The organism is Lederbergia citrisecunda (assembly GCF_018343695.1).
In the GTDB taxonomy this organism is placed as follows: domain Bacteria; phylum Bacillota; class Bacilli; order Bacillales; family Bacillaceae_C; genus Lederbergia; species Lederbergia citrisecunda.
Genome location: NZ_JAGYPJ010000001.1, coordinates 3,727,853 through 3,819,733 on the forward strand (window position 1 = coordinate 3,727,853; position 91,881 = coordinate 3,819,733).

The following is a 91,881-nucleotide window of genomic DNA, read 5'->3' on the forward strand; positions in this document are numbered from 1 at the left end:
TTGATAACCGTGTATCTGTAGGTATCATGTATATGATCAAACTTGCGCACATGGTTGACGATAAGCTACACGCTCGCTCTACAGGTCCTTACTCACTTGTTACTCAGCAGCCGCTTGGTGGTAAGGCGCAATTTGGTGGACAGCGTTTTGGAGAAATGGAAGTTTGGGCACTTGAAGCATACGGTGCAGCTTACACTCTTCAAGAAATCCTTACAGTTAAATCGGACGATGTTGTTGGTCGTGTGAAAACATATGAAGCCATTGTAAAAGGCGAAAATGTTCCTGAACCAGGAGTGCCTGAATCATTTAAAGTATTAATCAAAGAACTTCAAAGTCTTGGTATGGATGTCAAAATCCTATCAGGTGATGAAAAAGAAATAGAAATGCGTGATCTGGATGATGAAGATGATGTCAACCAGGCTGATACACTGAATATTGCTCCAGATGCTAAAGTAGAAGAAACGGTGGCATCACATGAGTAATTCCTTGAAATTAGCATTAAGGGTAAAACCTGTAGACGAAAAGGGAGGTAGGCCCCTTGCTGGATGTTAATAATTTTGAGTATATGAAAATCGGTCTTGCTTCACCGGATAAAATCCGTTCATGGTCTTTTGGTGAAGTAAAAAAACCGGAAACAATCAATTATCGTACATTGAAACCTGAAAAAGACGGTTTGTTCTGTGAACGTATTTTCGGTCCAACAAAGGACTGGGAATGTCATTGTGGAAAGTATAAGCGCGTTCGCTATAAGGGAGTCGTATGTGATCGCTGTGGCGTTGAAGTTACACGTATGAAAGTCCGTCGTGAAAGAATGGGGCATATTGAACTAGCTGCACCAGTTTCACATATATGGTATTTCAAAGGTATTCCAAGCCGCATGGGACTTGTCCTCGACATGTCCCCGCGTGCCTTGGAGGAAATCATCTACTTCGCGTCTTATGTAGTGACGGATGTAGGCAGTACTACCCTAGATAAAAAACAGCTTCTTTCTGAAAAAGAATATCGTGCATACCGCGAGAAATACGGTTCACAATTTCAAGCATCAATGGGTGCAGAAGCTATTAAAAAATTACTTCAAGATATCGATCTTGAAAAAGAAGTGAACCAACTTAAAGAAGAACTCAAAACGGCACAAGGACAACGTCGTACTCGCGCTATTAAACGTTTAGAAGTTCTTGAAGCGTTCCGTCATTCAGGAAACCAGCCTGACTGGATGGTTTTAGACGTTCTTCCTGTTATCCCACCTGAATTGCGTCCGATGGTTCAGCTTGAAGGTGGACGTTTTGCCACTTCAGATTTAAACGACTTATATCGTCGCGTAATTAACAGAAACAATCGTTTAAAAAGATTATTAGATCTAGGAGCACCTAGCATTATCGTTCAAAACGAAAAAAGGATGCTTCAAGAAGCGGTTGATGCTTTAATCGACAACGGTAGAAGAGGAAGACCTGTAACAGGTCCAGGAAACCGTCCGCTAAAATCCCTTTCTCATATGTTAAAAGGAAAACAAGGACGTTTCCGTCAAAACCTTCTCGGAAAGCGTGTTGACTACTCCGGCCGTTCAGTTATCGTCGTAGGTCCTAACCTAAAAATGTATCAATGCGGGTTGCCGAAAGAAATGGCTCTTGAATTATTTAAACCATTCGTTATGAAGGAATTGGTTGAAAAAGGTCTTGCACACAATATTAAAAGTGCGAAGCGAAAAATAGAGCGAGTTCAACCTGAAGTATGGGATGTGCTTGAAGATGTTATTCGTGAGCACCCGGTTCTATTGAACAGGGCACCAACCCTTCATAGACTAGGGATTCAAGCATTCGAGCCAACACTAGTAGAAGGAAGAGCGATTAGACTCCATCCTCTAGTTTGTACAGCATATAACGCCGACTTTGATGGAGACCAAATGGCTGTTCACGTACCATTATCTGCAGAAGCACAAGCAGAAGCGCGTTTGTTAATGCTTGCTGCTCAAAACATCCTGAACCCACGTGATGGAAAACCGGTTGTAACACCGTCTCAGGATATGGTACTTGGTAACTATTATTTAACTCTTGAGCGTGAAGGTGCAGATGGAGAAGGAATGGTGTTCAAGGATACGAACGAAGCTTTAGTAGCGTATCAAAATGGATATGTTCATCTTCATTCCCGAATTGCGATTCAAGCAAGCTCTTTGAAAAATGAAAAATTTACGGAAGAACAAAACAATAGTCTGTTAGTGACTACTGTTGGTAAGTTGATCTTTAACGAGATTCTTCCACCGTCTTTCCCATATATTAACGAACCGACAAATGAAAACTTGGAAGGACTTACTCCTGACAAGTACTTTATCAAAGCATCCACAAATGTCGCTGAGTTTATTAAACAACAACCACTTGTGGAACCATTCAAGAAGAAAATTCTAGGGAATATCATCTCTGAAATCTTTAAACGTTTCCATATTACGGAAACTTCGAAAATGCTCGACCGTATGAAGAACCTTGGATTTAAGTATTCAACTAAAGCAGGGATTACAGTTGGGGTATCAGATATCGTAGTTTTAGCCGAAAAAGAAACGATTTTGAATGAAGCTCAAAATAAAGTTGATAATGTCTTGAAGCAATTTAAGCGCGGACTCATTACAGAGGAAGAACGCTACGACCGTGTTATTTCCATCTGGAGTGCAGCAAAAGATACGATTCAAAGTAAACTAATGAAAACATTAGAAAGATTGAATCCTATCTTTATGATGAGTGACTCAGGTGCGAGGGGTAACGCGTCTAACTTTACTCAGCTTGCGGGTATGAGGGGACTCATGGCCAACCCGGCTGGGCGAATTATTGAGTTGCCAATCAAATCTAGTTTCCGTGAAGGACTAACGGTTCTAGAGTACTTCATCTCGACACATGGAGCTCGTAAAGGTCTTGCAGATACGGCATTGAAAACAGCCGACTCTGGTTACTTAACAAGAAGACTTGTAGATGTTGCACAAGATGTAATTGTTCGTGAGGATGATTGTGGAACGGATCGAGGACTCCTTGTTGCGGCACTTAAAGAAGGTTCAGAAGTAATTGAGCCACTTGAAGAGCGCTTAATTGGACGATATGCAAGGAAGAAAATCGTTCACCCAGAGACTGGCACAGTGATTGTAGCAGAAAATGAACTCATTGATGAGGATCTTGCTAAAGACATTGAAAATGCAGGAATTCAAGAAGTATGGATTCGTTCTGCATTTACATGTAACACCCGCCATGGCGTATGTAAAAAATGCTACGGCCGTAATTTAGCAACTGGATCTGTCGTTGATGTAGGTGAGGCTGTAGGTATTATTGCGGCGCAATCCATCGGAGAACCGGGAACACAATTAACGATGAGGACCTTCCATACAGGAGGAGTTGCGGGAGACGATATTACACAAGGTCTTCCACGTATCCAAGAGTTATTTGAAGCTCGAAATCCGAAAGGTCAGGCTGTCATTACTGAAATCAGCGGTGTCGTAACTTCCATTTCTGAAGGACGTGATCGTCAGCACGAGATTGTTGTTCAAGGGGAAATTGAGTCACGCACCTATAATGCTCCATATACTGCGCGATTAAAAGTTGCAGTTAATGACCAAGTGAAACGCGGTCAAGAATTAACAGAGGGATCTATTGATCCGAAAGATTTACTTCGTATCCGCGATGTTGCTGCGGTTCAAGAATATTTGCTTCTTGAAGTACAAAAGGTATACCGTATGCAAGGGGTTGAGATTGGCGATAAGCATGTTGAAGTAATGGTTCGCCAAATGCTCAGAAAAGTACGTGTGTCTGATGCAGGTGAAACGGATGTATTACCGGGTACACTACTTGATATCCATCAATTTACGGATGCTAACCAAAAAGCTCTTCTGGAAGGAAAACAGCCTGCAACCGGCCGTCCAGTATTGCTTGGTATCACAAAAGCTTCCTTGGAAACAGACTCTTTCTTGTCGGCTGCATCTTTCCAAGAGACAACACGCGTACTTACAGACGCTGCCATCAAAGGAAAAACAGATCAATTGCTAGGATTGAAAGAGAACGTCATTATCGGAAAGCTAGTCCCAGCTGGAACTGGTATGCAGCGGTACCGGAAAGCAGTTTCCGTTATGGTAGAAGAAGACGAAGCAGTAAGTGTGGAGTAAAGTAAAGTCTAATATATGTTGCTAGTCGGCGATTTTTGTCGGCTAGCAATATTTTAAATGTTTTTTTAAACTTTTTATTGACATAGAAAATGGCAGATGATACTATATTCAAGGTGCTCCTATCATTATACCTGTTACTTTGGAGGATATTGAAAATGTCTTATGAAAAAGTGTCACAGGCTTCAAATGTGATCGTAGGAACAAAGCAGACAGTAAGAGCTCTTAAATCAGGGCATGTACAAGAAGTTTTCGTTGCATCCGATGCGGATCCTCGAATTACGGAAAGTATTATTCACACAGCAAAAGAAATGGATGTTCCTGTTACTGTGGTGGACTCCATGAAAAAGCTTGGGAAAGCATGCGGCATTGATGTCGGAGCAACAACTGTTGCCATCATTCATTAAAGGTGTTTTTGCAGTTAACTTAAATGCAAAAACTTGTTTTTTGCCTTAAAAAGAACCACCTGGATGTGTGGGCTTATAAAAGAACGAAGGGAGGAACAAAAATGCCTACTATTAACCAATTAGTGCGCAAGCGTAGACAATCAAAAGTAACAACTTCTGACTCTCCAGCACTTAACAAAGGCTATAACAGCTTTAAGAAAGTGAACACAAACGTATCTTCACCGCAAAAGCGTGGTGTATGTACACGTGTTGGTACAATGACTCCGAAAAAACCGAACTCAGCATTGCGTAAATATGCGCGTGTTCGTTTGACAAACGGAATTGAGGTAACTGCTTATATCCCAGGTATCGGCCATAACCTACAAGAGCACAGCGTTGTGCTTATTCGTGGAGGCCGTGTTAAAGACTTACCGGGTGTTCGTTACCATATCGTTCGTGGAGCACTTGATACAGCTGGTGTTGATAACCGTGCACAAAGCCGCTCTAAATACGGTACGAAAAAACCTAAAGTAAAAAAATAAATCATGACTAGATAGAATCATCGAAAGGAGGAACACCGATGCCACGTAAAGGACCTGTATCAAAAAGAGACGTTCTACCAGATCCGATTCACAATTCAAAACTTGTAACTCGTCTAATTAACAAGCTTATGGTAGACGGTAAAAGAGGTAAAGCACAATCTATTCTTTATTCATCATTTGATCTTATCCAAGACCGTACAGGTAAGGATGCAATGGAAGTATTTGATCAAGCATTGAAAAATATTATGCCAGTATTGGAAGTTAGAGCTCGCCGTGTGGGTGGTGCCAACTACCAAGTACCAGTTGAAGTGCGTCCAGACCGCCGTTCAACTTTAGGATTACGCTGGTTAGTAAACTACGCTCGTCTTCGTGGGGAAAAAACGATGGAAGAGCGCCTTGCGTATGAAATTATGGACGCAGCTAATAATACTGGGGCTTCTGTTAAAAAACGTGAAGATACTCATAAAATGGCTGAAGCTAATAAAGCATTCGCGCATTATCGCTGGTAAGATATCAAATTATAAGATTTTACTACTCATCCCAGGAAGGAGAAATACGAAATGCCTAGAGAATTCTCCTTAGAAAAGACACGTAATATCGGAATCATGGCTCATATCGATGCCGGTAAAACAACAACTACCGAGCGTATTCTTTTCTATACAGGGCGCATTCATAAAATTGGTGAAACACATGAAGGTGCTTCACAAATGGACTGGATGGAACAGGAGCAGGAACGCGGTATTACCATTACATCGGCTGCAACAACAGCACAATGGAAAGGCTACCGTGTTAACATCATTGACACTCCTGGACACGTAGACTTCACAGTAGAAGTTGAACGTTCATTACGTGTACTTGATGGAGCTGTAACTGTACTTGACGCTCAATCAGGCGTTGAGCCTCAAACTGAAACAGTTTGGCGCCAAGCAACAACATATGGTGTTCCACGAATTGTATTCGTTAATAAAATGGATAAAATCGGTGCGGACTTCCTATATTCTGTTAAAACTCTACATGATCGCCTACAAGCAAATGCACATCCAATTCAGCTTCCGATTGGAGCAGAGGATACATTTAAAGGTATGATTGATCTTGTAGAAATGAGAGCGTGGCTTTACGAAAGTGATCAACCACAAGATCCTGAAGAAATTGATATTCCTGAGGATTTACGTGACCAAGCTGAAGAATTGCGCGCAAACTTAATCGAAGCAGTTGCAGATTTCGACGAAGAACTTATGATGAAATATCTTGAGGGAGAAGAAATCTCTGTTGAAGAATTGAAAGCTGCGATTCGTAACGCGACTTTGAAAGTAGAATTTTACCCTGTTCTTTGCGGAACAGCATTTAAAAATAAAGGTGTTCAGAAAGTGCTTGACGCAGTTCTTGATTACTTGCCTGCACCAACTGACATCGAATCCATTAAAGGTACTATTCCTGATACAGATGAGGAAGTTGCTCGTCACGCTGATGATAGCGAGCCATTCTCAGCACTAGCATTTAAAGTTATGACTGACCCTTACGTTGGACGTTTAACGTTCTTCCGTGTTTATTCTGGTACATTGAACTCTGGTTCATACGTTCAGAACTCAACAAAAGGTAAACGTGAGCGTGTAGGTCGTATCCTACAAATGCACGCAAACCACCGTGAAGAAATCAGCACTGTTTACAGCGGTGATATCGCTGCAGCGGTTGGTTTAAAAGATACAGGTACAGGTGACACACTTTGTGATGAAAAGGATCTTGTAATCCTTGAATCCATGGAATTCCCAGAGCCAGTTATCTCAGTTGCGATTGAACCAAAATCAAAAGCAGACCAAGATAAAATGGGTAGCGCACTTGCTAAGCTTCAAGAAGAGGATCCAACATTCCGTGCGGAAACAAATCCTGAAACAGGCCAAGTAGTTATCTCTGGTATGGGTGAGCTTCACCTTGATATCCTTGTAGACCGTATGAGACGTGAATTCAAAGTTGAAGCTAACGTTGGTGCTCCACAAGTTTCTTACCGTGAAACATTCCGTTCTACTGCTGAAGTAGAAGGTAAATTTGTTCGTCAGTCTGGTGGACGTGGGCAATTCGGACACGTTTGGATCGAGTTCTCTCCAAACGAAGAAGGTAAAGGCTTTGAGTTCGTTAACGGTATCGTCGGAGGGGTTGTTCCTCGTGAATATGTCCCTGCTGTACAAGCTGGTCTTGAAGATTCAATGGCAAACGGTGTGCTTGCTGGTTACCCATTAATCGACGTTAAAGCAAGACTATTTGACGGTTCTTACCATGATGTTGACTCGAGTGAGATGGCATTTAAAATCGCAGCTTCTATGGCACTTAAAAACGCTGTGAAAAAATGTAACCCAGTATTGCTTGAGCCACTCATGAAAGTTGAAGTCGTAATCCCTGAGGAATACCTTGGAGATATCATGGGTGATATTACATCACGCCGTGGACGTGTAGAAGGAATGGAAGCACGTGGAAACGCACAAGTCGTTAAAGCGTTCGTTCCTCTTGCTGAAATGTTTGGTTATGCAACATCACTTCGTTCTAATACACAAGGTCGTGGAACATATTCAATGTTCTTTGATCATTACGAAGAAGTACCGAAATCAATTTCGGAAGAAATTATCAAAAAAAATAGCGGTCAATAATTGATTTTAAATCATTAATCAAGTATAACTACTATTAGATATGCTAGGAGCCGCTTTAAAATTTCAATTCTAGTTTTAAAGCGTCTCTCATACTTACTATTTTTCTTAAATAAAAGGAGGATTTTCAAATGGCTAAAGCTAAATTTGATCGTTCCAAAGAACATGCTAATATTGGTACTATCGGTCACGTTGACCATGGTAAAACAACTCTAACAGCTGCGATTACAACTGTTATGGCTAAACGCGGCGGCGGAGAAGCTAAAGGTTATGACATGATCGACAACGCACCTGAAGAGCGCGAGCGTGGTATTACAATCTCTACTTCTCACGTTGAATATGAAACTGAAAAACGTCACTATGCACACGTTGACTGCCCAGGACATGCTGACTATGTTAAAAACATGATCACTGGTGCTGCTCAAATGGACGGAGCTATCCTTGTAGTTTCTGCTGCTGACGGTCCAATGCCACAAACTCGTGAGCATATTCTTCTTTCTCGTAACGTAGGTGTTCCTTACATCGTTGTTTTCATGAACAAATGTGACATGGTTGACGATGAAGAACTACTTGAGTTAGTAGAAATGGAGATTCGTGATCTTCTTTCTGAATATGATTTCCCTGGCGACGACATTCCTGTTGTTAAAGGTTCTGCTCTTAGAGCTCTTGAAGGAGATGCTGCGTGGGAAGAAAAAATCGTTGAACTAATGGACGCTGTTGACGACTACGTACCAACTCCAGAACGTGACACTGATAAACCATTCATGATGCCTGTTGAGGACGTATTCTCAATCACAGGTCGTGGTACAGTTGCTACTGGACGTGTAGAGCGTGGACAAGTTAAAGTCGGTGAAGAAGTTGAAATCATCGGTCTTGCTGAAGAATCAAGAAAAGTTGTTGTAACTGGAGTTGAAATGTTCCGTAAGCTTCTTGACTTTGCAGAAGCTGGAGACAACATCGGTGCTCTTCTTCGTGGTGTAGCACGTGAAGACATTCAACGTGGACAAGTATTAGCAAAGCCTGGTACAATCACACCACATACAGCTTTTAAAGCAGAAGTTTATGTATTATCTAAAGAAGAAGGTGGACGTCATACTCCATTCTTCACTAACTACCGCCCTCAGTTCTACTTCCGTACAACTGACGTAACAGGAATTTGTAACCTTCCTGAAGGCGTTGAAATGGTAATGCCTGGCGACAACATTGAAATGAACGTAGAACTAATTTCACCAATCGCGATCGAAGACGGAACTCGTTTCTCTATCCGTGAAGGTGGACGTACAGTTGGTTCTGGCGTTGTAACAGTAATCCAAAAATAATAACGATAAAAAGCAGCAAGGAAATTATTTTCCTGCTGCTTTTTTTGTATTGGCTTGCTAACTAAGCATGTTGATTACCGCTCCAATCAACATAGCGGCAAAATTAGGGCCTATTTGCTAAAATAATCAAACCGTCTCCTGAATTAACTTCCTCTGTTTTAATTTCCGCATGATTACTCCATGTGATGGTGAAAATAGCAGGGTTATTAAAAATATCCCACCCGCTACACAAATCATGCTTCCAGCAATGGAGGCGTCCAATATACTTGCAAAATAGTAACCAATAATAGAACTGAGACAACCAATAGCGACAGTGTAAATAATCATGCGACTAAGCTTCTCTGTCAATAGATACGCAGTAGCAGGTGGTACGACAAGCATTCCTACTACTAGGATTGCTCCAACACTTTCAAATGAAGCAACCGTCGTAATCGAAACGAGCCCCATAAGCAAATAGTGGAATAGAGCAACAGGTATTCCTACTGCTGCAGCCATAGCCGGATCAAATGCACATATTTTAAACTGCTTATAAAAAAGGGAAATAACAATAATGCTTAATAATAATGAAAGCCCAACCCCCCAAACAGCTTTCGGACCTATATCCATTCCCATAAAATGAATCGTATTCCAAGGGACATAAGCGATTTCGCCATAAAGCACACAATCAAGGTCAAGATCAATATCCCTCGTATACAGGCTAATGAGGACAATTCCAACCGCAAACAATGCCGTAAATACGACTCCGATTGAAGCATCGGATTGGACTCCACTTTGAGTGAAAAGTTGAATTAAAAATACGGTAAGGAGACCGATTATAGCAGCTCCAAGCAACATGATTAATGAGTCTCTTGAACCACTTATTAGAAAGGCGATGACGATGCCAGGTAGTACCGAATGGCTAATAGCATCCCCAATCATAGCCATTTTTCGAAGCACGAGAAAACATCCAACAAGACCGCAAGCACTTGCCACCAATGCTCCAGTGAAAATAACCCAAAAAGTACTCACACCGTCCTCTCCTTCCTCTTTAATTCAATTTGAGATGCCTTTATATTTTTTCTAGCAAAAACGCGTAAAACTAGTTTTGATAATATTCCTCTACGCGGAGCAAAGATGATAGAAATAACGAAAAACACGGTTGCGGAGAGTACGATGATTGGACCGGTTGGTAAGTTATTGCCGCTGGCACTAATAAAAGTGCCGGCAAAGCCGCTTAATGCCCCAAATAGACCAGACAAAAACACCATGACACTTAATTTCTCAGTCCAATATCTTGCCGAAACAGCAGGTGTGATCAGCAATGCAGACATAAGTACGACCCCAACTGCCTGGATGCCTATTACGACTGCCATTACAATAAGAAGCATGATCAATTGTTCTAAAAATGCGACAGGAAATCCGAGACCTCTTGCAAATCCTGGATCAAAACTAACTATTTTAAATTCTTTAAAAAGCAGAATACATATACTAATAAGTACGAGCGAAGTGATTGCCATAATAATTACATCTGACAAAACTAAAGCGGCCGCTTGCCCAAATAAAAATTTGTCTAATCCGCTTTGGTTTCCTGAGCCGCTATGTTGAATCTCAGTGAGAAGAACGATACCAAGACCAAAGAATACAGTAAGCACAATGGCTAAAGCGGAATCTTGTTTAATTCTTGTATTACGTGTAATAAACCCAATTCCGAAAGTAGCAATAATACCGGCTATGGATGCTCCGATTAAAAAGAGGAAAATTGATTTTGAACCTGACAGCATAAAAGCAATACATACACCTGGTAGTGCTGCATGTGATAAGGCATCACCCATTAAGGATTGCTTACGTAAATAGGCAAAACTTCCAATAACACCACTGCATAAACCGAGCAGCATGCTTCCGAACAATATCCACTGAGTGTTTGGATCTAAAAAAATATTTAACCCTTCAAGCATTATGATCACCTTACTTTTTAAGTAATAATTAGTGATGTTTGATTTTCATTTTCCAACATCGCCAGTTTTCCACCGTATGTTCGTTGCAATATTTCTGTCGTAAATACTTTGTTTGTAGGACCGAAAGCTTCTAATTCTACATTCAATAAAAGCACCCAATCGAAGTAGTCCTTAACGGTTGCAAGATCATGATGCACAACGAGGACGGTTTTCCCTTCCGCTTTTAAATCATTTAATAATGTAATAATCGCTTTTTCAGTAGCTGCATCGACTCCAACAAACGGTTCATCCATAAAATATAACTGTGCATCCTGTGCAAGAGCTCTTGCTAAAAAGATCCGTTGTTGCTGCCCTCCAGATAGTTGACTAATTTGTCTTGAGGCAAAGTCCGCCATTCCAACTTTGTCTAGACATTCCATTGCAAGTTCTTTTTCCGTTCGACCTGGCCTTTTTATCCATCCTAAATGCCCGTATCGCCCCATCATCACAACATCTAGTGCATTCGTAGGAAAGTCCCAGTCTACAGATTCTCGTTGCGGTACATATCCAACAATATTTCGTTGGAGCTTATAAGGGCGACCGTAGATCTCTACCACTCCCGTCAATCTCGGAATTAAACCAAGTGCAGCTTTAATTAATGTGGACTTGCCGGCACCATTTGGTCCTACTATCCCAATTAATTTTCCTTTAGGTACCTCGAATGAAATATTTCGCAAAACCGGTTTTTTTTGATAAGCAACAGATAAGTCATGAACTTTTAGTGGGGTGTTCATATTCAATCCTCCTTATTTAAGTGCGTTTACAATCGTATTTACATTATGGCGAACCATTCCGATATAAGATCCTTCTGGGGTAGCAGCTTCACCCATAGCGTCTGAGAATAATTCTCCGCCAATTTCAACGTTATGTCCTTTTTCACGAGCCCCTTGGATTACAGCATCAATAGCCTTACGCGGAACGCTAGATTCGATAAATACAGCTTTAATTTTGTTCTCGACTAAATAATCGCGGAGATCAATCAAATCTTTCGTACCTGCTTCGGAAGCAGTACTTATTCCTTGTAACCCCATTACTTTTATTCCGTATGCATCTCCAAAATACCCAAACGCATCATGTGCTGTAACAAGTACTCGCCCTTCTTCAGGGATAGAAGCCACTTTTTCTCTTACTTCATGATCAAGTTCTTCTAATTGCTTTAAATACTTCTCGGCATTTTCCTGATAGTCTTCCTTATGAGATGGATCGAATTCAATTAAGCTATCGCGAATGCTTTCTGTCGCATTCATCCAATGGGCCACATTGAACCAAATGTGAGGATCGTATTCCGTTCCCATCTTTTCGTCGCCCAAACGTAGACTGGTTCGATCGATATTGTCTGCAACGGCAATAGTCGGTTTCTTCTTCGCCATTCTTTCAAAAATTTCTACCATTTTTCCTTCAAGATGTAGGCCGTTATAGAAGATGATGTCTGCCTGATCCAACTTTTTAATATCTCCTTGAGAAGCTTTATATAAATGTGGATCTACGCCGGAGCCCATGAGTCCAACAACTTTCACATACTCCCCACCAACTTCCTTAACGACGTCTGTAATCATCCCAATGGTTGCTGTTACGTTAATTTTCTCATCGCTATTTTTCTTCGTGGCTTCTTTACCTGAACAAGCCGTCATTGTAGATATGACCAAGGATAGTGTTACCATTGATATAATAAGTCGTTTTATCATTTTTCATTTCTCCTACTCTCTTCTTTTTTAGATTTTGTTATGCTTGCTGTTGAATTGGCCACTAAGTTTAATGGGGCTGAAGGTGCGGGCCAGCCACGGAGCCTATAAGGTACTTTGTTTAATTTAGGGTTATTATATAGAATATTAGCCGAGTCAAATTAATATGACCTACAGACAAAATGTTTCCTTTAGGCAACTTTATATTCATACTATCCAAACGTCTTTGATTTGTAAACAGTTTCTTAAATAAAAAACCTGATTTTTTTCGACGTGAATTTTAGAACTTAAAATTATATAATAAGGAAAGTTTTTGGACTTACCGATAAATCTTCTATTGAAATAGAGGGTAAGCATCTGTATAATAAAACAGGTGCAAAAAAGATTGATTTTATTCATTTAATATTGCATTGGACGATTAATCTATGTATAATGAATAATGTTGGTTTTTGACTGCAATGATGTGAAAGGTTGCTGACACACCCGGCCGCTTTGCCATGGCGAGTGTGTGGGAAATTTTCACGGAGTATGTCTATTTATAAAATAGGCGGAAAAGGAGGGAAAGTAATGGCAAAACAAAAGATTCGTATTAGATTAAAAGCTTATGATCATAGAATTCTTGATCAATCAGCTGAAAAAATCGTAGAAACTGCAAAACGTTCAGGTGCAAATGTCTCAGGACCAATTCCATTGCCAACTGAGAAAACTGTTTACACAATTCTTCGTGCGGTGCACAAATACAAGGATTCTCGTGAGCAATTTGAAATGCGCACACATAAACGTCTTATCGATATTATCAATCCTACACCACAAACTGTAGATTCATTGATGAGATTAGACTTGCCATCTGGCGTTGACATTGAAATCAAATTATAATCAATAAATTATATTGGAAATCAGGAGGTGTGACTCATGACCAAAGGAATCTTAGGAAGAAAGATCGGAATGACGCAGGTTTTTGCTGAAAATGGTGAATTGATCCCTGTTACAGTAATCGAAGCTGCTCCAAACGTTGTTCTTCAAAAGAAAACAGTTGAAACTGATGGGTATGAAGCAGTCCAGCTTGGATTCGAAGACAAGCGCGAGAAGCTTGCTAACAAACCAGAAAAAGGGCGTTTTGCTAAAGCAAATACTGCACCTAAGCGCTTCGTCCGTGAATTTAACGGAATTAATTTAGATGAGTTTGAAGTTGGTCAAGAAGTCAAGGTTGATATTTTCGCTGACGGCGATTTAGTAGATGTAACAGGAATCTCAAAAGGTAAAGGATTCCAAGGTGTAATTAAACGCCACGGACAATCTCGCGGACCTATGTCCCACGGTTCTCGTTACCATCGCAGACCAGGATCTATGGGAGCTGTTGATGCAGCGCGCGTATTTAAACAAAAAGCATTGCCAGGACGTACAGGTGGAGAAAGAATTACAATTCAAAACCTTCCAATCGTAAAGGTTGATGCAGAACGTAACCTTATCTTAGTAAAAGGTAATGTTCCTGGACCTAAAAAAGCAATGCTTGAAATCAAAACAGGAATTAAAGTGAAATAAATATCGTTTAAGGAAAGGAGGAAATAGGAATGCCTAAAGTAGCAGTATATAACCAAGCTGGATCTAAGGTTGGTGAAATCGAACTTAACGAATCCATTTTTGGTATTGAACCTAATAACCATGTGTTATTTGAAGCGATTGTTATGCAAAGAGCTTCATTAAGACAAGGAACATCTAAAGTGAAAAACCGTTCTGAAGTACGCGGTGGCGGACGCAAGCCATGGCGTCAAAAAGGAACAGGTCGTGCTCGCCAAGGTTCCATTCGTTCACCACAATGGCGTGGAGGTGGAATAGTATTTGGACCGGTTCCACGTAGCTACAGCTACAAACTTCCTAAGAAAGTTCGTCGTTTAGCTATTAAATCAGCGCTTTCTGCTAAAGTTCTAGAAGAGAACGTATTAGTATTAGAGTCGTTAAACTTTGAAGCGCCAAAAACAAAAGATTTCGTGGCAGTACTTTCTAATCTTCCAGTTGGTAAGAAAGCACTTGTTGTAACTGAAGCACTTAATGAGAATGTAGCTCTATCTGCAAGAAACATTCCTGGAGTGACAGTCGTTGATGCTAGCAACATTTCTGTATTGGATGTTGTAGGTCACAACACACTGATCCTAACTAAAGCTGCAGTCGAAAAAGTAGAGGAGGTGCTTGGATAATGGATGCACGTGATATATTAAAGCGCCCCGTTATCACAGAACGATCTACTGATATAATGGTCGATAAAAAATATACGTTCGAAGTGGACGTAAAGGCGAATAAAACACAAGTTAAAGATGCTGTTGAAAGTATCTTCGGCGTGAAAGTTGAAAAAGTTAACATAATGAACTACAAAGGTAAGTTTAAGCGTATGGGCCGTTTCGGTGGCTATACTAACAAACGCCGTAAAGCTGTAGTAACATTAACGAAAGACAGCAAGGAAATCGAATTATTCGAAGTATAATCAAGCAGTAAAAAAAGTTAAGAGGAGGGAAAAAAATGGCGATCAAAAAATACAAACCTACCTCAAACGGACGTCGTAATATGACAGCTTTGGATTTTTCTGAAATCACTACTGATAAACCGGAAAAATCATTACTAGAGCCTCTTCATAGAAAAGGCGGTCGTAACAACCAAGGTAGAACTACAGTTCGCTTTCGCGGCGGCGGTCATAAGCGTCAATACCGTATCATCGACTTTAAAAGAACTAAAGATGGTATACCAGGACGCGTTGCTACAATCGAGTATGATCCAAACCGTTCCGCTAATATTGCACTAATCAACTATCATGATGGTGAAAAACGTTATATATTGGCACCTAAAAACTTAAAAGTCGGCATGGAAGTTATGTCTGGACCAGACGCTGACATTAAAGTAGGAAATGCACTTCCACTTGCTAACATCCCTGTTGGTACAGTTGTGCATAACATCGAATTAAAACCAGGAAAAGGTGGACAATTAGTCCGTTCAGCAGGTACATCTGCACAAGTTCTTGGTAAAGAAGGAACAAAATATGTGTTAGTTCGTTTAAACTCAGGTGAGGTTCGCATGATCCTCGCAACTTGCCGTGCATCAATTGGTCAAGTCGGAAACGAACAACATGAACTAGTAAATATCGGTAAAGCAGGTCGTTCTCGTTGGTTGGGCAAACGTCCACACGTACGCGGATCTGTTATGAACCCGAATGATCACCCACACGGTGGTGGTGAAGGTCGTACTCCAATCGGACGTAAGTCACCTGTTACACCTTGGGGTAAACCAACTCTTGGTTATAAAACTCGTAAAAAAGCGAACAAATCAGATAAGTTTATTGTACGCCGTCGTAAAAAATAACGCGATTGATCTACGGTTCATTGAGAGGACCGTAGTGCAATCACGAAGGGAGGTTCAACCATGGGTCGCAGCCTAAAAAAAGGGCCTTTTGTAGATGAGCACTTAATGAAAAAAGTAGAAAACTTAAACGAGAGCGACAAAAAACAAGTTGTCAAAACTTGGTCTCGCCGTTCAACTATTTTTCCAAACTTCGTAGGACATACGATTGCTGTCTATGATGGCCGCAAACACGTACCTGTATATGTCAGTGAAGATATGGTAGGCCATAAGCTTGGTGAATTTGCACCAACACGCGCATACAAGGGCCATGCCGCTGATGATAAAAAAACAAGACGCTAATGAGAGGAGGGCATCCTGATGCAAGCTAAAGCTGTTGCAAGAACAGTTCGAATTGCTCCTCGTAAAGCACGTTTAGTAGTTGATCTTATTCGAGGAAAGCAAGTGGGCGAAGCAGTTGCTATTTTAAAATTAACACCGAAAGCTGCCTCCCCAATCGTGGAAAAACTTTTAAAATCTGCTATAGCAAACGCAGAACACAATTATGATATGGACGTAAATAATCTTTTAGTATCCGCGGCATTTGTTGACGAAGGTCCAACAATGAAACGTTTCCGTCCGCGTGCACAAGGCCGTGCGAGCCAAATTAACAAACGCACAAGCCACATTACGATCGTGGTATCAGAAAAGAAGGAGGGATAAGTAGTGGGTCAAAAAGTAAATCCAATTGGTATGCGTATCGGCGTAATCCGTGATTGGGAATCCAAATGGTTCGCTGATAAAGATTACGCAACGTTATTGCACGAAGATATTAAAATTCGTGAGTATATTACAAAGCGTTTGTCAGATGCTTCCGTTTCAAGTGTTGAAATTGAGCGTGCTGCAAACCGCGTCAACATCACAATCCACACTGCTAAGCCAGGTATGGTTATCGGAAAAGGTGGAAGCGAAGTTGAAGCATTGCGTAAAGCATTGAACGAACTAACAAACAAACGTGTACACATTAATATTATTGAAATTAAAAAAGCGGACCTAGATGCGAAGCTCGTAGCAGAGAACATTGCACGTCAATTGGAAAATCGTGTATCTTTCCGTCGTGCACAAAAACAAGCGATCCAACGCACTATGCGTGCAGGAGCACTTGGTATCAAAACACAAGTATCCGGCCGTCTTGGTGGAGCGGATATTGCTCGTGCTGAACATTATAGCGAAGGAACAGTTCCACTTCATACACTTCGCGCTGACATCGACTATGCACATGCTGAAGCAGATACAACTTACGGCAAGCTCGGCGTTAAAGTATGGATTTATCGTGGAGAGGTCCTTCCAGAAAAGAAAAAATCTGTGGAAGGAGGAAAATAATCATGTTATTGCCTAAACGCGTAAAGTATCGTCGCGAACATCGCGGAAAAATGCGTGGTCGTGCAAAAGGCGGTACAGAAGTAGCATTTGGCGAATTTGGTCTACAAGCTCTAGAAGCTTCTTGGATTACGAATCGTCAAATTGAAGCCGCAAGGATTGCGATGACTCGTTTCATGAAACGTGGCGGTAAAGTTTGGATTAAAATTTTCCCTCACAAACCATATACAGCAAAACCTCTAGAAGTTCGGATGGGTTCCGGTAAAGGTGCTCCTGAAGGATGGGTTGCAGTAGTAAAACCTGGCAAGATCATGTTTGAAATTGCAGGTGTATCAGAAGAGGTGGCACGTGAAGCGCTTCGTCTTGCTGCGCACAAACTTCCTATCAAATGTAAGTTTGTAAAACGAGAAGAAATTGGTGGTGAACGTAATGAAGGCTAATGAAATCCGTGACTTAACCACTGCCGAAATAGAACAAAATGTAAAATCATTGAAGGAAGAATTATTTAACCTTCGCTTCCAATTAGCTACTGGGCAACTTGAAAATACAGCCCGTCTTCGCGAAGTTCGCAAAGATATTGCACGTATGAAAACTGTGATTCGTGAAAGAGAGCTTGAAGTTAATAATCGATAATCGGAGAGGAGGTTTGCGGAATGAGTGAACGCAACCAGCGTAAGGTTTACACAGGACGCGTTGTTTCCGACAAGATGGATAAAACCGTAACTGTTATGGTTGAAACTTACAAAAAACATTCTTTATACGGCAAACGCGTAAAGTACTCTAAAAAATTCAAAGCCCATGATGAACAAAACGAAGCTAAAATTGGCGACGTAGTACGCATCATGGAAACACGCCCACTTTCAGCAACTAAACGTTTCCGTTTAATTGAGGTTGTGGAGAAAGCAGTCATTATCTAATTAATTGTTTCGGATATAAGTGTTCCGAAGGGAGGTAAACTAGATGATTCAACAAGAATCTCGTTTAAAAGTGGCTGACAACTCTGGTGCCCGTGAAGTTTTAACTATTAAAGTCCTAGGCGGATCAGGCCGTAAGACTGCAAATATCGGCGATGTTATCGTCTGTACAGTGAAACAAGCAACACCAGGCGGCGTTGTCAAAAAAGGTGACGTTGTAAAAGCTGTTATCGTTCGTACAAAAAGCGGTGCACGCCGTGCGGATGGTTCTTATATCAAGTTCGATGAAAATGCATGTGTCATTATTCGTGATGACAAAGCTCCTCGCGGAACTCGTATCTTCGGACCAGTTGCTCGCGAACTTCGTGATAACAACTTCATGAAAATCGTATCTTTAGCACCAGAAGTTCTTTAATAAATTTAGATTCACCAATCAAGGAGGTGCGATTCAATGCATATCAAAAAAGGTGACAAAGTAATGGTCATTACAGGCAAAGACAAAGGGAAAACCGGCACAGTATTAGCTGCATTCCCGAAAAAAGACCGTGTGCTTGTCGAGGGTGTGAACATTGTTAAGAAACATTCCAAGCCTTCTCAAGATAATCCACAAGGTGGAATCATCAGTAAAGAAGCGGCAATCCATGTTTCCAATGTGATGTTGCTGGATCCTAAAACAAATGAACCAACTCGTATTGGTTTTGAAGTAGTTAATGGCAAAAAAGTCCGTGTAGCTAAAAAATCAGGTGTAGCATTAGATAAATAGTTCTTAGATGAAGGGAGGTACACTACATGAGCCGCCTAAAGGAAAAATATCAAAAAGAAGTAACTTCTGCTCTTATGAGCAAGTTCAACTATAAATCCATTATGGAAGTACCAAAAATTGAAAAGATTGTAATCAATATGGGTGTTGGCGACGCTGTACAAAATGCAAAGGTCTTAGACAATGCTGTTGAGGAACTTAGCTTAATTACAGGTCAAAAACCAGTTGTAACAAGAGCAAAAAATTCAATCGCGGGATTCCGCCTACGTGAAGGTATGCCAATCGGTGCAAAAGTTACCCTTCGCGGAGAGCGTATGTATGAGTTTTTCGATAAACTAGTTTCTGTTTCCCTTCCACGTGTACGTGACTTCCGTGGAATCTCTAAAAAGGCATTCGACGGTCGTGGAAACTACACACTAGGTATTAAAGAACAACTTATCTTCCCTGAAATTGATTATGATAAAGTGAGCAAAGTTCGTGGTATGGATATCGTTATCGTTACAACTGCGAACACAGACGAAGAAGCTCGTGAACTATTGACTGCATTTGGAATGCCATTCCAAAAGTAATCGCTAAATAAGGGAGGCGAAAACGTGGCTAAAAAATCTATGATAGTAAAGCAGAAACGTACTCCAAAGTTTAATGTACAAGGATACACTCGTTGCGAACGTTGCGGCCGTCCACATTCCGTCATTCGTAAATTTAAACTTTGCCGTATTTGTTTCCGTGAACTAGCTTATAAGGGTCAAATTCCTGGCGTTAAAAAAGCCAGCTGGTAAGACCGAATTTGGGAAGGAGGTAAAATAAATGGTTATGACTGATCCAATTGCAGATTTGCTAACGCGCATCCGCAACGCCAATATGGTCCGACATGAGAAGTTGGAAATTCCTGCTTCTAACATTAAAAAAGATATCGCTGAAATCCTTAAACGTGAAGGTTTCGTACGTGATGTTGAATATATCGAAGACAACAAACAAGGCATCATTCGCATTTTCTTAAAATATGGTGCGAATAATGAGCGAGTAATTACTGGCTTAAAGCGTATTAGCAAACCAGGTTTGCGTGTATATGCAAAAGCTACTGAGGTTCCTAAAGTACTGAACGGTCTTGGTATCGCGCTTGTCTCTACATCTCAAGGTGTTTTGACTGATAAAGAAGCAAGAGCGAAGCAAGTAGGCGGAGAAGTACTAGCATACGTATGGTAATATCTTTTCTAAGAACGGAGGTGCAAGAAAATGTCTCGTATTGGGAAAAAGCCAATTGAAATCCCTGCAGGCGTAACTGTAACGAAGAATGATTCTACTGTTACTGTTAAAGGCCCTAAAGGTGAATTAACAAATACATTCAATTCTGATATCGCAATTAATATAGAAGAGAACGTCATCAACGTTACTCGTCCTTCCGAAGCGAAAGAACACCGTTCCCTTCATGGAACAACTCGTTCCCTTCTCGCAAACATGGTAGAAGGCGTTTCTAAAGGTTTTGAAAAAACACTTGAACTAGTTGGGGTAGGATACCGTGCGCAAAAACAAGGTAACAAACTTGTGTTAAACGTAGGTTATTCACATCCTGTTGAGTTCGAACCTGAAGCAGGAATTGAAATCGAAGTTCCAGCTAACACGAAAATTATCGTTAAAGGTTTTAACAAAGAAAAAGTTGGTGCGCTTGCATCCAACATCCGCGCTGTTCGTCCGCCTGAGCCATATAAGGGTAAAGGAATTCGCTATGAAGGCGAAAACGTTCGACGCAAAGAAGGTAAGACTGGTAAATAATGCCGCTTAGGCACTGAAAGGAGTGACTCGTAATGATCACTAAGCAAGATAAGAACAAAGTGCGTCAAAAAAGACATGCACGTGTACGCTCTAAACTAAGTGGAACTGAAATGCGTCCTCGACTAAACGTATATCGTTCTAATAAAAATATTTACGCTCAATTGATCGATGATGAAACAGGCGTAACATTAGCCAGCGCTTCTACACTTGATAAAGAATTGAACATCGAGTCTGCAGGTAATGTTGAAGCGGCTCAAAAAGTAGGAGAATTAATCGCTAAGCGTGCAGTTGATAAAGGATTTAAATCAGTTGTTTTTGACCGTGGCGGATATTTATACCATGGACGTGTGAAAGCTTTAGCAGAAGCTGCACGTGAAAACGGCCTTGAATTTTAATCGAAAAAGGAGGGACATAATAGATGCGTCAAATCGATGCTAACAAACTTGAACTTGAAGAACGCGTAGTTACAGTAAACCGTGTAGCAAAGGTTGTAAAAGGTGGACGTCGCTTCCGTTTTACAGCACTTGTTGTAGTCGGTGATAGAAATGGCCACGTCGGTTTTGGTACAGGGAAAGCGCAAGAAGTTCCAGATGCCATCCGTAAGGCAATTGAAGATGCTAAGAAAAACCTCATCGTAGCTCCGATCGTAGGAACAACAATTCCTCACGAAATAATCGGACGTTTCGGCGGTGGACAGATCCTATTAAAACCAGCTAGTGAAGGTACAGGTGTTATCGCGGGTGGACCAGTCCGTGCAGTACTTGAGCTTGCAGGTGTATCTGACATCACTTCTAAATCACTCGGTTCCAGCACACCAATCAATATGGTTCGTGCAACAATCGAAGGAATCAAAAATTTAAAACGTGCTGAGGACGTAGCGAAATTACGTAATAAAACAGTAGAAGAACTATTAGGTTAAGGAGGGAAATCATAATGGCGAATAAACTAGCAATTACCCTCACAAAGAGCTTAATTGGTCGTGTTGAAGGCCAACGCGAAACAGTCAAGGCACTAGGACTTCGCAAATTGCATCAAACAGTTGAGCACAATGACACTGAAGCAATTCGCGGAATGATCAATAAAGTTTCTCACTTAGTCACAGTTAAAGAGCAGTAATCTATTTCGAAAAATAAGGAGGTGCCAACTATGAAACTTCATGAGCTAAAACCTGCTGAAGGTTCCCGCAAAGAGCGCAACCGTGTTGGGCGAGGCATCGGTTCAGGCAACGGAAAAACTGCTGGTAAAGGTCATAAAGGACAAAAAGCACGTTCTGGCGGTGGTGTACGTCTTGGATTTGAAGGTGGTCAAACTCCACTATTCCAACGTTTACCAAAGCGCGGTTTTACAAATATTAACCGCAAGGAATTTGCTATTGTGAACCTTGACGAATTAAATCGCTTTGAAGACGGTACAGAAGTTACTCCAGAACTTCTTATCGAAACTGGTGTTGTACGCAACGAAAAATCGGGAATAAAAATTCTTGCTAACGGCAACATCGAGAAAAAGCTTACTGTAAAAGCGAACAAATTCTCCTCTGCTGCTAAAGAGGCGATTGAAGCTGCCGGCGGTAAAACTGAGGTGATCTAATTAATGTTTCGGACAATCTCCAATTTTATGCGCGTAGGTGATATTAGAAGAAAAATTCTATTCACCTTACTTATGTTAGTTGTATTTCGTTTAGGTGCTTTTATACCTGTTCCAAATGTAGATGCAAGAGTGCTTCAATTGCAAGATCAAGCAAGTTTGTTTGGATTTATGAATATTTTTGGTGGTGGGGCACTTAAAAACTTCTCTATTTTTGCAATGGGGATTATGCCATACATTACTGCATCTATTATTGTTCAACTTTTACAAATGGATGTCGTACCAAAATTCACAGAATGGTCCAAGCAAGGTGAAGTAGGAAGACGCAAACTTGCACAGTTTACGCGCTACTTTACGATTGTTCTTGCTTTGATCCAAGCAGTAGGTATGTCATTTGGCTTCAATCGAATGACAGGTTTGCAACTCATTAAAGACCCTAGCATTGGCACATATGTAATTATTGCGATTGTGCTTACAGCAGGAACTGCATTTCTTATGTGGCTTGGGGAAGAAATTACATCTAAAGGTGTTGGCAACGGAATCTCAATTATCATCTTTGCAGGGATTGTTGCAGGTATTCCAAACGCAGTTAATCAGATTTATGCCCAGCAGTTTCAAGGTGCAGGAGAGCAGCTATTTTTAAAGATAATCATTATGCTGCTTATTGTTCTTGCGATTATTGCAATCATAGTAGGTGTTGTTTTTGTACAACAGGCATTGCGCAAAATTCCTATCCAATACGCAAAACGTATGGATGGACGTAGCCCAGTCGGTGGACATAATACACACTTGCCAATGAGGGTAAATGCAGCTGGAGTTATTCCAGTTATTTTTGCGAGTGCATTTATGGTAACTCCGCAAACAATTGCAACATTTTTTGGCTCCGGTGATGTAGCTAGCACCATTCAATATATTTTCGATCATACGAAACCAATTGGAATGGTGATTTATTTTGCGCTCATCGTTGCTTTCACATATTTTTATGCATTTGTTCAAGTAAACCCAGAACAAGTAGCTGAAAATTTAAAGAAACAAGGCGGATATATTCCGGGTATTCGACCTGGGAAAAACACTCAAGAATACTTAACGAGAGTTTTATATCGTTTAACAATTGTTGGTGCTCTATTCTTGGCGATTATCTCAATATTACCTGTCTTCTTCATTAAATTTGCAGGCTTACCTCAATCCGCACAAATTGGTGGAACGAGTCTATTGATTGTCGTAGGGGTTGCCCTTGAAACAATGAAACAATTGGAAGCCCAGCTGGTGAAGCGTCACTATAAAGGCTTCATTAAATAATCGAAGTGGATTTAGGAACAAGTAGATTGTTCCTGAACCCATTTAGATGTCGGGGGCGGTACAGATGAATTTAGTACTAATGGGCCTTCCTGGTGCTGGGAAAGGCACTCAGGCCGATAAAATTGTAGAAAAATATGGGGTTCCTCATATTTCTACAGGCGATATGTTTCGTGCTGCCATGAAAGAAGGTACGGAACTCGGATTAAAAGCCAAATCCTTTATGGATAAAGGCGAGCTTGTTCCGGATGAGGTAACCATTGGCATTGTCCGTGAACGATTAAGTAAAAATGATTGTGAAAATGGCTTTCTATTAGATGGTTTTCCTAGAACGGTTGCTCAAGCAGAAGCTCTTGAAAATATTCTAGTTGAAATTGGCAAAAAAATAGATCATGTCATTAACATACAAGTGGATCAAAGCATTTTGATGGAGCGCCTCACTGGCCGACGGATTTGCAAAAGCTGTGGAGCTACTTATCATCTTGTATTTAATCCACCAACTGAACCAGGTACTTGTGATCGCTGTGGCGGAGAGCTTTATCAACGCCCAGATGATAATGAAGAAACGGTTCAAAATCGTCTTGAAGTCAACATGAAGCAGACACAACCGTTACTTGATTTTTATCAAGGGAAAGGTTATTTGAAAAACATCAATGGCCAACAGCATATTGATCAAGTATTCTCGGACATTGATTTACTGCTAAAAGGTTTGATATAATGATTATTTGTAAAACCCCTCGTGAAATAGAAATCATGAGAGAAGCTGGCAGAATTGTTGCATTAACTCATCAAGAACTACAAAAGCATATTCAGCCAGGTATTACAACAAAAGAACTCGATGCCATTGCGGAAAGGTTCATTACGGGTTTCGATGCAATTCCTTCTTTCAAAGGTTACAACGGATTTCCCGGCAGCGTTTGTGCTTCCGTCAATGAGGAGCTTGTTCATGGAATTCCTGGGAACCGAGTTTTAAAAGACGGCGATATTATCAGTATTGATATTGGAGCCCAATATAACGGTTATCATGGTGATTCAGCTTGGACCTATCCTGTCGGAAACATCGATGCGGAAGCAAAAAAACTTCTCGACGTCACAGAAAAATCTCTCTATCTTGGCTTAGAAGAGGCAATGCCGAGTGTACGTCTTTCTAATATATCGTATGCGATTCAATCATATGTAGAATCCAATGGTTTTTCAGTTGTCCGAGAATATGTAGGACATGGAATCGGCCAGAATTTACATGAGGATCCTCAAATTCCTCACTACGGACCACCAAATAAAGGCCCACGATTAAAACCCGGAATGGTGCTTTGCATTGAACCAATGGTAAATGCAGGGAGCCGCTATGTGAGAACTTTAGTGGATAATTGGACTGTTGTTACAGTAGATGGAAAAATATGTGCACATTTTGAACATACTATTGCCATTACAGAAACTGGTTACGAGATTTTAACAAGAATTTAAGCGTAGGTGATCTGGTTGAATGAGTCTGATTCGACCCCCCGTATAGGTCAAATTGTACTTATCAATAAGGGACGAGACGCAGGACAATTCGCGGTTATTATCCGGCACATCGATGAACGGTTCGTTCTAATTGCGGATGGGGATAAAAGAAAATTCGATAGTCCTAAAAAGAAGAACATCCAACATCTAACGTGTTACGACTATGTTTCTACGGAAGTTCAGAACAGTTTAATCGAAGCAGGAAGGGTCACGAACGGGAAACTTAGATGGGCACTTGGTAAATTTGTAGAAGAGAAACTGGATGTTTTAGAGAAGGGAGATAGCTTAGATGGCGAAAGAAGATGTAATTGAAGTAGAAGGAACAGTTGTTGATACTCTGCCAAACGCAATGTTTAAGGTAGAATTAGAAAATGGTCATACGGTGCTTGCACATGTATCTGGAAAGATTCGTATGCATTTTATTCGTATTTTGCCTGGTGACAAAGTAACGGTGGAACTTTCTCCGTACGACTTGACACGCGGAAGAATCACTTATCGTTTTAAATAAATAACATTGCACTCCGGACTACTAAGGAGGTTATAAAACATGAAAGTCAGACCATCAGTTAAGCCAATCTGTGAAAAGTGTAAAGTAATACGCAGAAAAGGCAAAGTAATGGTTATTTGTGAAAACCCAAGACATAAACAAAAACAAGGATAAGAAGGAGGTGCGCTTATATAATGGCACGTATTGCTGGTGTAGACATTCCACGTGAAAAACGTGTAGTCATTTCTTTAACATATATTTATGGAATCGGTAAAAATACTGCTTCTAAAGTTCTTGCTGAGGCGGGTGTTTCAGAAGATACACGCGTTCGCGATCTTACAGATGATGAACTTGGAAAAATCCGTGATATCATTGATACACTTAAAGTTGAAGGTGACCTTCGCCGTGAAATTTCATTAAACATTAAACGTCTAATGGAAATCGGTTCATACCGTGGCCTTCGTCATCGTCGTGGTCTTCCTGTTCGCGGGCAAAACACGAAAAACAACGCTCGTACTCGTAAAGGCCCTCGTAAAACGGTAGCAGGTAAGAAAAAATAATAAGTAAAGGAGGTAACATGCTAACATGGCACGTAAAACTACTACTCGTAAACGTCGTGTGAAAAAGAATATTGAAACTGGTATTGCACACATTCGTTCTACATTTAATAATACAATCGTAACAATCACTGATTCACAAGGTAATGCTATCTCTTGGTCTTCAGCAGGAGCGCTTGGTTTTAAAGGTTCACGTAAATCTACACCATACGCTGCGCAAATGGCTGCAGAAACAGCTGCTAAGACGTCTATGGAACACGGATTGAAAACTCTTGAAGTAACAGTAAAAGGCCCAGGTGCAGGACGTGAGGCTGCAATCCGCTCTTTACAAGCAGCAGGACTTGAAGTTACTGCAATCAGAGACGTTACTCCTGTTCCACATAACGGATGCCGTCCGCCAAAACGTCGTCGTGTATAATGATTCTTGTATAAAAAAAGTATTCTTTGGTTATAATGGGAGAATATGTTAATTTATGCGCGAAATGAATCAATTCTTCATCCAGTTGTTGCACAAATGGGAATGTAACAAGGGGAATTTCGGGAAAATACACTCCGAGATTTCGACGTTTTGAAGGAGGGTATATTTGAATGATCGAAATGGAAAAGCCGAAAATTGAAACGATTGAGATCAGCGATGATGCTAAATATGGAAAGTTCGTTGTAGAACCACTTGAGCGTGGGTATGGTACAACTTTGGGTAACTCCTTACGTCGTATCTTATTATCCTCTCTACCAGGTGCTGCTGTTACATCTATCCAAATAGAAGGCGTACAACATGAATTTTCTACAATTGAGGGTGTCGTCGAAGATGTTACCTCTATCATCCTTAATATAAAGAAACTGGCTTTGAAAGTTTATTCTGACGAAGAAAAGACTTTAGAAATCGATGTACAAGGTGAAGGTGTAGTAAAAGCGTCTGACATTATGCATGACAGTGATGTAGAAATCTTAAATCCTGATTTACACATTGCTACATTAAGCGAGAATGCGAATTTCCGTTTACGTATGAATGCAAGACGAGGCCGCGGATATACGCCAGCTGATCTAAACAAAAGAGATGACCTACCAATCGGTGTCATTCCAATTGATTCAATCTATACTCCGGTATCACGTGTAAACTATCAAGTTGAAAATACACGTGTAGGACAAATGACAAACTATGATAAGCTTTCGCTGGATGTATGGACAGATGGAAGCATCGGACCAAAAGAAGCTATTTCTTTAGGTGCCAAAATTTTGACAGAACATCTGAATATCTTTGTTGGATTAACGGATGAAGCTCAGCATGCAGAAATTATGGTAGAAAAAGAAGAAGATCAGAAGGAAAAAGTCCTTGAAATGACAATTGAAGAACTCGATCTTTCCGTTCGTTCTTATAACTGCTTAAAGCGTGCTGGAATCAATACGGTCCAAGAACTGGCTAATAAGACAGAAGAAGATATGATGAAAGTTCGTAACTTAGGAAGAAAATCATTGGAAGAAGTAAAAGCCAAATTGGAAGATCTTGGTCTTGGACTTCGTAAAGATGACTGACCTCTTAAATAAAGGTTTACCAACCTCTAAAATGCTTGAACGTTATAAATATTATCAACGAAGGAGGGAAACTTGATGTCTTATAGAAAACTAGGACGTACGAGCTCTCAACGTAAAGCAATGCTTCGTGATTTAGCAACAGACTTAATCATTAGCGAACGCATTCAAACAACTGAAGCACGTGCGAAAGAACTTCGCTCAGTTGTAGAGAAAATGATCACTCTTGGAAAACGTGGTGACTTGCATGCACGTCGTCAAGCTGCAGCCTTCATTCGCAATGAAGTAGCTAATGCCGAAACAAACCAAGATGCTGTTCAAAAATTATTTACTGATATCGCTCCACGTTATGCGGAACGCCAAGGTGGATACACTCGTATCATGAAACTTGGACCACGTCGCGGAGACGGTGCACCAATGGTTGTTATCGAGTTGGTATAATACATTTATCGAAAGGGCAGGGCATCGAGTCTTTGCCCTTTTGATAGATAGCGAAAGCGCTACAACATTTTGATAAACGTAGATGATAAAGCTAAAAAGAGCGTTACGATAGGCACTTATGTTTTTATTGGTTAGTGCAAGCAACTTGCGCTTTTGGTTAAGTGAAAATCCTGTCTAGCTCAATGCGCCTCCTCCCCTTATTCTGATTAGATCCTAGGATGGATTTGGAAATTGTTACAACAATTTCTTGGAGTGAGGTGCAGGCTTTTTTTCTATTTACGGACATATTTTTTGTTTGCTCTATTGAAAGTAGAAAAAAATTTTTTTTGCTTTCAGCGCCATTTGACTAGCAAATAACCGGTCCATTTCCTTAAGAAAAGTCCCAAATGGACGAGACTTGTCGTGTTTCCTTTCGCAAGTCTTTGGACAGAAAATTTGTACGTCGATAAGCAAGGCGCTTTAGCTTTTCGTATTTAGTTAGCCGAGCCGAGAGGAGAACAGACATGGCATCTTCATCCGTTATTTCTATTAATCAAGTTTCATTTAAATATGAAGGCCAGGAATCGAATGCCTTGAGCGATGTATCTATATCAATACCAGAAGGCGAATGGTTAGCGATCGTAGGTCATAATGGTTCTGGAAAATCTACATTGGCCAAAATATTAAACGGCTTGCAGTTTCCTCAAAGTGGAAGTGTGTTAGTTGATGACATCTCCTTAACTCCAGAGTCAGTTTGGGATATTCGCAAATTAGTAGGGATGGTTTTTCAAAACCCGGATAATCAATTTGTAGGAGCAACGGTACAAGATGATGTGGCTTTTGGGTTAGAGAACAATGGCGTTCCACATGAAGAGATGTTACTACGCGTTAAACAAGCTTTAGAACATGTTAAAATGATTGATTTTCTTGACCAAGAGCCACACCATCTTTCAGGTGGCCAAAAACAGCGTGTTGCCATTGCTGGAGTGATTGCACTGCAGCCAAAAGTAATCATTCTTGATGAGGCAACATCTATGCTTGATCCTTTAGGGCGAGAAGAAGTAATTAGGACTGTTAGGGATTTGAAGAATGAGCAAGGTTTAACGGTTATTTCGATTACACATGACCTTGAAGAAGCAGCACAGGCTGATCGGATAGTCGTTATGAACAGAGGTACCGTTTATACTGAAGGTACGCCTGATGAAATTTTTCACCTTGAAGAAGAACTGGTTAAACTTGGCCTCGATATTCCGTTTCCGATTAAAATGGCCAATGCTTTACGGGAAAAAGGATTTGAGGTTCCCCGAAACTATTTGACAGACGCAGAGTTGGTGAATGAGTTATGGACATTACACTTCAAAATGTAGAATATAAATACCAGATTAACACTCCGTTTGAACGTCTCGCCATTCAGGATGTTAACATATCCATTCCGCAGGGAACTTTTTTGGCGTTGATTGGTCATACTGGATCTGGTAAATCAACGGTTCTCCAACATTTAAATGCACTGCTAAAGCCAACAAAAGGAAAGGTCCATATTGGGGACCGAGTCATCGATTCGGGAAAAAAAGAAAAGAACCTTAGACCAATCCGTCAAAAAGTAGGCATTGTTTTTCAGTTTCCTGAACATCAACTATTTGACGAAACAGTTGAAAAAGATATTTGTTTCGGTCCATTGAATTTTGGTGTTTCTGAGGAAGAGGCAAAGCGTAGGGCAAGAGAGTTAATTGTCGAAGTCGGTCTTCCAGAAGAGGTACTACAAAAATCACCTTTTGATTTGTCGGGCGGCCAGATGCGGCGTGTAGCAATCGCTGGTGTGCTGGCGATGGAACCCGAAGTACTTGTTTTAGACGAGCCAACAGCCGGTTTAGATCCTAGAGGCCGCACTGAAATTATGGAAATGTTTTATCGATTGCATAAGCAAAAAGGCTTATCTACGATACTCGTGACACATAGTATGGAAGATGCAGCAAAATATGCCGATGAAATTGTGATTATGCACCGTGGACAAGTAAAAAAGACAGCGGATCCGAGAATGATTTTTTCCAATCCTGAAGAATTATTGGAACTAGGACTAGATGTACCTGATGTAGTAAAGTTCCAATATATGCTGGAACGAAAAATGAATAGAAAAGTAGGAAAGACCTGTTTATCGGTTGAAGAGCTGTCAGAGGCTCTGAAGGAAATGCAGGAGCGAGGTGATTCGCTATGATGGAGAAAATGATTTTTGGTCGCTACATACCTGGAAACTCAATTCTCCACCGCCTCGATCCACGTTCCAAATTATTGTTCGTTTTCGGCTTTATATGTATTGTTTTTCTTGCAAATAATATTTATACGTATAGTGTACTCGTACTGTTTGTAGGATTGATCATTTTATTGTCTAATATCAATCTTAAATTTCTAATCAATGGTTTGAAGCCAGTTCTCATTCTCGTGATTTTTACATTTTTCTTGCAGATTTTTTTCAATAAAGAAGGAAATGTTATATTTTCATTGGGTTTTGTCAATATTTACGATGAAGGTTTGCGGCTAGGGATTTTTATATCATTGAGGTTCACTTTACTCGTATTCATCACATCCTTATTAACATTAACGACAACGCCCATTACGTTGACGGATGGGATTGAAAGTTTACTAAACCCATTGAAAAAAGTAAGGTTCCCAGTTCACGAGCTAGCGTTAATGATGTCCATTTCTCTTCGATTTATTCCGACCTTAATGGACGAAACTGATAAAATCATGAAAGCTCAAATGGCAAGAGGTGTTGATTTTACTGGTGGACCTTTCAAAGAACGAATCAAAGCAGTCATCCCATTGCTTATTCCTCTCTTTGTCAGTGCATTTAAACGAGCGGAAGAGCTAGCAACAGCCATGGAAGCTAGAGGATATCGTGGTGGTGAAGGTCGAACAAAATATCGTCTCTTAACATGGGGCTTGCCTGATACAGCAGTAGCTGCCGCTTTGATTCTGCTAACGGTTTTGCTAACCTTTATAAGGTCATAATGAAGGATTGAACAACATGCAACGATATAAAGGAATAGTCGCTTATGACGGATCAGGTTTTTCAGGATACCAAATTCAGCCAAATGGAAGAACAGTCCAAGAGGAGATAGAAAAAGCACTTGGAAAAATGCATAAAGGAAAACCGGTAAGTATAGTTGCTTCAGGTCGTACTGATGCGGGTGTACATGCTAAAAGACAAGTCATCCATTTTGATTCAGCGTTGCAGCTTCCATCAGAGCGCTGGGTAAAAGCAGTAAACGGTTTGTTGCCGGGAGACATTTCAGTAATGCAAGTAGACGCTGTTTCTTCAGATTTTCACGCTCGTTTCGATGCGAGCGGAAAAACGTATAAATACGTCGTATATACAGGCTCCATTCGCGATCCGTTTAAGCGTCATTATGCAGCACATTATCCGTATAAAATAGACATTGCAAAAGTGAAAAAAGCTTCCGAATTTTTGACTGGAACTCATGACTTTACAAGTTTTTGTTCAGCTAAAACAGAAATGGAGAAAAAGGTGAGAACCGTAACTAATATTAGCATTGAGCAAAATACTGATGAGATCGTGTTTACATTTACCGGGAATGGCTTTCTGTACAATATGGTGAGGATCATGGTAGGAACAATGCTTGATGTCGGAACAGGGAAGATCGAACTTCAAACCATTCCGAGTATCTTAACTGGAAGAGATCGTACGCTTGCAGGTAAAACGGCTCCCGCGGAAGGATTGTATTTGTGGGAAGTCTACTACTAGTATAGCTTCTAGCGGGTTTGAGGTACTTGTCCATCGATTTTATCGAAGCTTAGGGCCTCAATAGCCCGATTGAGGTACTGAGCCAGTGATATTATCGAGGCTTAGGGTCTCAATAACGATATAGAGGTACTGAGCCAGTGATATTATCGAGGCTTAAGGTCTCAATAACGCGATTGAGGTACTTGGTCAATGAATTCGACGGTGCTTAAGGTCTCAAAAGCGGATTTGAGGTACTAGGCTAACGATTTTAACGGCTCTTAAGGTCTCAAAGGCGAGATTAAGGTACTTGGCCACCGATTTCAATAATGCTTAGGGTCTCAATGGGCAAGATTAAGGTTCTTAAGGTCTCTTTCCATAGCTGCACGGCTTTTATTGTACGAGATCTGAATGGAATTGCATAATTCCAAAAAACAACATTTTTTTATGAAACAACTTCACCTGGTGTTCAAAAATTTCTTGACTTTACTTGTCAAAAACGATATCATATCCTATGGTATTGTTTTTAACCCCACGATAAGCCCCGGAAACTTATTGTGATTGAAATAAATACGAACTTGGAATTTTGTTAAATTTAGGAGGGTAATCAATGCGTACTACGTATATGGCTAAAGCCAGTGAAATCGAACGTAAATGGTACGTTGTAGACGCTGAAGGCAAAACTCTTGGTCGTCTTGCATCAGAAGTTGCGTCCATTTTGCGAGGTAAACATAAACCAACTTTCACGCCACATGTTGATACTGGCGATCATGTAATCCTTATTAATGCTGATAAAATTGAATTGACTGGTAAAAAGCTTTCTGACAAAATCTATTACCGCCATTCAGGATTTGCAGGCGGATTGAAAACTAGAACTGCTGGAGAAATGCGTGCAAAGTATCCAACAAAAATGCTTGAGCTTGCAATTAAAGGCATGCTCCCTAAAGGTTCTTTAGGTCGTCAAATGGGTAAAAAATTGCACGTTTACGCTGGATCTGAGCATCCACATCAAGCACAAAAACCGGAAGTATACGAGCTTCGCGGGTAAATTAAAGGGAGGGCATTACATTGGCACAAGTTCAATACTATGGTACAGGTCGCCGTAAAAGCTCTGTTGCCCGCGTACGTTTAGTACCAGGCGAAGGCCGTATCATTATTAACGATCGTGATGTAGAAGACTATATTCCATTCGCAGCTTTACGCGAAGTCATTAAACAGCCACTTACAGCAACTGAAACAGTAGGAAACTACAACGTTCTTGTTTCTGTAAAAGGCGGCGGTTATACAGGTCAAGCAGGAGCTATCCGTCACGGAATCGCTCGCGCTTTGCTTGAAGCAGATCCTGAATACCGTGGAACACTTAAGCGTGCAGGTCTATTAACTCGTGACCCACGTATGAAAGAACGTAAAAAATACGGACTTAAAGGCGCACGTCGTGCACCACAGTTCTCAAAACGTTAATCTTAATAAAAACATTAATATATCAACGTTTACAGGCTATCTCTTTTATGAAGAGATAGCCTGTTTTTGTTTATGGAAAAGTAAGTGAATGTAATTAATTCACTTAGTGCTTTTGAATGATTCATCAAGAAATATCTTTTCAAGAGATGGCTGTCCGCTTCTACATGTAGACATCTATTTTATATTGACTAAAAGCTCGTATGATTTCAGCAATTTTTTTCTCATGATCAAGTGTAATGGTTAAATACGACTCTGTTGTTTCTAAGACCTTCCCCACTGAATGAAGCCATTGTTTTAGAGTAAGCTGCTCTGATTTAGAGATCAAAGAATGCTTAGACTTTGCTGTGAGCGTTGATCGATAGTAGGATCTAAATTTGTCCATTGTGCCGATTTTAATTACATGACCATCTTTCATAATGGCGATTCACGTACAAATTTTCTTCACTTAATATGTAAATGCTTTGTAAATAAAAATTTTACAAAATCTTAGTGTTGCAAGGGTTTTTGCTTAATATTTGTTTTGTATATTTATTGTGTAATACAAAATAAAAACAAACATTCGGGAGGAAAATGACCATGTCTTGGATTCGTAATTGGAAAAAAGGAATCATCGGTGTAATGACTATTTCAATGTTAGCAGCTTGTTCATCAAACAATAGCATGAATGGTTCAAGTGCAGGCGAGGAAACGGATTTTAACCAATTGACATTGGCTCAAATAGAAGAAAAAGCAAAAGTAGAAGGTAAAGTAAATTCAGTAGGGATGCCGGATACTTGGGCAAACTGGGTGGAAACTTGGGATGAGTTGGGAGCAAAGTATAATTTGCAACATTCGGATACAGATATGTCTAGTGCAGAAGAGCTAGCGAAATTTGCAGCAGAAAAGAAAGATGCAACAGCTGACATTGGTGATGTTGGAATTGCCTTTGGGCCGATTGCAAAAGAGCAAGGTTTGACTCTTTCTTATAAAACATCTTACTGGGATGACATTCCAGCTTGGGCAAAAGATGATAATGGAGACTGGATTGTTGGATATACAGGCACGATGGCTTTTATTACCGATAAAAATAACGTAAAAAATGCACCCGCGTCTTGGGACGATCTAAAAAATGGAAATTACAAAGTTAGTATAGGGGACGCCCTAACTGCAAACCAAGCACAATTCGCTATTTTAGCAGCTGCCTATGCATTCGGCGGAAACGAAAAGAATATTCAACCTGGTATTGATTTCTTTGCAGATTTAGCAAAACAAGGCCGATTATCTGCTGGGGATCCAAGTGTTGCTAATCTTGAAAAAGGCGAAATTGATGTTGCTTTAGTTTGGGATTTTAACGCACTAGGCTATCGTAAACAAATTGATGAAGCGCGTTTTGACGTAACGATTCCAGAAGAGGCTTCTGTTACATCTGGTTATGCCACTGTTATTAACAAGTACGCAAAAAATCCGCATGCGGCGATGTTAGCTCGTGAATACATTCTTTCAGATGCGGGGCAAGAAAATTTAGCAAAAGGATATGCTCGTCCAATTCGTGAAAATGTTAAATTATCAAATGAAGTTCAAGCTCTTTTATTGCCAAATGAAATGTATAAAAATGCTCAACCAGTGAGCGATCAAAAAGCTTGGGAAGACACAACAAAAAAGATTCCGCAAATGTGGCAGGAACAGGTGTTAATCCATGTCAAATAATCGCTTAATCCTGGTCGTTGTGGATGCGTTACGTTTTGATACAGCATGTTCACATATGGGATTTATGCAGCATCTTGTTGAACAAAGAAAGGTCGCACGTTATGTAGTGAAGTCGGAAGTCCCTTCGTTATCTCGGCCGTTATACGAAACCATTTTAACTGGAACGCCACCTTTCGTTCATGGCATTGTCGGCAATGGGGTCATTCGATTATCAACACAAGAAAGTCTATTTCATTTAGCAAGACGCAGCGGGAAGAAAACCGCTGCAGCTGCTTATTATTGGGTAAGCGAGCTATATAGTCATGCGCCTTTTCGACATGGAGTGGATCGAATTCAATTGGAAAAAGACGCTCCAATTGAAAATGGACTATTTTATTTTGAAGATCATTATCCAGATAGTCACTTATTCGCCGAAGCACAGTGGCTTGTTTCAGAAAAAAATCCGGATTTTCTCTATATTCATCCGATGAATGTAGATGATGATGGACATAAATTTACAGCGGATTCTGTTCAATATAGAAATCGCGTTTTGGCTACAGATGCCCTATTGGCACAGACGTTGCCTATTTGGTTGGACCTTGGTTATGACATCATCGTAACAGCTGACCATGGGATGACGATTGATGGTAATCATGGCGGCAATACAACAGCTGATCGCCATGTTCCGTTATTTATTGCTTCTAATAAAGTGAAACCGATTATTCAAGAGCAGATCGTTTCACAGTTGCAAATAGCGCCGCTTGCATGTCATTTACTCGGTATTGATCCATCTGAAGCAATGGCCCCTCTACTCATGCCGGGTCTAGTCGATCAATAAAGTAAAACTTCTATCAGTGGGGAAGTTAGGACTTAGCGTTCTTCAGTAGCCTTCCTCCCTTCTGATAGTTAGTTAAACTAATCTGTGATAAAAGGGAGACATCAAGATTATGAATGGAAAAAAAAGCGTACTTCTCATATTAGTTCCGTTCGCTTTATTGATGACGTTCTTCTTTCTCGTCCCACTCATTTACATGTTGGTAAGCAGTTTTTCTAATAGTTATGGGTTTACTTTAGAACATTATCAAGAAGCGTTATCAAGCTCCTATATTTTGCAAGGGTTTAAAAACAGTTTCGCTTTGTCTGTCGTTTCAGCATTCATTGCCCTCGTCGTTTCTTTATTTGGGGTGTTTGCGATGATGTATTTTCCCGAACAGATCCGCGAAAGATTATTGATTCTATCCAATTTAACCTCTAACTTTTCTGGTGTTCCACTTGCTTTTGCATTTATTGTGCTACTAGGGAATAGTGGTCTTTTTACATTAGCGCTTCATTCATTTGGCTGGGACTTATCCTTTTCTCTTTATAGTTGGTCAGGTCTTTTACTCATTTATATTTACTTTCAACTTCCTCTGGCAATTATGCTTTTATATCCAATTTATTATGGAATTCAACAACAGTGGAAAGATGCCGCAGCGTTATTAGGAGCTTCATCGGTAACATTTTGGAGAAGAATCGGTCTGCCCATCATATTCCCCGGTATTGCAGGAACGTTTACCATTTTGTTCGCCAATGCGATGGGGGCCTATGCATCGGCTTATGCTTTAACAGGGAGTAATTTTAACCTAACATCCATTCGGATCGGGGCATTGATTACAGGAGATATCTTTGCTCAACCAGAATTAGCGAGTGCGATTGCAGTCCTACTTGGTATGATCATGATTATCGTTATGTTGCTTAGTGAATGGCTCGTCAAAAAAACGAGAAGGGATTTGTTGAAGCGATGAAAAAATTTACAATCATTATGCTCACCCTGATCGGATTATATTTAGCTTTGCCGATTCTCGCAACAGCGTTGTATGCATTTTCAACAGAATGGAATAAAACCATTTTACCGGAAGGATTAACATTCGAATGGATTGGTACGCTCTTTCAAGATGCTCGCTTTATCGAAGCGTTCGGCCGATCTGTTCTTCTTTCAGGAGGAGCGGTTATCATTTCAATTTTGTTTATAGTGCCGGCGATTTTCGTGATCGTCTTATACTTTCCAAATCTAGAAAAGTGGTTTCAGGCAAGTATTGTGATGGTGTACGCTTTCCCAGGTGTTATTCTAGCCGTTGGTTTAATTCGATTTTATTCAGGAACAAGTCTGCCAATGATACTCACTGTAGTAGGAGTATATGTCATTAGTGTCCTTCCGTATATGTACCAAGGAACACGAAATAGCTTGAGGAATGTGCAAGGCCGTCAACTAATGGATGCGGCAGAATTATTAGGTGCTTCAAAAATAGACGCTTTCCGTAAAGTATTGCTTCCGTCGGTATATCCGGGGTTATTCGTTTCAGCATTGTTATCGTTTTCCGTATTATTTGGTGAATTTGTTTTGATTAACCTTGTTGTTGGTTCTCGTTTTGAAACTGTTCAAACTTATTTAATGGCGAAATTAAGTACAAGCGGTCATATTGCGAGTGCAATTGTGTTCGTATACATCGTGTTGATGGGGATTTTGACGATGGTGATGGCGCTATTAACGAATAAAACGAAAGGGATGACGCGTACATGAGTCAAGTATTGTTAAAAGACGTCCATAAACAATATCGAGATACTAATGTTCTAACTGGAATCGATATGAATATTCAAGACGGTGAATTTGTTACGTTACTTGGACCAAGTGGCTGTGGGAAAAGTACGATCTTACGTATTTTGTCCGGTCTAACAGATGCGACTGGCGGTACGGTGATGATCGATGGAAAAGACATGAAGAATATTCCCCCTAAAAAGCGTAAAGTGGGTATGGTGTTTCAATCATATGCACTATTTCCGAATATGACGGTGTTTGAAAATGTTGCATTTGGTTTAAAAATGAACAAAAAATCAACAAATGAAGTGGAAGAACGTGTAGAAAGTATGTTAGAGCTTGTTGGTCTGCAAGAAAAGAAAAAGTCGTATCCGCATGAGCTATCTGGCGGTCAGCAGCAACGGGTCGCACTTGCTCGCTCACTCGTTGTTCGTCCGAAGGTATTGTTACTTGATGAACCGTTAAGTGCGCTTGATGCACAAATTCGGAAGCATTTGCAAGTCGAACTACGTATGATTCAACGTGAATTGAATATGACGATGATTCTTGTTACACATGACCAAGAAGAAGCGATGTCTGTATCTGATCGCATTTTCGTCATGAATAAGGGGAAAATTGCGCAAGAAGGAACACCATCTGAAATTTATACAAGGCCTAAAACCGAATTTGTTGCAAATTTTATTGGCCGATATAATGTTTTTTCAAAGGAGCAACTTGGTACTTTGCTTGGGGAAAATATAGAGATGTCTGCAGATAAATACGCGATTCGCCCTGAATCGATCCATATACAATCACAACCCTCCTCCTACCCATTACGAGCTATTGCCGGCGATTCTGTTATGAATGGAAATGTGATCCGGACAACATTTTATTCCGATGGCAAGCAATTTACGACGGAACAATTACATCACCGTGCCCCAACTTTTGTGCACGGGATGGAGTATCAATTATTTGTCGAACCAGAGGATGTTATTGCTTTATCATGAATGATATAAAGGAAGAACGACAGCGGCTAATTATTCAATGGGTGAAAGAGGAGAAGCGTGTATCTGTTGCAAAAATGGCGACAACGTTTTCTGTCACCCCAGAAACGATTCGCCGAGACTTGAACGAGTTAGAGGAGATGGAACAGTTAACTCGAATACATGGGGGAGCTGTCCCGTTTACAAAACTAGAAGAAGAACAAGCCTTTTTACGAAAACTTGATATCAATCGGAGCGAAAAAATACAAATTGCTTTAGAAGCGATATCACGAATTGAAGATGGAGATACGATTGCAATCGATGTTGGAACGACAACGGTTCATATTGCTGATTACATTCGAGATTTACAGAGTTTAACAGTTGTAACGAATTCGATTGCTGCAGCCGATCGTTTTAACCAAGCAATTGAGGAAAAGAGAGTGACCGGAAAGGTGATCATGCTAGGTGGGGTGTCGAACCCCGCGCAATCCTCTGTCTCAGGTGCCATGACACTCGAGTGGCTAAGTCATATGCATTTGGATAAAGCGTTTATTTCCTGTGGCGGAATGGTTGGAGATACAATCTATGATTATGATTTAGATGAATCGCTCGTTTCAGCGAAAATGATGGAGTGCAGTAAGAAGTGTATTTTGCTCGCGGATTCATCGAAAATAGGTGTTCCTTCATTCTTTTCTTTTGCACAGGCGAACCAATTCGATGAAGTCATAAGTGATCAGCTTTGTCCGATAGAATGGAATAATTGGTACACAAAATGGACGATCGTAAAGGAGAGTCAAGTAGAATGTTAATCGATTATCACGTACATCTAGAAGAAGGACCATATTCGTTTAGCTGGCTTGAACGAACAGCGAAAGCCCTCGGATATTTTCAACCAAATGAATTGTTTGAACACGGGTCGAGAGCTAAGATTGAATTCCAAATGAATCAGCTGCAAAAACGATTGAATGCTGGCTGTTATAGTCAAGAATGGTTGGACTTATATTTGAAAAAAGCAAAGCAAGTCGGTTTGAAGGAAGTTGGAATTGTCGATCATTTGTATCGCTTTAAAGAAACGAAGAATTATTTTGAATCCGCGTTAAATTTAGATCCATCTAATTCAATTGGCGCATTGCAGTCATATTGGTTGAAAAATGTCATGACAGAAAAGATGGACGAATTCGTTGAAACTATTTTAGCTGCAAAAAAGCGCTGGGAAAATGAAGGCGTCTCATTAAAGTTAGGCATTGAAGCGGATTATTTTGTCGGGCAGGAGCAGGATCTTGCAGTACTTTTAGATGGAAAACCATGGGATTATGTAATTGGTTCTGTTCATTTTGTTGATGGATGGGGATTTGATAATCCACAAACCGTATCTCACTTTGAAAAACTAGATTTAACCGAGTTATATACCCGTTTTTATGAAACAGTTGAAAAAATGATACGGTCAAAGATGTTTGATTTTGTTGCACATTTAGATAATTTAAAAGTATTTAATTTCAAAGTAAACAATGAATCTTTTAATCAAGAATGGTATGAACGTATAGCAGAAGCACTTATAGAAACGAATACGGCTACAGAAGTGAATGCAGGTCTATATTATCGCTATCCAGTTAAGGAAATGTGCCCATCCGTTGATTTCTTAAAGACAGTCGTTAAGAGGGGTGTTCCAATTACCCTTTCTTCTGATTCACACTTTCCAGATGATCTTGGCAAATATATTTCAGAAAACAAGTCATTATTACAGCAATTAGGAGCTCCAAATATAGCAACCTTCCAGCAAAGAGAAAGAATAATGATACAGATCCAGTAAAATGGGTCTGTTTTCTGTTAAAATCGGCATAACAGCGTGCCGTATTGCCGACCATGCCCAAGCAAGGCACAGGCACAATCATTGTGTTCAGTTTAGCTATGGGAATCACATCTTTAGAGGGAGGCTCGGTGTATAGTGCCTCTAAGTTCGCTTTGGAAGGGTGGATCGAGGGCCTGAATATGGAATTGAAAGGCTTCGGTATTCGTTGTATGCTAGTAGAACCGGGTCCTTTTCGTACAGACTTCTACTAAATTACTGATATTGAGATTGCCAACTATAAACAATAACGTGAAACGATGCGTAATTTCTACTTTTCGGGACACCAACAACGATCTGGTGACCCAGTAAATCTTGCCAGTGGACTGATGACAGCAATAAATGATTCAAACCCTCCTTTACGCCTGTTAGTCGGTATTGGTCTAGCGGGTTTTATCAGTCAATATCTACAGAACCGTTGCTCCGAGTATGAGGCTTGGCGTGAAGTGTCCGACAGCATTAATTTTGATTAAGACCAAGTATAAATCCAGCTATGTGCTGTCTAAGTAGACATAGATAAATGGGTTAGTCCATTGAATTTTTTCAATTTTCAAGAAAGGAGTATGGACCATGTCGAACAAGACATCACTCTGGACAAAAATATTTATTTTGCTCATGTTAGCGAATGCTTTTTCTTTTTTTGCATTTGATATATTATTGCCTACACTTCCACTTTTTTTATCAAACCAAAGTGGGTTTAATACCTCACAGATAGGTTTGGTTATCGGCAGTTTTACATTTTCCGCAGTATTTATTCGTTTTTTTACTGAGATTTTTACAAGTCGATTTGGAAGAAAGAAAGTTTTAGTGACTTCGATTCTTATTTGCTTAATTTCAACCCTTGGTTATTACATAGCGAACAGCTTTTATCTTGCTCTTTCCCTTCGTATTTTTCACGGTTTTGGTTTAGGTTTGTCCATTACCATTCTTACTACTTTAGCAGCTGAGATCATTCCAAATGAAAGAAGGGGAGAAGGAATAGGGATGATTGGGAATGGTACTACTATTGCATTGGCGATATCGCCCTTTGTCGGTTTGTGGTTAATTAATTCTTATGATCCTATAATATTATTTATAACAGCAGGTGCTAGTGTACTCTTATTCTTAGTTTGTGTTAGTTTCATTTCCTTTCCGGAAAATCAAAAGAGCGAAAATCAAAAAGACCAAGCCTTATTACAGCAAATTATTGATCCATCTGCCATTATTCCTTCTTTTCTAATTCTGTTAATGGGTGTATGCATGGGCGGTGTAATGAGCTTTATGGCACTTTATGCAAAAGAATTAAACATTGAAGGCGTAGCATGGTTTTATTTTATTAACACAATAAGTGCATTTTTGATTCGATTCATTTCAGGGAAGACCTTTGACCGAATAGGTCCTGTTTGGGTGATAGTTCCAAGTACTATATCGATGATAATTGGATTTATTTTATTGTATCAATCCACTACATTATATGGCTTGTTAAGTGCGGCATGTTTATATGGAATGGGGCAAGGAGCTTTATTCCCAGCATTACAAGCTTGGGTATTGAATAAAACGACTCCGGATCGTTATTTAAAGGTAACCTCCATGTTCTATAATTCCCTTGATATAGGAATTGGAGGAGGGTCTGCTATACTCGGTTTAGTTGCGGCAAAAATAAATTATAGTACAATCTATCTAGTTTCAGCCTTTATCATGTTGGCTTTCCTAATTGTTTATTCTTCTTCTTTATTCGTGAACAAAAAGAAAGCAATGACATCATTCTAATATAAGTTATGGATAAAAAAAGAGAGCAGAGCAATGGTGATATGTTAATTAGGTGTACGTCGGCGCCACTATTTTAAAAACGTTAATATCGTTGGCATATAAACTTTTAGAGCCCTTTCCCTATTCTGTTGGGAAAGGGTATTTTAATGGGAAAAATGGATTTGAAAAACCCTTGAATATTCCTTCGACTAAAACCCGACATTTTCATTAAACCATTTTGCTGTTTTTTCTTGAGATATCAGATCATGTTAAATATAACAACATGAATTTGTAAAATGATTTCTTAGACTCTTTATTGACTGGTCAACCATATAACACTACAATGAGTAATGTGGGGAGGGGGAACCTTGAAAATTTGGAAGTTTAAAATAAACGAAAGTGGATTGAATCGATTTTTTGGACCTCTTGAGGCAAAAATTATGGATATCTTATGGAGTAATGATGAAATGACAATTAAAGATGTTCAACAAGTTCTTGACCAGGAAAAATCGATGAATTTCAACACAGTTATGACCGTCATGAATCGATTAGTCATAAAGGGAATTCTTCAAAAGAGGACCGAAGGAAGATCGTATTTATATAAACCCGTTCAATCAAGGGTCGAGTTTTTGAGTACTCAGTCAAAAGAAATGACATACGAGCTCATGGATGAATTTGGAAACGTTGTCGTAAGTCATATGCTGGATGCACTTGAAGAAGCTGACGATGATCTTGTCGCTAAACTTGAGCATAAAATCAAAGAATTGAAAAAGGGTATGTAACATATGTCTAAACGTCAATCATTTTTTATTCTTATCGTATCTCTTGTCATTTCGGGAACGATTTTGCTTCAGATGGGGTTATACGTAATCTCAGTGTTAGTAGGATGGAACGTGAAGTTTAACATCGTTACTGTATGCCACAGTTGGTTAAAAGCATTTGGACTATCATCTATTGAATATGTACTTGATGGGCTAGTTATCTATACGTTGCTATTTTCACTTTGGAAAATCGGGTCGCAATTGATTCAAACAACCAGAATGAAAAAGCGATTTCAGCAATACGAAGAGAAAAAACTTACTATTGAAATGAGTCAGGTATACGGAAGTGGAAAAGAAGAAATTTTAGTTCTTTCACATCCTACTCCAATGGCGTTTACGATGGGGTTTGTGAGTCCTAAAATCATCATCACAACAGGTTTAATAAACCTCTTAAATAATGATGAATTAAAAGCAGTTATTTCTCATGAAATGTATCATAAAGAAAATCGTGATCCGTTAAAAATCTTTTTGCTTTCACTCAGCTCATCAATAATGTGGTATATTCCAATTCAAAAGTGGTTTCATCATAAATATAGGGTTATTCAGGAAATATTGGCAGATGAATTTGCGATTAAACAACAGGAGACATATGTGAATTTAGGTAATGCTCTTTTGAAAATGTTGAAAGTAGGCAGGCAGGACAAAATGCCCTTTACATATGTATCATTCGCAGATACATCAGTAAATTATCGCATTGAATATATCCTAAATCCATTAAAGGAAGTCCAATTGCAGCTTCCATTAAAAATTGCATTCGTATCGGTAACCATTTTCTTTCTAATCTGTGGACTTTTTATTTACGCACTTGCGTAAATTTTTTACACCATTACACTACAATGTGTAGTTTTAAACAGGGAGTGTTGATATGTCAAAGAAAATATTTTGGATCATTGGTATTGTAGCTATATGTATCATAGGGATTATCGTGTTAAAAGATGTTCAACAGGAGTCGGTCGTTATTGACTATGAAAATCAACCGTTTTTAGGTGAAGAAACAGCACCTGTTGAAATTGTAGAATTTGGCGATTATAAATGTCCTCACTGTAAAGAGTTTAATGATAGTATTTTTCCCATTATTAATGAGCAATTAGTTGAAACGGGGAAAGCAAAGTTTTACTTTATTAATTACGCATTTATTAGCCCTGATTCAACTTCGTCTGCACGATTTGCTGAAACTGTTTATCAAGAGCTAGGTAATGATAAATTTTGGAAATTCCATCATTTGTTGTTTGCAAATCAAGTAAAAGAATCTGAAGAAATAAATCTTTTTACTAATGAATTTCTGGAAGCCGTGTTAGTAGAAATTGCAAGTCCCGAAGAAACTAAACAAGTTATGCTTGCTTACAATGAGGGAAAAGGGGATGCAGCTTTGAAAAAAGATTTGGCTATGGCAAAGAACTTAGGTATTTCATCAACACCATCGATCTATATTGACGGAAAACAATTTGAAGGTGGAAGCATGAATGATTTAATCGACATGGTGGAAGAGGCGACTGCAAGTGGTGAATAAGCCTCTTTTACTTGCATGGGTTACATCCATTATAGCGATGGGAGGGAGTTTATTCTTAAGCGAGCGGATGGGTTTTATACCTTGTACACTCTGTTGGTATCAACGTATCTTAATGTATCCACTTGTTATTTTTCTTGGAATAGCTTTCTACCGGAATGACCATGGCATTTATAAGTATATTCTGCCGGTGTCGGTAATTGGCATAATTGTATCTAGTTATCATTACGCGTTGCAAAAAATTCCCTCGTTACACGAATTCGCTACATGTACTAGTGGAGTTCCATGCTCAGGTCAATATATTAATTGGTTCGGCTTTGTCACAATACCATTCTTGGCGCTAATTGCTTTTACAATCATTACAATTATGATGCTGATGATGATGAAACGAAAATAATGTAGTTATCCATGTTATTATTTCGTCACTTTAATCCATTAAATTATTTATTTTTTAACATGAATAGGAGTAAATATGTCTGTAAAGAATGGTAAAAAAACAATTATATTCATATCTCTCGTTATTTTTCTTATTGTCTTGATTCCCTTTGTTTTAGGAATGATTAAAAAAAATCAGGTGGCGATGTCTAGTTATGATAAAACTTCTCCAGTTAGAGTTGGAGAAGTTACCTTAACAGTATCTGATTTGACTAACATGAGCGGGTTTTACCAGGGAATAATTGGGTTACAATTAATGAAAATGGAAGACAATCAGGCGTTGTTTACGGCTGATGGAAAAACCCCACTTCTTGTTCTTGAAGAAGAGAAAGACGCAGTAAATAGACCTATAAGAACAACAGGTTTATACCATTTTGCTCTTTTGCTCCCTGATCAAAAAACACTTGGTCAATATCTTATTCATTTAAGTGAAGCTGGTTATTTGGAAGGAGCTGCAGACCATCAATATAGTGAAGCGCTTTATTTGACTGACCCAGAAGGAAATGGGATTGAAATTTATGCAGACCGTCCATCAAATGAATGGATTAAAGATGGAAAAGGCGGGTATATTGGTGGAACCTATCAACTGGATACATTAGAGTTAACAAAAAAATCCAAAAGTGAGAAGTGGTCAGGATTGCCTGCGGATACTCGTATGGGACACATGCATTTGCAAGTAACTGATTTAGAAAAATCGGAAAGATTTTATGTGGAAGTATTGGGATTCAATGTAGTGGCAAAAAGCGATAGCCACCTTTTTGTATCGAAGGATGGTTATCACCATCATATCGGAATGAATATTTGGGCAGGAAAAGGGATTCCATCTCCACCAAACAATGCAAAAGGATTGAAGCATTACTCAATATTTTTAACGAGAACAGAATGGCACGAGGTCAAAGACAATTTAATCAAAAAAAACATTCAATTTGAGGAAAAAGAAAAAACAATCAAAGTGAATGATCCATCCGGGATTGGGCTTCAAATCACATATAAAAAATAAAGGCAATCTATTTTCGAAGTACAACATAACCATGAAAAAATCGACTTTGCCCCTCGAGATCTAAAGAACTTGAGGCAATAAAAGTCAACATGCAGACTTTTTTGCCTCAGAACATTGCGCTTGTCGGCCCGCAGGATGCAGGTCAGGAAGGCGTGCAACAGGACGTTGTGTTATTCCATCCTCTTTTCGTGCGCTGGCGCTTTTTTAAAAAAAGACAAAAAATGACCACCCTTATTTATTATGAATCTGAAAATGAAAGGATGGTCAATAAACCTAAGTTATGTTTCGAGATGTTTATGATGGATTAGAGTGAAGTGGGTGCCAACCTTTCTTTTTATTTGGAGATGGGATTATCCGATTCAACTGCTTTCCGCCCCGATGCTAAGTTTACTCCGACGACACCAAATGCGATAGCTAAACAAATGGAGCCTAACAAATTAATAATATTAGAAGACATGATAAAATCCGTAACACCCAGAACAGGGAAAATAATAAGTAACACCCCGACATAAGACGGATATACTTTTGCTCGAATACTTGCGATGCCGAGCAAAATAAAACCGATTAGAAATAGCAAACTTCCGCCAAACGCGAAAAATGCAAAGTTGGAAAAAAAGATATCCTTAATTGTATCTGGAGCTTGTTTAGCAAGTATTGGCATAACCGAGATGAAATAGGCGGACATAGCAATATGCAAAATAAGACTTATTACAGACAACAATACACCGATAAACCCTGTTTTTCCACCTCTTCCTCCAGACTGACTCAAATAAAATGCGGGGAGACCAATCAAAATCAATGAGTATACGGTTAACTCCAAAATGCTGATTGCATACGACAATGGTTTTTCAAGCTCGCTTAACGGAGCATCGATACTGGTGTCGATAAAAAATAAAAAAATGGATGTTAGGACACTACACGTAACCCCAATCAATAAGATGATGCCACTAAAACGATATAGGCTTTTAGAAGTCATTAATTTACCTCCTTTCCAACAGCAGAGCTAAGTACCTTTTGCACTACACTTATTTATATGATTTATTTTTCAATACTGGAATACTTCAAAAAATATTTTATGGAGCTCTATTGCATGAAACGCGTATCAGTTTCAGCACTTTTTGAGATTTTTAACTTGAACCCTTTTCAATTGAAAGGTAAAGTGATATTTGATTATCGGTTTGAATCTTATATTGAATAAGGTATTCGAATGGAGTTGGGCAACGATGATGATGGTGGATAAAAATCCCAATTCAGTAAAGGATATTGAAGTGCTAGATCTTGTCTGGAATAATACGACAGATGCCATTTTTACGATTGGTCATGACGGCGCAATTATTAACGCTAATCCAGCTTTTGAAGAGCTTTTTGGATGGAGTGTTAGTGAAATAATAGGGCTTTCGTTTCCGCCCTTCTTTTCTCATATTACAAAAGCAGAACATCAAGAATTTCTGCAAAAGTTGCGAGAAGGCCGAAATTTTCCTTATGTCGTTTCGAAAAGAAAACATAAAGATGGATCGGTGCTGGATATTATTGCTTCTTATCGATCGATAAATAATCAAGACATTATTGCTGTTGGTATGTACAAAAATTTCACCGAGCAAATGAAGATTCAACGGTTACTTCAAACGAGCGAAGATACGTATCGAACACTTGTTGAATCTTTAACAGAAGCCATTATTGTTCAAAGACATGGAAAAATCATCTTTCTAAATTCTGCTGGAGTAAAGTTATTTGGACAGAAAAGATTAGAGGATATTATTGGGAAATCGATTTGGGATTTTGTATCTAGCAAGCAAAAAGAAACGTTTGAGAAAATGTTTATTCGCGTATTGGGACAGAATAATATGGACAAAGCGTTGTCAATCAGTGGGGAATTTATACGATATGACGGGAAACTAATTTGTGCAGAAATAAAAGTAATTGCAATTAAATATCAAGGGGAATCATCTCTCCAAATTCTTATTCAGGATATATCGGAAAAACGAAATTATGAAGCACAATTAGAGTATTTAGCATATCATGATCCCTTGACAGGGCTAAAAAATAGAAGAAAGTTTACTACAATAGTTGAAGAATCGATAAAAGAAGCAGAGATGACAGATGAAAAAATAGCAATCATGTATATTGATCTTGATAATTTTAAAGCAATCAATGATTCACTAGGCCATAATGTAGGGGATGAATTACTCCAACAATTTGCAAATAGATTAAAATCAAGTCTTAGAAAAAATGATGAACTATGTCGTGTTGGTGGAGATGAATTTCTAGTTCTCCTAAAAAATATTACAGATAATGAACAAATAGAAAAAGCTGCCATGAGAATGCAATCGATTTTCAATGCTCCATATACAATAAATAATGTTACATTTGATGTGTCCTCAAGTATTGGTATATCTGTGTATCCTGAACATGGAACTCTTGTAAGATATTTAATTTCTCATGCAGATCAAGCCTTATATAAAGCAAAGGAAAACAAAAATAAATATGTTTTTTATTCATAAAAAAGGAATTTGAAAAAGGGGCTTGGAATCCAGGCTCCTTTGATTTTTTAAATTCAAATTCGAGACTTTTAACTTGATTATTATCATTTGAATATCCAACAACTAAGGAAAAGTCAAAGCATGCAGACTGTTTGTCATAAATTCATCAGAAGAACTTGAATGGGCATTAAAGAATACAAAGAGGGGAAAATTGAGTATACAAACTAAAAAGTAGGTATTGAGAATCAGTTTTTTTCAGGAGGTAATATTCATGAATATAGTAGCAATTATTGGCAGCAATCGTAAAGAATCTTACAACAAGAAAATTACTACTTTTCTTCAAGAACGTTATCAAGATAAGCTGAATATTGAAATATTGCCAATTGAAAAGATGCCAATATACAGTGAAGATGAAGAGTTTAATCCAATAACAGAAGTAAAGGAAATTAAGAATAAGATTTCAGAATGTGATGGAATTATTATTGCTACACCTGAATATAACCATTCCATCCCAGGGATTTTAAAAAATGCTATCGATTGGTTTTCTAGGGTAGATACAGTTATGGTAAATAAACCAGTTATGATTTTCGGATGTTCAACGGGTACGTTAGGAACAGTGCGTGCTCAGATACATCTTCGTCAAATTCTTCATTCACCGGGAATTTCTGCACTTACATTACCTGGAAATGAAGTTTATATTAGTTCTGTCAGTGAAAAAGTAGATAAGTCGGGTAAGTTGATTCATGAGCCTACGATTTTATTCTTGGATCGAGTGATGAAAAATTTTGTGGAATGGATTGAAAAAAACAAATTGGCAACTAATAGGTAATCATAGTTGTTTAAAGATCTTATATCAATAAAATGAAAAATCTGAACGGGTATACCCGTTCAGATTTTCAGAGACTGAGGAATAAAGCTAAGACTTCATCCAAGAATATGACTATTGTTATGTATTATATTATTTTTTTTGCAATAAAAAATTCCCTTACTAAAACAGCAGACTGAGGAAACTGTAATCCTAATTGCCAAGCTCCAACGCCTCTTAAGCGATAGTCAACGACAAGTTGTAATTTTTGGGCTCGAGCTCTTGCGTCTTCATACCATACTATGTGTCTCTTTCCAGTTTCATCATAATAGGTATAATAAGGCTGCTGATATTCCGTAGAATATTGGATTGGCACTTGATACTTCATAGCTGTATTTATTGCTCCAGCTACAGAAACAGCACGTGCACTAACTACATTTCCATCAGACATGGTCCAGTCGTATCCGTAACGAGGAACACCAAGAACAATTTTATTTACTCCCATATGGTTAAGAGCATACTCGATTGATTGCTTTACTTCCTTTATAGGAGCAACAGGACCAGGAGGACTGCTCGCTTCATGCCAGTCATAAGCCATAATAAAAGCAAAATCAACAGCAGCTCCAATTCCTCCGTAATCATATCCCTTAAGCCATGAAATTTCATCGCTCGTTTTTGCAGGTATAGCAACAGTTGTATAATATCCCTCCGGCTTCAAGCGATCTCTTAAGGAGTGTAAAAAATCACTATATAAATCCCTTTGACCTTCAGGAATCCGTTCAAAATCAATGTTTACACCAGCATAGTTTTTGTTCTTAACCAAATTATAGATATTATTAATTAACCTGTCTCTAATTACGGGAGAGCTTAATACTTTTTCTGTTAATGTGGGACTAAATCCCGTCGATGTCAAGTTTGTAATCACGACAAGGGGAGCAACATGATTCTCCCTAGACAGTTGAATAAGTTGCTGATCATCTAAAGTGCTTAAACTTCCATCTTCAAGAATATGGTACTCAAAAATACCAAAGAAAGTATTAATAGGTGCAAACGATTGAACGATCATTTTATTTGTTTCAGGGGTAGAAGGTGTTATATAACTAAAATTTTCAGATTCATACTTAGGTCTAGGAGGTAAATATAGTCTCATTCCAATCATGATCACATTGGAGTGTAAACCATTAATAAGACGAATTGTTTCAACTGGAATTAAACTCATTTGGGAAATGGTATACAACGAGTCCCCAGGTTGAACTGTATACATATTCGTTGGAATGAGTAAATCTTGTCCGGGGACTAATCGATCTGTAGTTAATACGTTAATAATACGTATGCTATCCATCGTTACTTGATATTTTGTAGCAATGGAGAATAAGGAGTCGCCCGTTTTTACTACATATATAAACATACAGTTACCTCCTCCCGTATTAGTAATTAATTTAAATATATGTCATTGTATGTTCGTTCATCACAATGATATGTAAAAACCCACTTATAAGGTTAAGTAGCTGATTCTAGGATGTTGTGATATTTAACATCCACTGTGAAAACTGCACTTTGCCCGAACAGTGTTACATTAAACAAACGATTCATTGGATCAACCATAGACCTAGTTAAGATTAATAAGTTGCCAGGTACATATCATCTGTCTTTTAGAATTTTCAGTTGAATAAGAAGCAATTTTCCTACAAAGATTAATCTTCATGGACATGGTTATGCATGTCAGATAAAAAAACTGGAGGAATTTATTTTGAAAAGTGGAGCAATGGCAGCAAGTAGCTTACTTACACCGAGTAACTGCACTTTAATCATGATTGATCATCAAACTCAAATGTTTGCTGGGGTCGAATCAATTGGGCGTCAGACTCTTGTTAACAACACTGTGGGATTAGCAACAGCTGCAAAGGTTTTCAATGTATCGATTATCCTTACTACCATTAATGCAGAGGGCTTTAGCGGACAGTTGTTGCCACAGCTTCAGGCAGTATTTCCTGAACAGAAGCCAATCGATCGAACGAATACGAACACGTGGGAAGATGAGAATGTGGTAGCTGCAGTTGAGAAAACCGGACGTAAAAAGCTGATTATGGCGGCACTATGGACTGAGATTTGCTTGGCATTCCCAGTTCTGAGTGCAATTGAAGCGGGTTATGAGGTTTATTTTGTAACGGATGCATCTGGCGGTGAGACGACGATAGCACACGACACTGCTGTTCAACGTATGATTCAAGCAGGGGGTATTCCAGTGACATGGCTTCAAATTTTATTTGAACTTCAACGTGACTGGGCAAGAGAAGAGACAGCAGGTGATGCAATTAAGACGGCAATTGATTACACTGGTGCTTATGGGGTAGCACTTAATCAATACCTAAAAGCTAAGGGAAATAAGGGAAGTAAATAAAAAATTTTCAATAATGATGAGAGATAAAACAATTGAAACAAACACTAAGAATAGTACTTTATTAGTCAGCTGGTCTCGGGCCAGCTTTCTCTCCTGTATTTTCAACAGTCATGATCGGTCGAACGGTTATGTCTCCATTCACACGAATTTGACAAGATAAGCGCAAACAGTCTTCAAATAAATCCTCATTTATCCCTTTATTAGTAAAGGCTTTTTTCTCTTTTTTCGTTACTTCCATAAAATTACCTGCCAATACTTCTACCCTACATGTTGTACATCTAGCATTTCCACCGCAGCGATGGAGGATATTTACGTCATTATCTTCGAGAGCTAGTACTAATCTTTTCCCCATCTCTACTTCAAATGTTTCTCCACCGAATACTGTTACGTTAGGCATGTTTTATTCCTCTTCTCTAATATTATTGATGTCTCCCTTATCACACCAGTTAGAAAAAGTTTGTAGATAGGAGTTTTTTCTTAGGGTGTATACACGTATCTATTTTTATACAAAAAAGTACTGGATACATCGTTATAGAATGGTCCAAAGAATGAAGATACATAATAAATACATACGGTAACAAACTATGGTAGGAGGTGTGTCTTCGTGAACCATTCGAATTGTGATTTTTCACCAATGAAACAAATTATTAAAAAGGAGATTCGCCAAGTCATATCAGAACTCCAGAGTAATTTAGAAGCGATGGATAATGAAGACTATTGTCTTCTTGGAAATTTTGAAAAAGTTAAAGAGCATTTTATATCCATCGATATGAAAGCTGCTAATTTTTATTTGAATTGTTATTTAGCTCCGTTTACTGATAAATATCCAGATCTATCAATGTGCGTTCAAAATATGTCTCATCGTATGCATGGCGGGTTAATTGTCATTCAACGAGAAGATTCTCTTGATGAATTAATTCAACCGGGTATTCCAATTGGAGCCGATTTGACCCATTCATTATTAGAATCCATATTCTTTCCGGGAAATCCACTTCATGATGGTGCTGTAATGATAAATGCTAATCAGATCGTATCCGCAGCAAATGTTCTCCCACTTTCAGACAGATTTTTCGGTGATAAAAAACTTGGTACCAGGCACCGTGCCGCTTTAGGTTTATCTGAACGAAGTGATGCACTCGCACTAGTAGTGTCAGAAGAGACTGGTAGGGTTTCATTCGGATTCAAAGGAAACCTTTATCCAGTTAATACTGGTAGGTCCTATTAATGGTAATTATGCAGAATTCATTATAAATTATTGATTTTTGATGTAGGGCGAAATGCCCCTTTCTTCGAATTGGGGACGAATTCGCCCTTTTTGAGATTTTTACTTGATTCTCTATCAATTGAGTAGTAAAGTGATATTAACTAATAAAAACTTTTGACAATATGTCTTGTTAAAAGGGGGATTATGTATGAGTCATGTTTATAGCGATATTATTCAATTTAGAGGGAATCATTATGATTTTGGCTATATGCAAGGGGAGTTGTTAAAGGAATCTTCTATTTTGTCTAATCGTGAAAAGCAATGGGCTTCAATGAGAAAACGTCATTTTAATATAAATGAAAAAGAAGCGGTTCATCTATTCACCAAATTTATTCCAAGTATGTTGGATGAACTACATGGGTTAGCAGAGGCTCTAAACTGGCCAATGGAGGATGCTTTAAGAGACTTTGGAGGTTACTATGTTGAGTATGAGAAAAGTGGATGCTCCATTTTAACTGGTTCTGAGTTTTTAGTTCGAAATTATGATAGCCATCCTGGTTACTACGAAGGACGGTATACCATTTTTCAGCCAACAGATGCGGGCTATGCGGTTATAGGTCCTTCAATGCAAATAACAGGACGTACCGACGGAATGAATGAAAAAGGGCTTGCAATGGGCTATAACTTTATTAATCGGGTCGGATCAGGAAATGGATTTGTATGTAATATGATTGGCCGAATTATTTTAGAAACTTGTGCTAATGCAGAGGATGCCATCTCTTTATTAAAAGAAATTCCACACCGAACATCATTTAGTTATGTATTGTTAGATCCGAATGGTGAGACATATGTTGTAGAAGCTTCACCCAGAAAGGTAGTAGCAAGAAAGTCGAATATTAGTACGAATCATTTTGAAGTATTAACTGAAGAAAATCGCTATCGTATGGATGACTCTTTAAGAAGACAGAAAGAACTGGAAAGACAGAAAAGGGATGATTTGGATATACGTGATGCATTTCGAATATTGAATGATAAAGAAGATGAAATATTTTCTGGCAAATATGACGCTTCGGCAGGAACGATACACACATCTGCTTATGTACCAAGAGAAAGAAAGGCGTTGTTTGCAATTGGTGGTGATCGAATGCCGGTAATCTTTGATTTTAAACGCTTTTTAGAAGGTGAAAATATAAATATTACACGAATCAAGGGTATTCTTAATTATGATACACCATTTATCAATATGGGTATGATTAACAACGTATAGTATGACTGTTCAATTAATTTGATATTCAAACTTGACTTTCTATCACTTGAGTAGTAAAGTGATATTAAGGCTAGCGGGGGGGCAATAAAGTGCTTAATAATACACTTGGGTCGTTAATCTGGCTTCGTTTAATGCGTTTTACAAATCAAAGTAACCAGTTATCGAATGAATTTTTAAAGCAATTTGGTTTAACTACTGCTCAATTTGATGTACTTATTCAAGTTAAGACATATCAACCACTTACACAGTGCGATTTAGCTGAAAAGGTAACGGTTACCCAAGGTGGTATTTCCCGTATGCTCGCACGACTTGAAAAAGAAGGCTATATAAATAGAAAACAAGACTGGAAAACGAAAACGATTAGTCTAACAGAAAAGGCTGAATCCATCTTAAAAGAAGCTATGCCAGCGCAACTTGCGTTTCAATCATCATTTTTTGATGATGTATTAAATGAAGAAGAAAAGAAAACACTATATACACTCATGACGAGAGTGCACAAATACAGCCAAAAAAGAGAATTACCAACTGAGTAATTTTTTTTACATCATCACTTGATTAGTCAAGTTAAAAAGGAGGAAACAATATGTTTAAAATACCTGGCCATCACCATATTTCGATGATTACGAAAGACGCTAAAATAAATAATTATTTTTATCAAAAAGTATTAGGACTGCGAAGAGTGAAAAAGACCGTGAATCAAGACGATCCTTCGATGTATCACTTATTTTACGGAGATTTGACAGGTAGTGCAGGAACGGAGCTATCGTTTTTTGAAATGCCTTATGTAGGAAGGACACATCGTGGCACAAATGCCATTACTCAAATTGGCTTACTAGTTCCATCTTTTGAAAGTCTTGAATTTTGGAAAAAGCGTTTTGAGTTAATGAATGTTAAGCATAGTGACATTACAAAATATGCTGGGCGAGATGCTCTCCATTTTGAAGATTCCGAAGGACTGCGAATGGTCCTATTAAATAATAACGGTGAATATGTTCCAGAATATTGGTCAGCTTGGAAGGATTCTGTCATCGAAGAAGAACATCGTATCTTAGGGATGGGAACGGTCGAATTAACAGTCCGCCATTTGGAAAAAACAGCTAGAACATTACGCGACATGTTTGGTTACATTGAAGTCAGCCGTTCAGATAGCGAAGCCATTTATCAATCAATTGAAGGACAATCATTCGGTGAAATTATCATTAAGCAGCAAGATGGGGAAAGGGAAAAACCTGGTAGAGGAAGTATCCACCATTTGGCGATTCGAGTAAAAAATGAGGAAGAATTACGTTTTTGGGAAGGTGTTGTAAAAGAACGAGGCTTCCACTCAACTGGAATTGTCGATCGTTTTTACTTCAAGAGCCTATACTTCCGTGAATCCAATGGCATTTTATTTGAGATTGCAACAGATGGTCCTGGATTTACTGCAGATTCAACAGTTGAAGAATTAGGAAAAGCATTAGATTTACCACCGTTCTTGGAAGAAAGACGTGCAGAAATTGAAGCAAAATTAGCACCAATAGATTAAGAAGGAGTGAAGGGGCATGGAGAAATATCGTATTGATCCAAGTAAAGGGATTCAATTCGGTTTATATTCGATTGGAGATCATTTATTCAACCCACATACAGGTGACACGATTAGCTCGGAACAGCGAATTCGAGAACTAATAGAGGCTAGTAAGCTTGCTGATGAGGCAGGACTTGATGTTTTTGCAGTCGGAGAAAGTCATCAAATCCATTTTACGACACAGGCACATACGGTCATTTTAGGGGCGATTGCCCAAGCGACAAAAAATATTAAAATTGCCAGCTCGGCAACAGTGTTGAGTGTATCAGACCCTGTCCGAGTGTATGAAGATTTTGCCACAATTGATTTAATTTCCAAAGGGCGAGCGGAAATTGTCGCTGGACGTGGCTCACGTGTTGGGGCATATGATTTGCTCGGATATAATGTTCGTGATTATGAGGAATTATTTGAAGAAAAATTAGAGCTTCTTCTGAAATTGAATAATGAAGAAAAAGTAACATGGGAAGGACAATTCCGAGCACCGCTTGAAAATGCAATGATCCTTCCGCAGCCTTTGAATGGTCATTTGCCAATCTGGCGCGCAGTAGGAGGACCTCCTGCTAGTGCGATTAAAGCTGGATATGCTGGAGTACCAATGATGCTGACAACGCTTGGAGGTCCTGCCATTAACTTTAAGGTTTCAGTTGATGCGTATCGTGAGGCAGCAGAGCGTAGTGGTTTTGATCCAGCAACATTGCCAATCGCAACGACAAGTTTATTTTATACAGCAGAAACTTCTCAGGATGCTCTAAGAGAATCCTATCCACATTTGAATGCTGGTATGCTCGCGTTACGAGGTGGGGGCTATCCTAAACAACAATTTGCGCAAGCGACTGATCATCGAGATGCGTTAATGATAGGTAGTCCACAGCAAATTATCGAAAAAATGATTTATCAATACGAACTGTATGGACAGCAGCGTTTTATGGCACAGATTGATTTTGGAGGCGTCCCATTTGATAAGATTATGAAAAATATTGAATTAATTGCTACAGAAATTATGCCAGAAATTAAGAAATATACGAGGGGTAATTAATATGAAAATTGTAGGAATCTCGGGCTCAAATGTAGGAAATAAAACAAGGATCGCGATGGACTATACACTTAATAAAGCTCGTGAAGAATATCCAGATGCAGAGATTACATTACTAGATTTAGCAGAATATGAAATGGTCTTCAGTGATGGACGCAATTATTGGGAATATGATGGCGATACAAAGTATGTAACGGAGACGATCATGGGAGCAGACGCTATTATTATCGGAACCCCAGTGTTTCAAGCATCTATTGCAGCCACTTTAAAAAATATTTTTGACTTGTTACCCGTTAATGCTTTTCGAGATAAAGTGGTAAGTATTCTTGTAACAGCAGGAACACCGAAACATTATTTAATGGCTGAGCAACAATTAAAGCCAATACTTTCCTATATGAAGGCACATATCGTCCCTACGTATGTATTTATTGAAGAAAAGGACTTTTATCGTAACGAAATAGTGAATGATGATATATTATTCCGGATTGAGCGTTTAGTAGAAGATACCGTGCTACTTGTAGATGCTTATGTAAAAATTCGCGAAGCAAAAGATGCACAATATGATTTTTAATTGAATGAACGGTTTGATGGAGGCACTGTAGATGGAATTTGTGAAGTTAATTGAGAAGCGTCGCTCAGCAAACAATTTTATAAAGGACGTTCATATAACACCTGAAGATTTAAATTTGATTTTCAATGATGTAAAGCTTGCGCCTTCTTCATTCAATTTGCAACATACAGAATATATCGTTGTGATCGATGAAGAAATGAAGGAGAAGGTTCGTGAGGCAGCACATGGTCAATATAAAATACATTCCGCTTCTGCTGTTATATTGGTGACAGCAGACAAGCAAGCGTATGAGCAGACTGAAAGACTACATCAAGGGATGTTACATCTGGGAGTGCTAACAGAATTCGAACTAAAAGATATGATTGAAGAAAATATTCAATTTTACGAGGGACGTGGGGAAGCTTTTAAAAAAGAAGATGCGATCCGTAATGGTTCTTTGTCTGCTATGTTCTTCATGTTGGCAGCGAAAAACCGCGGGTGGGATACTTGCCCAATGATTGGATTTGACCAAGAGCAAATACGTGCATTATTAAACATCCCTCATACACATGAAGTAGTAATGATGATTACGATAGGAAAAGAAAAGGAAAGTAGCCGAAGGTTGAGAGGTTACCGCAAACCAATTGGAGAATTTGTGACGTATGTATAAATTTGATAAATACACCCCTTTCTCATTTTGTATGAGATAGGGGTGTATTTCAATGAGTTTAATAAGTTGCTAGAGAGGTGCTTGTCGGCGAAATTAGGGGGCGTCAATGATTTAGTATGACTAAGGCAAGAAGGTCGAGGTGAATACATTCAACCACGACCGATACACATTTTATTAGGTTTAAAATAACCCTAAATCCCCTATTCTTCTTGCAGCTTCCCTTAAACGATCTTCCGTTGTCAATAAGCCAACCCTTATATAGCCCTCACCGTATTCCCCAAATCCAATCCCTGGTGCAACAGCTACATGGGCTTTTTCCAACAATAGATTAGCAAATGCTTCAGACGTATAACCGTCAGGAACTTTTAGCCAGGCGAAAAATGATCCAGGAGGAGCTTGGACATTCCAACCAATTTCGTGCAAGCTTGAAATAAGTGCATTTCGTCTTATCTCATATGTTTCATTTAATTCTACCGCACATTCCTGGGAGCCTAATAACGCTTCTGTCGCTGCATCTTGAACTGCCCCAAATAAACTAACGTATAGATGATCCTGTAAAAGATTAATAGCTTCGATGACGGAAGGATTCCCTACTGCAAAAGCTACACGCCAACCAGCCATATTATATGTCTTGGACATCGTATAAAGCTCTATGCCGACATCCTTTGCCCCTTTAGCTTGTAAAAAACTGACCGGCTTTTTGCCATCAAAGCCGATGGCACCGTATGCAAAATCATGTACAACACAAATATGATGCTTCGACGCAAAATCCACCGTCTCATTAAAAAAGTTAAGATTCGCTACAGCTCCAGTTGGATTATTTGGATAATTAAGGATCATCATTTTTGCTTTTTCCTTAACCTCCAATGGAATTTCTTCGAAGCGAGGTAAAAACTGATTTTCAGCTTTTAGTGGCATCATTTCCATTTTGACATTTGCTAGTGCTGCACCTGACCAATAATCTGGGTAGCCTGGGTCAGGAACAAGCATTGTATCGCCAGAATTCATAAGGCATTGTGGTAATTCTACTAAACCGGCCTTCCCACCGAATAAAACAGCTACCTCCGTTTCAGGATCAAGTTCCACATCATATTCTCGTTTATAATACTCGGCAACTGCTTTTTTTAGTTCAGGTTTACCACGAAATGGTGGGTAGCGATGGTTGATTGGCTCCTCAGCAGCGCTTTTTAAACGATCCACAATATGTGATGGAGTTGGAAGATCTGGATTTCCTTGGCCCAAATTAATGACGTCATGGCCATTGGCTATGTATTGATTTACTTTTTGTACGAGCGAGGCAAAAAACTGTTTAGGTAATTGCTTTAAAACGTCCGAAGTTTCAAAATTCTTCATGGTGACACCTCTATAAAAATATTGAATTTTCCTTTTCATTTATAGTTATTTATGAATTATGGTTTTCGCTTATATACAAAACCTTACTGAAAATAGCTATATCCGTCTAGCTTCAGCGCCTATCGACTAGCAAACTTCCTGTCCTTTTCCCTACGATAAGGAAGCCAGACTCGTCCCTCGTCGTGTTTCCTTTATCTCAGTCGAAGGCCCTGAAGTTTGTACGTCGATGAACAGTCGCTTGCGCTTTTGTCCTTTAAAATGTTATAACGAAAGATAATGTTTGTAAAGCGCAGAAAATTGCAAGGGGGAGTTTGGATTGAAGTGGAAGATTGGTTGTATTCAAATGGATATTGCTTTTGGTAATCCTGAGAAAAATTTCACTGCTGCAGAACAATGGTTTGAAAAAGCAGCGAAGGAGCAATGTTCCATCGTAGTATTACCTGAGTTATGGACGACGGGATATGACTTAACACGCTTAGATGAAATTGCACATGAAGAAGGAACGGATGTCCTGCAATTTTTACAAGAACAAGCTAAAAAACATAAATTTCATATTGTTGGCGGATCGGTTGCAAAAAAAGTGGATAGCGGCGTGACGAATACGATGTATGTGATTGATAAGGATGGTAAGCTCGTCCATGAATATAGCAAGCTTCATCTCTTCCAGCTTATGGATGAACATTTATTCTTACAGGCTGGCGAAGACGAGCCTATTTTTACAATTGATGGAGAAAAAGCAGGAAGCTTTATTTGTTATGATATAAGATTCCCAGAATGGTTGAGAAAATCGGTTATGAGTGGAGCGAAGGCCTTGTTTGTTGTTGCGGAATGGCCAACCCCACGAGTAGACCATTGGCGAATTCTTTTACAAGCTCGAGCTATTGAAAATCAATGCTATATCATTGCATGCAATCGAACAGGTGCCGATGCTAATAATGAATTTGCTGGACATTCGATGATCATAGATCCGTGGGGAACCATTATTTCCGAAGGTGGTTCAGGGGAAGAACTGTTAATAGGTGAAATCGATCTACATGAAATCGACGAAATCCGAAGTAGAATACCAATATTCGACGATCGTAGACCAAATAAATATTGACAGGCAGTTTATATTCCCGCATAATGTGTTCATTGAACTTAATACGATTAACTTATCTAGAGTGACCGAGGGATCAGGCCCTATGACGTCCGGCAACCTCCAAATATAGGAAAGGTGCCACTTCCTGCGGAATGAGACCATTCTCGGAGATAAGTCGAAAATATATGACGATTTTTCGATGCCTCTTTCAATGGAAAGAGGCATTTTCCTTTATAGAGCAAGTTTTTAAATCTCGTTGCGCTTTTCTAAATTTATGAGGTGGACATGATGATCAAAATACATAATGTTACAAAAAAATATAAAACAAAAAGTGGAGAAGTCATTGGAGTCGACAATGTTTCACTTACAATTGAAAAAGGAGAAATCTTTGGTATTGTCGGATATTCTGGTGCAGGAAAAAGTTCACTACTACGCTGTTTGAATCTCCTGGAAGAGCCTACTTCCGGATCTGTAATTATCAACGGGATTAATTTAACGAAGCTTGCAGCAAAAGAACTCCGCAAAGCGCGTCAGAAGATAGGGATGATTTTCCAACATTTTTATTTAATAAGCTCCAAAACGATTATTGAAAATATTATTTTCGCCTTAAAAGCGGCAGATTACCCGAAGGCAGATCGAGTAAAAAGAGCAGAAGAGCTGCTTCAAATGGTAGGACTAGCAGATAAAAGGGATGTGTACCCGGCACAATTGAGCGGTGGCCAAAAACAGAGGGTAGGAATTGCACGGGCGCTTGCTAATAATCCAGATGTTTTATTATGTGATGAAGCGACATCTGCCCTTGATCCAAGTACTACAAAATCTATCCTAGCCTTATTGAAGGATATTAATCAAAAGCTTGGATTGACGATTGTTTTGATCACGCATGAAATGGAAGTTGTGAAAGAGATTTGTGATCGAATGGCTGTCATGCAAGATGGTAAGATTGTGGAGGAAGGATCCGTTTATGATATTTTTGCAGCACCAGAGGCAGAACTAACGAAACACTTTATTGGTGACATTCTTCAATTGGATATTCCTGAGAAATTGATTAAGGAATGTACAGGAGCGATTGTTAAAATTCAATTTAAAGGCTCTAAAGCAGGCGAAACAGTTGTTTCCGATATGCTCCAGCTTCATCGTGTAAAAGGGAATTTCTTACACGGTAAGATTGAATATATTCAAGAAGAACCGTTAGGCATTTTTATTTTAGAAATTATAGGTGAGGAAGAAGAAGTGGCTAAGGCCGTTACATATTTGCAGGAAAGAACGGGTAATGCGGAGGTGATGACGGATGGTTATTGATCATATTATCGAAATGCTTCCAGATTTGAATAAAGCATTTTTTGAAACAATCTATATGGTTGGCATCTCGCTTCTCGTAGCTATTCTCATCGGGCTTCCATTAGGAGTTATCTTGTTCGTGACAGATGAAGGAATGTTTTTGAAAAATAAATTCGTAAAAACAATCGTCGGCTTTTTAATTAATTTAATTAGATCGATCCCTTTTATCATTTTACTTGTATTACTCATTCCTTTTACGATGTTGATTGTGGGAAAAGTAATCGGTCCTACCGCGGCCTCGGTTTCAATATCAGTTGCAGCTATTCCTTTTTTTGCAAGAATTGTAGAAACGGCTTTTCGTGAAATCGATAAAGGAGTCATTGAAGCATCTATTTCAGTAGGTGCGACCCCATGGATGATCATTAAAGATGTGCTCATCCCCGAGGCAAAATCGAGCATTATACAAGGAGTTACATTGACAACTATTAGTCTAGTTGCATACTCGGCGATGGCTGGGGTCGTTGGCGGCGGTGGAATTGGGGATTTAGCCATCCGTTATGGTTATTACCGCTATGATACAGTTATTATGTTTACAACCGTGTTAGTGTTAATTGTTTTAGTGCAGCTTATTCAATTACTTGGAGATCGCTGGGCAAAACATGCAGATAAAAGATAAAACTTCAGGAGGAAACAGAAATGAAAAAATGGTTATTTGTATTTACACTCATTCTAGTAATGGGAGCACTTGCCGCTTGTGGTGGGAAAGATTCATCAGGTTCGAACAACGATAAAAAGGAAATTGCTATTGGTGCAACGGCTGGTCCATTTACAGATATGGTAACAAAGGCAATCAAACCTGGTCTTGAAAAGAAAGGTTATAAAGTAAAGGTAGTAGAATTCAGTGATTATATCCAACCTAATAATGCATTAGGAACAGACGATATTGACGCTAACGTTTTTCAAAATAAAATTTATATGGAAACTTTTGCAGAGCAAAACAAATTAAACTTAGCTGAAGTCATTACAGTGCCGACTTCTCCAATGGTCGTCTTCTCAAACAAATTTAAATCAATTGATGAAATCACAGATGGTGCTACATACGCCTTACCAAACGATCCTACAAATATGGGTAGAGCCTTATTAATATTGGAACAAGAAGGTTTGATAACATTGAAAGATGATGTAAGCCATTTGACGATTTCCGAAAAAGATATTAAAGACAACCCTAAAAATCTTAAATTCCAACCACTTGAAGCAGGACAGCTTCCACGTGCAATTGAGAGTGTAGATATGTCAGCAGTACCTGGGAACTTTGTGTTTGCAGCAGGTCTGGACATGAACGAAGGTATTATGATTGAAAATATGAGAGATGTTCATAGAAACCGTGTCGTCATCGATGGAAAAAATAAAGATGCCCAATTCGTAAAAGATATTAAAGAAGTCGTCGAATCAAAAGAATTCGAAGATGTCATTGACAGTGACTTTCCTGGATTCACTAAACCGGATTGGATGACAGAACGAAAATAGTAAATTTATTTATTAGAAGATTCAATGACTCTCAGTTTATATAGGCTGAGAGTCATTCATATATAGGGGCGACATAGGTATACAAAAAGGCCATCTTATTAGACAGCCCTTCATTCGATCCTAAAAATAAGGTTTTACTATATTTTTTATAGTCTCAGCGCTTTGGTGAAATAAGCGTTGTTCTTCCTCGCTAAGCTCCAATTCTACTATTTCTCTTATCCCATTGCGATTTACAATCGCAGGGACCCCGATGTACACATCGTTTTCCTCATACTCTCCTTCAAGAAAGGTAGACACAGTGAGAATCGTATTTTCATTACGTAAAATAGCTTTCGTTAATCTTACGAGACCCATCGCAATTCCGTAATAAGTGGCACCTTTACTCATAATGATTTCGTATGCGGAATCACGTACTTGAACGAAAATGTCGTCTAAATCCTCTCTTTTATAACGTGGGTCACGATCAATCATTTTTAACACTGGGACGCCACCAACATCAGCTAAGCTATAAACTGGCAGCTCACTATCCCCATGCTCTCCGATAATATAAGCGTGGACATTGTTTGGAGCGACGTTAAAATAATCGCCTAACATATATCTGAATCGTGCGGTGTCGAGGATGGTCCCTGAACCAATGACTCGTTCTTTTGGGAGTCCACTATATCTCCACGTAGCGTATGTTAAAATGTCTACAGGGTTAGTAGCGACTAAAAATATCCCGTCAAACCCGCTAGCCATTACACTTTCCACAATAGATTTAAAAATCTTTAAGTTTTTCTCTACTAAATCTAGCCGAGTTTCACCTTGTTTCTGATTAGCACCAGCACAAATAACGACAAGGTCTGCATTGATACAATCTTCATAGTTTCCATATCGAATATGGGTTAAATCAGGGGCAAACACTTTACCATGATTGAGATCCATCACATCACCTAATGCTTTTTCCTTATTAATATCAATCATGATCAGTTCATCAGCAATCCCTTGATTCATCAAAGCAAAAGCATAGCTTGACCCAACAAACCCTGTTCCAATGATTGCTACACAATTTCCCTTTGTCATATGATCACACTCCATCCCTTCATAACACTAATAGATGAACTTAATTATAGTGTAGGAAGTTGGATTACGTCTAATAAAGCATAGACCGTCAGTACGATTCACTTCCACTTCCTCCGAAACTTAAATAATTCTTGTACATACCCAAATACGGAGGTAGGCGACATAATCATTTGATACGCTAGAATAAATATGATAAATCCTATTATGTTTTTTCGGACTTTTAGATTCAAAGGTTTAAATACAAATTTAGATTGGTAGACGTATAAAATGCCGTAACTTAAGAGTGTGAGTGGTAAAACAAATAAAGTCATAGGACCGACAATCCAATAATGGCCAAAAAAAGCCAACACTAGACCAGGCAACCAACAAAATGTGTATATAATATCCAAATAAGGCATGATCAAGTTTATGCTGGTCAAATATTTCGTGTATATTTGAGGCTGTTGCCAAGGCTTTACTTGTTTTAGCCCTTCGATCATCCCTCTAGCCCACCTAGACCGTTGATGAAAAAAGTGAGTTAGCGAACTAGGCACTTCTGTAAAAGCAACTGCAAGTGGCTCAAAATATATTTTCCATCTTTTTTCAAGCAGCTTCCATGTCAACACAATGTCTTCACCGATTGCATCCGGCCATCCATTTATTTCTCGTATACTTTCCGTTTTATATAGACTATAAGCACCTTGAGCCACCAATGTTCCTTGATATAGCCCTTGTAATCGTTTAATAGAGGCAATTCCAAGAAAATAGTCCCATTCTTGTATTTTAGTCAACATATTATCTCGGCTATTTTTGACTAAAATAGAACCCGCTACGGCAGAAACATCAGCTGGACTACTCTTTATTCTTGCGACTAAATATCGAATGGCTGACTGATGAAGAAGAGTATCGGCATCTAATGTGATTAAATAAGGTGTTTTCACATGCAGTAATCCTAGATTAAGGGCATGAAACTTTCCGGGCTTTTTTTCATGTAAAATATCCATCTTTAACTGGAAATCTTCTTTTGCTTTCAACGCTGTTTCCACTGTTTGGTCCGTAGAACCATTATTAATAAGGATTACTTGAATGGGTCCACGATAGTCCTGTTTTCCAATATAGCTCAACGTATTATAGATTTTATCTTCTTCGTTATAAGCAGCAATAAGCAAAGTAATGGCATCATTCGGATTTTCATCTTTAAGTACTGGCTGTTTGTCCATGATTAGACTGGCCACGAGAAAGGCATTCATGTATCCAGGTATATATGAAATCCCCGCAATCACCAAAAACGCCAATGGCAGTGAAATAATAGTAGATAAATCAATCAGCCAAGGTTTTGCTAGATAAATAGAGATGCACATCCATAACAATGCAACGGAATGGCTAAGCCAAAATTTAGTATTAACCTTTAGGTAAAAACGACTATTTCTATGTGTAGAGCCGTAAGGTTGATGATTAGGGGATTTCATTATGGAAGCCTCCTTCTTACAAAAAGTATATTGTGAATTCTATTGAATCGTAGTACAAAAGAACCTTCCAATTTACATTACAGCACAGGAAACTATACAATTTCTGAACAATGAACAATACCCTTCCTTAGTATCCTTAAAGTCACTTCCATTATTTTGCCTTCTTCTTAGAAATTGTACAGATTAATATAGGAGGAATCAAATTAGTTTCAGAGAAGGTACTAAATCTTTTTTTCTTTTTACAAAAGTCATGCGTCTTACGATATAATAATAGGAAAATTGAGGAAATCTTCACTTAGAGAGGATGTGGGGATGATAAATAGGTTAGTGCAAAAACTCCTAAAAAAAGATCGTGAATCAGAGAGACTCATATTTGAAATGTTTTATCAACGGGTTTATTACACTGCATACTATATTGTTCAAGATCGTGAATTGGCTCAAGATATCGTTCAGGAAACCTTTTTGAAAGCGTTCCAAAATATGCATACTGTTCAAGATGGGGGAAAATTAGGTGCTTGGCTGGCAACCATTGCATCCCGCACATCCATTGACTATGTAAGGAAAATCAAAAAATGGAATGACGTTGCTACTGAAGATCATATCATCGATGAACATCTTTCCAAAAAAGATGATTATCACTCTACCGTTGAGTCAATGGTTGAAAAGAAACTTCTTAAAAACATACTCCTTCGAGAAATTGATGGATTGAAACCGGAGCATAAGCAAGTTTTGATTTTAGCGTATCTCCACGATATGAAATACGAAGAAATTGCGGAAGCATTAAATATTAAAGTGACGATGGTTAAAACACGGATCCACCGTGCAAAGTTAAAATTAAGGGAAGCATTGGAAACACAACCCGATATGAGGGAGATGATACATAATGCCCAAATATAAAGAAATACATTTGGACGACATCATCCGTGAAGCATTGAATGAAAAAATGAATGAGAGCCCTCCTCTTCTAGAAGCTTCGGAGGCATGGAATCAAATCCAAAGTCGTATGGATGGAAATAAAAGAACCCCACGTCTCGTTCGAACATTTCGTAAGCCTTTGTTGATTGCCGCTTCTGTTCTGTTTATCATACTGTTTGCTGTGGCGCCAAAGTCGGGTATTGCTTTTAATCAATTTACAAATATTTTCCATTCAATCCAAGGCAATGTTGTGCATTTGTTTGGTAAATCAGAAGGTGGCAGTGGGGAGTCGGATATAGGTCCTGGGGCGTTTGAGGTCATTGAAGGGTCGGAGATATTATCTAAACAAATGAGTCTAGAAGATGCTAAAAAGGCTGCACAATTTCCAATCTTAACTCCTAAAAATCTTATGGATGAGTTTCATTTAGAAGAAGTGACTGTGGTGGACAGCTATGAAGATAAAGTTGATGCAGTTTATATAAACTATGTTGGCAATGGCAGAGGCTTTATGCTGACAGAAATTCCGATTGAAAATCAATTTGGATTTGGGGTTAGTTTAGATAAAGATGATGTGATGGTAGAAGAGGTTGAGATTATAGGTCACAAGGGTAGCTTAGTCATTTTTAAAAATGGCAATGCCCAATTAATCTGGATGACTCAAAGTCATTATTTATCGATAGAAGGTAAGTTGACGAAAGAAGAAATTTTAACAATCGCAAAATCGATTTAAAAGAGGTTCTCCCTGAAGGGGGAACCTCTTTCATGCGTATAATCTACTCAAATCGTATTCTCGTCATTCCTATAATGAGAAAAACCATTGTAAATGTGAGTAAAACTCCGCTAGGTGCGAGAACGTCTATTATCGTCCCGCCTCTTACCGCTAATTCCGCAAAGCCTTCTATGCCCCAATACTGTGGAACAAACTTAGCCATTTGCTGCATCACATTCGGCATGATTTCCAGTGGCCAATAGACACCACCGAGCATACATGTAGAAACAATGATCAAGTTTCCAAACACGGATTGCTGCTCGGATGTTCTAACAAAGCCCCCGATAAAAAGGCCCAACCCAATCGTACATAACAGTAAGCAAGATACAAGTACGAAGATGCCTAGTATATTTCCCCAGTTGACATTAAATACAAAGGTTGAAACGAGCATCAATACCCCGAACTGGATCCAGCCTATAAGGAAGAAGGCGAGTAGGTAACCGATTAATATCTCCTTTTTTGAAGTTGGTGTCGACATGATTCGGTACCATACTCCTGTCTGTCTTGCTTCTAAAAATACTCCTGTACTAATGAGCAGAGTAATCATGACAAACATAATTGTAAATCCTACGGAACGAGCGGTCACATTATTCATTGTCTCAAGTTCTTTGTTCTTCGTGATAGGAATGTTTTTTATTCCATCTGAAGTTGCAAGCTCACTAGTGATTTTCTCTTGAGCACCCTTCCAGCTGTCTCCTGTTACTTCCTGATAAACATTTGAAGCGGATGCTACAATTCTAAGTTTTACCATACTGTCATTAATGACTTGTTCTATCATCTTTGCCCCATTAAAAGAAGGGGAGTATACAAAAGTAATGTCTGGAATCTTTTTATTAAGCACTTGCTCCTCAAAACCATCATCAATACGAATATACCCCGTTACTTTTTGGTCATCGAACTTTGCGCTTGCGTTTACAGCATTCTCAATACTCATTTCCATAATGTTTTTACTTTCCAACTCATTGATCAATGCTTTTGATAAGGTAGACTGATCCTCATCTACTACCACTATGTTAGGTTTCGGTTCCGAGTCGCTTGAAAAAAGTGCTCCAAATATAAAGGTGAACAATAACGGCATACCAAACATAAGGAGGTATGATTGTGGTTTTTGAAAAATTCTTTTTAATTCAAACATCATAATGGCTTTTATTCTTCTCATACTTTTTCACTCCTTATCTTGGCTTTAATTTTAGCGATCCGATCATTAACGTTAGTAGTCCACTTAAAAAGAGGACGCTAATAGGTAAAATAAGTGTATTCCAAGTCGTTCCATTCATAATTTCTATAAAACTTTCAAGAGCCCACTTGTTTGGAGCAATATTTGCGATTAGTTGAATACTATTTGGAAAAGCAGCTAATGGAATCATGGATCCACCTAATACAGCTAGTATTTGAACGCCAATTCCACCGACCGTATCAGCTGTTTTATCCTCAGTGATGATTCCTGCAATAAGCATGGAAACCCCTGCAACAGAAATGGAAAAAGCTAGACCGATCACAAGTAATTGAATAATATTACTTCCCCAATTAACTCCAAATAAATAGTGAGTGGCTATGACAAATACGATAAATTGGAGAAAGGAAAAATAAAAAGTGCCTAAAAATTTTCCTAATAGTATAGAGGAACGTACGATAGGGCTGCTCATTAACCTGGCTAGTGTTTCTGTTTTACGTTCCTGGATAATCGATTTTGCTCCAACAGTTGTATTGAATAAAATGAACATCGCACACATGGCTGCTGCGTAGTATTGCATTCCTGAAATAGGTTCCTTACCATCTTTTTCAGAAGTTACAACATTCAAATCAGAACTTGCAATATCAGAAAGTTCCTTTGCGAGACCTGTTATTACATTTGCGATATTCATATCCTGATTCGATACAGGAACAGCAGTTATTTCTTTTGATACTACTTCTGTTGCAAGTGAAACGGATGTTACTCGGTTAATAAAAGACGTCGCAATGGAGTTTAATATCGTAAACTGAATTTCTTTTTCAGGGTTACTAAATATTGTGACTTCCTTGACATCACCTTTCATTAATCCGTCTCCCCAACCAGCAGGAAGAATCATCCCAACATCCACCTTTTGATTTTTTATAGCTGTTTTTAAATCTGTTTCAGTCTTATATTCATTAAGGGTAATACTTTCTTTTAGTTCATCGCCTTGTAAAACTTTATTGATAAACTGATCGGTTAAATCATCATCCGAAGATACTACAATACCAACTGTTGTATCTGGAATTGAACCACTTTCTCCAAATAATCCACCAAGCGCCGAACCTAGAATGGCCGTCAGCACAATTGGCATCAGTAACATACTGATAAAACCTTTTCGATCTCGTAAGCGGATTTTCATATCTTTCCATGCAATTGTAAAAGAGCTCATTGATTAACCTCCTAGTCTCGTAATGAGCGCCCTGTTAATTGTAAGAAAAGGGTCTCAAGGTTAGGTTCTTTTATTTCTACTGATCCAATTTTCATTCCATTATTCACAGCAGCTGACATAATGGAACCTAATGTCTCATATGGCTGCCCGGCAAAAACTTCGATTATATTAGATTCTTCTTTCTTCACAACTTCATTTACATTTTCCAGTTTCTTTATGGCATCGATCGCTTGAAAAGAATCATTTTCAACGGTTAATTGAATGACGGATCCACCAACTAATCGACTGCAAAGCTCTGATTGTGTTCCTAAAGCAATGACTTCCCCATGATCAATAATCCCAACACGGTTACATAAATACTCAACTTCCTCCATATAATGACTCGTGTAAATGATGGTCATGCCTTTTTCATTTAACTTTTTAACTGTTTCTAAAATATGGTTTCGTGATTGAGGGTCAATCCCGACCGTCGGTTCATCCATAATCAGTAATTCCGGTTCGTGCATTAAGGCTGCACCGATATTGATTCTCCGTTTCATCCCGCCAGAGAACGTTTCGATACGATCTTTCGCGCGATCCTTTAATCCAACAAATTCTAGCACTTCATCCACACGTTTTTTTGCTTGTGTACCTTTCAATCCATACATGGCTCCCCAAAAAAGTAAATTATCCCTTGCGGACATTGTTGGATAAAGGGCAATTTCTTGTGGCACAACACCTATTTTTTTCTTAATGAGCATTGGTGATTTTTTTACAGATAGATGATCGACGAACACTTCTCCTTGATCGTATGGAATAAGTCCACAAATCATAGAGATGGTAGTGGATTTTCCTGCACCATTAGGACCTAGAAGTCCAAATGCTTCACCTTTTTCAATAGTAAAAGAAACATTTTTCACTACTTCTTTTTTTCCATAGCTTTTCTTTAGCTCTTTAACCTCTAACATCATTCCACATCCTTTTATAAGATCCGTTTTTAACTAATTACAGTATATTGCGTATCCTTTACGAGCAAATCTCTCTACAGATAGATTTTTTCAAAAAAAAATACAGCTTTTTTAGCTGTATGTCATAGGGCACTATGCCAAAAGTCATCTGTCAGAAGGTAGATATATGGTACCTTACAGCAAAAATGGCTGCTTGTGTCCGGTCCCTTAGATCGAGCTTGCTGATTAAATTAGAAACATGATTTTTAACGGTCCCCTCCGAGATAAATAGTTCATTTGCAATTTCTTTATTGTTTAACCCTAATCCGAGTTTGCTTAATACTTCAAGTTCTCGTTCCGTTAAGTCATTGATTATTTTAGGAACTTCAGTATCATGATCAGCTGCTTTACTTTTCCTCATTTCCTTTACAATTTCAGCTGTCCATTCTTTTGGTAAAACCATTCCACCCGACTGAACGGTCATAATAGCCTGAACAATTGAATCTGTCGTCATATCTTTTAATAAGTAACCGCTGGCTCCTTCTTCAAGTGCTTCAAAAATTAACTCACTATCGTTAAAGGTTGTAAGCATTAATACTTTTGTATCTGGGAGTGAAGAGGTTATTAATCTTGTGCCCTCAACACCATTTGCGATAGGCATGCGAATATCCATTAATACGATATCAGGAAGAAGTTCACTTGCTTTTTCAAATGCTTCTTTCCCATTGGATGCCACCCCTACTACATCAATTTCCGGTTTGAGATTCAGAATTGTAGCAAGACCATCTCTCATTAATTCTTGATCATCCACAATTAATATTTTTATCATTTTGTTCACCTCATCTGCCATTGAATCTCTTTCAATGGTAAGCTCATCTTTACCATAAATCCTTCTTTTGGGTTGCTCTCAAAAGTTATTTGGCCGCCATGCTCGTATACTCTTTCTCTCATATTCTTCAATCCAAAGCCGGGACTAACCTCAGGTGATCCTGTTCCATTGTCTTTTATAAGTGCTTCAATTGTTAAATCAGATACTTCAATCGAAACATTACATTCCGTAGCTTTACCATGTCTAACGGCATTTGTGATCGATTCCTGGATGATACGAGTCAAATCTAATTGAACCGAAGTCGGAATTTGTGAAGCATCGCCCTTCAAATGAAAACTAGACTTCAACCCTGTCATATCTTGATAGTCATTAAGAATTTTTCTTGTCGTTGCAATAAAAGATCTGTTTTCATCTTTTAATGTACGCACGGATAAACGTAATTCCTGTAGAGCATTTCTCGCCAACTCTTCGCAAATGAGAATTGTTTGCTCACTCTTTTCAGGTTGAATATTCTGAAGCTCCTTGGCTACTTGTAACTGAACGAGTAATGCGGTCATTTTATGTCCAACCGTATCATGAATCTCACGTGAAATACGGTTTCGTTCCTGAATGAGTGTTAATTCTTCAACTTGTTTAGAATAATGATGTAATTGTTCATGAGCGTCTTTTAAAGCATGATGCGTTTCTTGAAGCTCGTCATATTGAATTTCAATTTTTTCTTGTGCATGGATCAGCCTATGAATGAGCCGACCAACAACAGCTTCAAACGCAATAAAAGCAAAGTTGATAATGTTTTCCATTACATCGATGCTTCCAGTCATTCGATACGAGTAGGAAATACAAAGCGCCCACATGATGAAAAAGGCAAGAGAAAATCCCCAAATAATGCGCTTACTTTCAGCAATTAGAAAAAGTGTTACTGCATTAACTCCGAACAAAATCAAATAAAGTGTGGATCCAGGAAAGAAAAAAACAAAACCAAGAATGAAGACGGAATCTAGTGTAAGAGCCAAAATAAAATACTTTTTTACTAGAGGGGTAACTAACAAAAAGTGATTGATACAGAACCCTAATGCAGCCGCAATGACAAATGTTAGTTGCAATAGTGTATGGTTTTCAGCAGAAATATAGTATATGTAACTTAACAAAATAAACATGATCAAGCGAATACTGCTTAAAAGGGATAATCTCAAAGCGCCCACCTCTATGGTATGGAATTAGATACCATTATTATAATCTCAATTAATAGAAAGGGATATAATCAAATATAAAAGAGGCTCCCATGAAGGAACCCCTACTCTACGTATACATATGTTGAAATGCTTACATTCTGTTCAATGACTCCTCCATGCATGACCCGATGAAGTCCCCATACTCGGTAATATGAATTTTTTAAAACCTTCGCCTCTTTAGAAAGAGATACGATTGAAGAATTATTATTTGTCGCACTTCCGATCGAGAGTACATCCACCCATTGTCCACTCGATGAATCCCATCGCTGCAGTGTGAGGTCAACCTTTATATTATCAACTGGCTGATAGGCTTTCGTATTCCCTGAAACTCTTACTTTATCGCTAGACACTATTTGAATAGAAGTAGTTCCACTCATTAAATATTTCGAAGCTTGAATCGTAGAATCATTTAAAGTACTCCCTGTTCCAACAGACATAGGGAGTTCATCCGCTGAACTTTTTTCCACTCCGATCATGATCATGAATAACATGACGGCTATTAAAAAAAATCCTGAACGTTTTAATAGAATCATTGAAAACTTCTCTCCTTTTACTTTAGTCAGTAGATAGACGGAGTAATTGTCAAAATTGTTACCGAATTTTCCGAAAAATTTGCAGAATTCTTTCTAACTGAAAAGTTTTAAGTAGGAAGAAACAGGATATAGAATTTTATGAATGTGGGACAAGAAAGGGAAGTGCAACCTATGATCACAAAAGAGAAATTAGAAGGGGAAACGTTAAAAGTCATCGAGAAATTGCATAAAGAAAAATTTGATGAGCTAAACGAAATGTTTAGGGAAAAGCGTCCATATGATATGAGTGTAATTTTTCAAAGTCTTCCTGAAAAACATGGTATATCACTTCTTCATAATCTCGATGAAATGACAATTGCTAGTATGATGCAAAAAATAAACACAATGCAAAAGCTTGAAATGCTTGGAAAAATTGGACCTGAGAAGGCGAATAAAGTGCTCGCTTTACTTGATTCGAATATCCTTACTCGATTGCTTAAAAAATACCCACAAGTCCAACTAACAAAATTTCTCGAAGAAATGGATGAAACGAACGCTAGCTATGTAAAAACAATGATAGATTATCCAGAGGATACAGCCGGAAGTTTAATGACGAATCGATATATCTCTATTGAAGATCATTCAACTGTACTGGATGCCATTAATAAAACTAGATCCCTTGCCCTTTATTTAAAGGGCAATAATCATTTATATCTTATTGATAAAAAAGGTGTATTGACGGGTACCGTATCATATAAAGATTTACTTCTCTCCGATCCGCATGAAATGTTGAAAAATATCATGCTCGAGCAGGTTATTTGTGTGACTGTATCGACAAAGCGTGAAAATATCGTTCGACTGCTTCGCCGCTATGATTTTACAGCACTGCCGGTCACGAACGAAGAGGGAGTACTAGTAGGAATGATCACATTTGATTGTATGGTAGAGGCACTCCTTCAAGAAACAAGTGACGACTATGGGAAATTTTCAACGGCAAGTAAAGAAATTGATTTTAAAACAAAACCAATTATTGCCGCTGTACGACGATTGCCATGGTTGGTCATTTTACTTTTTATTGGTTTAATTTCCGGAAGTATTATTTCAAAATTTGAAGGGACATTGGAAAAGGTAGTAGCGTTGGCCTTTTTCATGCCTCTTATTGCTGGAATGACCGGAAATACGGGAACTCAGTCCCTTGCAGTAGTAGTCCGCGGACTTGCGGAAAATGAAATTGATGTAAAAGCGGTATTCAAATTGATTTTACGAGAATTTTGGGTGAGTCTTATAATCGGTTCTACTTGTGGTCTTCTCATTTCCATCATTGCATTTATTTGGCAAGGGAATATGTACTTAGGGATTGTCGTAGGAGGGTCTCTATTTCTAACCCTTATACTCGGAACAATGGCAGGAACGATCATCCCAATCATTTTGTATAAATGTAAATTGGACCCAGCCGTTGCTTCGGGTCCGTTAATTACAACTGTAAATGACATTTTCTCTCTTATAACGTATTTTTCAATCGCGTCATTATTGTTAAGCTGACGTAAGAAAACAGCACACTAGAATGTGTGCTGTTATTTACTTTTTCGTACGCGCAATAAAAAGATTACAAGCAAGGTGCCTATGATAATGAAGTATATCCAAATAATTGATGGTCTTTCCTCTGGATGTTGCGTAGTTTCCGGTTCCGGTAAATCTAGTCCATTACGGATTGTTGATAATAAAGTTTGAGATTGATCATCTTCACTTAATTCCCAAATCATTGCTCCTGCTAAAGCATTTTCGGTAATAAAATGTACTTTTTCCTTTAATGAGTCAGGGTCATCATAGGAAATGAACTCTCTTTTTTCCTTACTGTACAGATAAGGCACCTTAGCCGCATTGTTCCAATAACGTTTAAAACCGTTTTGATTGATTACATGTTTTTCTAAAAAATTGTAATCATAGGTGCCAGGCTCGAGATTGCCTCCGCCATTACCAGAGCATGGTAGGTAGCCGCCGTTTTCGAGCAATTGTTCTTCATCTTCGGGATTGCAATTTCCCCATGATCGAGCATAAAAAGGAAGACCCATTACAAGTTTATGTGGTGGAACTCCGTGTTCGATATGTCCCTTGACGGCTGCGGCTACATGATGAGGATGGACTTCGTATAGCACTGCTTTTGGATCCTCGAAAAGAGGAGCGTTATGTCCGGTAATGGGAGACCAACTTCCATTAAAATCATACGTCATAATATTAATGTAATCGACAATGTGGGCAACCTTTTCCAATTCAGTGTTTTCTAAATAGGAAAGTCCTGCGCTTGAAGCGATCGTAAGCAAGTATTTCTTCCCATCCTTTTGTTCAGCTTTATCGAGAGCATTTCGGATTTCCTGAAGTAAAAGCGTAAAATTTTGCTTATCGGATGGATCATGATGATTGTTCCGCATTCCCCCGCCTACAGGATATTCCCAATCAAGATCGACCCCATCCATGTCAAGTGTTTGAATAAATGTAACAGCTGATTCAGCAAACCGTTTTCGAGTTTCCACCGTTCGGGCGACTAGCGATAAATTCATCGACCAAGACCAACCGCCTATAGAAATCAATGTTTTTAATTGTGGATTTACTTTCTTAAAGGCTTTTAATTTATCTAAGTTTGCAAGATCAGTAGCAGGAGCCCCTAATACGACAGTTCCATTTGGAATATCATTTTGTTCTTTGCCATGTAAATCCGTACAAGGCAGTAATCCTCCATCGCTAGCTTCCGGGTTTCCATGTTTTCCGTCCCAACACACATCAGCAAATGCATAATTAATGTGAGTAACAGATTGTGGATTGAAATGGTTAAGTGGAGTCCATCCTGCGTAATAACCAATAATTACATGGTTTTGTTCGTTTGCTTGGATGAGAGTAGGCAGAATAAGGGAGAGAACGAATATCAAACTTATGAAGGCAGTGTAACGGGACATTCATGGCGTCCTCCTCATGTGACAGTGATTAGTGCTTCTATTTTGCCCCAAGGATTTAAAAGGATTCAACGAGGAAGTTGCTATAAAAGTCATAGTGTTTTAAAAGGAGTCTTACGTTACCTTTAAAACTAAAAAAGGAGATAGAGGGAACGAGAGGAACTCTTGCATGCTGTCAATCGATAAAAAAGGAGAGGAGAGGTCACGTAAGACATCCATTAACGTACATTCTAAAAACATAAAAAAGCAGGTGAAAATAAAAACGTCCGTTTTTATTTTCACCTGTATTATTTTTAAAAGTTTCCTGCAATATCTGTCAGCTTTTGCTTGGCTTCTTCAAGAATGGCATCAGTTTGATTTGGATCAATATCGAGTCCTTCTGCAATGACGGATGTAACGTTTTTCAGACCCATGAAGCCCATAATCGTTTTAAAATATCGTTGGGAGTTTTCCATATTAGCAGCAGGGCCTTCAGAATACATTCCGCCACGAGTCTCTATGAGTAGTAAAGGTTTTTCAGGAACAAGCCCGACTGGTCCATGTTCTGTATAGTGGAATGTTTTTCCTGCAATACAGATCGTATCAATATATGCCTTAAACATTGGCGGATAGGATAAATTCCAGAACGGAATAGCAAAGATCAATTTATTGGCCTCTAAAAATTGACTCGTTAACTCATCCATACGAAGTGCTTTAATCATTTCCGTTTCGGTTAACTCTTCATGAGCTGCAAATTTTCCCCAAGCACTGAATACATCAACATCTAAAAAAGGAATATCCGCTTTGTATAAATCTAGTTTTTCGATTGTATCGTCAGGATTGTGACCTTTATATTCCTCAATAAAATGGTTTGCTAGCACGGAAGACCTTGATTGATCATCACTTTTTGGATTCACTTTTACATATAAAACTTTTGCCATGTTCATCATCCTTTCAGCCTTAAATGGATTTCACCGGATGTTGCTGTTCGTTAAAATATTATAAGCCCACCGTACTTTTTCATCTGCTGGTGTTTCCACACCCTTCAACGGATATTCGATCCCTAGGGCTTCATATTTGTAGACCCCTAATTGATGGTAAGGGAGAATTTCCACTTTTTCTACGTTGGTTAAAGTACGAATAAATGCACCAAGTCTTTTTAAATCTTCTTCATCGTCTGTTAGCCCTGGGACGAGTACGTGACGCACCCAAACCGGTTTTTTCTTTTCTTGAAGATAATGAGCAAAGTCTAAGATATGTTTATTTGAAACTGAAGTTAAGTTTTTATGTTTTTTCTCGTCAATTTGTTTTAAATCGAGTAGGACGAGATCTGTTACTTCCATTAGACGATCAAGTGAATGAATAAAACGCTCTTTCCGAGTAAAACATCCACCAGAACTATCAATCGCTGTATGAATGCCTAGCTTTTTACATTCAGTAAATAAATCGATTAGAAAATCAACGTGAAGGAGCGGTTCTCCACCACTAACCGTCACACCCCCATTTGACGCTTGTAAAAAAGGAAGATAGTCTTTAATATCCTTCATCAATTCATCGACGGAAATTTCCTTTCCCTCTCCATTTCCGAATGTCCAAGTATCGGGGTTATGACAATATAGACAGCGAAGAAGGCAGCCTTGTGTAAAAATGACATACCTTAGTCCTGGGCCATCGACTGTACCACATGATTCAACTGAATGAATGCGAGTTTGAATTTTCACAACCTCAAATCCTTTCAATGTCCAGCTCTAGATCCTTTCGGGTAGTAACTTCTTGCCTAAGATAAGTAAACATTGTAGTTCGTACCTAATAATCAAGGGCTTTTCTGGGAGCCAGCACCTCCCGAGTGCCGGCTCATCCATCATCATAAATATCACCTTGTTACATTGTTTCGTGGAACGTACGATTAATGACGTCGATTTGTTGTTCTCTCGTTAATTTAATAAAGTTAACGGCATATCCAGAAACACGAATCGTAAGCTGTGGATATTCTTCCGGATGTTCCATCGCGTCAAGCAAGGTTTCTCGATTGAATACGTTAATATTCAAGTGATGTCCTCGTTTGATCATGTATCCGTCCAAAATAGCAGCCAGGTTAGATATCCGAGTATCTTCTTCTCTTCCAAGTGCTTTTGGCACGATAGAAAAGGTGTTTGAAATTCCATCTAATGCATATTCATATGGAAGCTTTGCGACAGAACTTAAAGATGCTATTGCTCCTTTTTGATCACGACCATGAAGTGGGTTCGCTCCCGGTGCAAATGGTTCGCCTTTTCTTCTTCCATCTGGTGTATTACCTGTCTTTTTACCGTATACAACATTAGATGTAATCGTTAAAACAGATAAGGTTGGTGTTGCTCCGCGATAGGCTTTATGTTTTTGGAACTTATTCATAAAGGTTTTGACGAGATTTACTGCAATGTCATCGACGCGAGCATCGTTATTTCCGTATTTAGGAAAATCCCCTTCGATTTCAAAGTCGATGGCAATGCCATTTTCATCGCGAATTGGTTTTACTTTTGCATATTTAAGGGCGCTTAAAGAATCGGCTACGACAGATAATCCTGCAATACCACCAGCCATTGTCCTTAAAATTTCCCGGTCATGGAGAGCCATTTCGATTCTCTCATAGCTATATTTATCATGCATGTAATGAATGACATTAAGGGTGTTCATATAAAGTCCGGCCAGCCAATCCATCATATGGTCGAATTTCTCAACCACTTCTTCGAATTGCAAATACTCTGTTGTAATTGGTGCAAACGCAGGTCCGATTTGAGTTTTTAAAATTTCATCTTTACCACCATTAATCGCATAAAGCAATGCTTTTGCAAGGTTGGCGCGAGCTCCGAAAAACTGCATTTGCTTACCAATTGTCATCGCAGATACACAGCAGGCGATACCGTAATCGTCACCGTAAATGCCGCGCATAAGATCATCATTCTCATATTGGATAGAGCTTGTTTTAATAGACATATTTGCACAGTACTTTTTAAAATTCTGTGGAAGTTGTGTGGACCATAGAACCGTTAAGTTTGGTTCCGGAGATGGCCCTAAATTATCAAGAGTATGCAAGAATCGGAAAGAGTTTTTTGTGACGAGTGGTTTACCATCAAGACTGATTCCCCCGATAGATTCCGTTACCCATGTAGGGTCCCCGCTAAATAATTCATTGTAATCTGGTGTTCTAGCAAACTTAACTAAACGCAATTTCATGACGAAATGGTCGACGAGCTCTTGCGCTTTGCTTTCCGTCAATATGCCATTTTTCAAATCTCTTTCAATATAAATATCGAGGAAAGTAGAGACGCGGCCCAAGCTCATTGCTGCACCATTTTGCTCTTTAATTGCAGCTAGGTATGCAAAATATAACCATTGGAATGCTTCTATCGCATTGGTAGCTGGTTCAGAAATGTCGTAACCGTAATGTTTGGCGAGCTCTTTCAACTCACGAAGTGCATTGATTTGTTCAGCCATTTCTTCTCGATCTCGAATCACTTCTTCAGTCATCATACCGTTTCCGATTAAATTTACTTCCGCTTGTTTTTGCTTAATGAGGAAATCGACACCATACAAAGCAACTCGACGATAATCCCCGATAATCCGTCCACGGCCATAAGCATCGGGAAGACCTGTAATGATACCGGCTTTACGCGCTAGTCTCATTTCTTGTGTATAAACATCGAATACCCCTTGGTTATGTGTTTTACGATATTTTGTAAAAATTTCTTCTACTTCATCATCTACTTTAAAACCGTAAGATTCAGCTGCTGCCTCTGCCATGCGGATACCGCCAAATGGTTGGAGGGATCTTTTAAACGGCTTTTCTGTTTGAAATCCAACAATTTGCTCAAGTTCTTTTTGTAAATATCCGGGACCGTGGGAAGTAATGGTAGACACAACTTTCGTATCCATGTCTAACACGCCGCCATTTTCACGCTCTAGTTTAGAAAGCTCCATCACTTGCTTCCATAAAGCGTTTGTGGCTTCTGTAGCTCCTTCTAAAAATTCTTCGTTACCTTCATACAAAGAGTAGTTATTCACTATGAAATTTCGAACATCCACTTCCTGCTGCCAGCGACCTTCCATAAAACCTTTCCAATGAGACATCATTGAAGACCTCCTTGATATTTAAATACTAAGCAATAAGTAGATTGAAGATATTGTGAAATATTGAGCAAAACTAAATAAATTTGTGAAGTGTTGAGCAATATCCTCATGTTCATTATAGCACCTTTTGTTTTAAAGGGGTAATAGTTTTATGGCAAATTATTGAAGAAAATATAAAAATGAAGCTCACATAATAGTACGCTTCATTTTTTGGAGTGCATAAATAAAATATTTTCTATTATAAGGAGGTATAAAACTTTTTTCTGCAATATTATTTAACCATCGTTTACCTTCAACAGATTTTCAATTTCTGCTGGCAACACTTCACTGTCAGAGTTATACCAAAAATATTGTTCGCCATCAAAAAAGAGCGGGATTTTTTTGGCAACGGGCTCTGAAGTGTAGACGAGGATAACATATGAACTCATTTTTGGGTCGGAATAATCGAATACAAGGGAGGAATCAGGTTTTCCCGATTGCAACACATCGATAAATCGTACGATGTCTTTTTTATCGATAATGGCTTTCCTCAAGATAAATTGTTCGTAAGTTACTTCATCAAATATTTGAACTTTCAGCACTTCATCTTTGTTTATGGAGTAAAAATCTGTTCTAATATTTGTTTTGGAATAAATTTTATACCCATTGATTGAATCTTTGTCTCTTACAGCAATGAAATTAGGTTCATTTTTCACTTCATACAAAGCGGTTCCGGCAGGAAGATATGCGGCATCCCCATCTTTAGATTTATAATCAGGATCTTTAACATTGTCGTCTAATGTCTTTTTTACTTCACCTATTTTTTCTCCGATTAAATCAGGATCAGCAATTTCCAACTGACTTCTATTATATTTTTCTCCACTAAACTGTAAAAAATCGACCCAATCTATAGTCACATTAGTCTGAGTAAACGGGTTACACCCTGTTAATAAAAAGAGACATGCCATTACGATATATTTCTTCATTAGTAAAGCCTCCTTACACTTTATAGACGTTTTAATGCTAAATAATGTTTCGATTTCCATAAATCATTTTTTTTTGTAAGACGCATGACTTCTTTTTCTTCGTTGAAACTATGTAAAGGAGGATGAAGTGATATGAATGTCATGATGAATTTTGAAGAGAGAAAACGAGAAAAACAGTTATCTTATGAGCGCAAGCTTTTACGTGATTTATCGATAGATGAAGTGAAGAAAAGCATGATTATCCATTTTAATCGAATGCGAATTGGTGTAGGGCCTTTAGAAGAAGGTGTAGAAGAGGCCTGTTTTGATGTCGCTATTGAAGCTTACTTAAATGGTGGTATATTCAGTCGCTTTACGTTGCATGGTGAAACAATCGAAATGGCAAAAAAGAGATGTCATCGAGAAATAACTCATTTTATTGATACATTATACTATTTTTGGCTCTATTGGGATTATGGAAAAAAGATGATAAGTGACGAGGATATCTTTTTAGCTTGTGAACATTTTGTAGATTATTGGTGGGTAAAAGGATACCGAAAAGGGGAAAGAAGATACAAATTACGTCTTCATTAGGTTTCCTGTTCTAAAAAACAATCTTGTCCCATATGCTTTTACGAGAAAGCATGAAAGGGCAGATCGAATGGGGAGAAAAGCAAAGTTTATAATCTTTTCTGTTGGAGCGGCAATTTTATTTCTTCTTTTTCAATACAAGTTTTTGCCGAAAGACTCTTTTGATACGTGGAATCTTCCACTAACAGGTAAAATAATATATTTAGATCCGGGTCACGGCGGTCCTGATGGAGGAGCGGAAAGTGGGGATACACAAGAGAAAGATATTGCATTAGTGGTAGCCCATAAACTACGCGATTATTTACAAGAGCAGGGAGCACTCGTATTAATGACACGAGAAACGGATACAGATCTTGCAGACCATGAAACAAGAGGATTGAGTCGGAGGAAAACGGAGGATTTGAAAAAAAGGCTAAAAATCATTAATGATTCAGAGGCGGATTTATTTCTCAGCATTCATTTAAATTCTATCCCTTCTCCTCGTTGGAGTGGAGCCCAAACGTTTTATGCCCCCCACGATGCTGATAATAAAAGGGCAGCAAAGTTCATTCAAGATGAGTTAGTGAAAAGTCTAGGGAACACAACAAGGGAAGCTAAAACAATCCCAAATATTTATTTGCTTAAAAATGCAAAAAAACCAGGTGCATTAGTAGAAATTGGATTTTTATCGAACCCGACTGAACATGAAGCATTAAAACAGGACGAGTATCAAGAAAAAGTCGCAATCTCCATTTATAGAGGGATTCTTCGATTCTTTTCAAAAGAAAAATCGATTGAATAATTCGGGAATGCAAGATGTGCCCGAATTTTTTGTTTTGGGTAAATAAGGTTTTCCGTGGAAATCCTTATAGAGATAGCTTACTTAAGCCAATCGACTGGAAAACATCATGAATTTTTTCTAAAACGTCCATGAGCAAGTCGCTTCCGCTTTTCGAATGTCTAGCTCCAGCGCCTATCGACTAGCAAACTTCTTGTCCTCTTCCCTACGATAAGTCAACATCGATTCGCCTCTGGCTCATCGTGTTTCCTTTATCTCAGTCAGAGGACCTGGAGTTTGTACGTCGATAAACAGGCGCTTCCGCATTTCGAATGTCTAGCTCCAGCACCTATCGACTAGTGGATTTCTTCTTCCCTTCCTATGATAAGTCAACATCGATTCGCCTCTGGCTTATCGTGTTTCCTTTATCTCAGTCAGAGGCCCTGAAGTTTGTACGTCGATAAACAGGCGCTTCCGCTTTTCGCTTGAGCGTATAACATTCTTTCGAAAGTGCATTATGCTATACTGAATTAGAATGAAATCGATGATAAGGAAGGTGCGAGACCTTGATCACTGAACAGCAAGTGTATGATTTGTTAAATAAAATGGAAGATCCATTACTACATAAAACACTTGAAGAAACAAATGGCATTCTTGAAGTGAAAATGAAAGAGGAAAAAGCTCACGTTAGTGTTAGAATTGCTTTGGCTAAAACAGGGACACCTGAACAGCTTAAATTACAAATGAAGATTGTTGACACATTAAAAAAAGCGGGAGCTGCTACTGTAGGAATTCGCTTCGCTACTTTGCCAGAGGAAGAATTAGAAAAACTGCGCGCTTCCGGAGACTTGCAAAGTGATACAGCTGGTCTCCTTTCACCTAATAGCAAAACAACCTTTATCGCTATTGCGAGTGGTAAAGGAGGGGTCGGTAAATCGACTGTATCAGTTAATTTGGCGGTTGCGCTTGCTCGCCTCGGTAAAAAAGTGGGACTAATTGATGCAGATATTTATGGATTCAGCGTTCCGGATATGATGGGCATTACGGACCGACCAAAGGTTAGAGGAAACCAAATAATTCCGGTAGAACGTTTTGGTGTTAAAGTGATTTCAATGGGATTTTTCGTCGAGGATAACTCTCCTGTCATTTGGCGTGGACCAATGCTTGGAAAAATGCTCAATAATTTCTTTTCCGAAGTTGAATGGGGAGACATCGATTATTTATTGCTTGATTTACCTCCAGGAACAGGCGATGTGGCCCTAGATGTACATACTATGTTGCCAAGCTGTAAAGAAATCATTGTCACTACACCACATCCAACGGCAGCTTTTGTTGCGGCGCGGGCGGGAGCGATGGCTCTTCGTACAAATCATGAAATTCTCGGCGTCATCGAAAATATGTCTTATTTTGAAAGCAAATTGACTGGAGAGAAAGAATATGTCTTTGGTCAAGGCGGCGGAGATAAGCTGGTAGAAGAACTTAGAACGGAATTATTAGGTAGGCTTCCATTACAACAGCCTGATTGGAATGAGGAAGATTTTGCTCCTTCAATCTATGGTGAGGATCATAAAATTGGACGCATTTACAACGAAGTGGCTGAAAAAATGGTTCAGTTATTAGGTTAATATCTGCAAATAAAGAGCCATATACCGTTCATAAGGTATATGGCCTATTTATGATTTTTCGGAAAGGTTGGACGGTTAAACCGTTTGTGGACATCGCTCTTGAATGTTAGATTCGTTGTTAAGCTGTTTTGGATCAGAATGGATTATTGCCCTCCTCCGCCACCGCCTTGGCTACCACCACCTTGGCCTTCCTTATTATCTGATTTTCCTCCTTGCTTTCCTGCTTCTTCTGCGGCTTTTAAAAGCAAGTCTTGAATTTTTGCTTTATAGATAGGACTTTCAATCGTTTCTTTGACTACCTCTTGCATTTGTTGTCGGAATTCTTTGCTTTTCAGTGCTTTTGTAAAATCTTTTTGCATTTCCGGGTTTTGCAAAATATCCATTAATAATCCTTGGTATTCAGGATCTTTCATTAAATCCTTCAGTAAGGCCTCATGTTCTTTTCTCATACTTTTTGCAACAGCAGCTGCAAATTTTGGATCCTTTAACGCCTTTTTCCAAAAATCTTCACCTTTGTCAGATGTAAGTGTTTTTTCAATAGTATCTTTAACAACCGCTTGATCCATGATCAGCTGTTGTTTCATTTCCTCATCTTTCATCATATCCTGAAGTGCCTTCTTGCCTTCGTCTGATTTTAAAATATCAACGATCATTTTCTTTGTTTGGTCATAATCTAATTTTGCGTTTCCTGGTTCATTGCCACTGCAGGAAGAAAGAGTTAATAAAGCAATTAACAGGAGCAAATAAACGCTTTTTCGCATGAAAGAAGCTCCTTTCTGAACAATATCCCTTACAGTTAATATGAGATTTTGTGAAAAATTTATGCACAAACCAGACAATCGTGGCTTTTTTAAAGGAAGATTGATAAAATCGGTTTGTTAAGTACATAAATGGGGGAATACTTGAAGTGACTATTAGAAACTTGATAAAGTTTTTATTTAACTCACTCATATTGGGTGGTTTGATAACAGGAATATTAGGATTTATTATTCGGTGGAGTGAATTCCAGCCTTATTTTACTGAAGTTAAAATTGGAGCTATTTTCTCAACCTTTATATGGCTTGTCGGTGTTGGCTTTATTTTCGCAGTCGTAAGCCAAGTTGGCTTTTTTGCCTATCTGTTTATTCATCAATTTGGACTGGGGCTATTTAAATCTTTATGGAATGCTGTTCAGCTTGTTCTTATCGTATTTGTCTTATTTGATCTTATTTATTTCCGCTTCCAAGCTTTTGCAGGTAAGGATGAAAGTCTACTGCCATATATTGGACTAGCCTTATTTATTTTAGTTGCAGCGCTGATGGTCGCTTATTTAAAAGCTAAAATGACAAATCGAAATATTTTCGTTTCCGCTTTATTTTTTATGGTCGTCGTGACAATTTTAGAATGGCTTCCAGTGTTACGCCCGAACGATGAAAGCTGGGTATACTTAATGATTTTCCCGCTTATTGCATGTAACGCCTATCAAATGTTAATGTTGCCTAAATATAATCGTTTATCAGCCGAAGAAAGAGCGAAACGAACATCAAATAATCAAAACAAAAAAGCGACTCGTTAATGATCGCTTTTTTTATTTTATAAAAAAAATTAGGTAGGGGGATTTCAAGGCACTAACGTCGTTTTTACCTTTCCATTAGCTATTAGTATTGAAAGAGTTACTAGTTGGTCTTTTTCTTTAATTTGTGAAATGACAGCTGGGAGGGCTTCCGCTGTTTGAGTCGCGGAGTCAGACGCATGCATTAGGATAATATCTCCTTTTTGCGCCTTTTGGACATTTTTTACAATTACATTGACTCCTGGATTTTTCCAATCTTGTGAGTTAAGACTCCAATGAACAACCGTAAGTCCAAGCTTGTTTGCAATTTTTAGTGTTCGCTTATCGAAGTGTCCAGTTGGAGAGCGGAGTATCGTTACGTCTTTAATATCCATTTTTTTCAGAACATCTAATGAACGTAGTATATCTCGCCTTACCTTCTCATCTTCCAATTCCGTATAATCTTCGTAAGCATAGCCGAGACTTCCAATTTCAAAACCCATATCCTTAATTCTTTTTACTGTATCTGGATGCTTTTCAGCCCAGGAACCGGAGAGAAAAAATGTTGCAGATCGAACTTCTTTTTTCTCCAATACATCTAGAATGGGACCAGCCTGAACATCCCCCCATCCAATATTAAAGGTCAAGCTAATCCCCTTTTCCCCTTTATAAATAGCCTTAGGTTCATCTTTAGTTCCAAAAACCGGAGTATGTAGGATAGATTGTGAGAAAAAAAATAAGGCTGTAAAAAAAGAGATTAATACAATAAATAACCCTTGCTTTACTTTACGTCCATTTACGGTTATAAAAAAATTCATACTAAACCTCCTCGTCTGCCTGTCCATATTAGTCTATGTATAGTGATGCTTGTGATATGAATGTATTAGTTGTTTTTAGTGTTTAATAATTTCAATGTAAAATGGACATACATAATATACAAAAGAAAAATCATATGGAATCCTACAAAAGTATTTGAGGTGTAAACATGCTTGGCCTGCTTTTAAATGATCGAGATAAAGAAGAAATCATTTACTTGTTAAAAAGGGAAATGGATGAAATCCTTTTTGATTTAAAGGATACAAGAATAGAATCAATCGTTAAACTATCTATGGAAGATCGCTATAAAACATTATTTTCTTTATTTAAGCGGTTGGCTTCAAAACATGAGTGCATGAGGTATGTTTTACCTTCATCAAAAAAATCGAGGGTATAGGAAAATAAATTAATAAAAGTAATTGACATAGAGAATGAACCTTGTTATATTAATAAACGTTGCTGAAAAAAAAGCTTTTGAAAAGAGCGTTAAAGAAAAAGCTTTAAAAAAGTTTTTAAAAAAAGTATTGACGAGTAATGAAGAACCTGATATAGTGTTTAAGTCGCTGTCAAAAAGCAACGTATTTGATCTTTGAAAACTGAACGAAACAAACGTCAAAAATTATTTTAAACAATGGTTTTAAACCATTGCCAGCTAATGAGCTAATCAACTACTTATATGAGAGTTTGATCCTGGCTCAGGACGAACGCTGGCGGCGTGCCTAATACATGCAAGTCGAGCGAATGGATGGGAGCTTGCTCCCTGAAGTTAGCGGCGGACGGGTGAGTAACACGTGGGCAACCTGCCTGTAAGACTGGGATAACTTCGGGAAACCGGAGCTAATACCGGATAACTTCTTTCCCCGCATGGGGAAAGGTTAAAAGACGGTTTTGCTGTCACTTACAGATGGGCCCGCGGCGCATTAGCTAGTTGGTGAGGTAACGGCTCACCAAGGCGACGATGCGTAGCCGACCTGAGAGGGTGATCGGCCACACTGGGACTGAGACACGGCCCAGACTCCTACGGGAGGCAGCAGTAGGGAATCTTCCGCAATGGACGAAAGTCTGACGGAGCAACGCCGCGTGAGTGAAGAAGGTTTTCGGATCGTAAAACTCTGTTGTCAGGGAAGAATAAGTACCGTCTAACTAACGGTACCGTGACGGTACCTGACCAGAAAGCCACGGCTAACTACGTGCCAGCAGCCGCGGTAATACGTAGGTGGCAAGCGTTGTCCGGAATTATTGGGCGTAAAGCGCGCGCAGGCGGTTTCTTAAGTCTGATGTGAAATCTCGCGGCTCAACCGTGAGCGGTCATTGGAAACTGGGAAACTTGAGTGCAGAAGAGAAGAGCGGAATTCCACGTGTAGCGGTGAAATGCGTAGAGATGTGGAGGAACACCAGTGGCGAAGGCGGCTCTTTGGTCTGTAACTGACGCTGAGGCGCGAAAGCGTGGGGAGCGAACAGGATTAGATACCCTGGTAGTCCACGCCGTAAACGATGAGTGCTAAGTGTTAGAGGGTTTCCGCCCTTTAGTGCTGCAGCTAACGCATTAAGCACTCCGCCTGGGGAGTACGGCCGCAAGGCTGAAACTCAAAGGAATTGACGGGGGCCCGCACAAGCGGTGGAGCATGTGGTTTAATTCGAAGCAACGCGAAGAACCTTACCAGGTCTTGACATCCTCTGACAACTCTAGAGATAGAGCGTTCCCCTTCGGGGGACAGAGTGACAGGTGGTGCATGGTTGTCGTCAGCTCGTGTCGTGAGATGTTGGGTTAAGTCCCGCAACGAGCGCAACCCTTGATCTTAGTTGCCAGCATTCAGTTGGGCACTCTAAGGTGACTGCCGGTGACAAACCGGAGGAAGGTGGGGATGACGTCAAATCATCATGCCCCTTATGACCTGGGCTACACACGTGCTACAATGGATGGTACAAAGGGCAGCAAAACCGCGAGGTCGAGCCAATCCCATAAAACCATTCTCAGTTCGGATTGCAGGCTGCAACTCGCCTGCATGAAGCCGGAATCGCTAGTAATCGCGGATCAGCATGCCGCGGTGAATACGTTCCCGGGCCTTGTACACACCGCCCGTCACACCACGAGAGTTTGTAACACCCGAAGTCGGTGGGGTAACCTTTTGGAGCCAGCCGCCGAAGGTGGGACAGATGATTGGGGTGAAGTCGTAACAAGGTAGCCGTATCGGAAGGTGCGGCTGGATCACCTCCTTTCTAAGGAATCTTGATCAGTCGAGTGCTGATCAGAAGACGTTTCGTTTCGTTCAGTTTTGAGAGGTTGAACTCTCAAAACATGGCTATCTTTTATAGAGGCCTGTTATTTGTTCCTTGAAAACCAGATAATAGAGAATAAACAAACCAAGAAACATCACCTTATGGAATCATCCATAAGAAACCTTTTTACTGATTAAGTTAGAAAGGGCGCACGGTGGATGCCTTGGCACTAGGAGCCGATGAAGGACGGGACTAACACCGATATGCTTCGGGGAGCTGTAAGCAAGCTTTGATCCGGAGATTTCCGAATGGGGAAACCCACTGCCCGTAATGGGGTAGTATCCATTTCTGAATACATAGGAAATGGAAGGCAGACCCGGGGAACTGAAACATCTAAGTACCCGGAGGAAGAGAAAGAAAAATCGATTTCCTGAGTAGCGGCGAGCGAAACGGAAAAAGCCCAAACCAAGAGGCTTGCCTCTTGGGGTTGTAGGACACTCAACATGGAGTTACAAAGGAACGGGGTAGTTGAAGCGATCTGGAAAGATCCGCCATAGAAGGTAACAGCCCTGTAGTCGAAACTTCGTTCCCTCCTGAGTGGATCCTGAGTACGGCGGGACACGTGAAATCCCGTCGGAAGCTGGGAGGACCATCTCCCAAGGCTAAATACTCCCTAGTGACCGATAGTGAACCAGTACCGTGAGGGAAAGGTGAAAAGCACCCCGGAAGGGGAGTGAAAAAGATCCTGAAACCGTGTGCCTACAAATAGTCAAAGCACATTCATGTGTGATGGCGTGCCTTTTGTAGAATGAACCGGCGAGTTACGATTTCATGCAAGGTTAAGTCGATGAGACGGAGCCGCAGCGAAAGCGAGTCTGAATAGGGCGTTTTGAGTATGAGGTCGTAGACCCGAAACCAGGTGATCTACCCATGTCCAGGGTGAAGGTAAGGTAACACTTACTGGAGGCCCGAACCCACGTACGTTGAAAAGTGCGGGGATGAGGTGTGGGTAGCGGTGAAATTCCAATCGAACCTGGAGATAGCTGGTTCTCTCCGAAATAGCTTTAGGGCTAGCCTCAAGGTAAAGAGTCTTGGAGGTAGAGCACTGTTTGGACTAGGGGCCCTCATCGGGTTACCGAATTCAGACAAACTCCGAATGCCAATGACTTGTCCTTGGGAGTCAGACTGCGAGTGATAAGATCCGTAGTCAAGAGGGAAACAGCCCAGACCGCCAGCTAAGGTCCCAAAGTATCCGTTAAGTGGAAAAGGATGTGGAGTTGCTTAGACAACCAGGATGTTGGCTTAGAAGCAGCCACCATTTAAAGAGTGCGTAATAGCTCACTGGTCGAGTGATTCTGCGCCGAAAATGTACCGGGGCTAAACGGATCACCGAAGCTGCGGATTGACACCGTTGGTGTCAGTGGTAGGAGAGCGTTCTAAGGGCTGTGAAGCAAGACCGGAAGGACTTGTGGAGCGCTTAGAAGTGAGAATGCCGGTATGAGTAGCGAAAGAAGGGTGAGAATCCCTTCCACCGAATGCCTAAGGTTTCCTGAGGAAGGCTCGTCCGCTCAGGGTTAGTCGGGACCTAAGCCGAGGCCGAAAGGCGTAGGCGATGGACAACAGGTTGATATTCCTGTACCACCTTTTTACCGTTTGAGCAATGGGGGGACGCAGGAGGATAGGGTAAGCGCGCTGTTGGATATGCGCGTCCAAGCAGTTAGGCTGGGGTGGAGGCAAATCCTTCATCCTAAAGCGGAGCTGTGATGGCGAGGGAAATTTAGTACCGAAGTTCCTGATTCCACACTGCCAAGAAAAGCCTCTAGCAAGGTAAATGGTGCCCGTACCGCAAACCGACACAGGTAGGCGAGGAGAGAATCCTAAGGTGATCGAGAGAACTCTCGTTAAGGAACTCGGCAAAATGACCCCGTAACTTCGGGAGAAGGGGTGCTCTTTGGGGTGCAAGCCCTAGAGAGCCGCAGTGAATAGGCCCAGGCGACTGTTTAGCAAAAACACAGGTCTCTGCGAAGCCGCAAGGCGAAGTATAGGGGCTGACGCCTGCCCGGTGCTGGAAGGTTAAGAGGAGCGCTTAGACTTCGGTCGAAGGTGCGAATTGAAGCCCCAGTAAACGGCGGCCGTAACTATAACGGTCCTAAGGTAGCGAAATTCCTTGTCGGGTAAGTTCCGACCCGCACGAAAGGCGTAACGATCTGGGCACTGTCTCAACGAGAGACTCGGTGAAATTATAGTACCTGTGAAGATGCAGGTTACCCGCGACAGGACGGAAAGACCCCGTGGAGCTTTACTGCAGCCTGATATTGAATGTTGGTGCAGCTTGTACAGGATAGGTAGGAGCCTTGGAAATGGGAGCGCCAGCTTCCATGGAGGCATCGGTGGGATACTACCCTTGCTGTACTGACCTTCTAACCCGCACCCGTGATCCGGGTGGGAGACAGTGTCTGGCAGGCAGTTTGACTGGGGCGGTCGCCTCCTAAAGAGTAACGGAGGCGCCCAAAGGTTCCCTCAGAATGGTTGGAAATCATTCGTAGAGTGTAAAGGCACAAGGGAGCTTGACTGCGAGACCTACAAGTCGAGCAGGGACGAAAGTCGGGCTTAGTGATCCGGTGGTTCCGCATGGAAGGGCCATCGCTCAACGGATAAAAGCTACCCCGGGGATAACAGGCTTATCTCCCCCAAGAGTTCACATCGACGGGGAGGTTTGGCACCTCGATGTCGGCTCATCGCATCCTGGGGCTGTAGTCGGTCCCAAGGGTTGGGCTGTTCGCCCATTAAAGCGGTACGCGAGCTGGGTTCAGAACGTCGTGAGACAGTTCGGTCCCTATCCGTCGCGGGCGCAGGAAATTTGAGAGGAGCTGTCCTTAGTACGAGAGGACCGGGATGGACGCACCGCTGGTGTACCAGTTGTCTTGCCAAAGGCATCGCTGGGTAGCTATGTGCGGACGGGATAAGTGCTGAAAGCATCTAAGCATGAAGCCCCCCTCAAGATGAGATTTCCCATCGCGCAAGCGAGTAAGATCCCTGAAAGATGATCAGGTTGATAGGTCCGGTGTGGAAGTGTGGCGACACATGGAGCTGACGGATACTAATCGATCGAGGACTTAATCAACAAACAATCAAGTTT

At 39.3% G+C, this 91,881-nt stretch carries 106 protein-coding genes, 2 rRNA genes and 1 riboswitch (1 of these 109 running past the window's edge); of the genes, 84 read left to right on the forward strand and 24 right to left on the reverse strand.

The window, feature by feature from the left end; translation table 11 throughout:
* The 7 genes from rpoB to tuf all read left to right on the forward strand — a co-directional run.
* Positions 1-482, forward strand: the 3' portion of a protein-coding gene (gene rpoB, locus KHA93_RS18145) for a DNA-directed RNA polymerase subunit beta (RefSeq protein ID WP_213111997.1). It extends 3,073 nt beyond the left edge of the window; 482 of the gene's 3,555 nt are visible here — the last part of the coding sequence; the start codon falls outside the window, past its left edge; the stop codon is at positions 480-482.
* Positions 483-565: 83 nt separating this feature from the next.
* Positions 566-4,132: a DNA-directed RNA polymerase subunit beta' gene (gene rpoC, locus KHA93_RS18150; RefSeq protein WP_432806355.1), complete on the forward strand. Its 3,567-nt coding sequence runs from the start codon at positions 566-568 to the stop codon at positions 4,130-4,132.
* A gap of 155 nt (positions 4,133-4,287) precedes the next feature.
* The gene (locus KHA93_RS18155; RefSeq protein ID WP_213111999.1) at positions 4,288-4,536 is read left to right on the forward strand and encodes a 50S ribosomal protein L7ae-like protein; all 249 of its coding nucleotides are present in this window, start codon (positions 4,288-4,290) and stop codon (positions 4,534-4,536) included.
* 101 nt (positions 4,537-4,637) lie between these two features.
* A complete protein-coding gene (gene rpsL, locus KHA93_RS18160; protein WP_213112000.1) occupies positions 4,638-5,057 on the forward strand; it encodes a 30S ribosomal protein S12 in 420 nt (139 codons plus the stop codon).
* Between the two features lie 38 nt (positions 5,058-5,095).
* A complete protein-coding gene (rpsG, locus tag KHA93_RS18165; RefSeq protein ID WP_213112001.1) occupies positions 5,096-5,566 on the forward strand; it encodes a 30S ribosomal protein S7 in 471 nt (156 codons plus the stop codon).
* Positions 5,567-5,617: 51 nt separating this feature from the next.
* Positions 5,618-7,696: an elongation factor G gene (fusA, locus tag KHA93_RS18170; protein ID WP_213112002.1), complete on the forward strand. Its 2,079-nt coding sequence runs from the start codon at positions 5,618-5,620 to the stop codon at positions 7,694-7,696.
* A 128-nt stretch (positions 7,697-7,824) separates the two neighbouring features.
* Positions 7,825-9,012 carry an elongation factor Tu gene (gene tuf, locus KHA93_RS18175; protein WP_213112003.1) on the forward strand — a complete coding sequence of 396 codons (1,188 nt, stop codon included), beginning with the start codon at positions 7,825-7,827 and terminating at the stop codon, positions 9,010-9,012.
* 126 nt (positions 9,013-9,138) lie between these two features.
* Here tuf and KHA93_RS18180 read toward each other — a convergent pair whose 3' ends face one another.
* Genes KHA93_RS18180 through KHA93_RS18195 form a run of 4 tightly spaced genes read right to left on the reverse strand, consistent with a single transcriptional unit; the run spans position 9,139 to position 12,670 of the window.
* Complete coding sequence (locus KHA93_RS18180) at positions 9,139-10,020, reverse strand: metal ABC transporter permease (protein WP_213112004.1); 882 nt, start codon at positions 10,018-10,020, stop codon at positions 9,139-9,141.
* Positions 10,017-10,946 (reverse strand): metal ABC transporter permease, encoded by a 930-nt coding sequence (locus KHA93_RS18185; RefSeq protein ID WP_213112005.1) that lies wholly within the window; start codon positions 10,944-10,946, stop codon positions 10,017-10,019. Before KHA93_RS18185 ends, KHA93_RS18180 begins: the two co-directional genes overlap by 4 nt.
* Before the next feature lie 17 nt (positions 10,947-10,963).
* Positions 10,964-11,719: a metal ABC transporter ATP-binding protein gene (locus KHA93_RS18190; RefSeq protein WP_213112006.1), complete on the reverse strand. Its 756-nt coding sequence runs from the start codon at positions 11,717-11,719 to the stop codon at positions 10,964-10,966.
* Between the two features lie 12 nt (positions 11,720-11,731).
* A complete protein-coding gene (locus tag KHA93_RS18195) occupies positions 11,732-12,670 on the reverse strand; it encodes a metal ABC transporter solute-binding protein, Zn/Mn family (RefSeq protein WP_213112007.1) in 939 nt (312 codons plus the stop codon).
* Positions 12,671-13,234: 564 nt separating this feature from the next.
* Between KHA93_RS18195 and rpsJ the strand changes: the two genes are divergently transcribed.
* The 37 genes from rpsJ (at position 13,235) to rpsI (ending at position 33,392) form a co-directional block, all read left to right on the forward strand.
* Complete coding sequence (gene rpsJ / locus KHA93_RS18200; RefSeq protein ID WP_066145209.1) at positions 13,235-13,543, forward strand: 30S ribosomal protein S10; 309 nt, start codon at positions 13,235-13,237, stop codon at positions 13,541-13,543.
* A 36-nt stretch (positions 13,544-13,579) separates the two neighbouring features.
* A complete protein-coding gene (rplC, locus tag KHA93_RS18205; RefSeq protein ID WP_213112008.1) occupies positions 13,580-14,209 on the forward strand; it encodes a 50S ribosomal protein L3 in 630 nt (209 codons plus the stop codon).
* 29 nt (positions 14,210-14,238) lie between these two features.
* A complete protein-coding gene (gene rplD, locus KHA93_RS18210; protein ID WP_213112009.1) occupies positions 14,239-14,862 on the forward strand; it encodes a 50S ribosomal protein L4 in 624 nt (207 codons plus the stop codon).
* Positions 14,862-15,146 carry a 50S ribosomal protein L23 gene (rplW, locus tag KHA93_RS18215; RefSeq protein ID WP_233711221.1) on the forward strand — a complete coding sequence of 95 codons (285 nt, stop codon included), beginning with the start codon at positions 14,862-14,864 and terminating at the stop codon, positions 15,144-15,146. The genes rplD and rplW overlap by 1 nt, the downstream gene beginning before the upstream one ends.
* Before the next feature lie 35 nt (positions 15,147-15,181).
* The gene (gene rplB, locus KHA93_RS18220) at positions 15,182-16,015 is read left to right on the forward strand and encodes a 50S ribosomal protein L2 (RefSeq protein WP_213112010.1); all 834 of its coding nucleotides are present in this window, start codon (positions 15,182-15,184) and stop codon (positions 16,013-16,015) included.
* A 60-nt stretch (positions 16,016-16,075) separates the two neighbouring features.
* On the forward strand, positions 16,076-16,354 hold the full coding sequence (rpsS, locus tag KHA93_RS18225) for a 30S ribosomal protein S19 (protein ID WP_213112011.1): 279 nt from the start codon (positions 16,076-16,078) through the stop codon (positions 16,352-16,354).
* An 18-nt stretch (positions 16,355-16,372) separates the two neighbouring features.
* Positions 16,373-16,714, forward strand: coding sequence for a 50S ribosomal protein L22 (gene rplV / locus KHA93_RS18230; RefSeq protein WP_213112012.1), 342 nt, complete (start codon positions 16,373-16,375; stop codon positions 16,712-16,714).
* 3 nt (positions 16,715-16,717) lie between these two features.
* On the forward strand, positions 16,718-17,374 hold the full coding sequence (gene rpsC / locus KHA93_RS18235; protein ID WP_213112013.1) for a 30S ribosomal protein S3: 657 nt from the start codon (positions 16,718-16,720) through the stop codon (positions 17,372-17,374).
* Positions 17,375-17,376: 2 nt separating this feature from the next.
* A complete protein-coding gene (rplP, locus tag KHA93_RS18240; protein ID WP_213112014.1) occupies positions 17,377-17,811 on the forward strand; it encodes a 50S ribosomal protein L16 in 435 nt (144 codons plus the stop codon).
* On the forward strand, positions 17,801-18,004 hold the full coding sequence (gene rpmC, locus KHA93_RS18245) for a 50S ribosomal protein L29 (protein ID WP_213112015.1): 204 nt from the start codon (positions 17,801-17,803) through the stop codon (positions 18,002-18,004). Before rplP ends, rpmC begins: the two co-directional genes overlap by 11 nt.
* A 20-nt stretch (positions 18,005-18,024) precedes the next feature.
* A complete protein-coding gene (gene rpsQ, locus KHA93_RS18250) occupies positions 18,025-18,288 on the forward strand; it encodes a 30S ribosomal protein S17 (RefSeq protein ID WP_213112016.1) in 264 nt (87 codons plus the stop codon).
* A 43-nt stretch (positions 18,289-18,331) separates the two neighbouring features.
* Entirely contained in the window at positions 18,332-18,700 is a 369-nt protein-coding gene (gene rplN, locus KHA93_RS18255) for a 50S ribosomal protein L14 (RefSeq protein ID WP_213112017.1), read from the forward strand.
* A gap of 36 nt (positions 18,701-18,736) precedes the next feature.
* Positions 18,737-19,048 carry a 50S ribosomal protein L24 gene (rplX, locus tag KHA93_RS18260; RefSeq protein ID WP_213112018.1) on the forward strand — a complete coding sequence of 104 codons (312 nt, stop codon included), beginning with the start codon at positions 18,737-18,739 and terminating at the stop codon, positions 19,046-19,048.
* 26 nt (positions 19,049-19,074) lie between these two features.
* A complete protein-coding gene (gene rplE / locus KHA93_RS18265) occupies positions 19,075-19,614 on the forward strand; it encodes a 50S ribosomal protein L5 (RefSeq protein ID WP_213112019.1) in 540 nt (179 codons plus the stop codon).
* 24 nt (positions 19,615-19,638) lie between these two features.
* The gene (locus KHA93_RS18270; RefSeq protein WP_213112020.1) at positions 19,639-19,824 is read left to right on the forward strand and encodes a type Z 30S ribosomal protein S14; all 186 of its coding nucleotides are present in this window, start codon (positions 19,639-19,641) and stop codon (positions 19,822-19,824) included.
* 28 nt (positions 19,825-19,852) lie between these two features.
* Positions 19,853-20,251: a 30S ribosomal protein S8 gene (gene rpsH / locus KHA93_RS18275; RefSeq protein ID WP_213112021.1), complete on the forward strand. Its 399-nt coding sequence runs from the start codon at positions 19,853-19,855 to the stop codon at positions 20,249-20,251.
* A 30-nt stretch (positions 20,252-20,281) separates the two neighbouring features.
* Positions 20,282-20,818 (forward strand): 50S ribosomal protein L6, encoded by a 537-nt coding sequence (gene rplF, locus KHA93_RS18280; RefSeq protein ID WP_213112022.1) that lies wholly within the window; start codon positions 20,282-20,284, stop codon positions 20,816-20,818.
* 32 nt (positions 20,819-20,850) lie between these two features.
* On the forward strand, positions 20,851-21,213 hold the full coding sequence (gene rplR, locus KHA93_RS18285) for a 50S ribosomal protein L18 (RefSeq protein ID WP_213112023.1): 363 nt from the start codon (positions 20,851-20,853) through the stop codon (positions 21,211-21,213).
* 23 nt (positions 21,214-21,236) lie between these two features.
* Complete coding sequence (rpsE, locus tag KHA93_RS18290; RefSeq protein WP_213112024.1) at positions 21,237-21,737, forward strand: 30S ribosomal protein S5; 501 nt, start codon at positions 21,237-21,239, stop codon at positions 21,735-21,737.
* A gap of 14 nt (positions 21,738-21,751) precedes the next feature.
* Positions 21,752-21,934 carry a 50S ribosomal protein L30 gene (gene rpmD, locus KHA93_RS18295; RefSeq protein WP_213112025.1) on the forward strand — a complete coding sequence of 61 codons (183 nt, stop codon included), beginning with the start codon at positions 21,752-21,754 and terminating at the stop codon, positions 21,932-21,934.
* A gap of 30 nt (positions 21,935-21,964) precedes the next feature.
* Entirely contained in the window at positions 21,965-22,405 is a 441-nt protein-coding gene (gene rplO, locus KHA93_RS18300) for a 50S ribosomal protein L15 (RefSeq protein WP_213112026.1), read from the forward strand.
* A 3-nt stretch (positions 22,406-22,408) separates the two neighbouring features.
* On the forward strand, positions 22,409-23,701 hold the full coding sequence (gene secY, locus KHA93_RS18305; protein ID WP_213112027.1) for a preprotein translocase subunit SecY: 1,293 nt from the start codon (positions 22,409-22,411) through the stop codon (positions 23,699-23,701).
* 64 nt (positions 23,702-23,765) lie between these two features.
* The gene (locus tag KHA93_RS18310) at positions 23,766-24,416 is read left to right on the forward strand and encodes an adenylate kinase (RefSeq protein WP_213112028.1); all 651 of its coding nucleotides are present in this window, start codon (positions 23,766-23,768) and stop codon (positions 24,414-24,416) included.
* A complete protein-coding gene (gene map, locus KHA93_RS18315; RefSeq protein ID WP_213112029.1) occupies positions 24,416-25,162 on the forward strand; it encodes a type I methionyl aminopeptidase in 747 nt (248 codons plus the stop codon). The genes KHA93_RS18310 and map overlap by 1 nt, the downstream gene beginning before the upstream one ends.
* 15 nt (positions 25,163-25,177) lie before the next feature.
* Positions 25,178-25,513 (forward strand): KOW domain-containing RNA-binding protein, encoded by a 336-nt coding sequence (locus KHA93_RS18320; protein WP_213112030.1) that lies wholly within the window; start codon positions 25,178-25,180, stop codon positions 25,511-25,513.
* The gene (infA, locus tag KHA93_RS18325) at positions 25,491-25,709 is read left to right on the forward strand and encodes a translation initiation factor IF-1 (protein ID WP_207521113.1); all 219 of its coding nucleotides are present in this window, start codon (positions 25,491-25,493) and stop codon (positions 25,707-25,709) included. Before KHA93_RS18320 ends, infA begins: the two co-directional genes overlap by 23 nt.
* Positions 25,710-25,748: 39 nt before the next feature.
* A complete protein-coding gene (gene rpmJ / locus KHA93_RS18330) occupies positions 25,749-25,862 on the forward strand; it encodes a 50S ribosomal protein L36 (RefSeq protein ID WP_213112031.1) in 114 nt (37 codons plus the stop codon).
* 20 nt (positions 25,863-25,882) lie between these two features.
* A complete protein-coding gene (gene rpsM, locus KHA93_RS18335; protein WP_213112032.1) occupies positions 25,883-26,248 on the forward strand; it encodes a 30S ribosomal protein S13 in 366 nt (121 codons plus the stop codon).
* Positions 26,249-26,273: 25 nt separating this feature from the next.
* On the forward strand, positions 26,274-26,663 hold the full coding sequence (gene rpsK / locus KHA93_RS18340; protein ID WP_213112033.1) for a 30S ribosomal protein S11: 390 nt from the start codon (positions 26,274-26,276) through the stop codon (positions 26,661-26,663).
* A 170-nt stretch (positions 26,664-26,833) separates the two neighbouring features.
* The gene (locus KHA93_RS18345; protein WP_213112034.1) at positions 26,834-27,778 is read left to right on the forward strand and encodes a DNA-directed RNA polymerase subunit alpha; all 945 of its coding nucleotides are present in this window, start codon (positions 26,834-26,836) and stop codon (positions 27,776-27,778) included.
* A gap of 75 nt (positions 27,779-27,853) precedes the next feature.
* On the forward strand, positions 27,854-28,216 hold the full coding sequence (gene rplQ, locus KHA93_RS18350; protein WP_213112035.1) for a 50S ribosomal protein L17: 363 nt from the start codon (positions 27,854-27,856) through the stop codon (positions 28,214-28,216).
* Positions 28,217-28,719: 503 nt separating this feature from the next.
* Positions 28,720-29,562 carry an energy-coupling factor ABC transporter ATP-binding protein gene (locus KHA93_RS18355; protein ID WP_213112036.1) on the forward strand — a complete coding sequence of 281 codons (843 nt, stop codon included), beginning with the start codon at positions 28,720-28,722 and terminating at the stop codon, positions 29,560-29,562.
* Positions 29,538-30,407: an energy-coupling factor ABC transporter ATP-binding protein gene (locus tag KHA93_RS18360; RefSeq protein WP_213112037.1), complete on the forward strand. Its 870-nt coding sequence runs from the start codon at positions 29,538-29,540 to the stop codon at positions 30,405-30,407. The genes KHA93_RS18355 and KHA93_RS18360 overlap by 25 nt, the downstream gene beginning before the upstream one ends.
* On the forward strand, positions 30,404-31,201 hold the full coding sequence (locus KHA93_RS18365; protein ID WP_213112038.1) for an energy-coupling factor transporter transmembrane component T family protein: 798 nt from the start codon (positions 30,404-30,406) through the stop codon (positions 31,199-31,201). Before KHA93_RS18360 ends, KHA93_RS18365 begins: the two co-directional genes overlap by 4 nt.
* A gap of 16 nt (positions 31,202-31,217) precedes the next feature.
* Complete coding sequence (gene truA / locus KHA93_RS18370; RefSeq protein ID WP_213112039.1) at positions 31,218-31,955, forward strand: tRNA pseudouridine(38-40) synthase TruA; 738 nt, start codon at positions 31,218-31,220, stop codon at positions 31,953-31,955.
* Between the two features lie 586 nt (positions 31,956-32,541).
* Positions 32,542-32,979: a 50S ribosomal protein L13 gene (gene rplM, locus KHA93_RS18375; RefSeq protein WP_213112040.1), complete on the forward strand. Its 438-nt coding sequence runs from the start codon at positions 32,542-32,544 to the stop codon at positions 32,977-32,979.
* 20 nt (positions 32,980-32,999) lie between these two features.
* Positions 33,000-33,392, forward strand: a complete 393-nt coding sequence (rpsI, locus tag KHA93_RS18380; RefSeq protein ID WP_213112041.1) for a 30S ribosomal protein S9 — start codon at positions 33,000-33,002, stop codon at positions 33,390-33,392.
* Positions 33,393-33,552: 160 nt separating this feature from the next.
* Here the strand turns inward: rpsI and KHA93_RS18385 are convergent, their stop codons facing one another.
* Positions 33,553-33,807: a hypothetical protein gene (locus tag KHA93_RS18385; protein ID WP_213112042.1), complete on the reverse strand. Its 255-nt coding sequence runs from the start codon at positions 33,805-33,807 to the stop codon at positions 33,553-33,555.
* A 215-nt stretch (positions 33,808-34,022) separates the two neighbouring features.
* Between KHA93_RS18385 and KHA93_RS18390 the strand changes: the two genes are divergently transcribed.
* The 15 genes from KHA93_RS18390 (at position 34,023) to KHA93_RS18460 (ending at position 46,239) form a co-directional block, all read left to right on the forward strand.
* Entirely contained in the window at positions 34,023-35,078 is a 1,056-nt protein-coding gene (locus tag KHA93_RS18390; RefSeq protein ID WP_432806356.1) for an ABC transporter substrate-binding protein, read from the forward strand.
* On the forward strand, positions 35,068-35,895 hold the full coding sequence (locus KHA93_RS18395) for an alkaline phosphatase family protein (RefSeq protein ID WP_213112044.1): 828 nt from the start codon (positions 35,068-35,070) through the stop codon (positions 35,893-35,895). The genes KHA93_RS18390 and KHA93_RS18395 overlap by 11 nt, the downstream gene beginning before the upstream one ends.
* A gap of 109 nt (positions 35,896-36,004) precedes the next feature.
* The gene (locus KHA93_RS18400; RefSeq protein WP_213112045.1) at positions 36,005-36,841 is read left to right on the forward strand and encodes an ABC transporter permease; all 837 of its coding nucleotides are present in this window, start codon (positions 36,005-36,007) and stop codon (positions 36,839-36,841) included.
* Positions 36,838-37,617 carry an ABC transporter permease gene (locus tag KHA93_RS18405; RefSeq protein ID WP_213112046.1) on the forward strand — a complete coding sequence of 260 codons (780 nt, stop codon included), beginning with the start codon at positions 36,838-36,840 and terminating at the stop codon, positions 37,615-37,617. Before KHA93_RS18400 ends, KHA93_RS18405 begins: the two co-directional genes overlap by 4 nt.
* On the forward strand, positions 37,614-38,618 hold the full coding sequence (locus tag KHA93_RS18410; protein WP_213112047.1) for an ABC transporter ATP-binding protein: 1,005 nt from the start codon (positions 37,614-37,616) through the stop codon (positions 38,616-38,618). The genes KHA93_RS18405 and KHA93_RS18410 overlap by 4 nt, the downstream gene beginning before the upstream one ends.
* The gene (locus KHA93_RS18415; RefSeq protein ID WP_213112048.1) at positions 38,615-39,403 is read left to right on the forward strand and encodes a DeoR/GlpR family DNA-binding transcription regulator; all 789 of its coding nucleotides are present in this window, start codon (positions 38,615-38,617) and stop codon (positions 39,401-39,403) included. Before KHA93_RS18410 ends, KHA93_RS18415 begins: the two co-directional genes overlap by 4 nt.
* The gene (locus KHA93_RS18420; RefSeq protein WP_213112049.1) at positions 39,397-40,404 is read left to right on the forward strand and encodes a histidinol phosphate phosphatase domain-containing protein; all 1,008 of its coding nucleotides are present in this window, start codon (positions 39,397-39,399) and stop codon (positions 40,402-40,404) included. Before KHA93_RS18415 ends, KHA93_RS18420 begins: the two co-directional genes overlap by 7 nt.
* A 44-nt stretch (positions 40,405-40,448) precedes the next feature.
* Positions 40,449-40,655 (forward strand): SDR family NAD(P)-dependent oxidoreductase, encoded by a 207-nt coding sequence (locus tag KHA93_RS18425; RefSeq protein WP_267917534.1) that lies wholly within the window; start codon positions 40,449-40,451, stop codon positions 40,653-40,655.
* Positions 40,656-41,010: 355 nt separating this feature from the next.
* Positions 41,011-42,189 (forward strand): MFS transporter, encoded by a 1,179-nt coding sequence (locus KHA93_RS18430; RefSeq protein WP_213112051.1) that lies wholly within the window; start codon positions 41,011-41,013, stop codon positions 42,187-42,189.
* Positions 42,190-42,536: 347 nt separating this feature from the next.
* The gene (locus KHA93_RS18435) at positions 42,537-42,950 is read left to right on the forward strand and encodes a BlaI/MecI/CopY family transcriptional regulator (protein ID WP_213112052.1); all 414 of its coding nucleotides are present in this window, start codon (positions 42,537-42,539) and stop codon (positions 42,948-42,950) included.
* Between the two features lie 3 nt (positions 42,951-42,953).
* A complete protein-coding gene (locus tag KHA93_RS18440; RefSeq protein WP_213112053.1) occupies positions 42,954-43,802 on the forward strand; it encodes a M56 family metallopeptidase in 849 nt (282 codons plus the stop codon).
* A gap of 52 nt (positions 43,803-43,854) precedes the next feature.
* Positions 43,855-44,499: a DsbA family protein gene (locus KHA93_RS18445; RefSeq protein ID WP_213112054.1), complete on the forward strand. Its 645-nt coding sequence runs from the start codon at positions 43,855-43,857 to the stop codon at positions 44,497-44,499.
* Complete coding sequence (locus KHA93_RS18450; RefSeq protein WP_213113027.1) at positions 44,492-44,893, forward strand: disulfide oxidoreductase; 402 nt, start codon at positions 44,492-44,494, stop codon at positions 44,891-44,893. The genes KHA93_RS18445 and KHA93_RS18450 overlap by 8 nt, the downstream gene beginning before the upstream one ends.
* A 75-nt stretch (positions 44,894-44,968) precedes the next feature.
* A complete protein-coding gene (locus KHA93_RS18455) occupies positions 44,969-45,931 on the forward strand; it encodes a VOC family protein (protein ID WP_213112055.1) in 963 nt (320 codons plus the stop codon).
* Positions 45,932-46,020: 89 nt separating this feature from the next.
* A complete protein-coding gene (locus KHA93_RS18460) occupies positions 46,021-46,239 on the forward strand; it encodes a hypothetical protein (RefSeq protein ID WP_213112056.1) in 219 nt (72 codons plus the stop codon).
* Positions 46,240-46,265: 26 nt separating this feature from the next.
* Here KHA93_RS18460 and KHA93_RS18465 read toward each other — a convergent pair whose 3' ends face one another.
* Positions 46,266-46,907, reverse strand: coding sequence for a hypothetical protein (locus tag KHA93_RS18465; protein ID WP_213112057.1), 642 nt, complete (start codon positions 46,905-46,907; stop codon positions 46,266-46,268).
* Between the two features lie 214 nt (positions 46,908-47,121).
* Between KHA93_RS18465 and KHA93_RS18470 the strand changes: the two genes are divergently transcribed.
* Both KHA93_RS18470 and KHA93_RS18475 read left to right on the forward strand, forming a co-directional pair.
* Positions 47,122-48,432: a diguanylate cyclase domain-containing protein gene (locus KHA93_RS18470; protein WP_213112058.1), complete on the forward strand. Its 1,311-nt coding sequence runs from the start codon at positions 47,122-47,124 to the stop codon at positions 48,430-48,432.
* A gap of 250 nt (positions 48,433-48,682) precedes the next feature.
* Entirely contained in the window at positions 48,683-49,240 is a 558-nt protein-coding gene (locus KHA93_RS18475) for an NADPH-dependent FMN reductase (RefSeq protein ID WP_213112059.1), read from the forward strand.
* 124 nt (positions 49,241-49,364) lie between these two features.
* Here the strand turns inward: KHA93_RS18475 and KHA93_RS18480 are convergent, their stop codons facing one another.
* Complete coding sequence (locus KHA93_RS18480) at positions 49,365-50,624, reverse strand: glycosyl hydrolase family 18 protein (protein ID WP_213112060.1); 1,260 nt, start codon at positions 50,622-50,624, stop codon at positions 49,365-49,367.
* A gap of 357 nt (positions 50,625-50,981) precedes the next feature.
* Between KHA93_RS18480 and KHA93_RS18485 the strand changes: the two genes are divergently transcribed.
* Positions 50,982-51,617 (forward strand): hydrolase, encoded by a 636-nt coding sequence (locus KHA93_RS18485; RefSeq protein ID WP_213113028.1) that lies wholly within the window; start codon positions 50,982-50,984, stop codon positions 51,615-51,617.
* 61 nt (positions 51,618-51,678) lie between these two features.
* Here KHA93_RS18485 and KHA93_RS18490 read toward each other — a convergent pair whose 3' ends face one another.
* Positions 51,679-52,014 (reverse strand): 2Fe-2S iron-sulfur cluster-binding protein, encoded by a 336-nt coding sequence (locus KHA93_RS18490; RefSeq protein WP_213112061.1) that lies wholly within the window; start codon positions 52,012-52,014, stop codon positions 51,679-51,681.
* 207 nt (positions 52,015-52,221) lie between these two features.
* On the opposite strand from KHA93_RS18490, the gene cdaS reads away from it, so the two are divergent.
* From cdaS to KHA93_RS18525, 7 genes are all read left to right on the forward strand, one after another.
* Positions 52,222-52,842 carry a sporulation-specific diadenylate cyclase CdaS gene (gene cdaS, locus KHA93_RS18495; RefSeq protein ID WP_213112062.1) on the forward strand — a complete coding sequence of 207 codons (621 nt, stop codon included), beginning with the start codon at positions 52,222-52,224 and terminating at the stop codon, positions 52,840-52,842.
* A gap of 187 nt (positions 52,843-53,029) precedes the next feature.
* Positions 53,030-54,088: a C45 family autoproteolytic acyltransferase/hydrolase gene (locus tag KHA93_RS18500; protein ID WP_213112063.1), complete on the forward strand. Its 1,059-nt coding sequence runs from the start codon at positions 53,030-53,032 to the stop codon at positions 54,086-54,088.
* A gap of 89 nt (positions 54,089-54,177) precedes the next feature.
* Positions 54,178-54,621 (forward strand): MarR family winged helix-turn-helix transcriptional regulator, encoded by a 444-nt coding sequence (locus KHA93_RS18505; protein ID WP_213112064.1) that lies wholly within the window; start codon positions 54,178-54,180, stop codon positions 54,619-54,621.
* 50 nt (positions 54,622-54,671) lie between these two features.
* A complete protein-coding gene (locus KHA93_RS18510) occupies positions 54,672-55,613 on the forward strand; it encodes a ring-cleaving dioxygenase (RefSeq protein WP_213112065.1) in 942 nt (313 codons plus the stop codon).
* Positions 55,614-55,629: 16 nt separating this feature from the next.
* Positions 55,630-56,688, forward strand: coding sequence for an LLM class flavin-dependent oxidoreductase (locus KHA93_RS18515; protein ID WP_213112066.1), 1,059 nt, complete (start codon positions 55,630-55,632; stop codon positions 56,686-56,688).
* Between the two features lies 1 nt (position 56,689).
* Positions 56,690-57,256, forward strand: coding sequence for an NADPH-dependent FMN reductase (locus tag KHA93_RS18520; protein ID WP_213112067.1), 567 nt, complete (start codon positions 56,690-56,692; stop codon positions 57,254-57,256).
* 31 nt (positions 57,257-57,287) lie between these two features.
* Entirely contained in the window at positions 57,288-57,905 is a 618-nt protein-coding gene (locus KHA93_RS18525; protein ID WP_213112068.1) for a nitroreductase family protein, read from the forward strand.
* Between the two features lie 180 nt (positions 57,906-58,085).
* On the opposite strand, the gene KHA93_RS18530 is transcribed toward KHA93_RS18525, so the two are convergent.
* A complete protein-coding gene (locus tag KHA93_RS18530; RefSeq protein WP_213112069.1) occupies positions 58,086-59,258 on the reverse strand; it encodes a pyridoxal phosphate-dependent aminotransferase in 1,173 nt (390 codons plus the stop codon).
* A gap of 316 nt (positions 59,259-59,574) precedes the next feature.
* Here KHA93_RS18530 and KHA93_RS18535 point away from each other — a divergent pair, with 316 nt between their 5' ends.
* The 4 genes from KHA93_RS18535 to KHA93_RS18550 all read left to right on the forward strand — a co-directional run bounded on the left by KHA93_RS18535 (position 59,575) and on the right by KHA93_RS18550 (position 63,144).
* Positions 59,575-60,357, forward strand: a complete 783-nt coding sequence (locus KHA93_RS18535) for a carbon-nitrogen family hydrolase (protein ID WP_213112070.1) — start codon at positions 59,575-59,577, stop codon at positions 60,355-60,357.
* A 49-nt stretch (positions 60,358-60,406) separates the two neighbouring features.
* Positions 60,407-60,513: riboswitch (SAM riboswitch) on the forward strand.
* 111 nt (positions 60,514-60,624) lie between these two features.
* A complete protein-coding gene (locus tag KHA93_RS18540; protein ID WP_213113029.1) occupies positions 60,625-61,638 on the forward strand; it encodes a methionine ABC transporter ATP-binding protein in 1,014 nt (337 codons plus the stop codon).
* The gene (locus KHA93_RS18545; RefSeq protein ID WP_213112071.1) at positions 61,628-62,293 is read left to right on the forward strand and encodes a methionine ABC transporter permease; all 666 of its coding nucleotides are present in this window, start codon (positions 61,628-61,630) and stop codon (positions 62,291-62,293) included. Before KHA93_RS18540 ends, KHA93_RS18545 begins: the two co-directional genes overlap by 11 nt.
* A 20-nt stretch (positions 62,294-62,313) precedes the next feature.
* Positions 62,314-63,144: a MetQ/NlpA family ABC transporter substrate-binding protein gene (locus KHA93_RS18550; protein ID WP_213112072.1), complete on the forward strand. Its 831-nt coding sequence runs from the start codon at positions 62,314-62,316 to the stop codon at positions 63,142-63,144.
* 120 nt (positions 63,145-63,264) lie between these two features.
* Here KHA93_RS18550 and KHA93_RS18555 read toward each other — a convergent pair whose 3' ends face one another.
* Together KHA93_RS18555 and KHA93_RS18560 are read right to left on the reverse strand one after the other, a co-directional pair.
* On the reverse strand, positions 63,265-64,206 hold the full coding sequence (locus KHA93_RS18555) for an L-lactate dehydrogenase (RefSeq protein ID WP_213112073.1): 942 nt from the start codon (positions 64,204-64,206) through the stop codon (positions 63,265-63,267).
* Positions 64,207-64,304: 98 nt separating this feature from the next.
* On the reverse strand, positions 64,305-65,654 hold the full coding sequence (locus KHA93_RS18560; RefSeq protein WP_213112074.1) for a glycosyltransferase family 2 protein: 1,350 nt from the start codon (positions 65,652-65,654) through the stop codon (positions 64,305-64,307).
* A gap of 312 nt (positions 65,655-65,966) precedes the next feature.
* On the opposite strand from KHA93_RS18560, the gene KHA93_RS18565 reads away from it, so the two are divergent.
* Both KHA93_RS18565 and KHA93_RS18570 read left to right on the forward strand, forming a co-directional pair.
* Positions 65,967-66,551, forward strand: a complete 585-nt coding sequence (locus tag KHA93_RS18565) for an RNA polymerase sigma factor (protein WP_213112075.1) — start codon at positions 65,967-65,969, stop codon at positions 66,549-66,551.
* Positions 66,538-67,299, forward strand: coding sequence for a DUF4367 domain-containing protein (locus KHA93_RS18570; protein WP_213112076.1), 762 nt, complete (start codon positions 66,538-66,540; stop codon positions 67,297-67,299). Before KHA93_RS18565 ends, KHA93_RS18570 begins: the two co-directional genes overlap by 14 nt.
* A 43-nt stretch (positions 67,300-67,342) precedes the next feature.
* On the opposite strand, the gene KHA93_RS18575 is transcribed toward KHA93_RS18570, so the two are convergent.
* The 6 genes from KHA93_RS18575 to KHA93_RS18600 form a co-directional block, all read right to left on the reverse strand.
* Complete coding sequence (locus tag KHA93_RS18575; protein WP_213112077.1) at positions 67,343-68,497, reverse strand: ABC transporter permease; 1,155 nt, start codon at positions 68,495-68,497, stop codon at positions 67,343-67,345.
* A gap of 13 nt (positions 68,498-68,510) precedes the next feature.
* The gene (locus KHA93_RS18580) at positions 68,511-69,722 is read right to left on the reverse strand and encodes an ABC transporter permease (protein ID WP_213112078.1); all 1,212 of its coding nucleotides are present in this window, start codon (positions 69,720-69,722) and stop codon (positions 68,511-68,513) included.
* An 11-nt stretch (positions 69,723-69,733) separates the two neighbouring features.
* On the reverse strand, positions 69,734-70,669 hold the full coding sequence (locus tag KHA93_RS18585; protein ID WP_213113030.1) for an ABC transporter ATP-binding protein: 936 nt from the start codon (positions 70,667-70,669) through the stop codon (positions 69,734-69,736).
* 151 nt (positions 70,670-70,820) lie between these two features.
* On the reverse strand, positions 70,821-71,477 hold the full coding sequence (locus tag KHA93_RS18590; protein WP_213112079.1) for a response regulator: 657 nt from the start codon (positions 71,475-71,477) through the stop codon (positions 70,821-70,823).
* 5 nt (positions 71,478-71,482) lie between these two features.
* Positions 71,483-72,670, reverse strand: a complete 1,188-nt coding sequence (locus KHA93_RS18595; RefSeq protein WP_213112080.1) for a sensor histidine kinase — start codon at positions 72,668-72,670, stop codon at positions 71,483-71,485.
* Positions 72,671-72,771: 101 nt separating this feature from the next.
* Entirely contained in the window at positions 72,772-73,242 is a 471-nt protein-coding gene (locus KHA93_RS18600) for a DUF6147 family protein (protein WP_213112081.1), read from the reverse strand.
* A 138-nt stretch (positions 73,243-73,380) separates the two neighbouring features.
* On the opposite strand from KHA93_RS18600, the gene mgtE reads away from it, so the two are divergent.
* Complete coding sequence (gene mgtE, locus KHA93_RS18605; protein WP_233711222.1) at positions 73,381-74,763, forward strand: magnesium transporter; 1,383 nt, start codon at positions 73,381-73,383, stop codon at positions 74,761-74,763.
* 32 nt (positions 74,764-74,795) lie between these two features.
* Here mgtE and KHA93_RS18610 read toward each other — a convergent pair whose 3' ends face one another.
* The 5 genes from KHA93_RS18610 to KHA93_RS18630 all read right to left on the reverse strand — a co-directional run bounded on the left by KHA93_RS18610 (position 74,796) and on the right by KHA93_RS18630 (position 81,223).
* On the reverse strand, positions 74,796-76,172 hold the full coding sequence (locus KHA93_RS18610; protein WP_213112082.1) for a glycoside hydrolase family 18 protein: 1,377 nt from the start codon (positions 76,170-76,172) through the stop codon (positions 74,796-74,798).
* Between the two features lie 290 nt (positions 76,173-76,462).
* Positions 76,463-77,089: an FMN-dependent NADH-azoreductase gene (locus tag KHA93_RS18615; protein WP_213112083.1), complete on the reverse strand. Its 627-nt coding sequence runs from the start codon at positions 77,087-77,089 to the stop codon at positions 76,463-76,465.
* A gap of 30 nt (positions 77,090-77,119) precedes the next feature.
* Complete coding sequence (pflA, locus tag KHA93_RS18620) at positions 77,120-77,887, reverse strand: pyruvate formate-lyase-activating protein (RefSeq protein ID WP_233711223.1); 768 nt, start codon at positions 77,885-77,887, stop codon at positions 77,120-77,122.
* A 142-nt stretch (positions 77,888-78,029) separates the two neighbouring features.
* Positions 78,030-80,258, reverse strand: coding sequence for a formate C-acetyltransferase (gene pflB, locus KHA93_RS18625; RefSeq protein ID WP_213113033.1), 2,229 nt, complete (start codon positions 80,256-80,258; stop codon positions 78,030-78,032).
* A 275-nt stretch (positions 80,259-80,533) separates the two neighbouring features.
* On the reverse strand, positions 80,534-81,223 hold the full coding sequence (locus KHA93_RS18630; RefSeq protein WP_213112084.1) for a hypothetical protein: 690 nt from the start codon (positions 81,221-81,223) through the stop codon (positions 80,534-80,536).
* A gap of 132 nt (positions 81,224-81,355) precedes the next feature.
* Between KHA93_RS18630 and KHA93_RS18635 the strand changes: the two genes are divergently transcribed.
* From KHA93_RS18635 to KHA93_RS18645, 3 genes are all read left to right on the forward strand, one after another.
* Positions 81,356-81,796, forward strand: a complete 441-nt coding sequence (locus tag KHA93_RS18635) for a DUF2521 family protein (RefSeq protein WP_213112085.1) — start codon at positions 81,356-81,358, stop codon at positions 81,794-81,796.
* 67 nt (positions 81,797-81,863) lie between these two features.
* A complete protein-coding gene (gene cwlD, locus KHA93_RS18640) occupies positions 81,864-82,574 on the forward strand; it encodes an N-acetylmuramoyl-L-alanine amidase CwlD (RefSeq protein WP_213112086.1) in 711 nt (236 codons plus the stop codon).
* Positions 82,575-83,116: 542 nt separating this feature from the next.
* Positions 83,117-84,175: a P-loop NTPase gene (locus KHA93_RS18645; protein ID WP_213112087.1), complete on the forward strand. Its 1,059-nt coding sequence runs from the start codon at positions 83,117-83,119 to the stop codon at positions 84,173-84,175.
* A gap of 143 nt (positions 84,176-84,318) precedes the next feature.
* Here KHA93_RS18645 and gerD read toward each other — a convergent pair whose 3' ends face one another.
* Complete coding sequence (gene gerD, locus KHA93_RS18650; RefSeq protein WP_213112088.1) at positions 84,319-84,936, reverse strand: spore germination lipoprotein GerD; 618 nt, start codon at positions 84,934-84,936, stop codon at positions 84,319-84,321.
* 146 nt (positions 84,937-85,082) lie between these two features.
* On the opposite strand from gerD, the gene KHA93_RS18655 reads away from it, so the two are divergent.
* On the forward strand, positions 85,083-85,730 hold the full coding sequence (locus KHA93_RS18655; protein WP_213112089.1) for a KinB-signaling pathway activation protein: 648 nt from the start codon (positions 85,083-85,085) through the stop codon (positions 85,728-85,730).
* Between the two features lie 44 nt (positions 85,731-85,774).
* Here KHA93_RS18655 and KHA93_RS18660 read toward each other — a convergent pair whose 3' ends face one another.
* Positions 85,775-86,524 (reverse strand): polysaccharide deacetylase family protein, encoded by a 750-nt coding sequence (locus tag KHA93_RS18660; protein WP_213112090.1) that lies wholly within the window; start codon positions 86,522-86,524, stop codon positions 85,775-85,777.
* Between the two features lie 167 nt (positions 86,525-86,691).
* Between KHA93_RS18660 and KHA93_RS18665 the strand changes: the two genes are divergently transcribed.
* The 4 genes from KHA93_RS18665 to KHA93_RS18680 all read left to right on the forward strand — a co-directional run bounded on the left by KHA93_RS18665 (position 86,692) and on the right by KHA93_RS18680 (position 91,866).
* Positions 86,692-86,919 (forward strand): hypothetical protein, encoded by a 228-nt coding sequence (locus KHA93_RS18665; RefSeq protein WP_213112091.1) that lies wholly within the window; start codon positions 86,692-86,694, stop codon positions 86,917-86,919.
* A 34-nt stretch (positions 86,920-86,953) separates the two neighbouring features.
* Positions 86,954-87,115: a hypothetical protein gene (locus KHA93_RS18670; protein WP_213112092.1), complete on the forward strand. Its 162-nt coding sequence runs from the start codon at positions 86,954-86,956 to the stop codon at positions 87,113-87,115.
* A 79-nt stretch (positions 87,116-87,194) separates the two neighbouring features.
* Positions 87,195-88,742 (forward strand): 16S ribosomal RNA (locus KHA93_RS18675).
* Between the two features lie 191 nt (positions 88,743-88,933).
* Positions 88,934-91,866 (forward strand): 23S ribosomal RNA (locus KHA93_RS18680).
* The 16S and 23S rRNA genes sit together here, the layout of an rRNA operon.
* The last annotated feature ends 15 nt before the right edge of the window (positions 91,867-91,881 follow it).

Bases quoted from the DNA above. Each gene is read 5' to 3' on its own strand.
- KHA93_RS18360 (WP_213112037.1), top strand. From the start codon at position 29,538: ATGGACATTACACTTCAAAATGTAGAATATAAATACCAGATTAACACT.
- KHA93_RS18345 (WP_213112034.1), top strand. From the start codon at position 26,834: ATGATCGAAATGGAAAAGCCGAAAATTGAAACGATTGAGATCAGCGAT.
- KHA93_RS18545 (WP_213112071.1), top strand. From the start codon at position 61,628: ATGGTTATTGATCATATTATCGAAATGCTTCCAGATTTGAATAAAGCA.
- KHA93_RS18610 (WP_213112082.1), bottom strand. From the start codon at position 76,172: ATGTCCCGTTACACTGCCTTCATAAGTTTGATATTCGTTCTCTCCCTT.
- KHA93_RS18480 (WP_213112060.1), bottom strand. From the start codon at position 50,624: ATGTTTATATATGTAGTAAAAACGGGCGACTCCTTATTCTCCATTGCT.
- KHA93_RS18460 (WP_213112056.1), top strand. From the start codon at position 46,021: ATGCAGACTTTTTTGCCTCAGAACATTGCGCTTGTCGGCCCGCAGGAT.
- KHA93_RS18445 (WP_213112054.1), top strand. From the start codon at position 43,855: ATGTCAAAGAAAATATTTTGGATCATTGGTATTGTAGCTATATGTATC.
- rplW (WP_233711221.1), top strand. From the start codon at position 14,862: ATGGATGCACGTGATATATTAAAGCGCCCCGTTATCACAGAACGATCT.
- KHA93_RS18600 (WP_213112081.1), bottom strand. From the start codon at position 73,242: ATGATTCTATTAAAACGTTCAGGATTTTTTTTAATAGCCGTCATGTTA.
- KHA93_RS18525 (WP_213112068.1), top strand. From the start codon at position 57,288: ATGGAATTTGTGAAGTTAATTGAGAAGCGTCGCTCAGCAAACAATTTT.
- rplE (WP_213112019.1), top strand. From the start codon at position 19,075: ATGAGCCGCCTAAAGGAAAAATATCAAAAAGAAGTAACTTCTGCTCTT.
- KHA93_RS18395 (WP_213112044.1), top strand. From the start codon at position 35,068: ATGTCAAATAATCGCTTAATCCTGGTCGTTGTGGATGCGTTACGTTTT.
- KHA93_RS18430 (WP_213112051.1), top strand. From the start codon at position 41,011: ATGTCGAACAAGACATCACTCTGGACAAAAATATTTATTTTGCTCATG.
- KHA93_RS18550 (WP_213112072.1), top strand. From the start codon at position 62,314: ATGAAAAAATGGTTATTTGTATTTACACTCATTCTAGTAATGGGAGCA.
- rplR (WP_213112023.1), top strand. From the start codon at position 20,851: ATGATCACTAAGCAAGATAAGAACAAAGTGCGTCAAAAAAGACATGCA.
- KHA93_RS18665 (WP_213112091.1), top strand. From the start codon at position 86,692: ATGCTTGGCCTGCTTTTAAATGATCGAGATAAAGAAGAAATCATTTAC.
- KHA93_RS18475 (WP_213112059.1), top strand. From the start codon at position 48,683: ATGAATATAGTAGCAATTATTGGCAGCAATCGTAAAGAATCTTACAAC.
- gerD (WP_213112088.1), bottom strand. From the start codon at position 84,936: ATGCGAAAAAGCGTTTATTTGCTCCTGTTAATTGCTTTATTAACTCTT.
- KHA93_RS18520 (WP_213112067.1), top strand. From the start codon at position 56,690: ATGAAAATTGTAGGAATCTCGGGCTCAAATGTAGGAAATAAAACAAGG.
- rplN (WP_213112017.1), top strand. From the start codon at position 18,332: ATGATTCAACAAGAATCTCGTTTAAAAGTGGCTGACAACTCTGGTGCC.
- infA (WP_207521113.1), top strand. From the start codon at position 25,491: ATGGCGAAAGAAGATGTAATTGAAGTAGAAGGAACAGTTGTTGATACT.
- KHA93_RS18635 (WP_213112085.1), top strand. From the start codon at position 81,356: ATGAATGTCATGATGAATTTTGAAGAGAGAAAACGAGAAAAACAGTTA.
- KHA93_RS18540 (WP_213113029.1), top strand. From the start codon at position 60,625: ATGATCAAAATACATAATGTTACAAAAAAATATAAAACAAAAAGTGGA.
- KHA93_RS18405 (WP_213112046.1), top strand. From the start codon at position 36,838: ATGAAAAAATTTACAATCATTATGCTCACCCTGATCGGATTATATTTA.
- truA (WP_213112039.1), top strand. From the start codon at position 31,218: ATGCAACGATATAAAGGAATAGTCGCTTATGACGGATCAGGTTTTTCA.
- rplF (WP_213112022.1), top strand. From the start codon at position 20,282: ATGTCTCGTATTGGGAAAAAGCCAATTGAAATCCCTGCAGGCGTAACT.
- KHA93_RS18385 (WP_213112042.1), bottom strand. From the start codon at position 33,807: ATGAAAGATGGTCATGTAATTAAAATCGGCACAATGGACAAATTTAGA.
- cwlD (WP_213112086.1), top strand. From the start codon at position 81,864: ATGGGGAGAAAAGCAAAGTTTATAATCTTTTCTGTTGGAGCGGCAATT.
- KHA93_RS18440 (WP_213112053.1), top strand. From the start codon at position 42,954: ATGTCTAAACGTCAATCATTTTTTATTCTTATCGTATCTCTTGTCATT.
- KHA93_RS18390 (WP_432806356.1), top strand. From the start codon at position 34,023: ATGTTAGCAGCTTGTTCATCAAACAATAGCATGAATGGTTCAAGTGCA.
- KHA93_RS18155 (WP_213111999.1), top strand. From the start codon at position 4,288: ATGTCTTATGAAAAAGTGTCACAGGCTTCAAATGTGATCGTAGGAACA.
- map (WP_213112029.1), top strand. From the start codon at position 24,416: ATGATTATTTGTAAAACCCCTCGTGAAATAGAAATCATGAGAGAAGCT.
- rplO (WP_213112026.1), top strand. From the start codon at position 21,965: ATGAAACTTCATGAGCTAAAACCTGCTGAAGGTTCCCGCAAAGAGCGC.
- KHA93_RS18510 (WP_213112065.1), top strand. From the start codon at position 54,672: ATGTTTAAAATACCTGGCCATCACCATATTTCGATGATTACGAAAGAC.
- KHA93_RS18515 (WP_213112066.1), top strand. From the start codon at position 55,630: ATGGAGAAATATCGTATTGATCCAAGTAAAGGGATTCAATTCGGTTTA.
- KHA93_RS18555 (WP_213112073.1), bottom strand. From the start codon at position 64,206: ATGACAAAGGGAAATTGTGTAGCAATCATTGGAACAGGGTTTGTTGGG.
- KHA93_RS18485 (WP_213113028.1), top strand. From the start codon at position 50,982: ATGGCAGCAAGTAGCTTACTTACACCGAGTAACTGCACTTTAATCATG.
- rpsE (WP_213112024.1), top strand. From the start codon at position 21,237: ATGCGTCAAATCGATGCTAACAAACTTGAACTTGAAGAACGCGTAGTT.
- rpoC (WP_432806355.1), top strand. From the start codon at position 566: ATGAAAATCGGTCTTGCTTCACCGGATAAAATCCGTTCATGGTCTTTT.
- KHA93_RS18490 (WP_213112061.1), bottom strand. From the start codon at position 52,014: ATGCCTAACGTAACAGTATTCGGTGGAGAAACATTTGAAGTAGAGATG.
- rpsH (WP_213112021.1), top strand. From the start codon at position 19,853: ATGGTTATGACTGATCCAATTGCAGATTTGCTAACGCGCATCCGCAAC.
- rpsK (WP_213112033.1), top strand. From the start codon at position 26,274: ATGGCACGTAAAACTACTACTCGTAAACGTCGTGTGAAAAAGAATATT.
- KHA93_RS18310 (WP_213112028.1), top strand. From the start codon at position 23,766: ATGAATTTAGTACTAATGGGCCTTCCTGGTGCTGGGAAAGGCACTCAG.
- rpsQ (WP_213112016.1), top strand. From the start codon at position 18,025: ATGAGTGAACGCAACCAGCGTAAGGTTTACACAGGACGCGTTGTTTCC.
- rpmD (WP_213112025.1), top strand. From the start codon at position 21,752: ATGGCGAATAAACTAGCAATTACCCTCACAAAGAGCTTAATTGGTCGT.
- KHA93_RS18410 (WP_213112047.1), top strand. From the start codon at position 37,614: ATGAGTCAAGTATTGTTAAAAGACGTCCATAAACAATATCGAGATACT.
- rpsS (WP_213112011.1), top strand. From the start codon at position 16,076: ATGGGTCGCAGCCTAAAAAAAGGGCCTTTTGTAGATGAGCACTTAATG.
- KHA93_RS18415 (WP_213112048.1), top strand. From the start codon at position 38,615: ATGAATGATATAAAGGAAGAACGACAGCGGCTAATTATTCAATGGGTG.
- rplQ (WP_213112035.1), top strand. From the start codon at position 27,854: ATGTCTTATAGAAAACTAGGACGTACGAGCTCTCAACGTAAAGCAATG.
- rpsJ (WP_066145209.1), top strand. From the start codon at position 13,235: ATGGCAAAACAAAAGATTCGTATTAGATTAAAAGCTTATGATCATAGA.
- KHA93_RS18195 (WP_213112007.1), bottom strand. From the start codon at position 12,670: ATGATAAAACGACTTATTATATCAATGGTAACACTATCCTTGGTCATA.
- rpsG (WP_213112001.1), top strand. From the start codon at position 5,096: ATGCCACGTAAAGGACCTGTATCAAAAAGAGACGTTCTACCAGATCCG.
- rpsM (WP_213112032.1), top strand. From the start codon at position 25,883: ATGGCACGTATTGCTGGTGTAGACATTCCACGTGAAAAACGTGTAGTC.
- KHA93_RS18400 (WP_213112045.1), top strand. From the start codon at position 36,005: ATGAATGGAAAAAAAAGCGTACTTCTCATATTAGTTCCGTTCGCTTTA.
- rplC (WP_213112008.1), top strand. From the start codon at position 13,580: ATGACCAAAGGAATCTTAGGAAGAAAGATCGGAATGACGCAGGTTTTT.
- rplD (WP_213112009.1), top strand. From the start codon at position 14,239: ATGCCTAAAGTAGCAGTATATAACCAAGCTGGATCTAAGGTTGGTGAA.
- KHA93_RS18660 (WP_213112090.1), bottom strand. From the start codon at position 86,524: ATGAATTTTTTTATAACCGTAAATGGACGTAAAGTAAAGCAAGGGTTA.
- rplP (WP_213112014.1), top strand. From the start codon at position 17,377: ATGTTATTGCCTAAACGCGTAAAGTATCGTCGCGAACATCGCGGAAAA.
- KHA93_RS18585 (WP_213113030.1), bottom strand. From the start codon at position 70,669: ATGTTAGAGGTTAAAGAGCTAAAGAAAAGCTATGGAAAAAAAGAAGTA.
- tuf (WP_213112003.1), top strand. From the start codon at position 7,825: ATGGCTAAAGCTAAATTTGATCGTTCCAAAGAACATGCTAATATTGGT.
- KHA93_RS18565 (WP_213112075.1), top strand. From the start codon at position 65,967: ATGATAAATAGGTTAGTGCAAAAACTCCTAAAAAAAGATCGTGAATCA.
- KHA93_RS18530 (WP_213112069.1), bottom strand. From the start codon at position 59,258: ATGAAGAATTTTGAAACTTCGGACGTTTTAAAGCAATTACCTAAACAG.
- KHA93_RS18185 (WP_213112005.1), bottom strand. From the start codon at position 10,946: ATGCTTGAAGGGTTAAATATTTTTTTAGATCCAAACACTCAGTGGATA.
- pflB (WP_213113033.1), bottom strand. From the start codon at position 80,258: ATGTCTCATTGGAAAGGTTTTATGGAAGGTCGCTGGCAGCAGGAAGTG.
- KHA93_RS18365 (WP_213112038.1), top strand. From the start codon at position 30,404: ATGATGGAGAAAATGATTTTTGGTCGCTACATACCTGGAAACTCAATT.
- KHA93_RS18670 (WP_213112092.1), top strand. From the start codon at position 86,954: ATGAACCTTGTTATATTAATAAACGTTGCTGAAAAAAAAGCTTTTGAA.
- rpsL (WP_213112000.1), top strand. From the start codon at position 4,638: ATGCCTACTATTAACCAATTAGTGCGCAAGCGTAGACAATCAAAAGTA.
- KHA93_RS18615 (WP_213112083.1), bottom strand. From the start codon at position 77,089: ATGGCAAAAGTTTTATATGTAAAAGTGAATCCAAAAAGTGATGATCAA.
- KHA93_RS18575 (WP_213112077.1), bottom strand. From the start codon at position 68,497: ATGAGAAGAATAAAAGCCATTATGATGTTTGAATTAAAAAGAATTTTT.
- KHA93_RS18465 (WP_213112057.1), bottom strand. From the start codon at position 46,907: ATGACTTCTAAAAGCCTATATCGTTTTAGTGGCATCATCTTATTGATT.
- KHA93_RS18630 (WP_213112084.1), bottom strand. From the start codon at position 81,223: ATGAAGAAATATATCGTAATGGCATGTCTCTTTTTATTAACAGGGTGT.
- KHA93_RS18355 (WP_213112036.1), top strand. From the start codon at position 28,720: ATGGCATCTTCATCCGTTATTTCTATTAATCAAGTTTCATTTAAATAT.
- secY (WP_213112027.1), top strand. From the start codon at position 22,409: ATGTTTCGGACAATCTCCAATTTTATGCGCGTAGGTGATATTAGAAGA.
- rpmJ (WP_213112031.1), top strand. From the start codon at position 25,749: ATGAAAGTCAGACCATCAGTTAAGCCAATCTGTGAAAAGTGTAAAGTA.
- KHA93_RS18455 (WP_213112055.1), top strand. From the start codon at position 44,969: ATGTCTGTAAAGAATGGTAAAAAAACAATTATATTCATATCTCTCGTT.
- KHA93_RS18570 (WP_213112076.1), top strand. From the start codon at position 66,538: ATGCCCAAATATAAAGAAATACATTTGGACGACATCATCCGTGAAGCA.
- KHA93_RS18560 (WP_213112074.1), bottom strand. From the start codon at position 65,654: ATGAAATCCCCTAATCATCAACCTTACGGCTCTACACATAGAAATAGT.
- rplB (WP_213112010.1), top strand. From the start codon at position 15,182: ATGGCGATCAAAAAATACAAACCTACCTCAAACGGACGTCGTAATATG.
- KHA93_RS18420 (WP_213112049.1), top strand. From the start codon at position 39,397: ATGTTAATCGATTATCACGTACATCTAGAAGAAGGACCATATTCGTTT.
- rpmC (WP_213112015.1), top strand. From the start codon at position 17,801: ATGAAGGCTAATGAAATCCGTGACTTAACCACTGCCGAAATAGAACAA.
- rplX (WP_213112018.1), top strand. From the start codon at position 18,737: ATGCATATCAAAAAAGGTGACAAAGTAATGGTCATTACAGGCAAAGAC.
- rplV (WP_213112012.1), top strand. From the start codon at position 16,373: ATGCAAGCTAAAGCTGTTGCAAGAACAGTTCGAATTGCTCCTCGTAAA.
- KHA93_RS18590 (WP_213112079.1), bottom strand. From the start codon at position 71,477: ATGATAAAAATATTAATTGTGGATGATCAAGAATTAATGAGAGATGGT.
- rplM (WP_213112040.1), top strand. From the start codon at position 32,542: ATGCGTACTACGTATATGGCTAAAGCCAGTGAAATCGAACGTAAATGG.
- fusA (WP_213112002.1), top strand. From the start codon at position 5,618: ATGCCTAGAGAATTCTCCTTAGAAAAGACACGTAATATCGGAATCATG.
- KHA93_RS18190 (WP_213112006.1), bottom strand. From the start codon at position 11,719: ATGAACACCCCACTAAAAGTTCATGACTTATCTGTTGCTTATCAAAAA.
- KHA93_RS18580 (WP_213112078.1), bottom strand. From the start codon at position 69,722: ATGAGCTCTTTTACAATTGCATGGAAAGATATGAAAATCCGCTTACGA.
- mgtE (WP_233711222.1), top strand. From the start codon at position 73,381: ATGAATGTGGGACAAGAAAGGGAAGTGCAACCTATGATCACAAAAGAG.
- KHA93_RS18500 (WP_213112063.1), top strand. From the start codon at position 53,030: ATGAGTCATGTTTATAGCGATATTATTCAATTTAGAGGGAATCATTAT.